The following is an 88,608-nucleotide window of genomic DNA, read 5'->3' as shown; positions in this document are numbered from 1 at the left end:
GCCGACGGAACGTTCCGTCGGCGGGCGCCGGGGGGTCGTAAACCGGTCAGGCAGGTGATACGTCCGGTGCACGACCGGCAGGGGGCACGCGCGGAGCGCGACCGGGGGGACGACCGGGGAAGGGGACGGTTTCTCGGGCGGACGGGTCGGGTGCTGCACGTGCTGGTGGGGGGACGGGGGAGAGGCGTGCGGGGGATCGGGGATGGAGACGGACAAATCGAGAAAGGGGCTGGTCGGGGCAGTCGGGGCAGTCGGGGCAGTCGGGGTGGTCAGTGGATGATGCCGGTCCGCAGGGCTACGGCGACCATGCCGGCCCGGTCGCCGGTGCCGAGCTTGCGGGCGATGCGGGCGAGGTGGCTCTTGACGGTCAGCGCGGACAGGCCCATCGAGACGCCGATGGCCTTGTTCGACTGGCCCTCCGCGACCAACCGCAGCACCTCGACCTCGCGGCCGGAGAGCTCGCGGAAACCACCCGGGTGGCTCGGGGCGCCCGGGGGGCGGCGGTGCAGTCGGGCGGCCGCGGCGCCGATGGGGGCGGCGCCGGGCCGGGTGGGTAGCCCGACGTTGGTGCGGGTGCCGGTGACGACGTAGCCCTTGACACCGCCGGCCAGGGCGTTGCGAACGGCGCCGATGTCGTCGGCGGCGGACAGGGCCAGGCCGTTGGGCCATCCGGCGGCACGGGTCTCGGACAGCAGTGTGAGCCCGGAGCCGTCGGGCAGGTGGACGTCGGCTACGCAGATGTCACGCGGATTGCCGATACGGGGACGGGCCTCCGCGACGGACGACGCCTCGATGACGTCACGGACTCCAAGCGCCCACAGATGACGGGTGACGGTGGAACGGACGCGCGGGTCCGCCACGACGACCATGGCGGTCGGCTTGTTCGGGCGGTAGGCGACCAGGCTTGCGGGCTGCTCGAGGAGAACGGACACCAGGCCTCCTGGGGGGTGGGGGGACGGGGCCGGCTTGTGGGGATGAAGCCGGGAAGAACCGTGTTTGCAAGGTCACAGTGGTCTTCGGCACCAAACCCGGTGTCCTTTAGAGAATGATCACGATCTGGTGAGTGACCGAGCGTTTAATTCGAACGTATTGTCGATAATCCGAAGGTCGAATCGGTTCACTTGAGTGTCATTAGGGAGCGATACCTGCCTGAAAGTGGCCGTATCGACAAAGAAACGGCAAGAAGCCGGTAAGGCACCCGGACAGGTGTACGCGCACGGGTGCGGGACCTCGTCAGCGTGGGTGCCAGTCCCTCGTCAGTGCGGGGGTCCGGCGTCAACGCGACTGCGGGCCGCGCCGCTGCGGCAGCGTCACCACCGACGCGTCCCCAGGACCGGCCGGCGGCAGCCCGGCGACCTGGGCGAGCAGATCGCACCAGGACGCCAGGTGCGCCGCGGTGTCCGGCACCTCGCCCAGCCCCTCCCGGGGCGTCCAGGAGGCGCGGATCTCGATCTGCGAGGCCGCCGGGCGCGACGACAGCCCGCCGAAGTAGTGCGAACTCGCGCGCGTGACGGTCCCACTCGGCTCGCCGTACATCAGCCCGCGCGCCTGGAGCGCCCCGGTCAGCCACGACCAGCACACGTCCGGCAGCAGCGGGTCGGCGGCCATCTCCGGCTCCAGCTCCGCGCGCACCAGCGTCACCAGCCGGAACGTGCCCTGCCAGGCGTCGTGCCCGGCCGGATCGTGCAGCAGCACCAGCCGGCCGTCGGCCAGGTCCTGCTCCCCGTCGACGACCGTGGCCTCCAGCGCGTACGTGAACGGGGCGAGCCGCTGCGGCGGCGGGACCTGCTCGATCTCCAGCTGCGGCCGCAGCCGCGCGGTCCTCAGCGCCTCGACCGCCGCCCGGAAGGGCAAGGGAGCCTGAGCCGCCCTGCTCGCATCGCCGTCCCCCTTTCCCGGATCCTTCGGATCGTCCATTCCGCCAGTGCCGTCCGACAGTCGTCCCTGAGCCGCAGCCATGCCGGGAAGATTAAGGGGAACCGGGCCTTTGTGCAGGGCAAGACACCCCGCCGCCGTCGGCGCCGCCGTCCGGGGGCCGCACACCGGGGCCTTCGCGTCATCGGGGGCATGCGAGACTTGCGGGCGTGAGTGCCAACCAGACGCCCGCAAGCCGGCAGCCGCAGACAGCCACCTACGACTCCGCCTTCCTGAAGGCGTGCAGGCGTGAACCCGTGCCGCACACCCCCGTGTGGTTCATGCGGCAGGCCGGGCGCTCCTTGCCGGAGTACCGCAAGGTGCGCGAGGGCATCCCGATGCTCGAGTCCTGCATGCGCCCGGAGCTGGTCGCCGAGATCACCCTGCAGCCGGTCCGCCGGCACAACGTGGACGCGGCGATCTACTTCAGCGACATCGTCGTGCCCCTCAAGGCCATCGGCATCGACCTGGACATCAAGCCCGGCATCGGCCCGGTCGTCGAGCGCCCGGTGCGCACCCGCGAGGACCTCGCGCGGCTGCGTGACCTGACCCCCGAGGACGTCTCCTACGTCACCGAGGCGATCGGCCTGCTCACCCGCGAGCTCGGGTCCACCCCGCTCATCGGCTTCGCCGGCGCCCCCTTCACCCTCGCGAGTTACCTCGTGGAGGGCGGCCCCTCCCGGACGTACGAGAACGCCAAGGCGATGATGTACGGCGACCCCGAGCTGTGGGCCGACCTGCTCGACCGCCTCGCCGCCATCACGACCGCCTTCCTGAAGGTGCAGATCGAGGCGGGCGCGAGCGCCGTGCAGCTCTTCGACTCCTGGGCCGGCGCCCTCTCGCCCGTCGACTACCGCCGCTCGGTGCTGCCCGCCTCCGCCAAGGTCTTCGAGGCCGTTGCCGGGTACGGCGTCCCGCGCATCCACTTCGGCGTCGGCACCGGTGAGCTGCTCGGCCTGATGGGCGAGGCGGGCGCGGACGTCGTCGGCGTCGACTGGCGAGTCCCGCTCGACGAGGCCGCGCGCCGTGTCGGCCCCGGCAAGGCGCTCCAGGGCAACCTCGACCCGACCGTGGTGTTCGCGCCCCGGAAGGCCATGGAGACCAAGGCCCGGGAGGTGCTGGACGCGGCCGCGGGACTGGAGGGCCACATCTTCAACCTCGGCCACGGCGTCATGCCCTCGACCGACCCCGACGCGCTCACCCACCTCGTCGAGTACGTCCACACGCAGACCGCGCGCTGACCCGCCGCCCTTCCCCCGCTGCCAGGCGCACCGGGGGAAGGGCGGGGCGGGCCCTTCGGCGGCCGGTCGCCGGCCGTCAGTACCGCAGGCGGGTGGCCGCCACGATGCTCTGCGGGGTCGCCCCCTCGAACCGCGCGGCCTCCGCACGCCGTACCGCGACGACCGCGCCGAACAGCGACTCCCCGAGCGCCTCGCGCAGCACCGCCGACCGCTCGAAGTGCGCCAGCGCCTCGGTGAGCGAGGTGGGCAGCCGCTTGTGCCCTCCCACCTCGGCGGGGTCACCCACCTCGGGTGGCGGCAGGGTCGCGGCGGCGTCGATCCCGGCGAGGCCGGCGGCGATGACCGTGCCCACCGCCAGGTACGGGTTGGCCGCCGCGTCGAAACTCTTGATCTCGGCGTTCGCCGCCCAGCCGGCGTCCGGTGCCCCGGCGACGAAGCGGATCGCGGCCTCCCGGTTCTCCGGGCCCCAGCACTGGAACGCGCCGGCCCAGCGGGAGGGTTCGAGCCGCAGATAGCTGGCGGCCGAGGGCGCGCCGAGGGCGAGCAGCGCGGGCAGCTCCCGCAGGACGCCCGCGAGGAACGCCTCGCAGACCGCCGTCATGCCGTGCGGGCCGTCCCCGTCCCGGCACAGGTTCCGGCCGTCCTGCCAGAGACTGAGGTGCAGGTGGCGTCCGTTGCCGACCGCTCCTGCCTCGACGACCGGGGCGAACGACGCCGTCAGCCCGTGCCGCGCGGAGACCGCCCTGACCGTCTCCCGCACGAGCACCGCCAGATCGGCCGCTCCCACCGGGTCCGCGGGTGCCACGGACACCTCGAACTGGCCGGGCGCGTACTCCGGGTGCAACTGCTGCACGGCGACTCCCTGCGCGACCAGGGCGTCCAGCACGTCGCGCAGGTAGTCGGACAGCTCGACGAAGCGTGCCATGCCGTACGCGGGGCCCGCGGCCGGGCGGGACGGGGACGGGGACGGATCCGTGTCTCGGCCGACCACCCACTCGGTCTCGAAGCCCATCCGCAGGGCGAGGCCGCGTTCGGCGGCCCGCTCGGTCATCCGCCGGGCGAACAGCCGTTGACAGCCGGGGTACGGAGTGCCCCGCTGGTCGTGGCGGTCGGCCGGCGCCCAGGCCCAGCCGGGCTGCGCGGCCAGCGGGGTCAGCCGGTCGAGGTCGGGCAGGAGCCGCAGGTCGCCCTCGGGGGCGCCGGTGTGCCCGCCGGTGGTGACGGAGTCGTCGGCCAGGAACAGGTCGAAGACCGGCGGCATGGCGACACCCCACCGCACGGCGTCGGGCAGCGCCGAGACCGGCACGGTCTTGACACGGGTGATGCCCGCGGTGTCCACCATGGTGAGGACGACCCCGCTCACTCCCTGCGCCGTCAGCCGGTCGGCCTCCCCGGCCGCCCGGGCCCGCTCCTCGCGCGCGGTGGACATGACATCCTCCTTCACCGCGTGCGGCCGTGATCGGCTCCGCGGTCGTGCTCTTGAGTGTGATCGCCGCCGGGACGCGGCGGCCGGAGCCCCGCCCCGGATCACTTCGGTGACGTGGGCGAACGCCGCGACGGCCGGGTGCGGGTGCCGGGACCGGCCGCGGGTGCGCCGGACCGGCTGCGGCAGGGGGTGTGCGCCCGGCGCGGCAGTGGACCGCCGGTGCCCGTCAGCGTCGGTCGAGGAGGTCCATGAACATGCTCTTGTGGAGTTCCTCGACGTGCCGGCGCGCCACCTCGGCCGCCTCCGCCGCGTCCCCGCGCAGTATCGCCTTCACCAGGGCGCGGTGCTCGTCGTTGGAGTGGCGCAGGAAGTCCAGCGGGTAGGGCAGGTAGTAGCGGTACAGCTCCCGTAGCACGGCGCCGTAGGGGTCGGCGACGGAGTCGAGTCCGGTCGCGGCGGCCACCGCCATGTGGAACCGCTCGTCGCAGCCGTGGAACTCCGCCCAGCTCGGGGCCCGGTCCATCTCCTCGAGCAGCCGGTCCAGTTCCCGCGCGGACTCCGGGTCGAGGCCGCGGACCGCGGCCAGATGCGCGACCCCGCACTCCAGGACGAGCCGGTGGTCGATCAGCTGGTGCACGTCGGCCGACGCCGCCCGGTACGTCTCGATGGCCCCGACCGTCGAGTGCGCGGGCCGCTCGGCCACCAGCGTCCCGCCGGTGCGGCCGCGTCTGCGCTCCAGCACGCCCTCCTTGCACAGGGCCACCAGGGCCCGGCGGACCGTGATCTCGGAAACGCCCAGGGCCTCGGCGATCCGGTCGCTGCCCGGCAGCCGCTCACCGGGCGCCAGCAGGCCGAGATCCACGGCGAGCCCGATACGGGCCCGTACGGCGTCCAGTGCGGACAGCCGCCGGATGGCGGTGAGCGGCGGCGCGTTCAGGCCGTGCGTGGCCTGCTCCGCGCGCGCCGGGCGGGAGTTCACGGGGGAGCCGGGCATGGCGACACCGTACTCAAAAGTGCTCATCTTGAACACTCTTGTTTAAGTGCTCATCGTGCTCTATTTTTTTTCGCCATCAGGCCACCTGCTGTCCGAAAGTGGTGACTCCCGTGTCCCGGCCCCTGCCCATCGCCCTCGCGCAGGCCCCTCCGCGCTCCTCCCGCTCGCCGCTGGCCGGCTTCGCCGACGAGGTCCAGGACCTCCTCGCGAGGTTCCCCGGGACCCGTCTGGCGGTCTATCCCGAGCTGCACCTGTGCGGGGTGGAGGGTGCCCGGGAGGAGCGGGAGGCCCGGCTGCGGGAGTCCGCGGAGCCGTTGGGCGGCCCCCGGACCAAGATGCTCGCCGAGCTGGCGGGTGACCTGGGGATCTGGCTGCTGCCCGGCAGCGTGTGCGAGCGTGGTCCGCAGGGCGAGCTGTTCAACACCGCTCTGGCCTTCTCGCCCGAGGGCCGGCTCGCGGCCTCGTACCGCAAGGTCTTCCCGTGGCGCCCCTACGAGCCGTACGACCCCGGCGACCGCTTCGTCGTGGCCGACCTGGCCGAGGCGGGCCGGATCGGCTTCGCGATCTGCTACGACGCGTGGTTCCCCGAGGTCTCCCGGCATCTGGCCTGGATGGGCGCGGAAGTGATCGTCAATCCGGTCATGACGACGACCGCCGACCGTGCCCAGGAACTGGTCCTGGCCCGGGCCAACGCCATGGTGAACCAGGTCTATGTGATCAGCGTCAACACCGCGGGCCCGGTCGGCACCGGCCGCAGTCTCGTGGTGGACCCGGAGGGCCGGGTACGGGTCGAGGCCCCCGACGCCCTGCCCACCGTCCTCACCGACGTGCTCGACCTCGACGACGTCACCCGGGTCCGGACCCACGGCACGGCGGGCCTCAACCGCGTGTGGGACCAGTTCCAGGACGGTGACGCCCCGATCGAACTGCCGCTGTACCAGGGGCGGATCGACCCCCGCCGCTGGAATCCGGACCGCCGCGCCGGCGGCTGACCGCCCGGCACGTCCGCCTCCGCCCCGTCCCCCGCGCCCGCCGACACACCCCCGGAAGCCCGCCCGGCCCCTACGCGCCCCCCTGGAGCCCCGCCATGGAACAGCCCACCCCGACGCTGAACCGGACCCTGACCCTCAGATCAGTCGTCGCCTTCGGCCTCGCCTACATGACCCCCCTGATCGTGCTCGGCACGTACGGGGTCATCGCGCAGACGACCAACGGCACCGTGCCGACCGCCTACCTGCTGGCCATGGTCGCGATGATCTTCACCGCGCACAGCTACGGCAAGATGGCCGCGGCCCATCCGGTGGCGGGGTCGGCCTACACCTACGTGCGGCGGGCCATCGACTCCAGGGCGGGCTTCCTCGTCGGGTGGGCGACGCTCCTCGACTACTTCTTCCTGCCCATGGTCATCTGGCTGATCGGCGGCGCCTACCTGCACGCCCAGTTCCCCGGCGTGCCCTTCTGGGTCTGGATCGTCGGCTTCATCGCGATCACCACCGCCTTGAACGTGCGCGGCATCCGCACCGCGGAGAAGACCAACGACCTGCTCATGATCTTCCAGGTCCTCGTCATCGGCTTCTTCGCGCTCTTCTCGCTGCTCCACGTCTTCCGCCACTCGGGCGCCGGAGGGCTGTTCAGCGCCACGCCGTTCCTCAACGACAACAGCACCCTGGTCGGCGTCTCGGCCGGAGCGGCCATCGCCGCGTACTCCTTCCTCGGCTTCGACGCCGTCACCACCCTCACCGAGGAGACCGTCGAGCCGCGGCGCACCATCCCCCGCGCGATCATGCTCATCGCCCTGATCGGCGGCGGTATCTTCGTCCTGCTCGCGTACACGACCCAGCTCGTGCACCCGGGGAGCACCTTCACCGACCCGGACTCGGCCGCCTTCGAGATCGCCAAGACGATCGCCGGGAGCCTGTTCTCCTCGATCTTCCTGGCCGGTCTGGTGGTCGCTCAGTTCGCCTCGGGCATCGCCGCCCAGGCCAGCGCCTCCCGCCTGCTGTTCGCGATGGGCCGGGACGGTGTGCTGCCCCGCCGCTTCTTCGGGTTCGTCCACCCCCGGTTCCGCACCCCCGCCGTCAACATCGTGCTGACGGGGGCGATCGGACTCATCGCGCTGCGACTCAACGTGGCGACCTCCACGTCCTTCATCAACTTCGGCGCGTTCACCGCCTTCACCTCGGTGAACCTCAGCGTGATCGCCACCTTCCTGCGCGAGCGCCGCGCGGGCCGCAGACTGAACCCGCTCACCTACGTCGCCTTCCCGGTGATCGGCGCGGCGGTCGACATCTGGCTGCTGACCCGCCTCGACGGCAAGGCCATCACCCTGGGCCTGATCTGGCTCGCCGTGGGCGTGCTCTACCTCGCCCATCTCACCCGGCTGTTCCGGACCCCGCCGCCGGAGATCGACTTCACGGAGGAGACCAGGACCCCCGAAACGGTCTGACCGGGACCCGGGTTCTCCGGCCGAGGGGCCGCCGCACCGCCGGCGGCCCCGTTCGGCTTCTCAGCGCGACTGCTCCGGCCCCGGTACCAGCTCCAGGCCGCTGTCCGCGGGCAGGGTCTGCCGGTAGCCGGTGTACATGTGCTCGGTCGCCAGGCGGACCAGGCGGTCCTCGTCCGCCGCGCCCGCGGCCTCCAGGATGGCGCGGTGCTCGCTCACCATGACCGGGACGCTGCCCGGCTCGTGGACGTAGGAGCGGGTGATGCGGCGGTTGACCGGGTGGTCCCAGAGGGTGTCGATCATGCGCAGGAGCAGCGCGTTGTCGCAGGGCTCGATCAGCAGCCGGTGGAAGGTCCGGTTGAGTTCGAACTGCGCCGCCGCGTCGGCCGGTTCCGTGGCCGCCATCTCCTCGATCACCGCCTCGAGCCGGGCCAGCCGGGCCCGGTCGTGCCGGCCGCAGGCCAGGCGCAGGGCCAGCGTCTCCATCGACTGGCGCACCTGGTAGACCTCGGCGATGTCCTTGGGCTGGAGGGCGTTGACGATGTATCCGCTGCCCGGCAGCCAGGTGACCAGTCCCTCGTGGGCGAGGCGGTTCAGCGCGTCCCGTACCGGGGTGCGGGACACGCCAAGGCGCTCCGCGACCTGCTCCTGCACCAGGGTGGCGTCGGCCTCCAGACCGCCCGAGACGATCTCGTCGCGGAGTCGCTCGTACACGCGGACGCCCAACGGCCTGGTGTCCCTGGGATCGCTGCGCAAAGGCTCCACGTCTGCTCTCCGTCCCTGAGGGCCGTACCCCCAACCGGATACCGCTTCCGCCGAAGAATTCCACCTCGCGCGGACCGTTGTCTTCTCTGAACCCACTGTATACGGTGTGCGCACTGCATCCAGAGGAGGTCTGGCCGTGTTCGTTCTGAACACCTGGTATGTCGCTGCCTGGTCCACGGAAGTCACCCGCGATCCCGTGCGCAGGGTCGTCTGCAAGCAACCGCTCGTGCTCTACCGCACCCAGGACGGCGCGGCGGTGGCCCTCGCCGACCGCTGTGCCCACCGCGCCTACCCGCTGTCCGCCGGCCGCACCGTGGGGGACTCCGTCGAGTGCGGGTACCACGGCTTCGCCTACGGACCCGACGGAGTGTGCACCCGCGTCCCCGCGCAGGCCGCCATCCCCGCCCGGGCCCGCGTACGCCGCTACCCCGTCGTGGAGAAGGACGGCTGGATCTGGGTGTGGACCGGCGACGCGGACCTCGCCGACGAGAGCCTGGTCCCCGACACGCACTGGATGAACGACCCCGCGTGGGCCACGGTCACCCACACGATGCTCTTCGAGTGCCGTCACGACCTCATCCACGACAACCTGCTGGACCTCACCCACGAGACGTTCCTGCACAAGACGACCGTCGGCGACGACTACATCCCCGAGTACGGCATCACGGTCGAGGTGGACGGCGACGTCGTGACCGTGGACCGGTTCATGCCCGGCGTCGAGGCGCCGCCGCTGTACGCGCGGACCATGGGCACCGAGGGACTCTACGACCGGTTCCACGCCACCGAGTTCCACATCCCGGGCTACCACGTGCTGCACTCCGGCATCACCGCCCAGGGGCGTCCGCGCGAGGAGGGCCACCTCATCAAGGTGCTCAACGGGATCACTCCGGTCGACGAGCGGACCACCTGGTACTACTACGCGTTCAGCCGCAACTTCGCGGTCGACGCCGAGTGGGCCACCAAGGAACTCGAGGTCGGCCTGGAGACCGTGCTGCGCGAGGACGCCGACGCGCTGCGGGAGCAGGAGACCGGGATGCGGGAGCGGCCCGACGGCGAGCACGACGTGCTCATCGGGCAGGACGCCGGTGTCGCCAAGGCCCGCCGGATCCTCAACCGTCTGCTCGCCGCGGAGCAGTCCGCCGAGCAGTCCGCCGGCCGGACCGTGAAGGGCTGAGGGCCGTGACGCGGCTGCACGGCATCGACCTGGACGCGCCGGGGCGCCAGGTCGGCGCCCTCCACCTGACCCACTCGGACAACCGGCACGACAACGGGGTCGTCCCCGTCCCGGTCGCGGTGCTCTCCGGCGCCCCCGGCCCGACGGCCCTGCTCGTGGCCGGCACCCACGGCGACGAGTACGAGGGGCAGGTGGTCCTGCACCGCCTGCTGCGCGAGACCGATCCCGGGCAGTTGACCGGCCGGCTCATCGTCCTGCCGGCGCTGAACCTGCCCGCGGTCCGCGCCGCGGCCCGGGTCTCCCCGCTCGACGGCGGCAACCTCAACCGCAGTTATCCCGGGAACGGCACGGGCGGTCCCACGGCCCAACTCGCCGACGCCCTGGTCAGCGAACTGCTGCCGCACGCGGACCTGGCGATGGACCTGCACTCCGGCGGATCGACCGGCCACTACCTCCCGTCGGTCTTCGTCTACGACGGCCCCGGCCCCGAGGCCTGGCAGGCCAAGCGGCGGCTGACGGAGCGGATGGGACTGCCGTGGACGATGGTCGTCCCCGCGCGGTTCGAGCCCGGCTCGTTCTCCACCGCCGCCGATGACGCCGGGGTCGCGATGATCTCCACCGAGCTGGGCGGCGGCGGCGAGGTCAACCCCGCGTTCGTGTCCGACGCGGTCCACGGACTGCGCCGGGTGCTGGCGGGAGCCGGGATCCTCCCGGCGGGGCCGGACACCCCGCCCGCCCCGCCGACCCGCTGGATCGACCTGCTCCCCGACGGGGCCGTGTACACCCCCGCCCGGGGGCTCTTCGAGCCGATCGCCCGCCTCGGCCAGGAGGTCGAGGAGGGAGACCTCATCGCCCGGATCCACCCCGTCGAGGAACTCGCCCGCCCCTCCGTCCCCGTCCTCGCCCACCGCGCCGGCGTCGTCGCAGTCGTCCGCCGCCCACCCCTGGTGGACCTGGGCGACGCCCTCTACCGCCTGGCGGCGCACCGCCCGGAGGCCGACACCCCGTCCACCGGCTGACCGCCGGTACCCCGTCGTCCGGCTGACCGCCGGTACCCCGTCGTCCGGCTGACCGCCGGCACACCCGACTCCGACCACCCGCCGACTGCCACGGTACCGCCGGTCCCGCCACCCGCTGGGCCGCCCGGTGCTCCGCCGGCCCCACCAACCCCCTGCAGCGTCGGTTCGGCCATCAGCCGACCGTCCGGCGTACGGCCGGTCCTGCCACCCGCCGACCCGCCACGGCGCCGCCGGTTCGGTCACCCGCCGACGTCCGGCATACCGCCGCCGTCCCGCCGCCCGTCCGCCGTCCGGTGTTCCGCCGGCCCTGACACCGCCTGTCCGCCATGGTGCCGTTGGTCCTGCCACCTGCTGGGCCGTCAGGGGCACCACCCATCCCGCCCATCCGCCGACCGCCCGGCGCACCGCTGGTCCGGTCACCCGCCGGCCGTCATGGTGCGGGCGGTCGTGCCACCTGCCGACGGCCCGGCGTCCCCGGCCATCCGTCGAAAGCCCGGCCTGCCGCCGGTCCTGTGACCCTCTGTCCGTTGTGGTGCCGCCGGTCCCGGCACCCGCTCGGCCGTCCGGTTCACCGCCAGTCCTGCCACCCGCCGACCGCCCGGCGTACCGCTCGGGCCACCCTCTGCCCGGCGTTCGTCAGTCCCGCCATCCGCCGACCGTCCGGTCGTACCGCCGCTCCGGGCACCGGCTGATCGCCGCCCGGGGGCCGCCCCTCAGCCCTCGTCGACGTACCACCCGCCCCTGTCCTGCCCTCCTTCAAGAAGGACGATCCCGTGCGCCATCCGATACGTCTTCCCCTCCTCGCGGCAGTCGTCGCGCTGGCTCTTGCCGGCTGTACCAACGCATCGGCCGAAGGCGGTTCCGCCGGGCCGGGGCCGTCCGCGGCGGCGTCCGGCGGTGGTGCCGGCACGGCGGCGGTGGACGCCGCGGCCGCGGCGCTGCTCCCCGCCGACGTCAAGTCCAAGGGCGTGCTCGCGGTGGCGAGCGACGCGTCCTACCGGCCGTTCGAGTACTTCGACACCGACAACAAGACGATGATCGGCTTCGACGTCGACATGACCGACGCCCTCGGCGCCAGGCTGGGCCTGAAGGTCACCCACGTCAACGCCGGGTTCGACGGCATCCTGCCCGGCCTGGCCGCCCGCAAGTTCGACATGGGTGCCTCCGCGTTCTCCATCACCCCCGAGCGGTCGAAGTCCGTCGACTTCGTGCCGTACCTCAACGGCGGCTCGGGCATCGCGGTCAAGGCGGGCAACCCGCTCGGACTGAAGATGGACCCGATGGCGCTGTGCGGGCACACCGTCTCGGCCCAGAAGGGCAGCCTCCAGGGTCTCGACCAGCTGCCCGCGATCTCCCAGCAGTGCACCGGTGCGGGCAAGGCCCCGGTGAAGGCCGAGCTCTTCCCCTCCCAGGACAGCGCCAACCTCGCGGTCGTCAGCGGCCGGGTCGACGCGGTGATGGCCGACTCGGTCTCCCTCGCGCTCCAGGCCAAGGCGTCCAACGGCAAGTTGGAGCTCGCCCCCGGCACCGACTACGAGCCGTCCCCCGTCGGCATCGCCCTGCCCAAGGGCTCCGCGCTCAAGCCGGCCCTGGACGCGGCCATGAAGGCCCTCCTGTCCGACGGCACCATGGAGTCGCTCATGAAGAAGTGGGACGTCCCCGCCGGCCTGCTCCTGAAGTCCGGGAGCTGACATGGCCGCCCTGCCCACCCCGCTCGCCCGGGAGACCGAGGCGAAGACACCGGACACCGAGCCGACCGTCGTCCCCAAACGGCACCCGGCCCGCTGGCTGACGGCGGCCGCACTGCTGCTGATCGGCGCGGCGACGCTGCGGTCGGTGTTCACCAACCCCCGCTTCGGCTGGGACGTCGTCAACACCTACCTGCGGGACGTGTCCATCGGCCGCGGACTGGCCGTCACCCTGGAACTCACCGCGATCTGCATGGTCCTCGGCGTCGTACTGGGCATCGTCCTCGCGGTGATGCGGCTGTCGGTCAACCCCGTCGTGCGGTCCGCGGCGTTCCTGTACGTCTCGTTCTTCCGCGGTACGCCCGTGCTGGTGCAACTGCTGTTCTGGTACAACCTGGCGGCGCTCTACCCCACGCTGACCTTCGGCATCCCGGGCCTGTCCCTGGACGCCAACCGGCTGATCACCCCGCTGGTCGCGGCCATTCTCGGCCTCGGCCTGAACGAGGCGGCCTACATGTCGGAGATCGTCCGGGCCGGCATCCTGTCCGTCGACCACGGCCAGGCCGAGGCCGCCGGAGCGCTGGGCCTGACCCGGATGCAGACCATGCGCCGGGTGATCCTGCCGCAGGCCATGCGGGTGATCATCCCGCCGACCGGCAACGAGACCATCGGCATGCTCAAGACCACCGCCCTGGTGAGCGTGCTGGCCGTGCCCGACCTGCTCTACTCCGCGCAGATCCTGTACTCGCGCAACTTTCAGACCATCCCGCTGCTCATCGTCGCGAGCATCTGGTACATGGTCGTCACCAGCATCCTCACCATCGGGCAGTTCTACGTCGAGCGCCGGTTCGCGCGCGGCAACCGCACGCTGCCGCCCACCCCGCTCCAGCGGCTGAGGCAGATGCTGAGCACCCACGCGCCGATCGCCACCGGGAGGCAGTCATGACCACCGGCAGTGCCACCGCTGAACCGGTCCCGATGGTCCGGGCCGAGAAGGTCCGCAAACACTTCGGGCGGCTGGAGGTCCTCAAGGGAGTCGACCTGGAGGTCCGGCGGGGCGAGGTGGTCTGCCTCATCGGCCCCTCCGGCTCGGGCAAGAGCACCTTCCTGCGCTGCATCAACCATCTGGAGACCGTCGACGGCGGCCGGATGTGGGTGGACGGCGAGGTGATGGGCTACGAGCAGCGCGGGACCAGGCTGCACGAACTGGGCGACAAGGAGATCTGCCGCCGGCGCACCGGGATCGGCATGGTGTTCCAGCACTTCAACCTCTTCCCCCACATGACCGTGCTGGAGAACCTCGTCGAGGCACCCCGGCGGGCGCTGAAGGAGCCCAAGGCGGTCGTCACCGAGCGGGCGCTGGACCTGCTCGACCAGGTGGGACTCAAGGACAAGGCCCAGGCCTACCCGCGCCACCTGTCCGGTGGACAACAGCAGCGCGTGGCCATCGCCAGGGCGCTGTGCATGCGGCCCAAGCTGATGCTGTTCGACGAGCCGACCTCGGCCCTGGACCCCGAACTCGTCGGCGACGTGCTCCGGGTGATGCGGGACCTGGCCGCGTCCGGCATGACCATGATCGTGGTCACCCACGAGATGAGCTTCGCCCGCGAGGTCGCCGACCGGGTGGTCTTCTTCGACGGCGGCCAGGTCGTCGAGACCGGACCCGCCCGGCAGGTCATTACCGCACCACGGCACGAACGGACCAAGGCCTTCCTGGCCGCCGTGCGGTGAGCGCCCCCGGCGCCCACCCTTGAGGAACCCCCTCGAGTGGGAAACCCCCTCGAGTTCCGAGTGACGACGAAGGAGGACGACCGATGAGGCTCCTGCTCCGCGCCAACGCCCACCGGCAGGTGGACGGCGGCTGCCGGGAGGTCGCGGCCGCACCGGACACGCCCCGCCGTGAGCCCTGGCAGTGGCAGGTGCGGCTGCTCGCCGAAGGACACGGCCCCAGCACCGCCCCGCTGCCCGGGGCGCGGCGGATCACCGAAGCCCTGCCGGACGGGGCGCTGCTGGAGGTCGCCGCCGACCCCGCCGCGGTCCGTGCCCGTGTCGAGGTACTCGACCCCGGCGCCGGGACGACCGTGGACCGCGCCGAGGACGACGTGCTGGTCCTGGTCTCCACCGGGGGACGGCTGCTGGTGGAGGAACGGCACCTGCTGGCCGACGCGGACGCGATGGTGCTGGCGGGAGACGACCCCCTGCACGTGGCCGTCCGGCACCCGGACGGCCCAGGCCCCTCGGACGGTCCGGAAACCCGGGTCGCCGTGGTCCGTCTCGGCTCCGCCCGGGGCCGCACCCTGAGCTGGGTGCCCTGATGGCGGCGGCACCCGTCGCGGACGGGGAGCGGCGGCTTCGGCTGCATGTGTCCGCCCTGGTCCGGGAGGCCGAAGGGGTGGTCTCGGTGCACCTGCGGCGGCCCGACGGCGGCGACCTGCCGGCGTGGGAGCCGGGGGCGCACGTGGACCTGTGCCTGCCCGGCTCCCTCACCCGGCAGTACTCGCTCAACGGGTCGCCCGCGGACCGGTCCGTCTGGCGGGTCTCCGTGCTCAGGGAACCGGCGTCCCGCGGTGGCTCCCGGGCGGTGCACGAGACCCTGCGCCCCGGCCAGGAGGTCGAGGTGACCGGGCCGCGCAACCGGTTCCCGCTGGTCGACGTCCCCGAGTACCTGTTCGTCGCGGGAGGCATCGGGATCACCCCGCTGCTGCCGATGCTGGACCGGGCCGCCGCCGTCGGCGCCCGCTGGACGCTGCTGTACGGCGGGCGGACGCGAGCGAGCATGGCGTTCCTGCCGCGGTTGGCCCGCTACGGCGACCGGGTGCTGGTGCGCCCGCAGGACGAGTACGGCCTGCTCGACCTGGAGCCCTTCCTGGGCGTGCCGAGGGAGGGGACTGCGGTCTACTGCTGCGGCCCCGAGCCGTTGCTCGCCGCCGTCGAGCGGTTCTGCGCCCCGTGGCCTTCCGGTGCCCTGCACACCGAGCGGTTCGCCGCGGCGCCCCGGGAGCCCGGCGCCCCGGACGCCGACGGGGAGTTCGAGGTGGTGCTCCAGCGCACCGGCCGCAGCGTCACCGTGCCCGCCGGCACGACGATCCTCCAGGCGCTGGAGGACCAGGGGATCGACGCCCCGAACTCCTGCCGGGAGGGCATCTGCGGCACCTGCGAGACCAAGGTCGTCGAGGGCGTGCCCGACCACAGGGACAGCCTCCTGTCGCAGGAGGAACGCGCCGCCAACGACACCATGATGATCTGCGTCGGCCGCGCCCGCTGTCCCCGGCTGGTGCTGGACCTCTGACCGCCGGGGCCCGCGCCGGGGCACGGCCCTCGGCGCCAGTGCTGCGACCGGAAAGGTTCACCGGCTCGCGACGCCCGGCACGGCACCTCGCCGCGTTGTCGCATCGCCCGAGTACAGCAAACCTTTCCGGTCACAGCACTAGCCGGCCGTGCGCGCGTCACATGTGCGGGGCGTCCGGGGCGGCGGCTTCGAGATCGGCGATGCTGCCCGACATGATCGTCCGCACATGTTCGGTGATGTGCTCCGCGGGCCAGTCCCACCAGGCCACCGCCAGCAGCCGGGCGATGTCCCGGTCGTCGTAGCGGGTGCGGATGAGGCGTGCCGGGTTGCCCCCGACGATGCCGTAGTCGGGTACGTCGGAGGTGACCACGGCGCCGGTGGCGATGATCGCGCCGTGTCCGATCCGCACACCGGGCATCACCGTCGTGCCATGGCCGAACCAGACGTCGTTGCCGACGACGGTGTCCCCTCGGTTCGGCAGGCCGGTGAGCAGGTCGAAGTGCTCGGACCAGGAGCCTCCCATGGTGGGGAAGGGGAAGGTCGAGGGGCCGTCCATGCGGTGGTTGGCGCCGTTCATGATGAACCGCACTCCCGTGCCCAGCGCGCAGAACTTGCCGATGATCAGCTTCTCGGGCCCGTAGTGGTGGAGCACGTTGCGGGTCTCGAACGCGGTCGGGTCGTCCGGGTCGTCATAGTAGGAGTACGCCCCGACCTCGATCAGCGGGGACTTCACCAGCGGCCGGAGCAGCACCACCCGCGGTTGCCCGGGCATCGGGTGAAGGACCGTCGGGTCGGCAGGGACAGGCATGGCGGGCGGTTCCTCATCGGTTGCGTGCCGGTGTCCGGTCCATGATCTGGTTCAGCGTCGTTCTCGGCTTCGGCGTCGCCGGCGGCGTCGTCGTCTTGGGCAACGTCGCCGTCCGCCTCGGCCTGCGTCCCCTCACCCGCGTCGAGCGGACCGCCCAGCGCATCACCGAAGGCGCCCTGGAACTCAGCGTTCCCATCACCGACCCGGACACCGAGGTCGGCCGGCTCAGCCTGGCACTGAACACGATGCTCGACTGCCTGCGCACCGCGCTGCACCGCACGGAGACCTCCGAACAGCAGCTGCGCCGCTTCATGGCGGACGCCGGTCACGAACTGCGCACGCCCCTCACCGCGATCCAGGGCTTCGCCGAACTCCTCCTCGACGAACCCCGCATGAGCGACCTGCGACGACATGAAGCCCACACCCTGATCAACCACAACGCGGAGCGCATGAGCCGTCTGGTCGACGACCTCTTCCTCCTCGCCACACTCGGCGACGCCCCCCTACCGCACCGCGAGCCCGTCGACCTGCTCTCCCTGGCCGCGGACGCCATCGCCACCACCGCCGTCCGCCATCCGCGGCGCACCATCACCCTCGAACCGCTCCTCACCCACCCCGGCGGCCACGAACGCGCTCTCGACATCGTCGAGACGTCCGGAGATCCTCACCAACTCGCCCAGGTACTCGGCAACCTCCTCTCCAACGCCTGCACCCACACCCCCGACGACACCGGCGTCCGCGTCAGAGTCGGCGCCGTTCACGCCGGCGAACACGGCTACGGCACAGACCGCCCCGAGCGCACCGGCACCGGCCCGCCGCCCGTGCCCGGCACACCCGTCTGCGTCATCGAGGTCGCCGACGGCGGCCCCGGCCTCGACCCGGACGAGGCGGCCCGTGTCTTCGACCGCTTCTACCGGGCCGAACCGCCGGGGTCGCGGCCGGGGCCGGGGTCCGGCCTCGGCCTCGCCATCGCCTTGGCCATCGCCGAGGCACACGGCGGACGCCTGGAACTGGACACCCGCCCAGGCGAAGGCTGCACATTCCGCCTGCTGCTCCCCGACTCGCCCCCTACCAGGCGCGTCGCGTCTGCCGTCCGAAGAGGATGCTGCGCGGTTCGGGGGGTGGGGGAGTGCCAGGCTTGAGGGGCCAGGCGAGCACCATGCCCGCGATGAAGCCGACCACGTGGGCCGCGTAGGCCACGGTGCCCGCCTCGGCGACGGCCTGGCCGGAGGAGTAGAACGCCTGGAGCACGAACCAGAAGCCCAGTACCACCCAGGCCGGCAGCCGCAGCGGCAGGAAGATCAGGAAGGGCACGAGCACCCACACGCGCGCCCTGGGATAGAGCACCAGGTAGGCGCCCAGGACGCCCGCGATCGCCCCCGACGCGCCGATCAGGGGCTCACTGGAGGCCGCGTTGAGCAGCGCGAAGCCGTACCCGGCCGCGTAGCCGCAGACGACGTAGAACAGCAGGTACCGCAGGTGGCCCATGCGGTCCTCGATGTTGTTGCCGAAGATGAGGAGGAACAGCATGTTGCCCAGCAGGTGCAGCCAGCTGCCGTGCAGGAACATCGCCGTGAGGACCGACAGCACGGGCGACTTGTCGTAGGCGGGCGGTCCCACCACGCAGCCCGGGCCGTGCGGGCCCACCCCGACGGCGCCCGTCGGGACCAGCGACGGCAACTGATGGTGGATCAACTCTCTGGGCACCAGCGCGTACTGCTCCGTGAAGGCCTGGAGATGGCACAGCTGCGCCAGCGTGCTGCTGCCCGTGAACGACCCGGAGATGCCGGGGGTGCGCAGGAACACGACGAAGTTCGCGGCGATCAGGGCGTACGTCACCCACGGGGTGCGTCGCGCCGGGTTCACATCATGGACGGGAATGACCACAGAAAAGTTCTGCCCGCGATGCGCTCGCCGAACCGGCGAACGCCGCCGTCCGCGTATACGTATGCCCGAACGGGAGATCCTGGCCGGCCAGCGCTCACGCCATGCTGTCACGGACCTTCGCCGCGGCCTTCCGGGCCGCCACCAGCACCGGATCCCACACCGGGGAGAACGGTGGCGCGTAGCCCAGGTCCAGGGCCGTCATCTGCTCCACCGTCAGGCCGGCCGTGAGGGCGACCGCAGCGATGTCGACCCGCTTCGCCGCGCCCTCACGGCCGACGATCTGCACGCCCAGCAGGCGGCCGGTCCGGCGTTCGGCGATCATCTTGACGGTCATCGGGGAGGCGCCGGGGTAGTAGCCCGCGCGGCTGGTCGACTCGATGGTGACCGTCTCGAACTTCAGGCCCACCCGGCGGGCGTCCTTCTCGCGCAACCCGGTGCGCGCGATCTCCAGGTCGCACACCTTGCTCACCGCGGTGCCGACCACGCCCGGGAAGGTGGCGTAGCCGCCGGCCGCGTTGGTGCCGATGATCTGGCCGTGCTTGTTGGCGTGAGTGCCCAGCGGGACGTGGCGCAGCTGTCCGGAGACCAGGTCCAGGACCTCCACGCAGTCGCCGCCGGCCCAGATGTTCTCGTGGCCGCGCACCCGCATCGCCCGGTCGGTGAGCAGCCCGCCGCGCGCGCCGAGCGGGAGTCCGGCCGCCCGCGCGAGCGCGGTCTCCGGCCGTACCCCGATGCCCAGCACGACCACGTCCGCCGGGTACTCGGCGTCCGCGGTCGCCACCGCCCGGACCCGGCCGTCATCGCCGGTGAGGACCTTGGTCACCTCGGCGTCGTCGACCATGGTGATGCCCAGGCCCGACATGGCCCGGTGCACCAGGCGGCCCATGTCGGGGTCGAGCGTGGACATCGGCTCCCGGCCGCGGTTGACGACCGTCACCTCGTAACCGCGCTTGATGAGCGACTCGGCCATCTCCACGCCGATGTAGCCCGCCCCGATCACCACCGCCCTGCGGCCACGCGCGCGTGCGAGGCTGTTCAGCAGGGTCTGCCCGTCGTCGAGGGTCTGCACCCCGTGCACGCCGGGCGCGTCGGCGCCGGGCATGTCGGGCCGGACGGGGCGGGCCCCGGTCGCGATCACGAGCTTGTCGTACGACGTCCAGGACTCCGCGCCGGAATCGACGTCCCGCGCGCGCACGCGGCCGGCGGCCACGTCGATCTCCGTCACCTCGGTGCGCATCCGCAGGTCGATGCCCCGCGCGCGGTGCTCCTCGGGCGTGCGGGCGATCAGCAGGTCCCGCTCGCCGACGTCGCCGCCCACCCAGTAGGGGATGCCGCACGCCGAGAACGAGGTGAAGTGGCCGCGTTCGAACGCCACGATCTCCAGCTCGTCCGGCCCGCGCAGCCGTCGTGCCTGCGACGCCGCGGACATCCCCGCGGCGTCGCCGCCGATCACGACAAGGCGTTCCTTGGTACCCCGGGCATCCCGCGCAGCGCTCACGTCCATGCGAACACGCTACGGGGACGGGGCGTCCCAGTCCCGAGGCCGTCCCAGTCCTGAGGCCGTCTCAGTCCTGGGGGTCCGGTTCGCCGCCGGGCTTCCCGGCCGGGTCCGCGGGCGCCTGCCGGGAGTCCGGCACCGCGCCCAGCGCGGTCATGGTGGGCGTCGCGGCGGCGGGGCGCCGGGGCAGCCGGGGCCGTACGACCCACAGCCACAGCGCCGTGAGGAGAGCCGCCACCGCGGCGAACGGGAGGAGCGCCCCGATGGCCAGGGCGATCCAGCGGAGCCCGGTGACGAACACGTGCCAGCCGCCCGCCAGCGCGTCCACGAACCCGGGCTCGTCGTCCTCGGCGACCACCGGCGCGGCCGGGGTCCGGGACAGCGACAGGGTGATGGTGGCCAGGCTGGTGCGGTCCTTCAGCGACGACTGCTGGGCCAGCAGCGCCTCCAGGTCGGACTCGCGGCGGCTCAACTCGCCCTCCAGGCTGACCACGTCGCTGAGCCGCGTCGCCCGGTCCATCAGCTCGCGCACCCGCGCCACACTCGCGCGCTGCGACTTGATGCGGCTGTCCACGTCGACGACCTGGTCGGTGACGTCCTGCGCCTTCGCCGTGCGCTCGATCAGCTTGCCGGTGCCCTCCAGGCCGCTGAGGACCTCGTCGTACCTGTCGGCGGGCACGCGCAGCACCACGCGCGTACGTTCGTGGCCGTCCTCGTCGCGGCTGGTGCTCTCGTCGCCGACGTAGCCCCCGGCGCTCTCGACGGTGGTGCGGGCCGTGTCGAGTGCCTTCGGCACGTCCTTGACCTGCACGGTGAGCGAGGCGGTGCGGATGATGTGGCTCGCGCCGATCCGGGGCGGCGCGGTGGCCCTCGCCTTGGAGGCCGGGCCGCGGCCGCTGTCCACCGCGCCCTTCTGGGCCTCGCCGCCGGCCGCGGCCGCGGCGGACTTGGTGGAGGAGTCGTCGCTGCCGCCCGCGCTGCACCCGGTGAGCGCGAGGGCGGTGGCGAGCAGGAGCCCGGCCAGGGCGGAAGCGGGCCGGACGGAACGTCGCGTGCGCATGTGGCATACCCCCGAGGGTCTTCTTGACCAATGACGCTCCTTCGACTCCCGAGCCGCGCGAGACGTTGGCCGAAAACGGTTCCGATGCGGTCACGTTCATGACTCGGGCCGGACACCGGGGCGCGGGAGCGACGTCGGAGCGGTCTGAGAGAGTGGGCTCATGAGCGCAACGGGTACGGGCACGGGCCATGTCGTCGTCATCGGGGCCGGGGTCGCGGGGCTGGCGGCCGCGCACCGGCTGTTGCAGCGCGGGAAGCGGGTGACCGTGCTGGAGGCGGCGGAACGGGTCGGCGGCAAGCTGCTGCCGGGCGAGATCGCGGGCGTCCGCGTCGACCTGGGCGCCGAGTCGATGCTGGCCCGCCGGCCCGAGGCCGTGACCCTCGCGCGCGAGACGGGACTCGCCGGCCACCTCCAGCCGCCCGCCACGGCGAGCGCCTCCATCTGGACCCGCGACGCCCTGCGGCCCATGCCGAAGGGACACGTCATGGGCGTCCCCGGCACCGCCTCCGCGCTGGCCGGCGTGCTGTCCGAGGAGGGCCTCGCCCGCATCGGGCGCGACAACGAGCTGCCCCGCACGGAGGTCGGCGACGACGTGGCGGTCGGCGAGTACGTGGCCGCACGCCTGGGCCGCGAGGTCGTCGACCGCCTGGTCGAGCCCCTGCTCGGCGGGGTCTACGCCGGCGACGCCTACCGCATCTCGATGCGCTCGGCCGTCCCCCAACTCTTCCGGGCCGCGCAGACCCACGACTCGCTGCTGGAAGGGGTCCGCGAGATCCAGGCCGCGGCGGCCGCCGCACAGCAGAGCGGGCCGGTGTTCATGGGCGTCGAGGGCGGTGTGGGCCGGCTGCCGCTCGCGGTCGCGGAGTCGGTGCGGGCCCGCGGCGGCGAGATCCTGACCGGGACCCCCGTGACGGAGCTGCGCCGGCAGGACCGTACGTCCTGGCGGGTGGCCGCCGGTGACCGCGTGCTGCACGCCGACGCGGTGGTCGTCGCCGTGCCCGCGCCCGCCGCCGCCGGGCTGCTGCGGGCCGAGTCCCCGGAGGCCGCCGCCGAGCTGCGGGCCGTCGAGTACGCCTCCATGGCCCTGATCACCCTCGCCTACCGCCGCGCCGGCACCGCCCTGCCCGACGGCAGCGGCTTCCTGGTGCCCCCCGTCGACGGCCGCACCATCAAGGCGTCCACCTTCGCCTCCCAGAAGTGGGGCTGGATCGCCGACGAGAACCCGGACGTGGTCGTGCTGCGCACCTCCGTGGGGCGGTACGGCGAGACGGAGATCCTCCAGCGCGAGGACGCCGACCTCGTCGAGGTCTCCCGGCACGACCTGCGCGAGGCGACCGGCCTGGACGCCGCGCCCCTGGAGACCCGCGTCACCCGCTGGACCGACGGCCTGCCCCAGTACCCCGTCGGCCACCACGCGCGCGTGGCCCGCATCCGCGAGCACGTCGGCAAGCTGCCCGGTCTCGCGGTGTGCGGCGCGGTGTACGACGGGGTCGGCATCCCCGCGTGCGTCGCGAGCGCGTACGCGGCCGTGGACCAGCTGGAAGGCGACCTGCGCGCCGTGCGGGAGCTGACGGCGGACCCGGTGCAGAGTCTGCACGGCTGAGCGGGAGAATAGCCTCATGAGTGACGACGCCCCCACCACCGAGTCCGGCAGGATCCCGAACAAGGGCAAGCTGGCCAAGGACCTCAACGAGGTCATCCGCTACACGCTGTGGTCCGTCTTCAAGCTGAAGGATCTGCTTCCGGAGGACCGCGCGGGCTACGCGGACGAGGTCCAGGAACTGTTCGACCAGCTCGCCGCCAAGGACGTGACCATCCGCGGCACGTACGACCTCTCGGGCCTGCGCGCCGACGCCGACCTCATGATCTGGTGGCACGCCGAGACCAGCGACCAGCTCCAGGAGGCGTACAACCTCTTCCGTCGCACGAGGCTCGGCCGCGCCATGGAACCGGTGTGGTCGAACATGGCGCTGCACCGCCCCGCCGAGTTCAACCGCTCGCACATCCCGGCGTTCCTCGCCGACGAGACGCCGCGCGACTACGTCAGCGTCTACCCGTTCGTGCGCTCCTACGACTGGTACCTGCTGCCCGACGAGGACCGCCGCCGCATGCTCGCCGACCACGGCAAGATGGCCCGGGGCTACCCGGACGTGCGGGCCAACACGGTCGCGTCCTTCTCCCTCGGCGACTACGAGTGGGTCCTCGCCTTCGAGGCCGACGAGCTGCACCGCATCGTCGACCTCATGCGGCACCTGCGCGCCTCGGAGGCCCGCCGGCACGTCCGCGAGGAGATCCCGTTCTTCACCGGGCGCCGCAAGGACATCGCCGAGCTGGTGGCGGGTCTGGCCTGACACCCGGCCGGGTCCCGGGGCCGGCCCCGGGACCCGGCTTGGTCAGCGGGTGGCGGCGGGCCCACCGGTGGCGTTCTTCAGGGCCTCGCGCAGTTGGCGAGTCCGGGACTCGTGGAAGGTCGGGCCGTCCGGCCTCGGCTCCGCGCGTGGGGCGCACGCCGCCTGCCGCGCCGGCAGGCGGCCCTGGAGCAGATAGGCGTCCAGATACGCGTTGACGCACGCGTTCGGCCCGCCCGCGATGCCGTGCGTGCCCGCGCCCCACTCGGTCACCAGCACCGAACCGGCCAGGCGCCGGCGCAGCTCCAGGGCACCGTCGTACGGAGCGGCCGCGTCCCGCTCGGCGGCCAGGATCAGTGTCGGCGGCAGCTCACCCGGCCCGGTCCGCACATCCAGGGGCCGCTGCCGGGGTGCCTTCCAGTAGGCGCACGGCAGGTTCGCCCACACATTGCTCCAGGTCTCGAACGGCGCCATCCGCGCGAGCCGGGTGTTGTCCCGGTCCCAGACCTCGAAGTCCGTCGGCCAGTCGGCGTCGTTGCACTCCACGGCCGTGTAGACCGCGTTGCCGTTCTCCGCCTCGGCGGCCCCCTCCCGGTGCGGGGCCGCCAGCGCGACCAGCGGCTTGGGATCGCCCTTCAGATACGCCGACAGGGCTTCGGCACCGCCCGGCCAGTAGTCGTCGTAGTACCCGGCCGTCAGGAACAGGCCCTGCAACTGCCCCGGTCCCACCGAGCCGTCCGCCGGTTCGGCGGCGAGCCGCTCCCGCGCCCTGTCGTAGCTCTTCTGCACCTGCCCGGCCGTGCGGCCCAGCGCGTACACGTCGTCGTGCCGGGCCGCCCACTTCCGGAAGTCCGCCCAGCGGGCCTCGAACGCGGCCGACTGGTTCAGGTTGTTGCGGTACCAGATCCGGTCCGGCGCCGGGTTCACCGCCGCGTCGAAGACCATCCGGCGCACGTGCGAGGGGAACAGGGTGGCGTACAGGGCGCCGAAGTAGGTGCCGTACGAGGCGCCCACGAACGTCAGCCGGTCCTCACCCAGCGCCGCCCGCAGCACGTCCAGGTCGCGGGCGTTGTTGAGGGAGTTGTAGTGCCGCAGCGCCTGGCCCGCGCGCCGGGCGCAGCCGCCCGCGTACGCCTTGGCCTCGGCGACGCGCTGCTCCTTGTACGCCCGTGAGGGGTGCGTCGGCGCGGGTGTGGGCGCCTTGAAGAAGCCCTTCGGGTCCTGGCAGGACAGCGGGGCCGACCGGCCCACCCCGCGCGGGGCGTAGCCGACGAGGTCGTACGCGGCGGCGACGCGCTTCCACTCCGGCAGCAGACCCATGAGCGGGAAGGAGGTGCCGTCGGCGCCGGGACCGCCCGGGTTGAACACCAGGACGCCCTGACGGGGCACTCTGCGCTTGCTGTTGCGCGGGTCCTTGTGGGTGGCCCGCACCCGGCTGACGGCGAGCCGGATCCGCTCGCCGTCGGGGTGCGTGTAGTCGAGGGGCACCACGACCGTGCCGCACTCCATGGTGCCGGGCAGGTCCCGCGCCTTCGGGCACGCGCCGAAGTCGATTCCGGCCGCTTGGGCGCGCGCCGCGGCCACGACGGTGCCGCGCAGTTCCGCCGCGGTGCCGGGAAGGCGCGCGGCGCCCGAGGCCGGGGCGCCGGCAAGGGCGGTGAGGACCAGGGACCCGGCGGCCGTCCAGACGGTGGCAGCGGTCATCGCGTATCCCTTCGGTGCACGGCAGCGACAGAAGGGATGTTTCGTTCGCCCCGGTGGGGAGGGCAAGCACCGTCCCGCCGGTGTCGGCGCCGATGCTGCCGACGCGCCCCGCGCGAGCGCTGGTGCCGGGCGCGCGCTCCGGCACGCACCGGTGCCCGTACGCCCGCATGCCTGTTCCCGTACGCCCGTTGGTCTGGCCCGGGCCGCTCGGGGGTTACCGGTCCCGGAGGGCCCGGCCGTGCGGGGGCGTGCCGCGCGAGGGCCGGTCGGGCGAGGGCTGGTCGCGGTGGGCGAAGGCCGCGCGCAGGTTCGGTTCGCCGATCGCGCTGATGCCGTGCACGGCCACGGACGTCAGGTACGTACGCTCGCCACCGGTCCCGTTCACCCGCCGGTTCAGCGCGCCGAGCAGGCGCTGTCCGGCCGGGGACGCCCAATGCGAGTACGGGTGGACCTCGAAGCGGGCGATGGCCAGGCAGCTCAGGGTGAGCGCGAGCGGCAGCGCGAACCAGAGGGCGATCAGCTCGCGGGGCATCCCGGTCGGGCCGGGCAGCAGCAGCGCGGTCGTGCCCAGGGCGAGGACGGCCAGCGTGGCCGTCCGCACCCGGCGGACCCCGGCCGCGATCGTGGACCCGTCCCCGTCCGGCACGGCGAGACCGGCGCTGACGAGCCGGTCGGCGAGGCCGCGCACCGCGTCCGCGGTGGCCGCGGCCGCGCGCACCGGCGCGATCCGGGACTGTCCCTCCGGGCCGATCGCCCCTATGACGGAACGCTCCATCTCGTCCCGCCCGCGCGGATCGACGACCGTCGCCCAGCCGGTGTGCGCGAGCAGCAGCCGGCGCTGGCGCGCCATGGAGACCAGGGTCAGATCGGCGACCCGCGCGGGTCCGCCCGAGAGGAACGCCGCCTCGTAGAGCGTCAGATCGCGGCCCCGGCCCGCGTCCGCGTCGACGGCCGCGGCGCGTACCGCGGCCAGGCACAGCCGCAGGCACGCCGAGCCCGCGAAGGCCCAGGCCAGGAGCAGGAGAAGGACCCAGAACATGACGCGTTTCTATGCCAGAGGCCTGGGAAACGCCATGCCTTGTTCGCCATCCGGACAAGGTGTTGCCGGTATGTGACGTTCCGTTTGTTTCCCGAAGTCAGGGCGTCGGGGCCGGGCTCAGCGGCGCAGCAGCACCCGCTGGGCCGCGCGGGCCACCCGTACCGCCGGACGGCGCGACCGCGGCGCCGGCCCCGAGCGGTCCAGCCACCACTCCCGCAACTCCCGCCGGACGCCCGCGTTCCGGGGCCTGCCGGCGAGCAGCAGGGACTCCGCGAATTCCAGGGCGTCCTGCCGGTAGCCCCCGGTCATCGGGTGGCTCTGCGCATACGCGAGGAACGCGGTCCGGTACTCCTCGCCGAGCAGCACCGGCAGTTCGGGCGCCACCTTGGCCACGACGTCCGCCCGCTTCGCGGCCAGCGACCGCGCCTGCACGCCGATGCGCACCCGGTCGAACCCCTCCGGCGCGGGCGTCCCGGCGACGAGCGCCGACAGCAGCGAGGTCTGCGCGAGGGCGAGCCGCTGCCGCGCGGGCTCGGTGCCGCCGGCCGGCCGCGGATCCGGTCCGGGGGCACCGCGGCCGCCGGCGCCCGGTGCCTGGCCGGGACCGGAGGTGGGGGTGGGGTCGGGGCCGGGGGTGGGATCGACCGCCCGCCGGGCCGCCGTACGCCCCGACTCCACCGCTGTTCCGATGGCCGCCAACTCCCGCTCCAGCTCAGCCGGCTCGGGGAAGTTCTCGTCGCGCTCCAGCAGGACCCCGGGCGGGGCGACGCGCGAGGCGAGGTCGGTCAGGATGTCGAGGACCGGCCGCGGCACCGGGTGTGCGTGGCTGTCGTGCCAGATGCCGTCGCGTTCGAAGCCGCCCGCCACATGGACGTACGCGAGGGCTTCGAGGGGGAGTTCGGTCAGCGCCCGGGCCGGGTCCTCTGCGCGGTTCACGTGGTTGGTGTGCAGATTGGCCACGTCGATCAGCAGCCTCACGCCCGTGCGGTCGGCCAGCTCGTACAGGAACTGGCCCTCCGTCAGCTCCTCGTCCGGCCAGGCCAGCAGTGCGGCGATGTTCTCCACCGCGAGCGGCACGGGCAGTGCCTCCTGCGCGATCCGGACGTTCTCGCACAGCACGTCGAGGGCGTCGCGGGTGCGCGGTACGGGCAGCAGATGCCCGGCTTCCAGCCGCGGGGAGGCGGTCAGTGCGCCGCCCGCGCGCACGAACGCGATGTGCTCGGTCACCAGCGGCGAGCCGAGCGCCTGCGCCCGCTCGGCGAGGGCGGTCAGCCGGCCCTCGTCCGGCCGGTCGGCACCGCCGAGGCCGAGCGAGACCCCGTGCGGCACCACGGTCACCCCGCGGCGGCGCAGGCGCAGCAGTGACTCGGGAAGATGCGCGGGACACACGTTCTCGGCGACGGCCTCGACCCAGTCGATGCCCGGCATCTCCTCCACGGCGTCCGCGATCTCCGGCCGCCACCCGATCCCCGTTCCCAGCCGCTCCATCGTGGCCTCGCCCCCTCTTGCCCGCTTCCACACGGTGCACGTGACGGGGGTATGGCCCGGGCGCCGGGACCCGAACCCCGCCGCCCGCACCTTCAGAGCAACATTTGAGCTAAAGCCCTGTGGGACTCAGTGCCCCGACAGGCGCTGGACACGGCCCGGGCGCAGCGCGGGGTGGTCGGCGACGACCGTGCAGGAGCCGGGGGCGATCTCCGTGAAGCCGGCGTCGCGCACCACCGGCAGTCCGCCGGAGGTGAGGTCCCGCCAGTGGGCGGGGGCGGCGGTGCGGACGGTGAGCGGGAAGCCCGCTTCCCGCCAGGCCGTGCGCTGCTCCTCGGACAGTTCCCACCAGGCGAGCTGGGCGCCGTGACCCGCCTGGGCCATCGCCTTGCCCGCGGACATGTCCAGGCCGGGGCTCATCCACAGCACCGGGACGGCCGGGTCCGGCGCGGCGGGCGGCTCCGGGTTGTCCAGCTCGGTGCCGGAGACCTGAAGTCTCGCCAGGTCCTTGGGCCAGCCGTCCAGCGGCACGGGCGGGAAGACCCGAACCTGCGCGGTCCTCCCGGTCACGGTGATGCCGGGCAGCGCCTCGGCCCGCCGCCACTCGGCGCCGCGCGCCCGCCGCACCACCTTGCGGATCCGGGCGTCCTGCCAGTCCCGCACGGCCCGCGCCCACTCCCCGTCACCGGTCGAGCGCTCGTCGGTGAGCAGCACCAGGACCGCTCTGGCCGCGGTCTCCAGGGCGTCCGTACGGGCCGGGGGAGCGGCCCGCTCGATCCGCACCACCAGCGGCAGCACGAACTGCCTCGCCTGGTCGCGTACGCCGGGCTCGGACCGGAACGGGCTGTCCTGCGGGGCGGTGGCGGTGGTGCTCTCGTCGATGCTCACGGCGTCCAGTCTGCCAGCCGGGTGACCGGCCGCCGGCCGCCGCCGGCCCGCGGGTGGCCCCCCCGACCACCGGCCCGCGGTGATCCCCCGAAAGCCGGCCGGCCCGTCAGGCGCGGTCGGTCGTGGCGCCGATCAGGTCGGAGACCTTCACCAGGCGGTAGCCCCTCTTGCGCAGTTCCGGTACGACGGCGCGCACCACGCGCTCGGTGGTGGGGGCGGCGCTGCGGGTGCAGTGCATGACGACGACCGAGCCCGGCTTGACCCCGCCCAGGACCTGCCGGACCACGGCGTCCGCGTCCGTCGCGAAGGCGTCTCCGCTCACCACGTCCCACTGCACCGCGGTGACGCCGAGACCGCTGAGCGCCCGCAGGGACTGCTGGTCGTAGCAGCCGCCGGGGAAGCGGAAGTACGGCATCGCGTGCGGCACGCCCGCCTTGCGGAACGCCTCGTACGCGCCCTCCACGTCCGACCGCATCCGGTCGGCGGGCACGGTGGGCAGGCCGTAGCAGTTCGCGGTGAACGCGTAGTGGCTGTAGGAGTGGTTGGCGAGCTCGAACAGGGGGTCGCTGCCGATGGAGCGGGCCTGATCGGGGTACTGCTCGGCCCAGCGGCCCGTCATGAACACCGTGGCCGGCGCCTTCAGGGCACGCAGGGCGGCGATGAGCCCCGGGTTGTCGAAGTGCTCGCCCGCCGCCGCGCGCGGTCCCTCGTCGGCGGTCATGTCGGCGTCGAAGGTGAGGGCGACCGTCTTCCCCTTGGTGCGGGGGCCGTTGCTGAAGACGGGGGTCAGACCGCCGGGTCCCGGGGTGAGGGTCGGCGGCCGGGAGGGTGAGGGCCTGGCCGGAGCGGAGGGGGAGGCCGACGCGGACGCGGACGTGGAGGGGGCCGTCAGACCGGCGCGGGACGCCTCGGTGCCGCCGCCGCAGGCGGCCAGGGCGGCGCTGAGAGCGCAGACGGCGGTGATGCGCCGTACAAGTGTGATCACACGATGAACATATGACCTTATCTGATCACGAGAACGGCGGCACAGCGGCGCGGTCACCCGGCCGGTGGCCGGGCGCCGCGGTCCCGGCTCAGCGGCCGTAGCGGGCGGTGAGGGTGCCGGAGACCAGGGTGTGGCCACTCAGCGCGCGCCTGATGTCGGCGGCCGTGGCGCCGGGCCTCAGGGCGAGGCGGCGGTCGGCGGCGTACACGGTGAAGACGTAGCGGTGGGGTTTGCCCGGGGGCGGGCAGGGGCCGCTGTAGCCCGTCTTGGAGAAGTCGTTGCGTCCCTGGGCGGCTCCCGGCGGGGTCGCGCCGGGCGGCAGGCTCGTGGTGTGCGGGTCCATGTTCCAGACCAGCCAGTGCGTGAACGTGCCTCCCGGGGCGTCCTGGTCCTCCACCAGCAGGGCCAGCCCCGCCGTGCGCGCGGGAACCCCGGAGAACGCCAGCGGCGGCGAGACGTCCGCCCCGCTGCACGTGTAGCGGCCGGGAACGGTGCCGCCGTCGGTGAACGCCGGACTCGACACGGTGATCCGACCCGCGGCACCGGGAGAGGCGGTGCCGGAGCCGCTCGGCGTGGCGGTCCCCGAGTCGCCGCCCCCGCCACCTCCGCACCCCGCGACGCCTCCCAGCGTCGCGATCAGGACAACCCCCATGAACCGGCTGCGCATGCCTCGCACGCTAACGACGGCCCCCACGGTGCCGCCACCGCGCGAGGCCGTCCGGGGGATGGGGGGAGGCTAGTGCCGCGGCAGGCAACGTTTGCCCGTGAAGGAGCGGCGTCCGGTGCGTGCTCTGGGGGTACCCCCTGCTCGAAGAGCTTGGGGGAGTGCCGGCCGGAAGCACTCGTACTGGACGTACTTGGGCTTTCGGCCGGTGCGGCGAGAGGGCGTGCCGGGCGTCGCGACGGGGCGAACGTTGTCTGTCGGGGCACTAGGTCCTGGTGCGGGCCGCGCTGCCGTCCGGGTCGGGGGTGACCGCGTCGGCGGTGCTCCGCACGGGCGTGATCGGGGCCTCCTCGGGGGCGGGGTCGCCGGGATCCGCGGATGCCCGCGCACCCTCCACCAACTGTTCGGGCGGGCCGGGAGCCGCCCGTGAGACGCTCCGGGCCAGGCTCTGGTACGACTCCGGCTCCGGCTCCCGCTGGGCCTTCTCCAGGAAGCGCAGCAGCTCGACCGGGAAGGGAAGGACCAGGGTGGAGTTCTTCTCGGCGGCGACCGCCGTCACCGTCTGGAGCAGCCGCAGTTGCAGCGCGGCGGGCGTGTCCGCCATCTGCTGGGCGGCCTCGGCCAGCTTCTTGGACGCCTGGAACTCCGCGTCCGCGTTGATGATGCGGGCCCGCCGGTCCCGGTCGGCCTCCGCCTGCCGGGCCATGGACCGCTTCATCGTGTCCGGCAGGGAGACGTCCTTGATCTCCACGCGGTCGATCTGCACGCCCCACCCGACGGCCGGGCTGTCGATCATCAGCTCAAGACCCTGGTTGAGCTTCTCGCGGTTGGACAGCAGGTCGTCCAGGTCGCTCTTGCCGATGATCGAGCGCAGGGACGTCTGCGCCATCTGCGAGACCGCGAACTTGTAGTCCTCCACCCGGATGAGCGCGCTGGAGGCGTCGACCACCTTGAAGTAGACGACCGCGTCCACGCGTACCGTCACGTTGTCCCGGGTGATGCCCTCCTGGGCCGGGATCGGCAGCGTGACGATCTGCATGTTGACCTTGTAGAGCCGGTCCACGAACGGGATGATCACCGCCAGGCCCGGCGGCCGCGGCTCACCGGTCTGCCGCCCGAGGCGGAACACCACCCCGCGCTCGTACTGCTTGACGACCCGCATCGCCGCGGCGAGGTACACGAACCCCACGCAGCCCGCGGTGATCACGGCGGTCACCAGTTCCTGCACCATGACGAGGACTCCTCGACCGGTCGCCGGTATGCGCGTTATGCGCCCGCTTCAACGATATGCCCGCTCCGAGGTCATGGTCGAGCCGCGGGACGGCCCCGTCCCACAGGGCCGTCCCGCGGCCGTCACAGGGCCGTGAAGGCGTCCGTCCGCGGGCAGTGCGCCAGCACCGCGCCGGTGTGCACCTCGTAGTACCAGGCGTGCAGGGTGAGCCGGCCGTCCGCGAGCCGCTTCTCGACGCACGGGTACGAGCGCAGCCGCAGCAGCTGGGTCAGCGCGTGGCTCTGGACGCCCTCGGCGACGGCCGGGTCCTCCGCGGCCCCGGTGGGCCGCGGCGTCGCGTGGGCCAGCCAGTCCCGTACGGCGGGCACGGCGTCGAGGTCGTCCCCGCGGACGAGGGCGCCGACCGCACCGCAGTGGGAGTGGCCGCAGACGACGATGTCGCCGACGCCCAGCACCTCCACCGCGTACTCGATGGTGGCCGCCTCGGCGGTGGGCCGCGCCGAGGCGTACGGTGGCACGATGTTGCCCGCGGTGCGCAGCTCGAACAGCTCGCCGGGCCGGGCGCCGGTGATCAGGGCCGGGACGACCCGGGAGTCGGAGCAGGTGATGAACAGGACCTCGGGGGACTGGCCCTCGGCGAGCCGGGCGAAGTCCTCGGGGCGCCGTCCGAACGTACGGGCGTTGTGGATCAGGGGCTGCATGGGGTGACTCCGTGTCTCCGCGCGGACCGGCCAACGATCAAGAGCCGGCCAGGAGACACGGTAGACCCCGGGAAGCCGTCCGCCGGTGCGCTGTCCCGGTCAGTACGTCTCGACGAGCCCCTTGGCGTCCCGGGCGAGGGCGGTCAGGCGGGATATCGCGCGGAAGTACTTCTTGCGGTAGCCGCCGTTCAGCATCTCCTCGCTGAACAGCCGGTCGAAGGGCAGGCCGGAGGCCAGCACGGGCACCTCGCGGTCGTAGAGCCGGTCCGCGAGCACCACGAGCCGCAGCGCCGTCGACTGGTCCGGCACCGGCCGCACGTCGGTGAGGCACACGGCCGCCAACCCGTCGGTCAGGGCGCCGTAACGGCTGGGGTGCACCTTGGCGAGGTGGTCCAGCAGGTGCGGGAAGTCGTCGAGCGAGGCGTTCTCGGTGGCGTACGCCGCCTTCGTCACCTGCTCGTCGGAGTACGGCGCCGGCGCCTCGGGCAGGCCGCGGTGGCGGTAGTCCTCGCCGTCGATGCGCAGCGTGCGGAAGCGCGCGGACAGGCCCTGGATCTCGCGCAGGAAGTCCGTGGCGGCGAAGCGGCCCTCGCCGAGTTTGCCCGGCAGCGTGTTGGAGGTGGCGGCGAGCGCGACGCCCGCGTCGACCAGCCTGCCGAGCAGGGTGGAGACGAGCACGGTGTCGCCCGGGTCGTCCAGTTCGAACTCGTCGATGCACAGCAGGCGGTGGCCGGAGAGGGTCTCGACGGTCTTCTGGAAGCCGAGGGCGCCCACCAGGTTGGTCAGCTCCACGAAGGTGCCGAACGCCTTGCGGGCGGGCTCGGCAGGGGTGGCGTGCCACAGGGAGGCCAGCAGGTGGGTCTTGCCGACGCCGTAACCGCCGTCGAGGTACACACCGCGGGGCCCGGCACCGGCGGCCTTGCCCTTGCCCTTCGCCCTGACCTTGTCGTTGGTGTGGGTCTTGCTCTTGCCCCTGCCGAAGCCGAACAGGCCGCGCCTGCCGGAGCCGGTCGCGGGTGCCCCGCCGAGTCCGGCGGCGAAGTCGTCCAGCACCTCGACGGCCTCGGTCTGGCTGGGCTGCTTCGAGTCCGGGATGTACGTCGCGAAGCGCACCGAGTCGAAGCGCGGCGGCGGCACCATCTCGGCGACCAGCCGGTCCGCGGGGACGTGCGGCTCGCGCGCGCACAGGGACAGCGGGGCCGCGGCGGTCAGGGAGCTGAGCCCGGAGGCGGCTGTGGAGGACGACACGGTTCCCCATGGTAAGCGGCATGGAACACTGCACGTCATGCGACGCCTGTTCCCTGTGACCGACGAAACAGCAGCCCAGACCCCGGACGGGACGCACGGGGCCGGTGGTACGAGCGTGCCCGGCGCCCTCGTGGACCGGGAGTGGACCTTCGCCGAACTGGCCGCCGCGTACGCCTACCCCGAGCGCGAGGCGGCGGGCCGGCAACCCTGGCTGCGCGCCAACATGGTCGCCACCCTCGACGGGGCCGCCCAGCACGAGGGCCGTTCGCAGCCCATCTCCAGCGCCGCCGACATGCGGATCTTCGGCACCCTGCGGGCACTGGCCGACGTGGTGGTGGTCGGCGCGGAGACGGTGCGCCAGGAGGGGTACCGCCCGGCCCGGGCCCGGGCGGAGTTCGCGGCGCTGCGGGAGGCGGCCGGGCAGGGGCCGGCGCCGGCGATCGCGGTCGTCACGGCGAGCCTGGAGCTGGACTTCTCACTGCCGCTGTTCACCTCGCCGCTGGTGCCCACGCTGGTCCTCACGGGCGCGGCGGCGGCCCCGGAGCGGATCGCGGCCGCGGAGAAGGCGGGCGCCCGGGTGGTGATCGCCGGTGACGGCGCCGGCGTCGACCCCGCCCGCGCCGTCCGGGCGCTGGCCGAACTCGGGCACACCCGCCTGCTGACCGAGGGCGGCCCCCGCCTGCTCGGTCAGATGGTGGCGTCCGGCGTCCTCGACGAAATGTGCCTCACGGTCTCCCCGATGCTCACCGCCGGTGACGCCCAGCGCATCGCGGGCGGCCCCTCCGTCGCGGTCCCGCGGCGCTTCACCCTGGCGTCCCTGCTGGAGGACGACGGCTTCCTGTTCGGCAGGTACCGCCGCCCCTGACCGGAGACCCGCCGTCCGCTTACCCGGGGTTACCCGGGTTCGCGCTCCGGGCATGCGGAACCAATCGTTCCGATCCGTGTGCGCCGGGTGCGCCAAATCCTGCGATACCCGTGCGATCACGGGGCAGGATGGTTTCCGCAGGGGCTGCTACGGCCCGTGGAGGGAGACGGAGGGTCCAGGGACCCTCGGAGGAGAAAGGGCGCCTGGTGTTCACAAGCGTATTGATGATCGAGAAGGCCCTGACGTCCGCCGACGTGGAGTTCGTCACCACCTTGCACGGCGAGGAGCCGGTGTTCTTCCACGTGCTGCTCCAGCCGCGCGGCGATCAGGCGGACCGGTTGCTGCGGGCCATCGACGACATCGCGCTCGGCGAACTGGACGAGGCGGCGCGCGAGGGCGAGACCCCGGAGGGCGCGGCCGCGAAGGGCGCCGGGGAGCAGGCCCTGGACGTGTCCCTCCTCGCGCTGCGCGCCGCGGGCAGCCGGGCCGAGGGCCGGCTCGTCGAGGACCATCCGCTGGACGCCCTGAAGTCCCTGGTCGCCGAGGTCGGCGCCGACGAGGTGATCGTCCTGACCGACCCGCACTACGTGGAGGAGTTCTTCCACCGCGACTGGGCCTCCCGGGCCCGCCACAAGGTGGGCGTACCGGTCCTGAAACTCTTCTCCCACAGCAAGGCATAGGCTTGGGCGGCGCCCCCGCACGGGGGCGCCCGCACCGTCGTACCGCAGCCGCACCACCTGGGGAGAAAAGCGCATGGCACCCGGCCTTCCTACCGCCATGGACCGACCGCACTTCATCGGCATCGGCGGCGCCGGGATGTCGGGCATCGCGAAGATCCTCGCCCAGCGCGGGGCCAAGGTGGCGGGCAGCGACGCCAAGGAGTCGGAGACCGCGCAGGCACTGCGCGCGCTGGGCGCCACCGTGCACATCGGGCACGCGGCCGGGCACCTCGCCGACGACGCCAGCTGCGTCGTCGTCTCCTCGGCGATCCGCGAGGACAACCCGGAGCTGGCCCGCGCGGCCGAGCTGGGCATCCCGGTCGTCCACCGCTCCGACGCGCTGGCCGCCCTGATGGAGGGCCTGCGCCCGATCGCGGTCGCCGGCACCCACGGCAAGACGACGACCACGTCGATGCTGGCCGTGTCCCTCGGCGAGCTGGGCCTGCGGCCGTCGTACGCCATCGGCGGCGACCTGGACGTCCCCGGCTCCAACGCGCTGCACGGCGACGGCGAGATCTTCGTCGCCGAGGCGGACGAGTCGGACCGCAGCTTCCACAAGTACGCGCCCGAGGTCGCCATCGTCCTCAACGTCGAGCTCGACCACCACGCCAACTACGCCTCGATGGACGAGATCTACGAGTCCTTCGAGACCTTCGTGGACCGGATCGTCCCCGGCGGCACCCTGGTGATCGCCGCCGACCACCCGGGCGCGCGAGAACTGACCCGGCGCGTGTCCGGTGCGGTGCGGACGGTGACGTACGGCGAGGCCGAGGACGCCGACGTACGGATCCTGTCGGTCGTGCCGCAGGGCCTCAGGAGCGAGGTCACGGTCCTGCTGGACGGCACCGAGCTCACCTTCGCCGTCTCCGTGCCCGGCCGCCACTACGCGCACAACGCCGTCGCCGCGCTGGCCGCGGGCGCCGCCCTGGGCGTCCCGGCCGCCGACCTCGCCTCCGCGCTGGCCGCGTACACCGGTGTCAAGCGGCGCCTGCAGCTCAAGGGCGAGGCCGCCGGCGTACAGGTCGTCGATTCCTACGCCCACCACCCGACCGAGATGACCGCCGACCTGGAGGCGATGCGCGCGGCCGCGGGCGACGGCCGGATCCTGGTCGTCTTCCAGCCGCACCTGTTCTCCCGCACCCAGGAGCTGGGCAAGGAGATGGGCCAGGCGCTGGCCCTCGCGGACGCCTCCGTCGTCCTCGACATCTACCCGGCCCGCGAGGACCCGATCCCCGGCGTCACCAGCGAGCTGATCATCGCCGCCGCGCGGACGGCGGACGCCGACGTGACGGCCGTCCACGACAAGGCCGAGGTGCCCGACGCGGTCGCGGGAATGGCGAAGGCCGGCGATCTCGTTCTCACCATGGGCGCGGGCGATGTCACCGACCTCGGACCGCGCATCCTGGACCGTCTGTCGAAGTGAGGGGCGCGAGACCCATGCCGTACGACGTCGAGAAGCCGGACGAGCAGTGGCAGGCCGAGCTGAGCCCGGCCGAGTTCGCCGTGCTGCGCAAGGCCGGCACGGAGCCCGCCTTCACCGGTGAGTACACGGACACCAAGACCAAGGGTGTCTACTCCTGCCGGGCCTGCGGCGCGGAACTGTTCACCTCCGGCACCAAGTTCGAGTCCCACTGCGGCTGGCCGTCCTTCTACGACCCGAAGGACACGAACGCCGTGGAGCTGCTGGAGGACCGCTCCCACGGGATGGTGCGCACCGAGGTGCGGTGCGCGCGCTGCGGATCGCACCTCGGGCACGTCTTCGAGGGCGAGGGGTACGCGACCCCGACCGACCAGCGGTACTGCATCAACTCGATCTCCCTGCGGCTGGTCCCGGACGAGGGCTGAGGCGGCGGCCGTGGGTCCCGGCGTCCGCCGGAACCCGCGGACGGCGTCCGGAAGCACGGGCGGCGCGCCCGTCACAACGCCTCGTCGTCCCACTGGTCGAGCAGCAGGTCGCCCAGGTCCCCGCCGGGTCGCGCCGCCCCGCCGTGCAGCGGCTGTTCGGTCCAGATGACCTTGCCGTGGGGTGTGTACCTGGTCCCCCACCGCCGGGCCAGCTGGGCGACGAGGAACAGTCCGCGTCCGCCCTCGTCCGTCAGGGCGGCCCGGCGCGGGTGTGGTGAGGTGCTGCTGCCGTCGGAGACCTCGCAGATGAGGTCGCGGTCGCGCAGCATCCGCACACGGATCGGCTCGCTGCCGTAGCGGATCGCGTTGGTGACCAGTTCGCTGAGCATCAGCTCGGTTTCGAAGCCCACCTCCTCCAGCCCCCACGCGTCCAGCTGCCGGGCGCACGCCGCGCGCACCGGGGCGACGGACGCGGTGTCGCGGGGCACGTCCCACTCCACGACGTCCGCCGGGTCCAGCAGCCGGGTGCGGGCCACCAGCAGCGCCACGTCGTCGCTGGGGCGCGGTGGCAGCACGGCGTCGATCACCGCCCGGCACGTCTCCTCCGGGCTCCGGTCGGGCCGGCCGGCCAGGGTGTCGCGCAGCAGGGCGAGACCGGTGCCGATGTCCCTGTCCCGGTCCTCGACCAGCCCGTCGGTGTAGAGGACCAGGAGCGAACCCTCCGCCAGGTCCAGCTCGGCGGTCCCGACGGGCAGGCCCGCCGCCAGACCGAGGGGCGGGGAGGCGGGCACCTCGGGGAAGAGCACCGCGCCGTCGGGGCGTATCAGCGCGGGCCCGGGGTGACCCGCGGTCGCCACGGTGCAGCGTCCGGTGGCGGGGTCGTAGATCGCGTACACGCAGGTGGCCCCGGTGACCGTGTCGGTCTCGGCCTCGGCCGCCCGGTCCTGGTCGATCCGGGTGACCAACTCGTCGAGGTGGACCAGGATCTCGTCGGGCGGCAGGTCGAGGGACGAGAAGTTGAGCACGGCGGTGCGCAGGCGGCCCATGGTGGCGGCGGCGTGCAGACCGTGTCCGACGACGTCGCCGACGACGAGGGCCACGCGCGCGCCCGGCAGCGGGATCACGTCGAACCAGTCCCCGCCCACGCCGGCCTGCGCGGGCAGATAGCGGTGGGCCACCTCCATGGCGTCCTGCTCGGGCCGCCCGCGGGGCAGCAGGCTGCGTTGCAGGCTCACGGCGACGCCGTGCGCGTGGGTGTAGCGGCGTGCGTTGTCGACGGACACGGCCGCCCGCGCGACCAGCTCCTCGGCGAGGGAGAGGTCGTCGTCCTCGAAGGGGCCGCGCCGGTCGGTCCGCCAGAAGTCGGCCAGTCCCAGCAGGACGCCCCGCGCCCGCATCGGCACGGCGATGAGCGAGCGGATCCCGTGGTCGAGGATCCTCGCGGTCGTCTCCGGGCTCTGGACCCGCCAGTGGCGGGCGGCGCCCAGATCCGCCTCCAGCACCGCGTGACCGGTCTCCAGCGCCGCCGCCATCGGCGTGCCGGGCATCCAGGTGATCCGCCCGCCGACGGGGAAGACGGGCGGGTCCAGGCTGTCGCCGAGGATGACCGTGCGGCGCATGTCCGCCGTGTCCGTCGGCTCGTCGCCGCGCAGGACGGGCTCCAGCAGCTCGACGGTGACCAGGTCGGCGAACCGGGGAACGGCGACCTCCGCCAGTTCCTCGGCGGTCCGTACGACGTCCAGCGTGGTGCCGACCCGCACACCGGCGTCGTACAGCAGCCGCAGACGCTCCTGAGCCTCCTCGACCCGGCCCGAGAGGGCGCGCACCTCCGTGGTGTCCCGCAGCGTCGTCACACTGCCGGCCGGGCCTCCGGCGAGGTCCGTGAGGCGGGTGTTGACGATCAGCAGCCGGTCTCCCGCGAGGAGCACCTCGTCGCTGGCCACCCGCCCGGAGGACAGCAGCCCGACCACCCGCGGTTCGAGGCCGAGATCGGCGATCCGGCGTCCCTCCGCGTCCGCCGGCAGGTCCAGCAGCCGCCGTGCCTCGTCGTTGGCCAGGAGCAGCCGGCCCTCGCCCGAGATGACGAGAACGCCCTCCCTCACGGAGTGCAGGACGGCGTCGTGGTGCTCGTACATCCGCGTCAGCTCGACGTGGCCCAGACCGTGGGTCTGCCGCCGCAGCCGCCTGCTCGCCCACGCCGATCCGCACGTGGCCAGGACGAGCGCGCCCCCGACGCCGCCGAGCAGGACCGGGAGCTGGCGCTGGACCGTCGCGTTCACCGTCCCGAGCGTGATCCCGACGTCCACGACGCCCGCGACCGAGCCGTCCGGCCGGAAGACGGGGACGATCGAGTCGACCGCGGGGCCGCGGCTCGCGTTGATGACCTCCGTGAAGGGCCTGCCCTCCGCCGCCTGCTTGTACGGGCCGATGACGTGCTTGCCGATCAGGGCCGGGTCGGGGTGCGTGAGCCGGATCCCGTCCGGCCGGTACACGACGACGAAGGCCACCCCCGTCCGCTTCCGGGTCTCCTCGGCACGCGGCTGGAGGATCGCCGTCGGATTGCGGCTGTCGAGGGCCTGCGCCGTCCCGGGGGCACCGGCGAAGGACTCGGCCACGGAGCGGGTGCGGTGCCGGGCGTCCGCCAGGCTGTTGTTCCGGGCCTCGAGCACGAGGACGGCGCCCGCGGCGATGATGAGCACCAGCAGCATCACCATCTGGACGGCGAACGCCTGCGCGGCGAAGCTGCGCACGCCCGGCGCCGGGCGCCGCGGCTTCGCGGGCCGGTGCGCAGGTCCGTGCGCGTCGCCGGTCCGAGCCCGCCGTTCCCGCTCCGGCTCCGAGTCCGTGCGGTGCCGGAGCGGACGACGGCCGGTGTGGACGCTGGACATCAGGATCCGGCATCGGTCGAGAAGTCCGGCCATGTGTTCATTTTCCAGCACCTGCGGCCACGGCGGAGTCACCGGCGGCTACCGGGGCGACGGCCGCCCCGGGAGTCGCGGGCACTTTGCGGGGCACTCGCACGGTGGGACAATGTGGGACACAGGTGGCGTCATCGGCGCCACCGGCACTCTTCGCTTTCCTTGGTGAGGCGGGTGGAAGACATGGACATAGCCTCCTACGCCGTACTGGCCGTGGCGCCCAATGTGTGGGCCACCTTCGGCGCCTTCATCGGTGGACTCGTCATCGTGATCGCCTTGGTGTGGGCCGTCGGCATGGGTATCGGTGTGATGCGCCGCGAGCCGGACCGGCCGACCGAGGCGGAGCAGCCGCACCTGCCGGTCACCGGCGCCGTCCACGAGATCAGGGAGATGCGGGAGCTCGACGAGCTCCATGTGGACGACGGGGAGCGGCTCATGCCCTATGAGCTGCACGCCACCGGAACCCGCCGCAGCCAGGACCAGCACCGGCGGCGCTGGCACCCGGGCAGCAGCGGATCCTTCGGCGGTGGCGGCCCCGGTCGGACCTGACCCGGCCCCGGCCGCACCCGTCCAGGGGACGGGCCTTCACGGGCCCGCCCCCGCCCCTTGCCGGTGCCGGGGCGGCCGACGGCGGTGGCGCGGTGCGCGCGGGGCGGATCGAATCGGCCGGTGTCGCGGACGCGATGCTGGGTAGGCGTGGGTGTCGAAAGGCGCCTCGGGGCCTGGGAGCCGTCCGGTCGGGCGGTCCCACGCACCGGGGACTCACAGCTTGCGCACAGAGCGGTTACGGGGGACGGGGGTGTCGCGTGCGGACGTCGCACGTCACGAGGTGCTCGGACTCTTCCCGCAACGGCCCGCGCGACCTTGGCGGAGAGCGGACAGCTCCTGCCAGACCCGAAGGGTATTCGGCGTTTTGATACGGATAGATTCAGTCACCAAGCGGTATCCGGACGGCACGCTGGCTGTCGACCGGCTCTCGCTCGACATACCGGACCGCTCGATCACCGTCCTCGTCGGACCGTCGGGATGTGGCAAGACCACCACTCTGCGCATGATCAACCGGATGGTGGAGCCGACCGGGGGCACCATCCTCCTCGACGGCGTCGACATCCAGGAACAGCCCGTCAACACCCTGCGCCGGTCGATGGGGTACGTCATCCAGAACGCGGGGCTCTTCCAGCACCGCACCATCGTCGACAACATCGCGACCGTGCCCCGCCTGCTCGGCTGGGGCAAGCAGAAGGCCCGGGCGCGGGCGGCCGAGTTGATGGAGCGGGTCGGCCTCGACACCTCGCTCGCCAAGCGCTACCCGTACCAGCTCTCCGGCGGCCAGCAGCAGCGCGTCGGCGTGGCGCGGGCGCTCGCCGCCGACCCGCCGGTGCTGTTGATGGACGAGCCGTTCTCCGCCGTGGACCCGGTGGTGCGCAAGGGCCTCCAGGACGAACTGCTCCGCATCCAGGAAGAGTTGGGCAAGACCATCGTCTTCGTCACGCACGACATCGACGAGGCCGTCAAGATCGGCACGATGGTCGCGGTCCTGCGCACCGGCGGCCGGCTCGCCCAGTACGCCCCGCCCGCCGAACTGCTCTCCGCGCCCGCGGACGACTTCGTCGAGGACTTCCTCGGTATCGACCGCGGCATCCGCCGGCTGTCCTTCTTCGCCTCCGGGGGACTGGAGTTGACGAAGACCCCGATCGTCACCGCCGACTCCACCGCCGAGCAGATCGCCGCCCGCGCCACCCCCGACGTGCCCTACCTCCTCGTCACCGACCCGGACGGCAGACCCCTCGGCTGGAGCGAGCCGGGCGCGCTGGCCGACGGCCCCCTCGACGCCGCACGGCTCCTCTCCCACGGGCGGCCCTTCGAGTACGGCAGCGATTCGCTGCGCGCCGCCCTCGACGGCGCCGTGCTCTCGCCGACCGGCTGGGCGGTCGCCGTGGACGGCACCGGCCGCGCGGTCGGCGTCGTCTCGCAGCAGACCATCGGCGAGGCGATCCGCAGCGCCCACGCCGAGGGGCGTACCGGGACGGAGGACGGCGCGGGGGTCGCGGCAGAGGCCGGCGCCGACGCCGGGGCGGAAGCCGGCGCCGAGGCCGGGGTCGCCGGATGAACCGTTTCTTCGATATTCCGAGCGACCTCCAGCACAGCTGGTTCGGCCTGATCGGACTGCACCTGCGCGAGGCCCTGCTGCCGGTGCTGGCCGGTCTCGTCGCCGCCCTGCCCCTCGCCCAGCTGTGCGTGCGGTTCCGCTGGCTGTACCCGCCCGTGCTGGGCCTGACGACCGTGCTGTACGCGATCCCGTCGCTGGCGTTCTTCGTCGTCCTCATCGACTACACCGGCCAGACCGAGCTCACCGTGATGATCCCGCTCGCCGTCTACAGCCTCGTCGTGCTCGTCCCGGCGATCGTCGACGGCGTCCGCTCGGTGCCGCAGGAAACACTGGCCGCGGCCACCGCCATGGGCCTGGGGCCCGTACGCCGTTATCTCCAGGTGCAGTTGCCGATCGCGGTGCCCGCCATCATCGCGGGGCTGCGGGTGGCCGCCGTCTCCAGCATCTCGCTCGTCAGCGTCGGGATGCTGATCGGCAACCAGGGCGCCCTCGGCAATCTGCTCCACGACGCGCAGATCTACAACCGGCCCGAACTCGCCTGGAACTCCGTCCTCACCACGGCGGCCCTGGCGGTCGTCGTCGACGCCCTGCTCGTCCTTGTCCGCCTGCTGCTGACCCCCTGGATGCCGAGCGGCACCCGCCGCAGCACCATCACGGACGCCGAGGCCCGGCCCGAACCGGCCACGCCCGCACTGGAGGACGCAGCCCGGTGAACGTACTGCACTTCGTCAACGCCTTCTTCAGCGACGCCTCCCACTGGACGGGCTACGACGGCATCCCGACCCGCCTCGTCGAGCACATCCAGTACTCGCTGATGGCCCTGGGTCTGGCTGCCGTCATCGGCCTGCCGGTCGGCCTGCTCACGGGGCACTACGGGCGCGGCGGCAACGCCCTCGCCCTGATCGCCACCGCCGGGCGGGCACTGCCCAGCTTCGGCCTGCTGGTGCTGATGGTGATCCTGCTCGGCTTCGGCAAGATCCCCGTGATGATCCCGCTGGTCGTCCTCGCCGTCCCGCCGATCCTGATCACGACCTACGAGGCGATGCGCTCCGTCGATCCCTCGCCGGTGGACGCCGCCCGGGGCATGGGCATGGCCGAGTCGCGCGTCCTGTTCCAGGTCGAACTGCCCGTCGCCCTCCCGCTGATCCTCAGCGGACTGCGCTCGGCGGCCATCCAGATCGTCTCCACGGCCACCATCGCCGCGTACGTCAGCCTCGGCGGCCTCGGCCGGTACATCGTCGACGGCCTCTACCAGCACGACTACGAGAAGGTCGTGGGCGGGGCCACGCTGGTCGCCGTGATGGCGCTGGCGACGCTCGCCGTGTTCTGGGCGGTCGCGCGGGTGACGGTGTCGCCCGGGGTGCGCCATGGAGGCTGACCGCGGGCGGCGGAGCGGCACCCCGGGGAGGCAGGGGCGGATCCCCGGCCTCCCCGGGCGCCCTCCGTCCTCACCACCTGCCACGCATCGAAGCCGATCGGTGACCCGGCGCCTCTTGACTGACGAAGAAGCCGCTGGATTGGATCAAACGGCGGTACTCGCGCCCCGCGTGCTGCCGCCGCTGCCATGCGCCCGAACAACCTCTCAGCCGGGAACAGGAATTGTGACTTCCAACACGAAGAGCACCAAGTCCAGCAAGAGCCACTTCGGGGCGGCCGCCGTCGCGCTCGCCGCCACCGCGGCGCTTCTCGCGGGGTGTTCGTCCGGCGGCTCCTCCGGCAAGGACCCGCTCGCGGAGGGCAGGGCGGCCGGCGGAACGGTCGTCGTCGGCTCCAACAACTTCGCCGAGAGCATCCTGATCGCCGACATCTACGGCGAGGCCCTCAAGGCCAAGGGCATCAAGGTCGAGTACAAGCCCAACATCGGCAGCCGCGAGACCACCTACGGTCTGCTCAAGAACGGCTCGATCACCGTGCTGCCCGAGTACAACGGGGCGCTGTTGGCCTATCTCGACTCCAAGGCCGCCCCGAAGACGGTCGAGGCGACGACGGCCGCCATCAGCGCCAAGCTGGACTCCGGGCTGACGCTGCTGGAGCCGGCGCCCGCGGAGGACAAGGACTCCGTCACCGTCAACGCCGCGACGGCGAAGAAGTACGGTCTCACCGAGAAGTCCTCCATCGCGGACCTCAAGGACGCCGCCAAGGACCTGGTCATCGGCGGCTCGCCGGAGTTCCAGGCCCGGCACCAGGGCCTGAAGGGCCTGAAGTCCGAGTACGGGCTGGAGTTCAAGTCCTTCAAGGCGCTGGACGCGGGCGGCCCGCTGACCCAGGCGGCGCTGAAGAAGAACACCGTGCAGGTCGCCGACGTGTTCACCACGGATCCGACCATCGCCAAGGAGAAGTTCGTCGTCCTCCAGGACCCGAAGAACCTCTTCGGCTTCGAGAACGTCCAGCCGCTGGTGTACAAGTCCGGCCTGGACCAGAAGGGCGTCGACGCGCTCAACGCGGTCTCCGCCAAGCTGGACACGGCCACCCTGCTGGACCTGGACACCCAGGTGCAGTCGCAGAACAAGGACCCGCTCGACGTGGCCAAGGCCTGGCTGAAGTCCGCGGGCCTCGGCTGATCCACCGCGGTGGGCACACGGCCCGCGGGGCCGTGACACCGCTCGCTCACCGGGTGCCGGACGGACGACCGTCCGGCACCCGGGGCGTTCAAGGACCCGCCGGCTCAGAGGTCGAACTCGTGCGGCGGCAGTCCCAGGGCGAAGCAGGCCTCGCGCACCATGGCCTGCTCGGTCTTGTCGAAGTCGCCGTCCGCGCCGCCGATGACGATGCCGATCTGGACGACGGCACGGGCCTCGGCGGGCTTCTTCTTCGCCTTGGCGATCTCCTGCAACACGCTGACCTTGCCGAAGTCGAAGTCCGCGGTCAGCCTGTTCAGGTTCTCCTCGAAGCGGCGGCGCAGATCGTCCGCGGGGAAGTTCTGCAGCACCTCGTTGGTGGCGATCAGTTGCGCGACACGCTGGCGCTCCGAAGGGTCGACGGTGCCGTCGGCGGCGGCCACGAGGGCGCACATCGCCATGCTCGCGTCCCGGAAGGCACCGCTCTTCAGGTCGTTCTTCTTCGCCACGAGCTGGGTCTGCATCTGCGTCGCGGAGTCCTTGATGCGGTCCCACAGGGCCATGTGCTCTCCAAGTGTGGTGTCGGGGTGGCCTAACACGTCCGTGCTGCATCTACAGCAACGTAGAAACTAACGGAGCGACGGATAAGTTCCGGCGGACGAGTTCCGGCGGGTCCCGTTCGTACCGGGCCGCCTAGACTGGTGCGACTCGTACCAGGCGTGCATTCGCGCACGCGTGCGCGAACAGGAGGAAGACGACCGTGGCGGCAGCCGGCAGTGGCTTCGAGGATCCGCCCGCCGACGTACTCGCGGAGGCGGCCGCGGCCTTCGGGCTGCTCGCCTCGCCCGCCCGGCTGCACATCGTGTGGGCACTGGCCCAGGGCGAGAGCGACGTCACCGGGCTCGCCGAGCGGGTCGGCGGCGCGCTGCCCGCCGTCAGTCAGCACCTGACCAAGCTGAAGCTCGCCGGGCTCGTCCGCTCCCGCCGCGAGGGCCGGCGGCAGGTCTACTTCGTCGACGACCCCGACGTGGTCGACGTCGTACGGCTCACGGTCGCCCGGCTCACCGACCGGGGCGCCGCCGCCGACGCCCCGGCGCGCCGCCTCCGTGGCCTCTGAGCTCGCGGCGGCCCGCCCGGCCGCGCCCGACGGAACACCCCTCCAGGTACTGCGGCAGCTCGACAGCGGCCCGCGCGGGCTGACCGACGCCGAGGCGGAGGCCCGGCTGGCGGCGGTCGGCGAGAACACGGTCCCCGAGGTGCGCACCCCGTCCTGGCCCCTGCTGTGGGTGCGCTCCCTGCGGGACCCGTTCACGGCCGTACTGCTCTGCCTGGGCCTGGTCTCCACGCTCGTCGCCTCCTGGGGCACCGCCGCGGTGATCCTCAGCCTGGTCGTGGTCAGCTGCGTGCTGCGCGCGACCGGCGAGCACCGGGCCGACCGGTCCATGGCCGCCCTGCGCGAACTGGTCGCCGGCACCGCCACCGTGCTGCGGCGCACGGACGGCGGGGAACAGCCGCGCGCCCGGGAGGTCCCGGTCACCGAACTGGTGCCGGGCGACGTGCTCCGCCTCGGCCCCGGCGACCGCGTACCGGCCGACGTACGACTCCTGCGCGCCCGAGGGCTGACCGTGCATCAGGCGGCGCTGACCGGCGAGTCCGCCCCGGTCGCCAAGGCGGCCGTGGAAGAGCCGGGGCTGGGGGAACGCGGCCCGTTCGGACAGGCGCACCTGTGCTTCCAGGGCAGCAGCGTCGCCACCGGCACGGCCACCGCCGTGGTGGTGGACACGGGAGCGCGGACGCGGTTCGCCGCGGCCCACGGCACCACGGGCCGCGGGCGCGGGGAGCGGACGGAACCCAGCGCCTTCGACCGTTCCGTGCAGGGCATCTCCTGGGTGCTCATCCGGTTCATGCTGCTGACGCCGCCGCTGGTGCTGATGGCGAACGTGGCACTGCGCGGGCGCGGCCTGGAGACGCTGCCCTTCGCCGTGGCGGTGGCCGTCGGGCTCACGCCCGAGATGCTGCCGGTGATCGTCACCCTCTGCCTGGCCCGCGGCACCCGGCAGCTCGCGGGGACGCACGGCGTCATCGTCAAGCGGCTGCCCGCACTGCACGACCTGGGCGCCGTCGACGTGCTCTGCGTCGACAAGACCGGCACCCTCACCCAGGACCGGCCCGTCGTCGAACGGGCCCTCGACGCGGACGGCCGCGACGACCCGGAGGTGCTGCGCTGGGCCGCGGTCGGCGCCTGGTGGACCCTCCAGCTCGCCGAACTGCCCGCGCCGGACGCGCTCGACGAGGCACTCCTGGAGGCCGCCGGAGCGGTCGGCGAGGAGCATGACGGGGTCGCGGTCGTCCCCTTCGACCCGGTACGGCGCCTGGCCACCGCCGTGGTGCGGGGCCGGTTCGGCAGGCACGTCCTCGTCGTCCGGGGCGCCGTGGAGGACGTACTGGAGCGCTGCGCGCTGGAGCCCGCCGAGCGCGAGCGGCTGCGGGAGCTCGCCGCGCGCGAGGCGGACGCCGGGCTGCGGCTGCTGGCCCTCGCCACGGCCGAACGCCCCGCCCGTACCGGCGACTACACCCCCGCCGACGAGCGCGGCCTCACCTTCCGGGGCCTGATCGCCTTCCGCGACGCGCTCGCACCGACCGCGGCGGAGGCCCTGCGCGGGCTCGCCGAGGCCGGCGTCACGGTGAAGATCCTCACCGGCGACCACCCCGGCACGGCGGCGCGCGTCTGCCGCGACCTGGGGGTCGAGGTGGGGGAGGTGCACACCGTGGGTTCCGGGCCCGGCGGGGACGGCGCCCTCGCGGCGGCCGCCGCCCGCTCCACCGTCTTCGCCCGCTGCACGCCGGACGACAAGGCCCGGGTCGTGGCCGCGCTGCGGGCCGCGGGACACACCGTCGGCTTCCTCGGCGACGGCGCCAACGACGTGCCCGCGCTGCGGGCCGCCGACGTCGGCGTCGCGCCTCGGGCGGCCTGCGACATCGCCCGGGAGAGCGCCGAGGTGGTGCTCGCCGACAAGGACCTCACCTCGATCGGCCACGCCGTGGCGGCCGGCCGGCGGGCCAGCGGCAACATCGCCTCCTATCTGCGCGTCACGCTCTCCTCCAACCTCGGCAACGTCATAGCGATGCTCGTCGCGGGCCTGCTGCTGCCCTTCCTGCCGATGCTCCCGGTGCAGGTGCTCGTCCAGAACCTCTGCTTCGACGCGGCCCAGTCGTCCTTCGCCCACGACCGTCCGGGAAAGGCGGCGCTGCGCCGCCCGACCGCGCTGCGGCCGCGCGCCTTCCTGCGGTTCATCACCGGGTTCGGCGCGCTCAACGCGGTCGCGGACTTCGCCACCTTCGCCGTCCTCGCCCTCGTTCTGTGGGGGCCCGACGCGCTGAACGACGAGGCCGTCTTCCACTCGGCCTGGTTCACCGAGAACCTGCTGACCCAGGCCCTGGTGATGGTGCTCCTGCGCACCGGCCGGAACGAGGGCGGCCGGCGGCGGCTGCCCGGACCCGTCGGCCGGGCCGCGGCCGCCCTCGCGCTCGTCGGGCTGCTGCTCCCGGCCAGTCCGCTGGGCCCGCTGCTGGGCATGACGGGGCTTCCGCTGTCCTCCTACGTTCTGCTCGCCGCCGTCCTGGCACCGTACGGACTCGCCCTCGCGGCGGCGGTCCGGCGGTACGAGCGGCGAGGTCCGGAAGCCGTCGCGGCCGGGTACGCCGCCGCGGCTCCCGGTCCGGGAGCCGGCCGAGGGTGAGGCAGCTGCCGGCCGCCGGCCGGCACAAGCGTGTTCAGCGGCCGCGCAGCCGCAGGGCGAGGGCCGCGCCCCCGGTGAGCACCAGCACCGCGGCGGCCCCGCCCGCCAGCAGTGGCGCGGAGGGACCCTGGCCGGCGTCGGTCTCGGACGCCACCGGGCTGCTGTCGGGAGCGCCCGAACGCGCCTGGGCGGCGGCGGAGTCCGGCGTCTGCCGCGCCGGAGCGGTCGTGTGCGGTCCGTGCGAGGGGCTCGGACCGGGGGCCCGAGTGCCCGGCTTCGGCGTAGTGGCGGCCGGGCTGCCGCCCGGGCGGCCGGAGTCACTCGGTCCGGCCGGTGCGGCCGTTCCGCTTGTGCCGCCCGAACCGCTCGTACCGCCGGTCCTGTTCGTCGCCTTCGCGAACACCACGTCCGAGCACGAGTAGTAGGTGTCCGGGGTGCTGCTGTTCTGCCAGATGGTGAACAGCACATGACGGCCCGTCCGGTCGGCGGGCAGCGTCGCCCCGATGCGGTACGCGCCGCCCGTCAGCGGCGGGTCCTTGACCTCGGCGAAGGGCTGGGCGGACAGATCCGACCAGGTCAGCGGCTTCGCCGGGTCGTAGCCCCGCCTGGTCAGATAGAGCTTGAACGTACCCTCGTGCGGGATCGTCGAGGCGTACGACATCGTGAGCCCCGCGCCCGGCGCCAGACGGGTCGACGGCCAGTCGTCGCGGGCGAGGTCGAGGCCCTTGTACGCGGGAAGTCCTCCGCTGCACAGCTTTCCGTCGGGGACGACCTGGCGGTCCCGGCCGCCCACGTTCGCCACCCGCAGGTTGTCCCACGCGGTGAAGGGGGCGCCGTTCGCGGCGACGGCCGCCCGGCAGGCGGACGAACCGGCCCGGCCGCCCCCGTCCGGCGAGCAGGCGAACACCCGGCTGACCGGGTCGGTCGGGGCGCCGTGCGCTTGTGCGGGCCCGGCCGCCCACAACGTGAGCAGGGCCGACACCGCAGCGGCGGCTGCGGTGCGCCTGAGGGGCGCGGTCGTCCGGGTCATCGGGAGACGTCTCCTGGGCCGGCGGGGAAACGGACTGCTGCGCGGTCCAGTACGGGCGGCGGGCGCGAAGCGTTCAACCGGCCCGCGAGCGGCGGCACATGAGCGGGAACGTACCGCGGGCATCGATACAGCGCGTCCCGTCTGCTTCCGCTGGAGGCGTGTGTTTCCGGAGCGCCGCGGGTGACGGCGGAAGCTCCAAGGGGCCCTGGTGGACGCCTCGGAGCCGTGAGCTATCGTGTACGCGGAGTGAGAAACAAACGGCACGCCCCGTTCGTTACGGCCCCGGGAGTGTTCTGTCCATGCCGAGGCAGTTACGCGCCGAACAGACCCGCGCGACGATCATCACGGCCGCCGCCGACCTGTTCGACCGGCACGGCTACGAACGGACCAGCCTGAGCGACATCGTCGCACACGCACACGTCACCAAGGGCGCCCTGTACTTCCACTTCGCGGCCAAGGAGGATCTGGCCCACGCCATCCTGGAGTTGCAGTCCCGGGCCGCCCGGCAGGTGACCAGCCGCGTGGACGAGCAGGGCTACTCGTCGCTGGAGGCGCTGATCCGCATCACCTACGCGCTCACCCGCCTCACCGTGGAGGGCCCCGTCACCCGTGCCGGCCTGCGGCTGGCCACCGGAGGAGTCGAGGTGCGCCCGCCGCTGCGGCACCCGTTCACCGAGTGGCTGGACATCGCCACCGGCAAACTCCTCGGCGCAGTCAAGGAGTACGAGATCCAGCAGGACGTCGACGTTCACGCCGTCGCGCACTCCCTCGTCTGCTTCTTCGTCGGCACCCGGGTCGCCGGCCGGCCCCTGGAACCCATGGGGCGGCTGCCGCGCAGGACGACCGAGATGTGGCACCTGCTCATCCGCGGCCTGGTGCCGGTGCACCGGCGCCCCCGCTATCTGAGCCTCGCCACCCGGCTGGAGCGGGAGATCGTCGTCGTATGACCCGCCGGGTACGGTGAGGCGCATGCCCGCCAACCCGTCCGCGCCCGTACTCGTCGGCGACGAACCCGGTTCCTTCCCGCACAGCGTGCTGGCCGAACGGCACCCGGCCATCGTCCGGCAGGTGCGCGACGCCTTCCCCTACGGCCCCGAGCAGCACCGCGCCCTGGACGCGCTGCTGGAGAGCTGCGCCGAGGGCGTGATCGACGACCTTCCCGCCGCCGCAACCGACCGCGACCGCTGGCAGGCCTGGGGCCTGGGACAGTACGCCGGGCACTCCTGGTTCGAGGTGCCGTGGCTGTGGTCCGAGAGCTACTTCTACCGCCGTCTCCTCGAAGCCGTCGGCTACTTCGGGCCCGGGCCCTGGCAGGGCATCGACCCCTTCCGCCCGTCCAAACTCGCCGAACTCGACTCCCCGGAGACCGACGAGGAACTGGCGGCGCTCGACGAGCTGGAGGGCAAGCCGGCGGCGGAGCGCGCGGACGCCCTGCTGCACGGCTCCCTCTGGGGCAACCGCGCCGACCTCGGCTTCCGGCTGTCGGCGGGCGGCGCCGAGGCCGGGCCGCCCGTCCCCGCCCTGGTCGCCGACGACAAGGCGGCCCTCTGGTCGCTGCTGCCGCCCTCCGGCACCGGCACGCTCTGCCTGGTCGCCGACAACGCCGGCCGCGAACTCGTCCCCGATCTCCTCCTCGTCGCCCACCTCCTCGCCCAGGGCCGCGTCCGGCGGGCGGTCCTGCACGTCAAGCCGTACCCGTACTACGTCTCCGACGCCACCACCGCCGATGTCGTCGACGCCGTACGCCGGCTGACGGCGGCTCCCGGCGCGGCCGCGCGGTACGGGCGTCACCTGTGGTCGGCGATGGCCGACGGCCGGCTGACGGTCCGGGCACACCCCTTCTCCTGCGCCCCGCTGCCCTACGGCGCCATGCCCGCCGACCTGCGCGAGGAGTTCGCCGCGGCCACGCTGACCGTGTTCAAGGGCGACCTGAACTACCGGCGGCTGGTGGGCGACCGGCTGTGGCCCCCGACCACGCCGTTCGCGGACACCACCGGCTACTTCCCCGGCCCCCTCGCCGCCCTGCGCACCCTGAAGTCCGACGTGATCACCGGCCTGGACGCGGACACCGAGGCCGCGCTGGACGCCGCCGAGGGCGAGCGCTGGCGCGTCGCGGGCACGCACGCGCTGATCCAGGTCAGGACCTGACCGCCGGCCGGCCTTCCGCGCCGCGCGACAACCCCGTTCACGTGCGGATTCACGCGATGGAGTGATCGGGTTGGTGCGTACGGATGGTGCCGGAGTGTCGCGGGTAGGGCCCGGCCATGACGCAGCAGCCCTTCGAACTCCCGCACTTCTACATGCCGTATCCCGCGCGGCTCAACCCGAACGTCGACGAGGCCCGCGCCCACTCGACGCGGTGGGCGCGCGACATGGGCATGTTGGAAGGCTCCGGGATCTGGGAGCAGTCCGACCTCGACGCGCACGACTACGGACTGCTCTGCGCCTACACCCACCCCGACTGCGACGGGCCCGCCCTGTCGCTCATCACCGACTGGTACGTGTGGGTCTTCTTCTTCGACGACCACTTCCTGGAGACCTTCAAGCGCAGCCAGGACCGCGCGGGCGGCAAGGCCTACCTGGACCGGCTCCCCCTGTTCATGCCCCTCGACCCCGAGACCCCCGTCCCCGAGCCGCGCAACCCGGTCGAGGCCGGCCTCGCCGACCTGTGGGCGCGTACGGTGCCGTCGATGTCGGCCGACTGGCGCCACCGGTTCGCGGTGGCCACCGAGCACCTGCTGAACGAGTCCCTGTGGGAGCTGTCGAACATCAACGAGGGGCGGATCGCCAACCCCGTCGAGTACATCGAGATGCGCCGCAAGGTCGGCGGAGCGCCCTGGTCGGCGGGGCTGGTGGAGTACGCGACCGCAGAAGTGCCCGCCGCCGTCGCCGGAACCCGGCCGCTCAGGGTGCTGATGGAGACGTTCTCCGACGCCGTGCACCTGCGCAACGACCTGTTCTCCTACCAGCGGGAGGTCGAGGACGAGGGGGAGTTGAGCAACGGCGTCCTGGTCCTGGAGACCTTCTTCGGGTGCACCACCCAGGAGGCCGCCGACTCCGTCAACGACGTCCTCACCTCCCGCCTCCACCAGTTCGAGCACACCGCGCTCACCGAAGTGCCCGCGGCGGCCCTGGAGAAGGGCCTCACCCCGGCCGAGACCGCGGCGGTGGCGGCGTACGCCAAGGGCCTCCAGGACTGGCAGTCCGGCGGCCACGAGTGGCACATGCGCTCCAGCCGGTACATGAACGAGCGGGCCCGGCCCACCAGCCCCTGGCAGCGACTGGCCGGCCCCGGCACCTCGGCGGCCGACGTGGGCGCGCTGCTCGCGGCAGCCGGGGCGGAGAGGCTGCGCGCGTACACGCACGTGCCCTTCGAGAAGGTCGGCCCGTCCCGCATCCCCGACCTCCGCATGCCCTACCCGCTGGGGCTGAGCCCGCATCTGGACCGCTCCCGGCGAAGCCTCGTCCACTGGTGCCACAGCATGGGCATCCTCGAGGAGGGCGTGTGGGACGAGGACAAGCTCGCCGCCTACGACCTGGCGCTGTGCTCGGCCGGCATCGACCCGGACGCCACCCCCGAGGCGCTCGACCTGAGCGCGCAGTGGCTCGCCTTCGGCACCTACGGCGACGACTACTACCCGCTGGTGTACGGCCACCGCCGCGACCTGGTCGCCGCGAAGGCGACCACGGCCCGCCTGTCGGCCTGCATGCCCGTGGCGAGGGAGGCGGCGCCGGTCCCGCTCAACGCCATGGAGCGGAGCCTGACCGACCTGTGGGCGCGGACCACCGCGGAGATGACCCCCGACCAGCGGCGCACCCTGAAGCACGCGATCGACTCGATGACCGAGAGCTGGGTGTGGGAGCTGTCCAACCAGCTCCAGAACCGCGTCCCCGACCCGGTCGACTACCTGGAGATGCGGCGCGCCACCTTCGGCTCCGACCTCACCCTGAGCCTGTGCCGGATGGGATACGGCCCGGCCATCCCCGCGGAGGTCTACCGCAGCGGCCCGGTCCGCTCCCTGGAGAACGCGGCCGTCGACTACGCCTGCCTGCTGAACGACGTCTTCTCGTACCAGAAGGAGATCGAGTACGAGGGCGAGATCCACAACGCGATCCTGGTCGTACAGCACTTCTTCGGCATCGACTACCCGGCCGCGCTCAAGGTCGTCCAGGACATGATGAACCAGCGCATGCGCCAGTTCGAGCACGTCGTCGCCCACGAACTCCCCGTCGTCTACGACGACTTCGAGCTGTCCGAGGAGGGGCGCGCGGCCGTGATCGGCTATGCGGCCGACCTCCAGAACTGGATGGCGGGCATCCTCAACTGGCACCGGAGCGTCGACCGCTACAAGGCGGAGTGGCTGGGCCGCCGGGCCCACGCCTTCCTCCCGGACCGCGCGCCCGCCCCCGCCCTCCCCGTGGGCTGACCGCCCACCGAACAGCGCCAGCCGGAGGCGGTCGATGGATCAGACAGCGTTGCGTCCCAAGCCGATGCCAGGACAGGAGCCCGGCGGCGGCGAGCACGGCCCGGTCCGGCGCCCGCTCGCCGCGCGCCGCCGCGGCCGCCGCCTCGTGGCTCTGGTGTGCGGGCTGCTCGCCGCGATCGTCCTGGTCCTGTCCGGGGTCGGCCTCGGCACGGTGGGCCTCACGGTGATCGGCACGAGCAGGTCCGCCCCCGCCGAGCCGCAGCGGCAGGCCGGCACCCGGGGGCGCACGGATCCGGCGCCCGTCTCCGCGCCCGCGACACCGCCGGCCGCGCCGGTGCCGGTGCCGGTGCGTCCGACGCTGGGTGTGGAGGTGGTGGACGACGGCAAGCCCGGAGCCCGGGTGGTCGGCATCCACGTCCCCGGCCCCGGGTACACGGCGGGCCTGATCCGTGGCGACGTACTGCTCGTCTTCGGCGGAACCCGGGTCGACACGGCGGCGGACCTGGCCCGCGCGGTCGCCGGGGCCCGCCCGGGGCAGGCGGTGGTCCTCACCGTGCGCCACGCCAACGGCGGCCACCAGCAACTGACCGTCACCCCGGGCATCGTCACATGACGACCCCCATCGCGTCCCGTGCCCCGCCCCGGTCTGTGGCCCGGCCTGGTCTGTGGCCAGCCACGGTCTGTGGCTCGCCCTGTCCCGTGCCATGTCGCGGTCCATGCCCACGGTCTGTGGCCCGCCCTGACTCGGGACCCGTGGCCCGTCTCGTGGCTCGCCCTGGTCTGCGGCCCGCCTCGGTCCTGCGGCCTGCCCCGTCGTGTGGCGTGCCGCGGTCCGTGCTCGGCCCTGACCCGTGCCCCGCCGCGGTCCCTGGCCCGCCCTGACCCGTGCCCCGTTCCGTGGCTCGCCCCGGTCTGTGGCCCGTGCCGTCCCGTGCCCTGTCCCAGTCTGTGGTCTGCCCCGGCTTGTGACCTGTGCCTCGGCTCGTTTCGTGCCCTGTCGTGGTTCGTGCCCCGTCCCGGTCTGTGGCCCGCCGTGGTTTGTGGCCCGTGCTCCGAGACGTGGTTCGTCCCTCGTTCGATGGCTGAGTGCGATCCCGGGCCCGGGCCGGTGCGGACGGGCGGCGCGCGCGTGGTCGAGATCCCCAACCGGCTCGCGTCGCACGGCGTGGCCGGGCAGGATGCTGCCCGTAGCCTTCCTCACCGTCTCAGCCGCATACGGAGGCCCGGATGACCGGCATCGCGCTCGCGCCCTTCACCGCCGACGACTACAGGGCCCGTCTGGAACGCGCCGCCCGCGCGGCGGCCGATGCCGGGCTGGCCGGACTGCTCGTGGCGCCGGGGCCGGACCTGGTGTGGCTGACCGGGTACGCGCCCACCGCCGTCACCGAGCGGCTCACGCTGCTCGTCCTCGCCGCCGGACGCGAACCCGTACTCGTCGTCCCCACCCTGGAGGCCCCGGACGCCGCCAAGGCGTCCGGCGCGTCCGCACTGGCCCTGCGCGACTGGACCGACGGCACCGACCCCTACGCCGTCACCGCGGCCCTCCTCGACGACCGCGGCCGGTTCGGCATCAGCGACAACACCTGGGCCATGCACCTGCTCGCCCTGCAACAGGCGCTGCCCAAGACCTCCTACGCCTCTCTCACCGAGGCCCTGCCCATGCTGCGCGCGGTGAAGGACGCGGCCGAGGTGGAACTGCTCGCGGCGGCGGGCGAGGCCGCCGACGCCGCGTTCGAGGAGATCCGGAAGGTGCGGTTCTCCGGCCGCCGCGAATCCGAGGTCGCCGCCGACCTCGCCGGCCTGCTGCGGCGCTTCGGGCACTCCCAGGTCGACTTCACCATCGTCGGCTCCGGCCCCAACGGCGCCAACCCGCACCACGAGGTGGGCGACCGCGTCATCGAGCGCGGAGACATGGTCGTCCTCGACTTCGGCGGCCTCAAGGACGGCTACGGCTCCGACACCACCCGCACCGTGCACGTCGGAGAGCCGACGGACGAGGAGCGGCGGGTGCACGACATCGTCCGCGAGGCCCAGGAGGCAGGCTTCCGGGCGGTGCGCCCCGGCGTCTCCTGCCAGGAGGTCGACCGTGCCGCACGCGCGGTCATCACCCGGGCCGGGTACGGCGAGTTCTTCATCCACCGCACCGGCCACGGCATCGGCGTCACCACGCACGAGCCGCCCTACATGATCGAGGGCGAGGAGCAGCCCCTCGTACCCGGCATGTGCTTCTCCGTGGAGCCCGGCATCTACCTGCCCGGCCGCTTCGGGGTGCGCATCGAGGACATCGTCACCGTGACCGAGGACGGGGGCCGCCGCCTCAACGACACGACCCGGGAGATGGTCATAGTGGACTGACCACCGGTAGTCCCCACCCCGCAACCGCAACGACACGGCGCGACGATGACCCAGGCACCGACACCCACCGCGGACACCGTCCGCAGACTGGTCCGCACCCTGCTCAAGGACGGCTCGGACACCGCCCCCGGACCCGAGATCCGGCCCGTCGCCGAGGGCGGCGAGCACTCCACCTGGTGGGTCGGCGCCCGCCATGTGCTGCGCCTGGCGCCCGACCGTGAGGCCGCCGAGCGCCAGCGCCGCGAACTGCGGCTGCGCGAACTGATCCGCCCGCACCTTCCGGTCGCCGTCCCGGCCAGCGTCGCGCGCGGCGAGTGGGCGCCCGGGCTGACGTACACGCTGGACACCCGGATCACCGGCGGCTCGGCCGGCGAGCACGACGTCTCCGCCATCGGCGAGGACGACCTGGCCGGGCTGTTCACCGGGCTGCGCGAGGTCCCCGCCCGGCAGGCCCAGAACCTCGGCGTCCCGCGCACCGCGCCGCGCTCCCTGGAGGCGCTGCGCCGCATGGCCGTGCACGCCGCCGAACGTCTCGGCACCGCCGACGAGTTCGACCCCGCGCGGATGGCCCAGCTCACCGCGCCCGCCGCGGCCCAACTCGCTGCCCAGCCCGGCACCGCCGTGCTCATCCACCACGACCTCAAGGGCGAGCACCTGGTGGTGAGCGCCGACGGCCGGGTGCGCGGGGTCCTCGACTGGACCGACGCCGTGGTCGGCGACCCGGCCGAGGACATCGCCGGCGTCGCCGTCGCCGTCGGTTCCCCCGCCGCGGTGCGCGCCGCCACCCTCGCCGGCTACGGCGCCCGGCCCTGCCTGCGCGGCCTGTGGCTGGCCCGCTGCGACACCGTGATCCGCCTCGCCGCACGTCTCGACGGCCGCGACGGCAGTCCGCTGCCGCTCCTCCGGTCCCAGCTGCGCCACGCCTGGGAGGCGATCCTGCTGGAGCGGGTGACGGAGTTCCGGGAGGACGCTGCGGACCCTGCGGACCCTGCGGACACCGCGGACACCGCGGAGTAGGGGCCGTCCGGGCGCGGTGCCGTGCTCAGTGCTGCAACAGCACCGCGCACGACTCCGCGGGCACGTGCAGCAGCCCGTCCGCTCCGGGTGCCGCGACCGGTTCCCAGGCGGCCAGCACCTCGGTGGGGCGGTTGCCGAGAGGGATCTCCGCAGGCTCCTTGGCGAGGTTGAGCGCCACCAGCACGTCCCCGCGCCGGAAGGCGAACCAGCGGGCCTCCTCGTCGTAGGCCACCTTGGTGTCGGCGAGGTCGGGGTCGGTGAGGTCGGGCTGCTCGTGCCGCAAGGCGGTCAGCCGGCGGTACCAGGCCAGCACGCGCGCGTGCGGCTCGCGCTCCGGCTCGGACCAGTCCAGGCAGGAGCGGTCGCGGGTCGCCGGGTCCTGCGGGTCGGGCACGTCCTCCTCCGCCCAGCCGTGCTCGGCGAACTCCCGCCGCCGGCCCCGCCGCACCGCCTCCGCGAGTTCCGGGTCGGTGTGGTCGGTGAAGTACTGCCACGGGGTGCCGGCCGCCCACTCCTCGCCCATGAACAGCATCGGCGTGAACGGCGCGGTCAGCGTCAGCGTGGCCGCGCAGGCCAGCAGCCCGGGGGAGCCGGCGAGCAGCGTGGACAGGCGGTCGCCCCGGGCGCGGTTGCCGACCTGGTCGTGGGTCTGGCTGTAGCCGAGCAGCCGGTGCCCGGCCACCCGGGTGCGGTCCAGCGGGCGGCCGTGGTGGCGGCCCCGGAAGCCGGAGTACGTCCCGTCGTGGAAGTAGCCGCCGGTGAGCGTCTTGGCGACCGCCGCGAGCGGGGCCCGCCCGAAGTCGGCGTAGTAGCCCTGGGACTCGCCGGTCAGCGCCGAGTGCAGCGCGTGGTGGAAGTCGTCGTTCCACTGGGCGTCCAGGCCGAGCCCGCCCTCCCTGCGCGGGGTGATGATCCGCGGGTCGTTCAGGTCCGACTCCGCGATCAGGAACGGACGGCGGCCCAGGTCGGCGGAGAGCGCGTGCACGGCCGTCGACAGCTCCTCCAGGAAGTGGCACGCGCGCGTGTCCACCAGGGCGTGCACCGCGTCCAGGCGCAGACCGTCGATCCGGTAGTCGCGCAGCCACGCCAGCGCGCTGCCGACCAGGAACCGGCGCACCTCGTCCGAGCCGGGCGCGTCCAGGTTGACGGCGGCGCCCCAGGGGGTGTGGTGGGTGTCGGTGAAGTACGGCCCGAACCGCGGCAGGTGGTTGCCCGACGGACCCAGGTGGTTGTGCACCACGTCCAGGACCACGCCCAGGCCAAGCTCGTGGGCCCGGTCGACGAAGCGCTTCAGCCCCTCGGGGCCGCCGTAGGGCTCGTGCACCGCCCACAGCGACACGCCGTCGTAGCCCCAGCCGTGCCGGCCGGGGAACGGGCACACGGGCATCAACTCCACGTGGGTGACGCCCAGGTCCGCCAGGTGGGGCAACCGTTCGGCGGCCGCGTCGAAGGTGCCCTCAGGCGTGTAAGTGCCGATGTGCAGCTCGTACAGGACCGCGCCGGGCAGCGGGCGCCCGGCCCAGTCGGCGGAGCGCCATGTGTGCCGCGCGTGCTCGACGACCGCGCTCAGCCCGCCCGGGCCGTCCGGCTGCCGCGGCGAGCGCGGGTCGGGCAGCACGGGGCCGCCGTCCAGCGCGAATCCGTACCGCGAGCCGTCGCGCGCCTCGGCCTCACCGGTCCACCACCCCTCTCGCTCCGGATCGCGCTCCAGCGCGCGCGCGGCGCCGTCGCACTGGAGCGTCACACGGCCGGCCTGTGGTGCCCACACCTCGAACTGCACGGACGGTTCCCCTTCGTTCGCTCACCGTGACGTACCCTGTCCATGGTGCGCCACAAGAGATCAATCCGCTTTTGAATTCCCCCTTTTCCGGCGGGTGTCGCCGGATCCGAGTGGCTGGTGTGTGTCTCCGTGGTAGCTGGACACGCGGGGTCGACTGACCGACAATCACCAACGTGACGTCGTCCTTCGAGTCCCACACGTACCCCGCGCGGCTCTCCGACGCGCAGCGCGACAAGGCGCTGAAGGTGCTCCGTGACGGCGTCGCGATGGGCCGGCTGTCGCACGACACGTTCGTACGGCGGATGGAGCTGGCCCTGGCCGCCCGCCGGCCGGACGAACTCGCCGCGCTCACCTCCGATCTGCGCACCGAGGGGCGCGTGTCCCGGCTGGTGTTCGGCACGGTCGAGGCGGTGTCCGGTTTCAGCGTACGGCTGCGCCGGGCCTGGCAGGCCGAGCGGCTGCCCAAGCTGCTGCTGCCCTTTCCCGGCAGCGGTCACCCATTGCGCATAGGGCGGGATCCGGCCAGCGGTCTGCGGCTGACCCACGAGACGGTCTCCCGCGTGCACGCCGAACTGCGCCACCAGGGCGGGATGTGGGTGCTGCGGGACCTGGGCTCGACCAACGGCACGACCGTCAACGGGCGGCGCGTGGTCGGCGCGGCCGTCGTGCGCGAGGGCGACCAGGTCGGGTTCGGCCAGGTGGCGTTCCGGCTCTCCGCGAACTGAGCCGCACCGCCGCCGCCGGCCCCGGCTGACCCGATACGGCGGGTCAAGTCCTTTTTCGGACGCTGGTGTTGACGTATCCGACAAGTCATGACTGACTGTGTGTACGCCATGTACATGTGGTGAAGCGCCGGCGCCGCACTGTGGAGGTGTGCCCTGCCGCCACTCCCGCACTATCCGTCCGTGGACGAGCTGGGCGCACACGCCGCCGCACTCGTCGCCCGCCGGCCCCGGGACGCCCGGCTGCGCCGCGTCGGCACCTCCCGTGGGGGCCTGCCCCTGTGGCTGCTCTCCGTCGGCCACGGCAGCCGCCAGGCTCTCGTGGTCGCCGGACCGCACGCCAACGAGCCCGTGGGCGGCGCCACCGTACTGAGGCTGGCCGAACGCGTGCTGGCCGGCCGCGGCGGCGCGGACACCGACGTCACCTGGAACCTGCTGCTGTGCCTCGACCCCGACGGCTCACGGCACAACGAGGGCTGGCTCAGGGGGCCTTACGACCTCGGCCACTACTTCCGGGACTTCTTCCGGCCCGGGTTCCTGGAGCAGCCGGAGTGGCTGCCCGACGGTGCCGCGGCCGCCGCGCTGCCGGAGACCCGGGCGCTGCTCGAACTCCAGGACGAGCTTCGGCCTTTCGTCCAGTGCTCGCTGCACGGCGTTGACGTCGGCGGCGGCTTCGTCGAGGTGACCCGCGAACTGCCCGGCCTCGCACGGCGCGTCGGGCACGCCGCGGCCCGGCTCGGCATCCCGCGCGAACTCGGCGCGTACGACCCCCTGTACTGGCCTCGTCTGGGGCCCGCCGTCTACCGGATCCCGCCGCCGCGCCGGGGCGGTCTGGCCGCCGCCATCACCGAGGCGGCCGTGGAGTCGACATGGTTCCACCCGCAGCGGCACGGCACCGTGACCGCCGTCGTCGAGGCGCCCATGTGGGGTGTGGACGCCGTGTCCGACGGCTCGGCGCCCGCGGACCCGGACGGGGTGCTGCGCGCCGTCAGCCGCGCCCTGCGCGAGGACATCCGGCTCATGGAGCGGCTGCTGGATCGAGTCCGGCCGCACCTCGCCGACGTGCCGGACGCGGACCGGCTGCTCGCGCCGGTGGACGACTACCTCCTGGTCTGTCCCGGGCTCGCCGACGCGTGGGACCCCGACACCGACGACGGCACGCTGCGCCCGCTCCCGCCGCTGACCAACGCCCACCTGGCCGCGCTGCGCATCGCGGGGCGGCGGCTGGCGCTGCGCACCGCCGGACTGCTGCACCGGCTCGTGCGCGGTGCCGGGTACGACCGGGCCGGTGTCCTGCCCGAACTGGACCGGTTCATCGAGCAGGGGTGTGCCGACTACAGCGACAACCTGCGGGCGCGCTGGATACCGGTCGCCCGGCAGGCCGAGTACCAGACGCGGGTGGTGCTGGCCGTGTGCGAACTCGCCGGGCGGCACGCGCGCGTGCGCTCACGATCGGGTGAGCCGGGGTGGGGCACGCGGGCGGCCGTGCCGATACACCGGGAATGACCCACCTCACCAAGGCGGCCACGATCCGCCTGCGGCGTGGCCTGACGGCAGGGGCCGCACTCCTGCTCGCCGGCGCCGCCCCGGCCACGGCCGCCCACCGGTACACCGGCCAGTCCGACTGGCTCTACGTCACGGTCACCCACGGCGACGAGCGCTCCGGTGACGTCCGCGGCGCCCTGCTCCTGTGCGACCCGCCCCGGGGCCACGCCCACGCGGCCGACGCCTGCACCCAGCTCCGCTCCTCCGGCGGCGACATCCACGGCATCCCCCACCGGGACGTCCTCTGCCCGATGATCTACGCCCCCGCAACGGCCCACGCCCGCGGCCAGTGGCACGGCCGGCTGATCGACTACACGGAAACCTTCTCCAACACCTGCGAACTGAACGCCCGAACGGGCGCCGTCTTCGCCATGGGCAACTGAGGCCCGATGCACGACGATTGGGACGTCCACCGCGCGCCCGATCTGCGGGTTGGGGGCTGTGGTCGTCGCAATGCGGCCTGGTCCGTGCGGGGTGGTCACGTGGCGGACGTGCGGGCCTGGTGGGCTGTGGTGACCACTGTGCGGCTCTGGTGTTCCACCTGGTGTTCCAGGGGGACCCAGCGGGCGTGGAAGCGGTGGGCGAAGGACTCGCTCCAGGTGGTCACGAGGTGTTCCAGGTCCGGGGCGGCGCGGTCGTCGGCCTCGCGCAGGGTCCGCAGGAGCATCGCCGCGGCCCGCAGCGGCAGGCGGCGCCCGAACGCGTCCACGCTGCCGACGTAGGCCATCGTGGTGTCCGCGGGCGGGGTGTGGATCCAGTCCGCGGCGAGTCCCGGCACCAGGCTCAGCCCCCACTTCGCCGCCCGCAACAGCGGCCCGTCCGCCCCGTGCAGGCGCGGCAGCGCGTCGGTGAGGACCAGCTCCACCTCCCGCGCGTCCCGCAGCAGCCGGTGCGCCAGCCGCCGTATCGCCGCCGCCGGGGCGGGATGCGGCGCGGGATCGTCCACCAGGTCGCTCGCCCACATCGGCACCTCCACGATCGCGGTCATGCCGCCGTACCGGTGCGGGCGGAACCAGGTGCTGTGCCGCGCGTCGTCCGGCATGCTCGGATACGCCGGGCCCGCGCCGGGCCCCGGCATCACCCGCACCCCGGGCCCCGAGACCGGCCAGCCCGCCGCGTCCGAGGCGCCCGTCTCCACCGGGATGTGCAGCCGTGCCGCCGACTTGCTGAACGGCTCGGAGAGCCCGGGCACGTCCCGGGTCAACTGCACCCAGCTGCCGCCCAGTTCGGTGCCGTGCAGCGTTACCTGGAGGTAGGGCCGCAGCTCGTCGATGACCCCGGTCAGCGCCCGTGTCTCCGGCGGCAGCCGGTCGGGCGGCAGCACGGAGGGCGACCACTCCGGCTGCTCGGGCCCGGCGGGCCGGAAGAACCCGAGGTGGTAGTCGAGCAGGCTGCGTGGGGCCGGAGTGACGTGCAGACTCGCCCCATCCGGGTCCGCGCACAGCAGGAAGTGCCAGGAGGTGTCCGCCCGCAACCGCTCCTCACGCAGCACGCGGTGCGCGACGGCGAGGAGGGTGGAGCCGCCGGTGGGCTCGTTGGCGTGGGCGCCGGCGACCACCAGCACCGCCCGCCGGGCGTGCCCGACGGACAGCAGGTGCAGCGGCCGTCCCGCGCGGGAGTGACCGACCTCCCTCAGTACGCACCGGTCCGGCCGGTACGCGGCCAGCGCACGGGCGGCGGCGACCAGTTCGGGAACACTGGGGTAGCGCAGATCCGGCAGGAGACTCACCCCCGACCTGTCCTCCCGGCTTCGCATTCCGCAGTACCCCACGGACGCCGAGTCCTGTCAAGCGCGCTCCAGCAGCGCCACCGGCAGCCGCTCGAAGAGCTCCGCCACGAGCACGTGCCCCTCGAACTCCCGCCCCGGGGCCAGCGCGTCGGACCACCGGCCCGGCGGCAGGGGTAGCCGGGTGTCCCGCCAGCCGCCCACCTCCGCCAGGCGCAGCGACAGCCGGGTCACGGCCGTGACCACCTCCCCGGAGCGCTCGAACGCCGCACAGTGGGCCGCCGCCGTCCCCTCGGCGAGCAGCGGGGCGTACGTCGCGGCCGGGCCGAACACCTCCGGCCGGCGGGCGCGCAGCCGCAGCGCCGCCACCGTCACCGCGCCCTTGTCCCCGGCGTCGGCGGGCGGGAACCGCACCGGGCGCCGGTTGTCCGGGTCGACCAGGGCCCGGTACTCGGCCTCCGTGCCCTGGTACACGTCGGGCACGCCGGGCATCGTCAGGTGCACCAGCGCCGTGCCCAGGACGTTCGCCCGGATGTGCGGTTCGAGAGCGGTGCGCAGGGCCGTCACCGGCCCCGCCGGCGCCCCGCACGGCCCCTCGTCGACGAACCGCGCCACCGCCTCCTCGTAGGCGGGCCGCTGCTCGGTCCAGCTCGTGCGGAGGCCCGCCTCCCGCACATGCTTCAGCAGCGCCTGCCGCACGCGTTCCCCGTCCGCCGGGCCGAGGCCGAACACCGTCTGCCAGGCCGCCCACGCCAGTTGGGCGTCCGGCATGCCCTCCCCGCCGCCGGTCACCTCGTCCAGCAGGTCCGCCCAGACGCGCGGGCACTCGGTGAGCACGGCCAGCGCCGCCCGTACGTCGGCGCTGCGCTTGGTGTCGTGCGTGGAGACCACGGTCCCGGTGACCGGCCAGTCGCGCTGCACCCGGGCGCAGTACGCGTGGAAGTCCTCCGGTGACACCGCCGGGTGACCTGGGTCGCCGCCCACCTCGTTGGCCGACAGCAGCGGCATGTACCGGTAATAGGCGGTGTCCTCCACGGACTTGGCGCGCAGCGCGGAGGCTGCCTGCGCGAACCGGGTGCGGAACTCCACGGCGCCGGGCCCGGATCCGGCCCGCCCGACGACCAGGTCGCGCACCACGTCGACGGCCTCGCCCTCCTCCGGCACGACGAAGGCGAGCCGGGCCTCCTCGGCGGCCTGCTCGGTGACCACGGACGCCGGGTCCACGGAGACGTAGGGCCGGTAGACGCGGAGGCGGACCAGGAGCTCCCGCAGCGCGGTGCGCAGCGCCCAGGGCGCGCGGTCGCGCAGCGCCGGGTCCGGAGAGGTGGCGCACACCCGGCCCGCCACCCGGGTCAGCCGCTCCGTCTCGGCGGCCAGTTCGTGCGTGATCACCGTGTACGCCGCCCGCCGTACCGTCGCCTCCCAGTCGCCGCCGCTGTCATCGCGCGGAGCGGCGAACCGCCGGTAGTGCTCGGTCAGTTCGCTCGCTCCGGCCGGGTCGGTGAACAGGCCGTCGACGTGCCGCAGGGCGTCGTAGCCGGTGGTGCCCGCGACCGGCCAGGAGGCCGGCAGGTGCTCGCCGTCGGAGAGGATCTTCTCGACGACCGTCCAGCGCCCGCCGGTCGCCTCGTGCAGCCGCCGGAGGTAGGCGTCGGGGTCGGCAAGCCCGTCCGGGTGGTCGACGCGCAGCCCGTCGACCACCCCCTCGGCCAGCAGCTGGAGGATCTTGGCGTGGGTCGCCCGGAACACCTCGGGGTCCTCCACCCGCACCCCGATCAGCTCCGAGATGCTGAAGAAGCGCCGGTAGTTCAGCTCCGTACGGGCCAGCCGCCACCACACCGGCCGGTACCACTGCGCGTCCAGCAGTTCGGGCAGCGGCAGCCTCCTGGTGCCCTCGCGCAGTGGGAAGGCGTGGTCGTGGTAGCGCAGGACGTCGCCGTCCACTGTCAGCTCGCCGGTCTCCCGGCCGACCGGGTGGCCGAGCACGGGCAGCAGCACCTTGCCGCCCTGGGCCTCCCAGTCGATGTCGAACCAGCGCGCGTACGGCGACGCGGGGCCCTCCCGCAGCACCTCCCACAGGGCGTGGTTGTAGCGCGGGGCCATGGCCATGTGGTTCGGCACGATGTCCACGACCATGCCGAGCCCGTGTTCCCGCGCGGTGCGCGCCAGCGCCCGCAGGCCCTCCTCGCCGCCGAGTTCGTCGCGCACCCGCGTGGGGTCCACGACGTCGTAGCCGTGCGCGGAGCCCGGCACGGCCTGGAGGACGGGTGACAGGTGCAGGTGCGAGACGCCGAGCGAGGCCAGGTACGGCACGGCCCGCTCCGCGGCCGTGAACGGGAACTCGGGCTGGAGCTGGAGCCGGTAGGTGGCCGTGGGCACGACGGGCTCGGGACGCTCGGGTGTCTCGGATGTCATGGTGAGCTACGTACCCCTCCGGCCGCCTTTGGTGTCACCCGGCCGCCATGTGCACCGGGCCCCACCCGGGCGGGTGCCCGTCCGCGCCCGGATGGGTGAGCGCCGCGCCGGCTCCTCGACGGGGTGGCGCGCCGGCTCCTCGCAGGGGGCGTTCCGCGCAGGCTCCTCGTCCGGCGCGGAACGGGTGCTACGCGGGCCGTCGCAGCACGGTCAGGCTGCGGTCCGTCAGGGTGAGTCGTTCCCCGGCCCGCACCTTGGGGCCGGTGCCCGGCGGGACCGGGTCCGTGCGCGCGGTGTCCACCACCACCTGCCATTGGGGCCCGTGATCGACCGGCACGGCGAAGTCGAGCGGCTTCGGCGCGGCGTTGAACAGCAGCAGGAAGGAGTCGTCGGCGATCCGCTCCCCGCGCGTGCCGGGCTCCGAGATCGCGTTGCCGTTGAGGAACACGGTCAGCGCGGAGGCCCGCGCCGAGTCCCAGTCCTGCTGGGTCATCTCCCGGCCCTCGGGGGTGAACCAGGCGATGTCGGACAGCTCGTCGTGCGTGCCCTCCACCGGCCGTCCGTGGAAGAAGCGGCGTCGCCGGAAGACCGGGTGGTCCCTGCGCAGCCCCGCCATCGCCCGGACGAAGTCCAGCAGTTCGGCGTCCTGTTCGCCGGGCTCCGGCCAGCGCACCCAGGACAGCTCGTTGTCCTGGCAGTAGGCGTTGTTGTTGCCGCGCTGGGTGCGCGCGAACTCGTCGCCGTGGCTGATCATGGGCACGCCCTGGGACAGCATCAGCGTCGCGACGAAGTTCCGCGTCTGCCGCGCCCGCAGTTCGAGCACCCGGGGGTCGTCGCTGTCGCCCTCGGTGCCGCAGTTCCAGGACCGGTTGTGGCTCTCGCCGTCCCGGTTGTCCTCGCCGTTGGCCTCGTTGTGCTTGTCGTTGTACGACACCAGGTCCTGCAGGGTGAAACCGTCGTGGCAGGTGACGAAGTTGATCGAGGCCAGCGGGCGGCGGCCGTCGTCCTGGTAGAGGTCGGAGGAGCCGGTCAGCCGGGAGGCGAACTCGGCGAGGGCCCGCGGTTCGCCGCGCCACAGGTCCCGCACGGTGTCGCGGTACTTGCCGTTCCACTCGGTCCACAGCGGCGGGAAGTTCCCCACCTGGTAGCCGCCCTCGCCGACGTCCCAGGGCTCGGCGATCAGCTTCACCTGGGAGACCACCGGGTCCTGCTGCACCAGGTCGAAGAACGACGACAGCCGGTCCACCTCGTGGAACTGCCGTGCCAGGGTGGCCGCCAGGTCGAAGCGGAAGCCGTCGACGTGCATCTCGGTGACCCAGTAGCGCAGCGAGTCCATGATCAGCTGGAGCACGTGCGGGGACCGCATGAGCAGGGAGTTCCCGGTGCCCGTGGTGTCCATGTAGTAGCGCGGGTCGTCGGTGAGCCGGTAGTAGCGCGGGTTGTCGATGCCCTTGAACGACAGTGTGGGGCCCAGGTGGTTGCCCTCGGCGGTGTGGTTGTAGACCACGTCGAGGATGACCTCGATCCCGGCCTCGTGCAGCGCCCGGACCGCCGACTTGAACTCCAGGACCTGCTGGCCGCGGTCGCCCCAGGAGGCGTAGGCGTTGTGCGGGGCGAAGAAGCCGATCGTGTTGTAGCCCCAGTAGTTGTTGAGGCCCAGGTCGACCAGGCGGTGATCGTTCACGAACTGGTGTACGGGCATCAGTTCGAGGGCGGTGACGCCGAGTTCGGTCAGATGATCGATGACCGCCGGGTGGGCCAGGCCCGCGTAGGTACCGCGCAACTCCTCGGGCAGTCCCGGGTGGCGCATGGTGAGGCCCTTGACGTGGGCCTCGTAGATCACCGTCTCGTGGTAGCCGCGGCGCGGCAGCCGGTCGTCGCCCCAGTCGAAGTACGGGTTGACCACGACGGACGTCATGGTGTGCGGCGCCGAGTCCAGGTCGTTGCGCCGGCCGGGGTCGTCGAAGTGGTAGCCGTACACCTCCTCCCCCCACCGGATCGAGCCGCTGATCGCACGCGCGTACGGGTCGAGCAGCAGCTTCGCCGAGTTGCAGAGCAGTCCGCGCTCCGGGACGTAGGGACCGTGCACCCGGAACCCGTACCGCTGTCCCGGCATGACGCCGGGCACGTACGCGTGCCGGACGAACGCGTCGCTCTCCCGCAGTTCCACCGCCGTCTCCGAGCCGTCGTCGTGCAGCAGACACAGCTCTACTCGGTCCGCGGCCTCCGTGAAGACCGCGAAGTTGGTGCCGGCGCCGTCGTACGTGGCGCCGAGTGGGTACGCCTCTCCAGGCCAGACCTGCATGGACAAGACTCTTTCAGGTGTGCGGCGCCGCGGGTGGCGCCTTGGCTCCGAGTCTCCAGGAAAGTCGGGGAAGCACCTATGACGCACGTCCGTGTGCCGAACCGCTGGGGTGAACGGTGCCCGTGGGGCGAGGAGGGCCCCTGTCAACAGCGCGGACAGCGCGGACAGCGCGGACAGAGTGGACAGGGCGGGCGGGGTGGCCCGAGTGGGCCATGGGGCCGGGGCGTGCCCGCGGGTCAACGGGCGGGCCGGCACTCACCCGGTGAGGTGGCGGACACGGGGTTCCACCGCGCCGCCCGGGACGCGGGCGGCGGCCGGTGCCGGTCACCGGCTATGAATCAGCTCACTCGTCAGGCCCCGGCCCGCCGGAACGGGCAAACGGCGTGCGGAAGTTGAGAAAGGAGCTGTGCATCCGGCTGCGTCGCGCGCCGCTCCCGGAGTACCCTTCCTTGATCGTTGGGACGGGGAGTGCCCGGGGGAGCGGAAGGCGGTGCACGGGTGGGCTCGGGAGGCCTGGAGCTGCCCCCTGGTGACGAGGGTCACGAGGGGAACTCCGCAGACGTCCCGTCCGGTGCGGTGTCCCTGGCGAGGCCGATGGACGCGGGTGCCATCGGGCCGGAGCTGGACTGGGACGCGGGCGCCTGGCGCGAAGTGCGCACGCGCGCCCAGCGGGCCGGCCGCGCCTACATCTGGCTGAACCTCGTCGAACAGCGGCTGCGCGCCGTCGTGGCCGCCGTGCTGCGCCCCGTCTACGAGCCCGTCCACGGCGACGACTGGGTGGTGGCCGCCGCCGGACCGGCCGGCCAGGAGTGGGTGCAGCGGGCCGTCGCGGTACGCGAAGTCAGCCGTCGCAAGGGCTACTTGCTCGACCCGGCCGACGACAACGTGATCAGCTTCCTCACCCTGCCGCAACTGCGTGAGCTGGTGGTGCAGCACTGGCCGTGCTTCGCGCCCTACATAGACGAGCGCCGGGACGTCGAACTCGCCCTGGACGAGCTGGAGGTGGCCCGCAACGTCGTCTCCCGCAACCGGGCCCTGTCCGAGACGGTGCTCAGCCAGGCCGAGCGGGCCTCCGCACGGCTGCTCGACATCCTCGGCACCGGTGGCGACGTGCCCTCCGCCCGGCGGCTGCCGGTCGACGCGGTCGAGGACCTCGTCGGCGACCGGTACGCCGACGTGGTCGCGGTGCACCCCGACCGGGTGCGGCTGCTGCGCCAGTTCCCGGCCGAGGACATCTTCGGCGGCGCCCGCCGCCTGGACGTCATCGGCATCGGCCTGAACCTGCTCGTGCAGAACTTCTCCGGCCGCCGCATGGTGCGGCTCGCCGAGTCCGGCTGCCGGGTGCGGCTGCTGTTCCTGAACCCGGCGTCCAGCGCGGTGAAGCGGCGTGAGCGCGAACTCGGGCTCAAGCGCGGCGAGCTGAGCCGCTCGGTGGAGATGAACATCCTCCACATGCGCCGGGTGCGCGGCCGGCTGCGCGACCCGGGCGCCTTCGAGATCCAGGTCTACGACGAGACCCCCCGCGTCACCGCCTACCTGGTCGACGGCGACGGCTCGGACGGCATCGCGGTCGTGCAGTCCTATCTGCGGCGCAGCCGGGGCATGGAGGCCCCCGTCTTCGTCCTGCGGAACGGGAACAAGGTGGTCAAACCCGGCGAGATCGACGAGGGAGGGCTCTTCTCCACCTATCGCGAGGAGTTCGAGCTGATGTGGGCGGATTCGCGCCCGGTGTCCTGAAACGCCCTCAGTCCCCGGGCGGAAAGCGGAACGTGGTCCTCGGATTGTCAGTGGCGCGTGCGATCGTGGAGGCCACTGGGGGAACGCACCACCGAGAAGGGGGGCCGCCATGGGCTGGCACCGGGAGCTGCTGATCGGCTTCGACCTGGAGACGACCGGGACGGATCCGCGCGAGGCGCGCATCGTCACCGGGGCCGTGATCGAGGTCAGGGGAGGGGAGCCGGGGGGACGCCGGGAGTGGCTGGCGGATCCCGGCGTGGAGATCCCGGCGGAGGCGGTGGCGGTGCACGGGATCAGCAACGAACGCGCGGCCGCCGAGGGCGAGCCGGCCGACCGGGTCGCGGACGCCATCGCGGACGCCCTGACCGGCTACTGGAAGACGGGCGTGCCGGTCGTGGCGTACAACGCGACCTTCGACCTGACCCTGCTCTCCGCCGAACTGCACCGGTACGGACTGCCGTCCCTGAGCGACCGCCTGGGCGGAGCGGAGCCGGGCCCGGTCGTCGACCCGTACACCATCGACCGCTGGGCCGACCGCTACCGCAGGGGCAAGCGCACCCTGGAGGCGGTCTGTGCGGAGTACGGCGTCGTCCTGGACGCCGCCCACGACGCCTCTGCCGACGCCCTCGCGGCGGCCCGGCTGGCCGCCGCGATAGCCGGCCGCCACTCCAAGGTCGCGGCTCTCGGCCCGGCGGAGCTGCACCGCCGCCAGATCGAGTGGCACGCCGCCTGGGCGGCGGACTTCCAGGACTTCCTGCGCCGCAAGGGCGACCCGCACGCGGTGGTCGACGGCGCGTGGCCGCTGCGGCAGCCGGCGGGTGAGACGGTCTGAGCTCGGGGCGCCGGGGGCGCGGTCCGAGCAGCGGGCTTCGCCGTTCCGGTCACGCTCGTCGTGCCCGCGGACCGGCTGCCGCTCGTCGCGGCGGGCCTGCCGGTCCGGTCACGGTCGCCGGGGGGGCGCGGTCCGGGCGGCCGGCTTGCCGGTTCGGCCATGCTCGACAGCCCCGCGGGTCGGCTCCGGTTCGTCCCGGTCGGCTTACCTGGACGGTCGCGGTCGGCGGGCCCGCGGACCGGCTGTCGCTCGGCCCGCGCCGGCGGCTGCTGACGGTCCAGCGACCGGTCCTGGGGCGGAAGGGGCCGGGGCGGAAGGTCAGAACGGGTACCAGCGCACGGTGGTGTCCCCGTCCCGCAGGGACGCCACCCGGCGTTCGAACTCGGTCAGCGCCTTGGGGTTGCTGGGGGCGTGCTGGGCGACCCAGGCGCAGCTGGCCGTCTCGCGGGCGCCGCGCAGCACCGGGCAGCCCTCCCACTCGCGTACGTCCCAGCCGTACGTCCCGGTGAAGGCGTCGTACGCCTCGGCGGGCAGGCCGTAGCGGTCCCGGGACAGGGCCATGACCACCAGGTCGTGCTCGCGCAGGTCGGAGGAGAAGGTCTCCAGGTCGACCAGGACCGGCCCGTCCGGACCGACGTGGACATTGCGCGGCAGCGCGTCGCCGTGGATCGGGCCCGGCGGCAGCTGCGGGGTGAGCGCGGCGGCGGCCGCCGCGAAGCCGTCGCGGCGCTCGCGCAGATACGCCGCGTCGGCCGGGTCGATCGTGTCGCCCGCGAGCCGCAGCCAGCGTTCCACGCCGCCGAGCAGCTCGCGGCGCGGCAGCTCGAAGCCGGGGGCGGGCAGGGCGTGGACCAGGCGCAGCAGTTCGGCCAGGTCCCGCGGCTCGGCGGGCCGCACCGGATCGGGCAGCCGGTGCCACACGGTCACCGGATGCCCCTCGGCGAGGATCGCCTCCGCGGCGGCGGCCCGCACCGCCGGGACACCGGCCTCGGCCAACCACAGCGCGATCCGCAGCTCGCGCCGCGCCCGCTCCCACAGTTCGGCGTCCCGGCCCACCTTGACGACGAGGTCCCCGGCCGCGAACACCGCGTTCTCGCCCAGGGCGAGCAGCCGCGCGTCGCGTGCCGGACCGGGCAACACCCCCGTCCCGGCCAGTACCTCCCGAGCCCGCGCCTCGTCCATCGTCCGCCTCCGTGTCCTCGTCCGGGCCACGGCATCCGCGCCGAAGCCCCGCCCTTTCGCCGGGTCAGTGTCGCATCCGCACAGGTCGGGGCCGGTGTCCGGTGTCCCGGCCGGGGCGGTCCGTCCGCAGGCACCGAAAACGCTTTGCACGAGACGTATCGTCTCGCCTAGGGTCCGGGCATGCCCACTCGCACCCACATCGCCATGTTCTCCATCGCCGCCCACGGACACGTGAACCCCAGCCTCGAAGTGATCCGGGAACTCGTCGCGCGCGGACACCGGGTGACGTACGCCATCCCGCCCGTCTTCGCGGACAAGGTCGCCGAGACCGGCGCGGAGGTGAAGCCCTGGCACTCCACGCTGCCCTCGCCCGACGACGACCCCTCCGCTTGGGGAAGCACGCTGCTCGACAACGTCGAGCCGTTCCTGAACGACGCGATCCAGGCCCTGCCCCAGCTGATCGAGGCCTACCGGGACGACGAGCCGGACCTCGTCCTGCACGACATCACCTCCTACCCGGCCCGCGTCCTCGCCCACCGCTGGGGCGTGCCCGCGATCTCCCTCTCGCCGAACCTCGTGGCCTGGGAGGGATACGAGGAGGAGGTCGCCGAACCGATGTGGGCCGAGCCCCGGAAGACGGAGCGGGGCCGGGCCTACTACGCCCGCTTCGAGGCGTGGCTCGCGGAGAACGGGATCACTCTGCACCCGGACCCGTTCGCCGGCCGCCCCGACCGCTCGATCGTCCTGATCCCCCGCGCGCTGCAACCGCACGCCGACCGCGTCGACGAGAAGGTCCACAGCTTCGTCGGCGCCTGCCAGGGCGACCGCTCGGCGCAGGGCGACTGGGAGCGGCCCGCCGGGGCCGAGAAGGTGGTGCTCGTCTCGCTCGGCTCCGCCTTCACCAAACAGCCCGACTTCTACCGGGAGTGCGTCAGGGCCTTCGGCGAGCTGCCGGGCTGGCACACGGTGCTCCAGGTCGGCAGGCACGTGCGCCCGGACGAACTCGGTCACGTCCCCGCGAACGTCGAAGTGCGCTCCTGGGTGCCGCAGTTGGCGGTCCTGCGCAAGGCGGACCTGTTCGTCACGCACGCCGGGGCCGGGGGCAGCCAGGAGGGCATGGCCACCGGGACGCCGATGATCGCCGTACCGCAGGCCGTCGACCAGTTCGGCAACGCGGACATGCTCCAGGGCCTCGGCGTGGCCCGCCACCTCCCCATGGAGGAGGCGACCGCCGAGACCCTGCGTGCCACCGCCCTCGCCCTCGTCGACGACCCCGAGGTGGCCCGGCGGCTGAAGGACGTCCAGGCCGCCATGGCCCAGGAAGGCGGCACCCGGCGGGCGGCCGACCTCATCGAGGCCGAACTGCCCGCCGGGCGAAGGTGACGAGCGCCGCCCGCGGAGGGCTCACACGCCCAGTGGCTCGCCCTTGCTCGGGGCGGGCGGGGCGGGCGTGCCCGCGACCGCCTCCGGGGTCTCGTCGTGGGTGAGGTCCGGCAGGCGGTGCAGCCACTTGGGCAGGTACCAGTTGCGTTCGCCCAGCAGGGACATCACCGCGGGCAGCAGCACACCGCGGATGACCGTGGCGTCGATGAGCACCGCGGCCGCCAGGCCCACGCCCATCTGCTTCATCGACTGCATGGACAGCGTCCCGAAGATCGCGAACACGGCGACCATGATGACCGCGGCGCTGGTGACGACACCCGCCGTGGTGACCACACCGTGCTGGATCGCGTCCTTCGTGGCGCGGCCGCGCAGCCGCGCCTCGCGGATCCGGGAGACCACGAAGACGTGGTAGTCCATCGACAGGCCGAACAGGATCACGAACAGGAACAGCGGCAGCCAGGTGACGATCGCGCCGACGCCGTGGGCGCCCACCAGGGACGCGCCCCAGCCGTGCTGGAAGACCGCGACGAGGATGCCGTAGGCGGCGCCCACGGACAGCAGGTTCAGCACGATCGAGGTGATCGCGACGGTCAGCGAACGGAACGACAGCAGCATCAGCAGGAAGGCGAAGACCACGACGAAGACGAAGACCGGCACGACGGAGCCGACGAGCTGGGCGTTGAAGTCGTGCGAGCCGGCGACCTGGCCGGTGATCGGCGCCTGGAGGCCGTCGACCTTGCCCAGCGTGGCGGGCCGCACCTCGTCACGCAGCTTCTCCAGGCTCCTGCCCGCCTTGTCGAGGTCCGAGCCGCCGACCAGCGGGACGGAGACGAGGGCGACGTTCCGGTCCTCGTGCAGCCTGATGTCGACCGGGCCGCGCGAGGCGCCCGAGGCGATGGCCCGCTCCTTGAACGCGGTCAACGCCTGCCGTACTTCGGGGGCGTTGACGTCCTCGGCCTTCACGACCACCTGGGCCGGCTGGGAACCGCCGGGGAAGGCCTCGTTCAGCCGCTGGTAGGTCTGCACGATGGGCAGCGAGTCGCCGAACTCCTGGTCCAGCGTGAGCTGCGAGGTCTTCATGCCCAGTGCCGGAGCCGCGACGGCGAGCAGCGCGCCCACGGCCACCACGGCCGACACCACGGGCCGGGCCAGCACACGCCGCAGCACGCCCGTCCAGAACCTGCTCTCCCCGTTGCCGCTCCGGCTCCGCCGCAGGAACGGCACGCGCCCCTTCTCGACCCGCTCGCCCAGCAGCGACAGCAGCGCCGGCAGCACGGTCACCGAGCCCACCATGGCGACGGCCACCACCATCAGCGAGGCCAGGCCCATCGCCTCGAACTCGGCGACCCCGGTGAACAGCATGCCCGCCATCGCCACGCACACCGTGACGCCGGAGACGATGATCGCGCGCCCGCTGGTCGCGGCGGCGATGCGCAGCGCGGTCCCCGGGTCCCGCCCGGCCTCCCGCTCCTCGCGCTCGCGGCGCAGGTAGAACAGGCAGTAGTCGACGCCGACCGCCATGCCGACCAGCAGCATCACGGAGTTGGCGGTGTCGCTCATCGGCTGCAGGTGGCTGACGATGCCCATCAGGCCCATCGTCGCCATGATCGCGGTGATCGCCAGCGCCACCGGCAGCAGCGCGGCCACCAGCGCGCCGAAGGCGATCAGCAGAATGCCGAGGGCCACGGGCACGGCGGAGAACTCGGCCTGCTGGAAGTCGTCCCCGAAGGCGTCGGAGTACTGCTTCTGCATGCTGGCGCCGCCGATCTCCTCGATCCGCAGCGAGGAGTGGTCCTTCTGGACGTTCGCCACGGCCTGGAGCACGGGCTCCACCCGCTCGCCCGCGGTGTCCGCCTCGCCGCGCAGCGCGAACTGCACCAGCGCGCTGCGGCCGTCCCCGGAGATGGTCTTCGTGTCGTACGGCGAGGTCACGTCCGTGACCAGGCCGGTTCCCTCGACGGCCGTGATCACGTCGCCGACGGCCGCCCGGAAGCCGGCGTCCGTGGCCTTGCCGGATCCGTCCTTCGCCTGGATCAGGACGGTCTCGCTCGCCGGCTCCTTGATCCCCGCGTCCTCGATGATCTTCGCTGCGGTGTGCGTCTCGCCCTTGAGCTGGTCGCTCTCCTTGACGTCCAGCCGGCCGGCCGCCGTACCGAGCCCCATCGCCAGGACGACGAACAGCACCCAGACACCGACGGCGGCCCATCGATGCCGGGCGCTCCAGCCGCCGGCCCGCGCGGCGAGGCCCCGCACCCGTGTCTCTCCGTTCACCATGACGGGCTTGCCCCTTCTTGAAAGGCCCTGCGGACCTCGTGCGCGGCGACGGCCCCCTGCCGTCACCTTCCGCATCGAAGGTAGGGGCGGGGGGATGCCCCGCTCGTCGTGCTGACCGGTGAAGTGCCCCCGCCGGGGCTCCTCCTGCCGGACCCCGTTTCCTCCGCACTGGGGAGTACGCCGACCCCTTACACCTATCCCGGCTTCTCGGGGGCGCGGATCAGGGTGTCCGTTCCGCCGGTCGCTCTATCGTGGGCGGATGACGACGTATGCCGCGCTGCTGCGCGGAATCAACGTGGGCGGCAAGAAGGTCCCGATGGCCGATCTGCGTACCCTGGTGGCGGAGCTCGGCCACACCCGCGTGCGCACCCATCTCCAGAGCGGCCAGGCCGTCTTCGCCGCCGGTCACGGCGACGAGGAGTCGCTGGCCGCGGAGCTCACGGCGGCGCTGGAGAAGCGGTTCGGCTTCCCGGTGGACGTGATCGTGCGCGACCACGCCTATCTGCGGGCGGTCGCCGAGGCCTGCCCGTTCCCGGCCGCCGAGCTGGAGGGCAGGCAGCTGCACGTGACCTACTTCTCCGCGCCCGTCGAAGCGGGGCGCTACGCGGAGATCGACCGGGACGCCTACCTGCCCGAGGAGTTCCGTCTCGGCGACCGGGCCCTGTACCTGTACGCGCCGGACGGGCTCGGCCGCTCCAAGCTCGCCGAGCACCTGTCCAGGAAGCGGCTGAACAAGGACCTGATCGCCACCAGCCGGAACTGGAACACGGTGCTCAAACTCGTCGAACTGACCGCCCCGGACGCCTGACCCGGGCGGACGCGGTCGACGCGATCCGGGCGGGCGCGCTCACCCGAGAGCGGACAGCCGGGACAGCTCGTCGGCGCGGAGGGACACATCGGCCGCGTCCAGGTTCTCCTCCAGGTGCGCGAGCGTGCCCGTGCCCGGTGTCGGGCAGAGCACGGGGGAGCGGTGCAGCAGCCACGCCAGGGCCACCTGCCCCGGTGTGGCGCCGTGCGCGGCGGCGACCCGGGCGCACTCCGGGTGCCCGGTCAACGTGCCGTTGCCCAGCGGGAACCACGGCAGGAACGCGATCCCGTGCTCCTCGCACAGCTCCAGCAGCGGCTCGGACGCGCGGTCGAGGAGGTTGTAGCGGTTCTGGACGGAGGAGATGGCGGTCGACTCCAGTGCCGCGGCGAGCTCTTCGGCGGAGACGGAGTCCAGGCCGATGTGGCGGATCTTGCCCTCCTTGCGCAACTCCTCGAGCGCGCCGAGCTGTTCGGCCATCGGCACGGCGGGGTCGAGCCGGTGCAGCTGGTACAGGTCGATCCGCTCCAGCCGCAGCCGGCGCAGGCTCGCCTCGCACATCGCCCGCAGCGCTTCCGGCCGGCCGTCGATGTGCCAGGCGCTGTCGCTGGTGCGGACCACCCCGCCCTTGGTGGCGATCACCAGGTCCTCGGGGTAGGGGTGCAGGGCCTCGGCCACCAGTTCCTCGGCGACGCACGGCCCGTAGTTGTCCGCGGTGTCGATCAGGGTCACCCCGCGCTCGACCGCCCGCCGCAGCACGGCCACCGCGTCCCGGGCGTCGCCGCGCGGGCCCCAGTAGCCGGGGCCGGTGAGCTGCGCGGTGCCGTAGCCGAGGCGCCGTACGGGCAGGTCGCCGCCGAGCGTGAACAACTCCGGGGTCACACGGTCTCCTTGATCGTCCGGTAAGGGAAGCACACGGATGGCTGTGGGAGGCTCGTCCCATGCGCTACATCATCATCGGGGCAGGGGCGGTCGGCGGTGCCATCGGGGGGCGGCTGGCGCAGAGCGGGCGCGAGGTCGTGCAGGTCGCGCGCGGAGCGCACCTCGCGGCGCTGCGGGAGGGCGGGTTGCGGGCGGAGTAGGGGCCGGGCGGACCTGGCAGACCAGGTGGGCCAGGTGGGCCAGGTGGGCCAGGTGGACCGGGCGGACCGGGCAGACTAGGCGGGCCAGGCGGACCCGGCGGGCCAGACGGACCCGGCGAGCCAGGCGGACCCGGCAGGCTAGGTGGGCCAGGCGGACCGGGCAGACTAGGCGGGCCAGACGGACCCGGCGGGCCAGGTGGGCCCGACAGGGCAGGTGGCCCATGAAAAGACCTTCTGATTGGACCGCGACCCTGTGCCAATCGCGCACTAGCGTCGACGCCATGACCCCTGACTCGCCGACCCGCGTCGACTTCTTCTTCGACCCCGCCTGCCCCTTCGCCTGGATCACCTCCCGCTGGCTGCTGGAGGTGGAACGCGAGCGTCCGCTCGACCTCGGGTTCCGCGTCATGAGCCTGTACCTGCACAACACCGGCAACGAACTGCCCGACTGGTACCGGGATCTGGTCGACAAGTCGATCGGCCCGGTGCGCGTCGCGGTCGCCGCCGCCGAGCGGCACGGCGAGAAGGTGCTGCGGGACCTGTACACCGCGTTCGGCGTCCGCATTCACGAACGCGGGGAGGAGGACTTCGACGCGGTGGTCGCCGGGTCCCTGTCCGAACTCGGACTCGACCAGGACCTGGCGGCGGCCGCGCACGACCCGTCCTACGACGAGGCGGTACGGCGCAGTCACGAGGCCGGCGCCGAGCCGGACACCGGCGTGTATGTGGGTACGCCCACCCTTCATGTCGACGGAACGGTGTGGTTCGGCCCGGTGCTGCGGGCCATCCCGCGCGGGGCCGAGGCGGCCGAGCTGTTCGACGCCTTCCGGGTCCTGGCGGCCCGGCCGGACTTCTTCGAGCTCAAGCGCACCCGCACCGGATCACTCCGCTTCGACTGAGTGCCGGCCGACCGGGCCGCGCACCCCTCGGCGCACGGCTTGGACCGGATGATCCACATTCGGAGCCCCGCCCGCCGCACGGCAGTGACACTTGCGTGCCGCCGCGCGCTGAACTGAACGACACCACCGCTCGCCGATCATCGGCGGCCGGTGGTCGGACCGTCCGCGGACCGGCACCACGGGGGAGTGCCGGGCCGCGGCCGGAGCAGGCGCCCGTCCGTCAGGCTCCCAGGGCCGCGGACAGCGGCAGCCGGGCGGCGTCGTAGCGCTCCAACAGGACCCGGGCCACCTCCGGCGCCGGGCCGAGCACCCCGGCCAGCACGTCGGCCCCGGCCTCGGCCGCGCCCCGAGCGATGCGGTCCGGCAGGAAACCCGGTGCCAGCACGTACGGCGCGACCGCGACCTTGGCGCAGCCCAGCTCCCGCAGTTCCCGCACCGCGTCCTCGGTGCGGGGCGTGGATGCGGAGGCGAACGCAGGCCGCACGGCGCACCAGCCGGTGTGCCGCCACTCCCGCGCGATTTCTGCGATCACTGCGATCGCCTCCGGGTCGGAGGACCCCGCCGAGGCCAGTACGACCCCGGTCGAGGACTTGTCGGCGGGGTCGAGACCCGCCTCGTACAGACGGCGTTCCAGGGCGTCCGTCAGCAGGGGTGAGGGGCCGAGGACCTCCGCCTGCCGGATCCGCAGCCGCGACGGTGCCCGGCGCAGCACCGAGGGGATGTCCGCCTTGGCGTGGAAGGCGCGGGTCAGCAGCAGCGGCAGCGCCACGACGTCCCGCACCCCGTCGGCCGCCAGGGACTCCAGCACGCCCGGCACGGACGGGACGTTGAAGTCCAGGAAGCCCGTCTCCACCCGCAGCCCGGGGCGCAGCGCCCGGACCCGGCGGACCAGCGCGTGCACGGTCGCGGCATGGCGCGGATCGCGGCTGCCGTGGGCGACGACGAGGAGAACCGGCTGGGAGATCACGGGCGTTCAGCTCTTCACGAGAAGACCGCGGCTGCGCAGCACCCACCGCTCCAGCGGACTGAAGATCAGCAGGTCGATGGCGATGCCGACGAACAGGATCAGGATGATGGCCTCGAACACCATGGCCATGGAGCTGGCGTTGCGGCCGTTCTCCAGCAGCGCGCCCAGGCCGATGCCCAGGTCCGGCGAGGAGGCGATGATCTCCGCCGCCATCAGCGAGCGCCAGGAGAACGCCCAGCCCTGCTTCAGACCGGCCAGATAGCCCGGCAGCGCGGCCGGCAGGACGATGTGCCAGGCGCCCCGGACACCCGTCGCGCCCATCGTGCGGCCCGCCCGCAGGAACAGCGGCGGCACCTGGTCGATGCCGGACACCAGCCCGTTGGCGATGGACGGGACCGCGCCGAGCAGGATCACCGCGTACATCATCGAGTTGTCCAGGCCCAGCCAGATCACCGCCGGCGGCACCCACGCCACCGAGGGCAGCGACTGGAGACCGGACAGGATCGGGCCGATGGCCGCGCGCACGAACTTCACCCGGGCCACCAGCAGCCCCAGCGGGGTGCCGATCGCCAGCGCGAACAGGAAGCCCAGCAGCCCGCGCGAGACGGACGTCCAGATGAAGCCGAGCAGCTTGCCCTGCAACCAGGCGTCCTTGAACTCGCCGCCCACGTCGGCGGGCGAGGGCAGCCTGCTCGGGTCGTCGACCACCTTGAAGGAGATCAGCGCCTGCCAGACCACCAGGACCACCGCGATCGCCACGACCGGTGGCAGGACCTTGTTGACCAGGGTCTGGCGCAGCGGCGTACGGCCGGCCGTCGTGGCCTCCAGGGCGTCCAGACCGGCCTCCACGTCGGCCAGTTCGGCGCCCCGCGCCGTCTTCGTCTCAGTGCTGGCCATGTCGGCGGATCTCCCCACGCAGGACTTCGGTGATCTCCAGGGACAGTTCCGCCACGGGCGCGTCCTCGATGCGGCGCGGCTGGGGAATGTCCACCGTCCACTCACGGGCCACCCGGCCGGGGCGGGAGGACAGCAGCACCACGCGCTGGGCCAGCCGCACCGCCTCGCGCACGTTGTGCGTGACGAACAGCGCCGACACCCCGGTCTGCTGCCAGATCCGGGTCAGCTCGTCGTGCAGGACGTCCCGCGTGATGGCGTCGAGCGCCGCGAACGGCTCGTCCATCAGCAGCAGGTTGCTCTCCTGGGCCAGCGCGCGGGCCATCGCGACGCGCTGGCGCATCCCGCCGGACAGTTCGTGGACGCGCTTGCCGTACGCGCCCTTCAGCCGGACGAGTTCGAGCAGCTCCTCGGCCCGGCCGCGCCGCTCCGGCTTCGCCACCCCCCGCAGCCGGAGGGCGAGTTCGATGTTCTTGCCCGCGGTCAACCAGGGGAAGAGGGCGTGCTCCTGGAACATCAGGGCGGGGCGGCCGTCCGTCGTGATGGACCCGGCGGTCGGCTGGTCGAGCCCCGCCACCAGGTTCAGCAGCGTGGACTTGCCGCAGCCCGAGGCCCCCAGGAGGGTGACGAACTCGCCCGGCGCGACATCGAGGCTGATGCCGTCCAGGACGAGCTGCTGTCCGCCCGGTCCCGCGAAGGACTTCGAGACGTTCTCGAGGCGGGCCGCGTGCTCTACGGTCTCGGCGGCCCTGGCGAGGGTCGTGGCCATGGTCGTCACCTCCTGGGAACTCTTCGGCTACGGGAGCTACGGGACTACTGGGCGCCGAGACCGGCGTCGCTGACGGTCGGCTCGCCCGCGGCCTTCAGGACCTTGTTCAGCGGGGCGAGGTCGTAGATGCCGGCCAGTTTCGGGCTCTGCAGCAGGCCCGCCTTGACCGCGTGCTGCGCCTCGGCGTCGAGGGTCGAGGCCAGCGGGTCGTCGGTGATCTGGATGGACTTCCACGCCGGGTCCAGGACGTTCTCCGGCAGTTCCTTGCCGGAGTCGCCCCCCAGTTGCCTGTTCGCCGCGGCCTTCGCCTCGTCCGGGTTGGCGTTGATCCACTTGTTGGTGTCCACAGAGGCCTTCAGTACCGCCTCGACGGCCTTCGGGTGCTCCTTGAGGAACTTCTGCGACACGATGATGTTCGTGATCACGAACTTCTTGTCGGGCCACAGCGACGCCTCGTCCAGCAGCACCTTGGCACCCTCGGCGACCAGCTTGGACGCGGTCGGCTCCGGCACCCAGGCGCCGTCGATGGAGCCGGACTTGTAGGCGTCCGGGGTGATCTTGTTATCGGTGCGGACCACGGAGACGTCGCCCTTGCCGCTCTGCGCGTCGACCTTCCAGCCCTGCTCGGCGATCCAGTTGAGGAACGCGACGTCCTGCGTGTTGCCGAGCTGCGGGGTCGCGATCTTCTTGCCCTTGACGTCCTTCAGGGACTTGATCTTCTTCGGATCGACCACGAGCTTGACCCCGCCGGAGGCCGAACCGCCGATGATGCGCAGGCTCTTGCCGCCCGACTTGGTGTAGCCGTTGATCGCCGGGGACGGGCCGATCCAGCCGATGTCGATGGAGCCGGAGTTGAGGGCCTCGATCTCGGACGGCCCGGCGTTGAAGACCGACGGCTTGACGACCGTGGCGCCCAGCTCCTTCTGGAAGAAGCCCTTGTTCACGCCGACCAGCGCGGTCGCGTGCGTCAGATTGCCGAAGTAGCCGATCCTGACCGAGTCGAGACCGTCGGTCTTCTCGGCCCCGGCGGCCACCTTCTGCTGGGCGCCGTCGTCGGCGGCCTGGGAGCCGTAGCCGCAGGCGGCGAGCGTGAGCAGGGGCAGGGCGGCGACCACGGCGAGGCCGCGGCGGAGTACGGGCGTGCGGGTGCCCCCGGTCGGGCGGTCGCGGAACGGGGGAAGGTTGGCTGGCACGGGAGGCTGTCCTCTCGCAGGCCCGGCGGTCACGCCCGTCAGGTCGTGGCCGGGAGGTCGGCAGGTCTTCTTCTACGCGGGGGGTGGGGGGTGAGGGCGCGCGTGCGGTGCGCGTACGTCAGCGCGCACATCGGGCCACTCCGCCCTGTCCGCTGCCGAGGGCGCCGCTGCCGACCCGGCCGCCCTCCTTGGCGAACGTCGAGTAGAAGTCGGGGGAGTTCATGGTCAGAAGTCCCAGCCGTCCTCGTCCGCCGCGTCCTTGACCGGTATCGGCGAGGCGAACGACTCGCCGACCATGCCGGCGGTGAGCGTGGTGCCGTCGGAGGGGTCGATCAGGATGAACGATCCGGTGCGCCGCGAGTCGGCGTAGGAGTCGACCGGCAGCGGCTCGGCGGTGCGGATCTTCACCCGGCCGATGTCGTTGGCGACGAGCTGCCCGGGGTGCGGGTGCAGGGACAGGTCGTCCAGGGTGAGCCGGGACGGGATGTCCTTGACGATCGCCTTGACCGTGCGGGTGCCGTGCTTGAGCAGCACCCGGTGGCCGACGGTCAGCGGCTGGTCGGCGACGTGGCAGACGGTCGCCTCCACGTCCTGGGTGGTGGCGGGCGCGTCCTTGCTCGGCACGATCAGATCGCCGCGCGAGACGTCGATGTCGTCCCGGAGCAGGACCGTCACCGACTGCGCCGTCCAGGCCACGTCGACCGGCTCGCCGAGCAGGTCGAGGCCGGAGATCCGGCTGGTGCGGCCGGACGGCAGCACCGTGACCTCGTCGCCGACCCGGAAGCTGCCGGCGGCGATCTGGCCGGCGTAGCCGCGGTAGTCGGGGTGCTCGGCGGTCTGCGGCCGGATCACGTACTGCACGGGCAGCCGTGCGTGGCAGTGCGCCAGGTCGTGGCTGACCGGGACCGTCTCCAGGTGCTCCAGGACGGTCGGGCCGCCGTACCAGTCCATGGTCGAGGAAGCCTCCACCACGTTGTCGCCGACCAGCGCCGAGATCGGGATCGCGGTGACCTCGGGGACGCCCAGTTCGGTGGCGTACGCCGTGAACTCCTCGGCGATCGCGGCGAACACGGACTCGCGGTAGTCGACCAGGTCCATCTTGTTCACGGCCAGGACCACGTGCGGCACGCGCAGCAGCGCGGCGATCGCCGCGTGCCGGCGGGTCTGCTCCACCACGCCGTTGCGGGCGTCCACCAGGATCACCGTCAGCTCGGCGGTGGACGCGCCGGTGACCATGTTCCGCGTGTACTGCACATGGCCCGGCGTGTCGGCGAGGATGAACCGGCGGCGCGGGGTGGCGAAGTAGCGGTAGGCCACGTCGATGGTGATGCCCTGCTCGCGCTCGGCGCGCAGCCCGTCCGTCAGCAGCGCGAGGTCCGGGGCCTGCTGGCCGCGGCTCGCGGAGGCGCGCTCCACGGCCTCCAGCTGGTCGGCGAGGACCGACTTGGAGTCGTGCAGCAGCCGGCCCACCAAGGTGGACTTGCCGTCGTCGACGGAGCCGGCGGTGGCGAACCGCAGCAGGGTGGTGGCCGCCAGGTCCGTGGTCGTGGTCGTGGTCATGTCTAGAAGTACCCCTCGCGCTTGCGGTCTTCCATCGCGGCCTCGGACAGCTTGTCGTCGGCCCGGGTGGCGCCGCGCTCGGTGAGGCGCGAGGCGGCGATCTCGGTGATCACCTTCTCGATGGCGTCGGCGTCGGAGTCCACGGCGCCGGTGCACGACATGTCGCCGACGGTGCGGTAGCGCACGAGCCGCTTCTCCACGGCCTCGCCGTCCTTGGGGCCGCCCCAGTCGCCGGCGGTCAGCCACATGCCGTCGCGCCGGAAGACCTCGCGCGTGTGGGCGTAGTAGATCCCGGGCAGCTCGATGCCCTCGCGGGCGATGTACTGCCACACGTCCAGCTCGGTCCAGTTGGACAGCGGGAACACCCGGACGTGCTCGCCGGGCGCGTGCCGGCCGTTGTAGAGGTTCCACAGCTCGGGCCGCTGCCGGCGCGGGTCCCACTGGGAGAACTCGTCCCGCAGCGAGAACACCCGCTCCTTGGCGCGGGCCTTCTCCTCGTCGCGGCGGCCGCCGCCGAAGACCGCGTCGAACCGCTCGGACTGGATCTTCTCGGTCAGCGGGAGGGTCTGGAGCGGGTTGCGGGTGCCGTCCGGGCGCTCCTTGAGGACGCCCCGGTCGATGTAGTCCTGCACGGAGGCGACGTGCAGCCGCAGGCCGTGCCCGGCCACCGTGCGGTCGCGGTAGTCGAGGACCTCGGGGAAGTTGTGCCCGGTGTCCACGTGCAGCAGCGAGAAGGGGACCGCGGCGGGCCTGAACGCCTTCAGCGCCAGGTGCAGCATGACGATGGAGTCCTTGCCGCCGGAGAACAGGATCACCGGGTTCTCGAACTCGCCCGCCACCTCGCGGAAGATGTGCACCGCCTCGGATTCCAGCGCGTCCAGGTGGGAGAGGGCGTACGGACTGCCCGTCCCCTCGTCGCCCGCCTTGGTCTTGGCGACGGTCGTCATGCCAGTCCCCTTTCGCTGAGCAGCGTGTGCACGGAAGCCGCCGACTCCCGGACCGTCTGGTGCTGCGACTCGACGCGCAGGTCCGGCGACAGGGGCTCCTCGTACGGGTCGTCGACGCCCGTCAGCCCCGTCAGTTCGCCCGCGGCCTGCTTGGCGTACAGACCCTTCACATCGCGTACGGAGCACACCTCGACCGGGGTGGCGACGTGCACCTCCAGGTACGCCGTGCCGTTCTTCGCGTGCCAGTCGCGCACCGCGTCGCGGCTGTCGGTGTACGGCGCGATCACCGGGACCAGCGCCTTGACGCCGTTGCGGGCGAGCAGTTCGGCGACGAAGCCGATGCGCCGCACGTTGGTGTGCCGGTCCGCGCGGCTGAAGCCGAGGCCCGCGGAGAGGAACTCGCGGATCTCGTCGCCGTCGAGCACCTCGACACGATGGCCCTCCGCACGCAGCCGCCCGGCCAGTTCGTGCGCGATGGTGGTCTTGCCGGCGCTCGGCAGACCCGTGAGCCAGACGGTGGCTCCGGTCGTCACGTGTGTCTCCCTGTGTCTGGAAGGTGTCTGGAAGCGGTCGTGGAAAGCAGGGTCATGGTCAGCCGTGCAGTCCGCACTCGGTCTTGGCGCTGCCCGCCCAGCGGCCGGCGCGCGCGTCCTCGCCCTCCAGCAGGCGCCGGGTGCAGGGCGCGCAGCCCACGGAGCCGTAGCCGTCCATCAGCAACGGGTTGGTCAGGACGCCGTGTTCGGCGACGTAGGCGTCCACGTCGTCCTGGGTCCAGCGGGCGATCGGGGAGACCTTGACCTTCCGCCGCTTCTCGTCCCAGCCGACGACCGGGGTGTTCGCCCGGGTCGGGGACTCGTCGCGGCGCAGCCCGGTCGCCCACGCCGTGTAGCCCTTCAGGCCCTCCTCCAGCGGCCGCACCTTGCGCAGCTGGCAGCACAGGTCCGGATCGCGGTCGTGCAGCTTCGTACCGTACTCGGCGTCCTGCTCGGCGACCGTCTGCTCCGGGGTGAGGGTGATGACGTGGACGTCCATCACGGCCTCGACCGCGTCGCGGGTGCCGATGGTCTCCGGGAAGTGGTAGCCGGTGTCGAGGAACACCACGTCCACGCCCGGCATCGCACGGGAGGCGAGGTGGGCGACCACCGCGTCCTCCATGGACGAGGTGACGCAGAACCGGCGGCCGAAGGTGTCGGCCGCCCACTGGAGGATCTCCAGCGCGGAGGCGTCCTCCAGGACGCGGCCCGCCTGTCCGGCCAGTGCCTTCAACCCGGCTTCCACGCCTGCTTCCGGAGTCGTGGTCATATCCCCTCGTCCCCTTCGTGGCCGGCTCGCCCGACGCCCCGGGCGAGCAGCCCGAGGAACTTCAGCCGGAAGGCCCGGTTGCATCCCGCGCACTCCCAGGCGCCGTGGCCCTCCTCGCTGGGACGGAGGTCCTCCTCGCCGCAGTACGGGCAGTAGAAGGGGGCGGCCCGCTCGCTCATGACAGCTCCTCCTCGGACGCCCGTGCGGCCCAGGTGGCGAACCGCTCGCCGTCCTCGCGCCGCTCCTGGTAGTGGGTCAGGACCCGCTCGATGTAGTCGGGCAGCTCCCGTGCCGTCACCTTCAGCCCGCGCACCTTGCGGCCGAAGCCGGGCTCCAGGCCGAGCGCGCCGCCCAGGTGCACCTGGTAGCCCTCGACCTGCTCGCCCCGGTCGTCGACGACCAGTTGGCCCTTGAGGCCGATGTCCGCCACCTGGATGCGGGCGCAGGCGTTGGGGCAGCCGTTGAGGTTGATGGTGATCGGCTCGTCGAAGTCCGGCAGCCGGCGCTCGAGTTCGTCGATCAGCGTGGCGCCGCGCGCCTTGGTCTCGACGATGGCGAGCTTGCAGAACTCGATGCCGGTGCAGGCCATGGTGCCGCGCCGGAAGGTGGACGGCCGGGCGGTGAGGTCCAGGGCCTCCAGAGCGGCGACCAGCGAGTCGACCTGGCCCTCCTCGACATCGAGGATGATCATCTTCTGCTCGACGGTGGTACGGACTCGCCCCGAGCCGTGCGCCTCGGCCAGCTCGGCGATCTTCGTGAGGGTGGCGCCGTCGATGCGGCCGACCCGCGGGGCGAAACCGACGTAGTGGCGGCCGTCCTTCTGCCGGTGCACGCCGACGTGGTCGCGCCACTGCTGGACCGCCTCCTCGGGGGCGGGCCCGTCGACGAGCTTGCGCTTCAGGTACTCGTCCTCCAGCACCTGGCGGAACCTCTCCGCACCCCAGTCGGCGACCAGGAACTTCAGCCGGGCCCGGTTGCGCAGCCGCCGGTAGCCGTAGTCACGGAAGATCGACAGGACGCCCTCGTAGACGTCCGGGACCTCCTCCAGCGGCACCCAGGCGCCCAGTCGCACGCCCAGCTTGGGGTTGGTGGACAGGCCGCCGCCGACCCACAGGTCGAAGCCGGGCCCGTGCTCGGGGTGGCGCACGCCCACGAACGCGACGTCGTTGATCTCGTGGACCACGTCGAGCAGCGGGGAGCCGGAGATGGCCGTCTTGAACTTCCGGGGGAGGTTCGAGTACGCCTTGTTGCCCAGGACGCGGCGCTGCATCTCCTCCAGCGCGGGGGTGGCGTCGACGATCTCGTCCTCGGCGATGCCGGCGACGGGGGAGCCGATCATCACGCGCGGGGTGTCGCCGCAGGCGGTGACGGTGGACAGGCCGACGGCCTCCAGGCGGTTCCAGATCTCCGGCACGTCCTCGATCCGGATCCAGTGGTACTGGATGTTCTGCCGGTCGGTGATGTCGGCGGTGCCGCGCGCGAATTCCTGCGAGACCTCGCCGATGACCCGCAGTTGCCGGGTGGTGAGCCGGCCGCCGTCGATGCGCACGCGCATCATGAAGTAGCGGTCGTCCAGCTCCTCCGGTTCCAGGATCGCGGTCTTGCCGCCGTCGATGCCGGGCTTGCGCTGGGTGTAGAGCCCCCACCAGCGCATCCGGCCGCGCAGGTCGTTGGGGTCGATCGAGTCGAAACCGCGCTTGGAGTAGATCGTCTCAATACGTGTCCGCACATTGAGACCGTCGTCGTCCTTCTTGAACTGTTCGTTGCCGTTGAGCGGGGTCAGGTGCCCCACGGCCCACTGCCCCTCGCCGCGGTGACGGCTCACCTTGCGGCGGGGCGCGGTGGGGTTCTGCGGAGAGGCGGCCATGGTCGATACGTCCTTCGGGACAGCGGGAATGCGGCTCTGACCTGTGCGGGCGCAGGGCACATGGGCAGACGGGCAGGCATGCGCGTCTGTGCGCAGGTGGGAAAAGCGGGGGGAAAGCGAAAAACCGAGGAAAACGGAAAAGCAGAAAAACGGGAGATCGGGAAAACTGATGGACCCGGGCCCGTGGCCGTCAGGCCGCAGCGGGTGAGGTCAGCTCGCCGGACAGATGGCGCTGGACATACGGCCGTGGTCGACGTGCCGTCGGCTCACCAAGGCGACTCCAGTTCCAGACATGGTGGAAAGCCTGGCACGGCGATCTGGACAGCGTCCAGCTTCGTCCGGCATGCGGACACCCCTGTCCCGGCATTCAGGACAGGGGTGTCGTTCGGCGCCTCGCCGCGATCGTGCGCGCACCCGCAGGTCAGGCCGTGTAAGCCCCCGGCCAGGGGCCCGGAGTGGCCACCTCCGCCTCCTCCTCGACCTTGGTGTCGAAGAGCTTGAAGCCACGGCGCTGGTAGTTGTCCATCGCGTACTCGCCGTCCTTGCTGCACGTGTGCAGCCACACCCGCTTCGTCGGCGTCCGCCCGGGCCAGCGGTCGGCCAGGTCCCAGGCGCGGGCGGTGCCGCTGGACAGCAGGTGGCCGCCGATCCGCCGGCCGCGGAAGGCCTCGATCAGCCCGAAGTAGACGATCTCCACGACGCCCTCGTCCTGTGCCTCCAGCTCGACGTAACCCGCCGGAGTACCGCGGTCGTACGCCACCCATGTCTCGACACCCGGACGCTCCAGGTACTCCCGCCACCGCGCGTACGTCCAGCCCAGCCGGTCCGTCCAGCGGATGTCGCCGCCGACCGAGGCGTACAGGAACCGGCTGAACTCGGGGGAGGGAACCTCGGAGCGGACGACCCGCACGTCCCCCTCGGGCACGGCGGCCGGCAGGAGGTCGGTGGGGGAGGTCTGCTCCAGGGACCAGGTGGTCACGGCGATGCTCGTCATGCCGGTCAGGGAATCATCCGCGCCGGGCCCGTGTCGATCGGGAGTGCGAGGTCTCACCCGGGACGCGCCCGTCGACCCGGCCCGGTTCCCGCGTAGCGACCCGGCGCGGCTCCCGTTCGACGGCCTAGTGCTGTGACCGGAAAGGTTCACCGGCTCGCGACGCCCGGCACGGCACTCCCCAAGCCTTCGGCCGGGGGTACCCCCACGCCGCGTTGTCGCATCACCCGAGTACATCCAGTACGCGGGCGATGCTCCGCCTTGCGATGCTCCCCCACAGCCTGAAAGGCGTGGGAGGTACCCCCAGCACCGGACGCCGCGAGCTTCCCGGCAAACCTTTCCGGTCAC

The 88,608-nt window shown here is 72.9% G+C and carries 76 protein-coding genes and 2 pseudogenes; 39 read left to right on the top strand and 39 right to left on the bottom strand.

Annotated features, from left to right (window positions below):
• Positions 1-269 precede the first annotated feature (269 nt).
• Positions 270-932, bottom strand: coding sequence for a response regulator transcription factor (locus tag ACWEK3_RS28025; RefSeq protein ID WP_100572546.1), 663 nt, complete (start codon positions 930-932; stop codon positions 270-272).
• 343 nt (positions 933-1,275) lie between these two features.
• On the bottom strand, positions 1,276-1,959 hold the full coding sequence (locus ACWEK3_RS28020; RefSeq protein ID WP_450545798.1) for a DUF3000 domain-containing protein: 684 nt from the start codon (positions 1,957-1,959) through the stop codon (positions 1,276-1,278).
• Between the two features lie 125 nt (positions 1,960-2,084).
• Between ACWEK3_RS28020 and hemE the strand changes: the two genes are divergently transcribed.
• A complete protein-coding gene (gene hemE / locus ACWEK3_RS28015) occupies positions 2,085-3,155 on the top strand; it encodes a uroporphyrinogen decarboxylase (protein WP_450545800.1) in 1,071 nt (356 codons plus the stop codon).
• A gap of 76 nt (positions 3,156-3,231) precedes the next feature.
• Here the strand turns inward: hemE and ACWEK3_RS28010 are convergent, their stop codons facing one another.
• Both ACWEK3_RS28010 and ACWEK3_RS28005 read right to left on the bottom strand, forming a co-directional pair.
• Positions 3,232-4,584 (bottom strand): glutamine synthetase family protein, encoded by a 1,353-nt coding sequence (locus ACWEK3_RS28010; RefSeq protein ID WP_450545802.1) that lies wholly within the window; start codon positions 4,582-4,584, stop codon positions 3,232-3,234.
• A gap of 223 nt (positions 4,585-4,807) precedes the next feature.
• Positions 4,808-5,602, bottom strand: coding sequence for a FadR/GntR family transcriptional regulator (locus tag ACWEK3_RS28005; protein WP_453250883.1), 795 nt, complete (start codon positions 5,600-5,602; stop codon positions 4,808-4,810).
• Positions 5,603-5,685: 83 nt separating this feature from the next.
• Between ACWEK3_RS28005 and ACWEK3_RS28000 the strand changes: the two genes are divergently transcribed.
• Both ACWEK3_RS28000 and ACWEK3_RS27995 read left to right on the top strand, forming a co-directional pair.
• Entirely contained in the window at positions 5,686-6,567 is an 882-nt protein-coding gene (locus tag ACWEK3_RS28000) for a carbon-nitrogen hydrolase family protein (RefSeq protein WP_450545806.1), read from the top strand.
• A 95-nt stretch (positions 6,568-6,662) separates the two neighbouring features.
• The gene (locus ACWEK3_RS27995) at positions 6,663-8,021 is read left to right on the top strand and encodes an APC family permease (protein ID WP_450545808.1); all 1,359 of its coding nucleotides are present in this window, start codon (positions 6,663-6,665) and stop codon (positions 8,019-8,021) included.
• A gap of 60 nt (positions 8,022-8,081) precedes the next feature.
• Here the strand turns inward: ACWEK3_RS27995 and ACWEK3_RS27990 are convergent, their stop codons facing one another.
• Positions 8,082-8,732: a GntR family transcriptional regulator gene (locus ACWEK3_RS27990; protein WP_453250882.1), complete on the bottom strand. Its 651-nt coding sequence runs from the start codon at positions 8,730-8,732 to the stop codon at positions 8,082-8,084.
• 187 nt (positions 8,733-8,919) lie between these two features.
• On the opposite strand from ACWEK3_RS27990, the gene ACWEK3_RS27985 reads away from it, so the two are divergent.
• From ACWEK3_RS27985 to ACWEK3_RS27955, 7 genes are all read left to right on the top strand, one after another.
• The gene (locus tag ACWEK3_RS27985) at positions 8,920-9,957 is read left to right on the top strand and encodes an aromatic ring-hydroxylating dioxygenase subunit alpha (RefSeq protein WP_450545812.1); all 1,038 of its coding nucleotides are present in this window, start codon (positions 8,920-8,922) and stop codon (positions 9,955-9,957) included.
• Between the two features lie 5 nt (positions 9,958-9,962).
• Complete coding sequence (locus ACWEK3_RS27980) at positions 9,963-10,976, top strand: succinylglutamate desuccinylase/aspartoacylase family protein (protein WP_453250881.1); 1,014 nt, start codon at positions 9,963-9,965, stop codon at positions 10,974-10,976.
• 773 nt (positions 10,977-11,749) lie between these two features.
• The gene (locus tag ACWEK3_RS27975) at positions 11,750-12,667 is read left to right on the top strand and encodes an ABC transporter substrate-binding protein (RefSeq protein WP_453250880.1); all 918 of its coding nucleotides are present in this window, start codon (positions 11,750-11,752) and stop codon (positions 12,665-12,667) included.
• Position 12,668: 1 nt separating this feature from the next.
• A complete protein-coding gene (locus ACWEK3_RS27970) occupies positions 12,669-13,610 on the top strand; it encodes an amino acid ABC transporter permease (protein ID WP_365424546.1) in 942 nt (313 codons plus the stop codon).
• The gene (locus ACWEK3_RS27965) at positions 13,607-14,395 is read left to right on the top strand and encodes an amino acid ABC transporter ATP-binding protein (RefSeq protein ID WP_376543278.1); all 789 of its coding nucleotides are present in this window, start codon (positions 13,607-13,609) and stop codon (positions 14,393-14,395) included. Before ACWEK3_RS27970 ends, ACWEK3_RS27965 begins: the two co-directional genes overlap by 4 nt.
• Positions 14,396-14,478: 83 nt before the next feature.
• Positions 14,479-14,979: a hypothetical protein gene (locus ACWEK3_RS27960; RefSeq protein ID WP_453250879.1), complete on the top strand. Its 501-nt coding sequence runs from the start codon at positions 14,479-14,481 to the stop codon at positions 14,977-14,979.
• Complete coding sequence (locus ACWEK3_RS27955; RefSeq protein ID WP_450545821.1) at positions 14,979-15,953, top strand: PDR/VanB family oxidoreductase; 975 nt, start codon at positions 14,979-14,981, stop codon at positions 15,951-15,953. Before ACWEK3_RS27960 ends, ACWEK3_RS27955 begins: the two co-directional genes overlap by 1 nt.
• A gap of 157 nt (positions 15,954-16,110) precedes the next feature.
• Here ACWEK3_RS27955 and ACWEK3_RS27950 read toward each other — a convergent pair whose 3' ends face one another.
• Positions 16,111-16,761 (bottom strand): CatB-related O-acetyltransferase, encoded by a 651-nt coding sequence (locus tag ACWEK3_RS27950; RefSeq protein WP_453250878.1) that lies wholly within the window; start codon positions 16,759-16,761, stop codon positions 16,111-16,113.
• Positions 16,762-16,802: 41 nt separating this feature from the next.
• Between ACWEK3_RS27950 and ACWEK3_RS27945 the strand changes: the two genes are divergently transcribed.
• A complete protein-coding gene (locus ACWEK3_RS27945) occupies positions 16,803-17,903 on the top strand; it encodes a HAMP domain-containing sensor histidine kinase (protein ID WP_453250877.1) in 1,101 nt (366 codons plus the stop codon).
• Here ACWEK3_RS27945 and ACWEK3_RS27940 read toward each other — a convergent pair.
• The 3 genes from ACWEK3_RS27940 to ACWEK3_RS27930 form a co-directional block, all read right to left on the bottom strand.
• The gene (locus tag ACWEK3_RS27940) at positions 17,830-18,648 is read right to left on the bottom strand and encodes a rhomboid family intramembrane serine protease (RefSeq protein WP_361426362.1); all 819 of its coding nucleotides are present in this window, start codon (positions 18,646-18,648) and stop codon (positions 17,830-17,832) included. The two genes, ACWEK3_RS27945 and ACWEK3_RS27940, sit on opposite strands and share 74 nt — an antisense overlap.
• A gap of 94 nt (positions 18,649-18,742) precedes the next feature.
• Positions 18,743-20,152, bottom strand: coding sequence for an FAD-dependent oxidoreductase (locus ACWEK3_RS27935; protein WP_450545827.1), 1,410 nt, complete (start codon positions 20,150-20,152; stop codon positions 18,743-18,745).
• 61 nt (positions 20,153-20,213) lie between these two features.
• Entirely contained in the window at positions 20,214-21,206 is a 993-nt protein-coding gene (locus ACWEK3_RS27930; protein ID WP_453250876.1) for a DUF4349 domain-containing protein, read from the bottom strand.
• Positions 21,207-21,366: 160 nt separating this feature from the next.
• Here ACWEK3_RS27930 and hemG point away from each other — a divergent pair, with 160 nt between their 5' ends.
• Together hemG and hemQ are read left to right on the top strand one after the other, a co-directional pair.
• The gene (gene hemG / locus ACWEK3_RS27925) at positions 21,367-22,809 is read left to right on the top strand and encodes a protoporphyrinogen oxidase (protein ID WP_453250875.1); all 1,443 of its coding nucleotides are present in this window, start codon (positions 21,367-21,369) and stop codon (positions 22,807-22,809) included.
• 16 nt (positions 22,810-22,825) lie between these two features.
• Positions 22,826-23,557, top strand: a complete 732-nt coding sequence (gene hemQ / locus ACWEK3_RS27920) for a hydrogen peroxide-dependent heme synthase (protein ID WP_390728028.1) — start codon at positions 22,826-22,828, stop codon at positions 23,555-23,557.
• A 42-nt stretch (positions 23,558-23,599) separates the two neighbouring features.
• On the opposite strand, the gene ACWEK3_RS27915 is transcribed toward hemQ, so the two are convergent.
• The 9 genes from ACWEK3_RS27915 to zapE all read right to left on the bottom strand — a co-directional run bounded on the left by ACWEK3_RS27915 (position 23,600) and on the right by zapE (position 33,499).
• Complete coding sequence (locus ACWEK3_RS27915; RefSeq protein WP_453250874.1) at positions 23,600-25,258, bottom strand: alpha/beta hydrolase; 1,659 nt, start codon at positions 25,256-25,258, stop codon at positions 23,600-23,602.
• Between the two features lie 214 nt (positions 25,259-25,472).
• Complete coding sequence (locus ACWEK3_RS27910) at positions 25,473-26,297, bottom strand: TIGR04222 domain-containing membrane protein (protein WP_453250873.1); 825 nt, start codon at positions 26,295-26,297, stop codon at positions 25,473-25,475.
• 117 nt (positions 26,298-26,414) lie between these two features.
• Entirely contained in the window at positions 26,415-27,785 is a 1,371-nt protein-coding gene (locus tag ACWEK3_RS27905; RefSeq protein WP_453250872.1) for a DUF692 domain-containing protein, read from the bottom strand.
• A 126-nt stretch (positions 27,786-27,911) separates the two neighbouring features.
• On the bottom strand, positions 27,912-28,679 hold the full coding sequence (locus tag ACWEK3_RS27900; protein WP_453250884.1) for a peptidyl-tRNA hydrolase: 768 nt from the start codon (positions 28,677-28,679) through the stop codon (positions 27,912-27,914).
• Between the two features lie 97 nt (positions 28,680-28,776).
• Positions 28,777-29,655 (bottom strand): polysaccharide deacetylase family protein, encoded by an 879-nt coding sequence (locus tag ACWEK3_RS27895; RefSeq protein ID WP_450545836.1) that lies wholly within the window; start codon positions 29,653-29,655, stop codon positions 28,777-28,779.
• Positions 29,656-29,743: 88 nt separating this feature from the next.
• Positions 29,744-30,322 carry a YbhB/YbcL family Raf kinase inhibitor-like protein gene (locus ACWEK3_RS27890; RefSeq protein WP_453250871.1) on the bottom strand — a complete coding sequence of 193 codons (579 nt, stop codon included), beginning with the start codon at positions 30,320-30,322 and terminating at the stop codon, positions 29,744-29,746.
• Between the two features lie 262 nt (positions 30,323-30,584).
• Positions 30,585-31,550 (bottom strand): slipin family protein, encoded by a 966-nt coding sequence (locus ACWEK3_RS27885; protein ID WP_453250870.1) that lies wholly within the window; start codon positions 31,548-31,550, stop codon positions 30,585-30,587.
• Positions 31,551-31,672: 122 nt separating this feature from the next.
• Positions 31,673-32,251 carry a carbonic anhydrase gene (locus tag ACWEK3_RS27880; protein ID WP_453250869.1) on the bottom strand — a complete coding sequence of 193 codons (579 nt, stop codon included), beginning with the start codon at positions 32,249-32,251 and terminating at the stop codon, positions 31,673-31,675.
• A 99-nt stretch (positions 32,252-32,350) separates the two neighbouring features.
• Positions 32,351-33,499, bottom strand: coding sequence for a cell division protein ZapE (gene zapE / locus ACWEK3_RS27875; RefSeq protein WP_453250868.1), 1,149 nt, complete (start codon positions 33,497-33,499; stop codon positions 32,351-32,353).
• 37 nt (positions 33,500-33,536) lie between these two features.
• On the opposite strand from zapE, the gene ACWEK3_RS27870 reads away from it, so the two are divergent.
• The 4 genes from ACWEK3_RS27870 (at position 33,537) to msrB (ending at position 36,928) form a co-directional block, all read left to right on the top strand.
• On the top strand, positions 33,537-34,364 hold the full coding sequence (locus ACWEK3_RS27870) for a pyrimidine reductase family protein (RefSeq protein ID WP_450540575.1): 828 nt from the start codon (positions 33,537-33,539) through the stop codon (positions 34,362-34,364).
• A gap of 206 nt (positions 34,365-34,570) precedes the next feature.
• The gene (locus ACWEK3_RS27865; RefSeq protein ID WP_361412442.1) at positions 34,571-35,044 is read left to right on the top strand and encodes an indole-3-glycerol phosphate synthase; all 474 of its coding nucleotides are present in this window, start codon (positions 34,571-34,573) and stop codon (positions 35,042-35,044) included.
• Between the two features lie 73 nt (positions 35,045-35,117).
• The gene (gene murC / locus ACWEK3_RS27860; RefSeq protein WP_450540573.1) at positions 35,118-36,506 is read left to right on the top strand and encodes a UDP-N-acetylmuramate--L-alanine ligase; all 1,389 of its coding nucleotides are present in this window, start codon (positions 35,118-35,120) and stop codon (positions 36,504-36,506) included.
• Positions 36,507-36,520: 14 nt separating this feature from the next.
• Complete coding sequence (gene msrB, locus ACWEK3_RS27855) at positions 36,521-36,928, top strand: peptide-methionine (R)-S-oxide reductase MsrB (RefSeq protein ID WP_450540571.1); 408 nt, start codon at positions 36,521-36,523, stop codon at positions 36,926-36,928.
• 71 nt (positions 36,929-36,999) lie between these two features.
• Here the strand turns inward: msrB and ACWEK3_RS27850 are convergent, their stop codons facing one another.
• Complete coding sequence (locus tag ACWEK3_RS27850) at positions 37,000-39,849, bottom strand: SpoIIE family protein phosphatase (protein ID WP_453250867.1); 2,850 nt, start codon at positions 39,847-39,849, stop codon at positions 37,000-37,002.
• 180 nt (positions 39,850-40,029) lie between these two features.
• On the opposite strand from ACWEK3_RS27850, the gene ACWEK3_RS27845 reads away from it, so the two are divergent.
• From ACWEK3_RS27845 to ACWEK3_RS27825, 5 genes are all read left to right on the top strand, one after another.
• A complete protein-coding gene (locus ACWEK3_RS27845; RefSeq protein ID WP_361412436.1) occupies positions 40,030-40,395 on the top strand; it encodes a DUF6479 family protein in 366 nt (121 codons plus the stop codon).
• A gap of 364 nt (positions 40,396-40,759) precedes the next feature.
• Positions 40,760-41,956: an ABC transporter ATP-binding protein gene (locus tag ACWEK3_RS27840; protein ID WP_450540567.1), complete on the top strand. Its 1,197-nt coding sequence runs from the start codon at positions 40,760-40,762 to the stop codon at positions 41,954-41,956.
• Positions 41,953-42,669: an ABC transporter permease gene (locus tag ACWEK3_RS27835; protein WP_376543234.1), complete on the top strand. Its 717-nt coding sequence runs from the start codon at positions 41,953-41,955 to the stop codon at positions 42,667-42,669. Before ACWEK3_RS27840 ends, ACWEK3_RS27835 begins: the two co-directional genes overlap by 4 nt.
• Positions 42,666-43,334, top strand: a complete 669-nt coding sequence (locus ACWEK3_RS27830) for an ABC transporter permease (protein WP_450540565.1) — start codon at positions 42,666-42,668, stop codon at positions 43,332-43,334. The genes ACWEK3_RS27835 and ACWEK3_RS27830 overlap by 4 nt, the downstream gene beginning before the upstream one ends.
• A 223-nt stretch (positions 43,335-43,557) precedes the next feature.
• Positions 43,558-44,517 (top strand): ABC transporter substrate-binding protein, encoded by a 960-nt coding sequence (locus ACWEK3_RS27825; RefSeq protein WP_361412428.1) that lies wholly within the window; start codon positions 43,558-43,560, stop codon positions 44,515-44,517.
• A 104-nt stretch (positions 44,518-44,621) separates the two neighbouring features.
• On the opposite strand, the gene ACWEK3_RS27820 is transcribed toward ACWEK3_RS27825, so the two are convergent.
• Complete coding sequence (locus ACWEK3_RS27820) at positions 44,622-45,077, bottom strand: tellurite resistance TerB family protein (protein ID WP_141357183.1); 456 nt, start codon at positions 45,075-45,077, stop codon at positions 44,622-44,624.
• A 197-nt stretch (positions 45,078-45,274) separates the two neighbouring features.
• Between ACWEK3_RS27820 and ACWEK3_RS27815 the strand changes: the two genes are divergently transcribed.
• Together ACWEK3_RS27815 and mgtA are read left to right on the top strand one after the other, a co-directional pair.
• A complete protein-coding gene (locus tag ACWEK3_RS27815) occupies positions 45,275-45,631 on the top strand; it encodes an ArsR/SmtB family transcription factor (RefSeq protein ID WP_225075702.1) in 357 nt (118 codons plus the stop codon).
• Positions 45,621-48,254 carry a magnesium-translocating P-type ATPase gene (gene mgtA / locus ACWEK3_RS27810; RefSeq protein ID WP_453250866.1) on the top strand — a complete coding sequence of 878 codons (2,634 nt, stop codon included), beginning with the start codon at positions 45,621-45,623 and terminating at the stop codon, positions 48,252-48,254. Before ACWEK3_RS27815 ends, mgtA begins: the two co-directional genes overlap by 11 nt.
• A gap of 34 nt (positions 48,255-48,288) precedes the next feature.
• Here mgtA and ACWEK3_RS27805 read toward each other — a convergent pair whose 3' ends face one another.
• Positions 48,289-49,284, bottom strand: a complete 996-nt coding sequence (locus tag ACWEK3_RS27805; RefSeq protein ID WP_453250865.1) for a lytic polysaccharide monooxygenase — start codon at positions 49,282-49,284, stop codon at positions 48,289-48,291.
• Between the two features lie 299 nt (positions 49,285-49,583).
• Here ACWEK3_RS27805 and ACWEK3_RS27800 point away from each other — a divergent pair, with 299 nt between their 5' ends.
• The 6 genes from ACWEK3_RS27800 to ACWEK3_RS27775 all read left to right on the top strand — a co-directional run bounded on the left by ACWEK3_RS27800 (position 49,584) and on the right by ACWEK3_RS27775 (position 57,083).
• Positions 49,584-50,231 (top strand): ScbR family autoregulator-binding transcription factor, encoded by a 648-nt coding sequence (locus ACWEK3_RS27800; protein ID WP_384177027.1) that lies wholly within the window; start codon positions 49,584-49,586, stop codon positions 50,229-50,231.
• Positions 50,232-50,253: 22 nt separating this feature from the next.
• Positions 50,254-51,432: a damage-control phosphatase ARMT1 family protein gene (locus ACWEK3_RS27795; RefSeq protein WP_453250864.1), complete on the top strand. Its 1,179-nt coding sequence runs from the start codon at positions 50,254-50,256 to the stop codon at positions 51,430-51,432.
• A gap of 116 nt (positions 51,433-51,548) precedes the next feature.
• A complete protein-coding gene (gene cyc2 / locus ACWEK3_RS27790; RefSeq protein WP_453250863.1) occupies positions 51,549-53,711 on the top strand; it encodes a germacradienol/geosmin synthase Cyc2 in 2,163 nt (720 codons plus the stop codon).
• A gap of 34 nt (positions 53,712-53,745) precedes the next feature.
• Positions 53,746-54,324, top strand: a complete 579-nt coding sequence (locus ACWEK3_RS27785) for a PDZ domain-containing protein (RefSeq protein ID WP_453250862.1) — start codon at positions 53,746-53,748, stop codon at positions 54,322-54,324.
• 614 nt (positions 54,325-54,938) lie between these two features.
• Entirely contained in the window at positions 54,939-56,066 is a 1,128-nt protein-coding gene (locus ACWEK3_RS27780) for an aminopeptidase P family protein (RefSeq protein WP_450540553.1), read from the top strand.
• Between the two features lie 45 nt (positions 56,067-56,111).
• Complete coding sequence (locus ACWEK3_RS27775) at positions 56,112-57,083, top strand: aminoglycoside phosphotransferase family protein (protein WP_453250861.1); 972 nt, start codon at positions 56,112-56,114, stop codon at positions 57,081-57,083.
• Positions 57,084-57,108: 25 nt separating this feature from the next.
• On the opposite strand, the gene treZ is transcribed toward ACWEK3_RS27775, so the two are convergent.
• Complete coding sequence (treZ, locus tag ACWEK3_RS27770; protein WP_453250860.1) at positions 57,109-58,863, bottom strand: malto-oligosyltrehalose trehalohydrolase; 1,755 nt, start codon at positions 58,861-58,863, stop codon at positions 57,109-57,111.
• 173 nt (positions 58,864-59,036) lie between these two features.
• On the opposite strand from treZ, the gene ACWEK3_RS27765 reads away from it, so the two are divergent.
• The 3 genes from ACWEK3_RS27765 (at position 59,037) to ACWEK3_RS27755 (ending at position 61,513) form a co-directional block, all read left to right on the top strand.
• Positions 59,037-59,588 (top strand): FHA domain-containing protein, encoded by a 552-nt coding sequence (locus ACWEK3_RS27765; RefSeq protein ID WP_376543209.1) that lies wholly within the window; start codon positions 59,037-59,039, stop codon positions 59,586-59,588.
• A gap of 180 nt (positions 59,589-59,768) precedes the next feature.
• Complete coding sequence (locus tag ACWEK3_RS27760) at positions 59,769-61,091, top strand: M14 family zinc carboxypeptidase (RefSeq protein WP_450540550.1); 1,323 nt, start codon at positions 59,769-59,771, stop codon at positions 61,089-61,091.
• A complete protein-coding gene (locus tag ACWEK3_RS27755; protein ID WP_450540548.1) occupies positions 61,088-61,513 on the top strand; it encodes an SSI family serine proteinase inhibitor in 426 nt (141 codons plus the stop codon). The genes ACWEK3_RS27760 and ACWEK3_RS27755 overlap by 4 nt, the downstream gene beginning before the upstream one ends.
• A gap of 95 nt (positions 61,514-61,608) precedes the next feature.
• On the opposite strand, the gene ACWEK3_RS27750 is transcribed toward ACWEK3_RS27755, so the two are convergent.
• The 3 genes from ACWEK3_RS27750 to glgX form a co-directional block, all read right to left on the bottom strand.
• Positions 61,609-62,859 (bottom strand): M14 family zinc carboxypeptidase, encoded by a 1,251-nt coding sequence (locus ACWEK3_RS27750; protein WP_450540547.1) that lies wholly within the window; start codon positions 62,857-62,859, stop codon positions 61,609-61,611.
• A gap of 57 nt (positions 62,860-62,916) precedes the next feature.
• A complete protein-coding gene (gene treY, locus ACWEK3_RS27745) occupies positions 62,917-65,271 on the bottom strand; it encodes a malto-oligosyltrehalose synthase (RefSeq protein WP_453250859.1) in 2,355 nt (784 codons plus the stop codon).
• A gap of 187 nt (positions 65,272-65,458) precedes the next feature.
• Positions 65,459-67,576 (bottom strand): glycogen debranching protein GlgX, encoded by a 2,118-nt coding sequence (gene glgX, locus ACWEK3_RS27740; RefSeq protein WP_450540544.1) that lies wholly within the window; start codon positions 67,574-67,576, stop codon positions 65,459-65,461.
• A gap of 498 nt (positions 67,577-68,074) precedes the next feature.
• On the opposite strand from glgX, the gene ACWEK3_RS27735 reads away from it, so the two are divergent.
• Complete coding sequence (locus ACWEK3_RS27735; protein WP_453250858.1) at positions 68,075-69,313, top strand: SAV2148 family HEPN domain-containing protein; 1,239 nt, start codon at positions 68,075-68,077, stop codon at positions 69,311-69,313.
• A 109-nt stretch (positions 69,314-69,422) separates the two neighbouring features.
• On the top strand, positions 69,423-70,145 hold the full coding sequence (locus ACWEK3_RS27730; RefSeq protein ID WP_453250857.1) for an exonuclease domain-containing protein: 723 nt from the start codon (positions 69,423-69,425) through the stop codon (positions 70,143-70,145).
• Between the two features lie 318 nt (positions 70,146-70,463).
• Here ACWEK3_RS27730 and ACWEK3_RS27725 read toward each other — a convergent pair whose 3' ends face one another.
• Positions 70,464-71,327 (bottom strand): phosphotransferase enzyme family protein, encoded by an 864-nt coding sequence (locus ACWEK3_RS27725; RefSeq protein ID WP_453250856.1) that lies wholly within the window; start codon positions 71,325-71,327, stop codon positions 70,464-70,466.
• A gap of 180 nt (positions 71,328-71,507) precedes the next feature.
• Here ACWEK3_RS27725 and mgt point away from each other — a divergent pair, with 180 nt between their 5' ends.
• Positions 71,508-72,710, top strand: coding sequence for a macrolide-inactivating glycosyltransferase (gene mgt, locus ACWEK3_RS27720; RefSeq protein WP_450540537.1), 1,203 nt, complete (start codon positions 71,508-71,510; stop codon positions 72,708-72,710).
• A gap of 21 nt (positions 72,711-72,731) precedes the next feature.
• On the opposite strand, the gene ACWEK3_RS27715 is transcribed toward mgt, so the two are convergent.
• Positions 72,732-74,984, bottom strand: coding sequence for an MMPL family transporter (locus ACWEK3_RS27715; protein WP_453250855.1), 2,253 nt, complete (start codon positions 74,982-74,984; stop codon positions 72,732-72,734).
• Between the two features lie 259 nt (positions 74,985-75,243).
• Between ACWEK3_RS27715 and ACWEK3_RS27710 the strand changes: the two genes are divergently transcribed.
• Positions 75,244-75,792 (top strand): DUF1697 domain-containing protein, encoded by a 549-nt coding sequence (locus tag ACWEK3_RS27710; RefSeq protein WP_453250854.1) that lies wholly within the window; start codon positions 75,244-75,246, stop codon positions 75,790-75,792.
• A 39-nt stretch (positions 75,793-75,831) separates the two neighbouring features.
• On the opposite strand, the gene ACWEK3_RS27705 is transcribed toward ACWEK3_RS27710, so the two are convergent.
• Positions 75,832-76,671, bottom strand: coding sequence for an aldo/keto reductase (locus tag ACWEK3_RS27705; RefSeq protein WP_453250853.1), 840 nt, complete (start codon positions 76,669-76,671; stop codon positions 75,832-75,834).
• 59 nt (positions 76,672-76,730) lie between these two features.
• Between ACWEK3_RS27705 and ACWEK3_RS27700 the strand changes: the two are divergent.
• Together ACWEK3_RS27700 and ACWEK3_RS27695 are read left to right on the top strand one after the other, a co-directional pair.
• Positions 76,731-76,862 (top strand): annotated as a pseudogene (locus ACWEK3_RS27700) (2-dehydropantoate 2-reductase N-terminal domain-containing protein); the annotation flags it as partial.
• A 290-nt stretch (positions 76,863-77,152) separates the two neighbouring features.
• Positions 77,153-77,770, top strand: coding sequence for a mycothiol-dependent nitroreductase Rv2466c family protein (locus ACWEK3_RS27695; RefSeq protein WP_453250852.1), 618 nt, complete (start codon positions 77,153-77,155; stop codon positions 77,768-77,770).
• Positions 77,771-77,990: 220 nt separating this feature from the next.
• Here the strand turns inward: ACWEK3_RS27695 and ACWEK3_RS27690 are convergent, their stop codons facing one another.
• From ACWEK3_RS27690 to ACWEK3_RS27640, 11 genes and pseudogenes are all read right to left on the bottom strand, one after another.
• Positions 77,991-78,734 (bottom strand): sirohydrochlorin chelatase, encoded by a 744-nt coding sequence (locus tag ACWEK3_RS27690; protein ID WP_450540582.1) that lies wholly within the window; start codon positions 78,732-78,734, stop codon positions 77,991-77,993.
• Positions 78,735-78,743: 9 nt separating this feature from the next.
• On the bottom strand, positions 78,744-79,634 hold the full coding sequence (locus tag ACWEK3_RS27685) for an ABC transporter permease (RefSeq protein WP_390727992.1): 891 nt from the start codon (positions 79,632-79,634) through the stop codon (positions 78,744-78,746).
• A complete protein-coding gene (locus tag ACWEK3_RS27680) occupies positions 79,621-80,400 on the bottom strand; it encodes an ABC transporter ATP-binding protein (protein WP_453250851.1) in 780 nt (259 codons plus the stop codon). Before ACWEK3_RS27680 ends, ACWEK3_RS27685 begins: the two co-directional genes overlap by 14 nt.
• A gap of 44 nt (positions 80,401-80,444) precedes the next feature.
• Positions 80,445-81,593 carry an aliphatic sulfonate ABC transporter substrate-binding protein gene (locus ACWEK3_RS27675; protein ID WP_453250850.1) on the bottom strand — a complete coding sequence of 383 codons (1,149 nt, stop codon included), beginning with the start codon at positions 81,591-81,593 and terminating at the stop codon, positions 80,445-80,447.
• A gap of 225 nt (positions 81,594-81,818) precedes the next feature.
• Positions 81,819-83,153, bottom strand: a complete 1,335-nt coding sequence (locus ACWEK3_RS27670; RefSeq protein ID WP_450540527.1) for a sulfate adenylyltransferase subunit 1 — start codon at positions 83,151-83,153, stop codon at positions 81,819-81,821.
• Positions 83,154-83,155: 2 nt separating this feature from the next.
• Positions 83,156-84,100: a sulfate adenylyltransferase subunit CysD gene (gene cysD, locus ACWEK3_RS27665; RefSeq protein ID WP_453250849.1), complete on the bottom strand. Its 945-nt coding sequence runs from the start codon at positions 84,098-84,100 to the stop codon at positions 83,156-83,158.
• A pseudogene (cysC, locus tag ACWEK3_RS27660) lies at positions 84,097-84,657 on the bottom strand (adenylyl-sulfate kinase); the annotation flags it as partial. The gene cysD and the pseudogene cysC, both read right to left, overlap by 4 nt.
• 34 nt (positions 84,658-84,691) lie before the next feature.
• Positions 84,692-85,402, bottom strand: a complete 711-nt coding sequence (locus ACWEK3_RS27655; protein ID WP_453250848.1) for a phosphoadenylyl-sulfate reductase — start codon at positions 85,400-85,402, stop codon at positions 84,692-84,694.
• Positions 85,399-85,581 (bottom strand): hypothetical protein, encoded by a 183-nt coding sequence (locus tag ACWEK3_RS27650; protein WP_361412369.1) that lies wholly within the window; start codon positions 85,579-85,581, stop codon positions 85,399-85,401. The genes ACWEK3_RS27655 and ACWEK3_RS27650 overlap by 4 nt, the downstream gene beginning before the upstream one ends.
• Positions 85,578-87,269, bottom strand: coding sequence for a nitrite/sulfite reductase (locus ACWEK3_RS27645; protein WP_453250847.1), 1,692 nt, complete (start codon positions 87,267-87,269; stop codon positions 85,578-85,580). The genes ACWEK3_RS27650 and ACWEK3_RS27645 overlap by 4 nt, the downstream gene beginning before the upstream one ends.
• A 421-nt stretch (positions 87,270-87,690) precedes the next feature.
• Positions 87,691-88,263, bottom strand: coding sequence for a GNAT family N-acetyltransferase (locus tag ACWEK3_RS27640; protein ID WP_450540519.1), 573 nt, complete (start codon positions 88,261-88,263; stop codon positions 87,691-87,693).
• Positions 88,264-88,608: the final 345 nt, after the last annotated feature.

The organism is Streptomyces sp. NPDC004721 (assembly GCF_053601495.1).
This window is presented reverse-complemented; position numbering and strand designations above follow the sequence as displayed.

Bases quoted from the DNA above. Each gene is read 5' to 3' on its own strand.
- ACWEK3_RS27795 (WP_453250864.1), top strand. From the start codon at position 50,254: ATGCCCGCCAACCCGTCCGCGCCCGTACTCGTCGGCGACGAACCCGGT.
- ACWEK3_RS27715 (WP_453250855.1), bottom strand. From the start codon at position 74,984: ATGGTGAACGGAGAGACACGGGTGCGGGGCCTCGCCGCGCGGGCCGGC.
- hemG (WP_453250875.1), top strand. From the start codon at position 21,367: ATGAGCGCAACGGGTACGGGCACGGGCCATGTCGTCGTCATCGGGGCC.
- ACWEK3_RS27930 (WP_453250876.1), bottom strand. From the start codon at position 21,206: ATGCGCACGCGACGTTCCGTCCGGCCCGCTTCCGCCCTGGCCGGGCTC.
- ACWEK3_RS27880 (WP_453250869.1), bottom strand. From the start codon at position 32,251: ATGCAGCCCCTGATCCACAACGCCCGTACGTTCGGACGGCGCCCCGAG.
- ACWEK3_RS27820 (WP_141357183.1), bottom strand. From the start codon at position 45,077: ATGGCCCTGTGGGACCGCATCAAGGACTCCGCGACGCAGATGCAGACC.
- ACWEK3_RS27655 (WP_453250848.1), bottom strand. From the start codon at position 85,402: ATGACCACGACTCCGGAAGCAGGCGTGGAAGCCGGGTTGAAGGCACTG.
- ACWEK3_RS27730 (WP_453250857.1), top strand. From the start codon at position 69,423: ATGGGCTGGCACCGGGAGCTGCTGATCGGCTTCGACCTGGAGACGACC.
- ACWEK3_RS27785 (WP_453250862.1), top strand. From the start codon at position 53,746: ATGGATCAGACAGCGTTGCGTCCCAAGCCGATGCCAGGACAGGAGCCC.
- ACWEK3_RS27960 (WP_453250879.1), top strand. From the start codon at position 14,479: ATGAGGCTCCTGCTCCGCGCCAACGCCCACCGGCAGGTGGACGGCGGC.
- murC (WP_450540573.1), top strand. From the start codon at position 35,118: ATGGCACCCGGCCTTCCTACCGCCATGGACCGACCGCACTTCATCGGC.
- ACWEK3_RS28010 (WP_450545802.1), bottom strand. From the start codon at position 4,584: ATGTCCACCGCGCGCGAGGAGCGGGCCCGGGCGGCCGGGGAGGCCGAC.
- ACWEK3_RS28020 (WP_450545798.1), bottom strand. From the start codon at position 1,959: ATGGCTGCGGCTCAGGGACGACTGTCGGACGGCACTGGCGGAATGGAC.
- ACWEK3_RS27935 (WP_450545827.1), bottom strand. From the start codon at position 20,152: ATGGACGTGAGCGCTGCGCGGGATGCCCGGGGTACCAAGGAACGCCTT.
- treY (WP_453250859.1), bottom strand. From the start codon at position 65,271: ATGACATCCGAGACACCCGAGCGTCCCGAGCCCGTCGTGCCCACGGCC.
- ACWEK3_RS27710 (WP_453250854.1), top strand. From the start codon at position 75,244: ATGACGACGTATGCCGCGCTGCTGCGCGGAATCAACGTGGGCGGCAAG.
- msrB (WP_450540571.1), top strand. From the start codon at position 36,521: ATGCCGTACGACGTCGAGAAGCCGGACGAGCAGTGGCAGGCCGAGCTG.
- ACWEK3_RS27915 (WP_453250874.1), bottom strand. From the start codon at position 25,258: ATGACCGCTGCCACCGTCTGGACGGCCGCCGGGTCCCTGGTCCTCACC.
- ACWEK3_RS27645 (WP_453250847.1), bottom strand. From the start codon at position 87,269: ATGGCCGCCTCTCCGCAGAACCCCACCGCGCCCCGCCGCAAGGTGAGC.
- ACWEK3_RS27995 (WP_450545808.1), top strand. From the start codon at position 6,663: ATGGAACAGCCCACCCCGACGCTGAACCGGACCCTGACCCTCAGATCA.
- ACWEK3_RS27850 (WP_453250867.1), bottom strand. From the start codon at position 39,849: ATGGCCGGACTTCTCGACCGATGCCGGATCCTGATGTCCAGCGTCCAC.
- ACWEK3_RS27945 (WP_453250877.1), top strand. From the start codon at position 16,803: ATGATCTGGTTCAGCGTCGTTCTCGGCTTCGGCGTCGCCGGCGGCGTC.
- cysD (WP_453250849.1), bottom strand. From the start codon at position 84,100: ATGACGACCGTCGCCAAGACCAAGGCGGGCGACGAGGGGACGGGCAGT.
- ACWEK3_RS27965 (WP_376543278.1), top strand. From the start codon at position 13,607: ATGACCACCGGCAGTGCCACCGCTGAACCGGTCCCGATGGTCCGGGCC.
- ACWEK3_RS27950 (WP_453250878.1), bottom strand. From the start codon at position 16,761: ATGCCTGTCCCTGCCGACCCGACGGTCCTTCACCCGATGCCCGGGCAA.
- ACWEK3_RS27695 (WP_453250852.1), top strand. From the start codon at position 77,153: ATGACCCCTGACTCGCCGACCCGCGTCGACTTCTTCTTCGACCCCGCC.
- ACWEK3_RS27640 (WP_450540519.1), bottom strand. From the start codon at position 88,263: ATGACGAGCATCGCCGTGACCACCTGGTCCCTGGAGCAGACCTCCCCC.
- ACWEK3_RS27970 (WP_365424546.1), top strand. From the start codon at position 12,669: ATGGCCGCCCTGCCCACCCCGCTCGCCCGGGAGACCGAGGCGAAGACA.
- ACWEK3_RS27890 (WP_453250871.1), bottom strand. From the start codon at position 30,322: ATGCGCAGCCGGTTCATGGGGGTTGTCCTGATCGCGACGCTGGGAGGC.
- ACWEK3_RS27725 (WP_453250856.1), bottom strand. From the start codon at position 71,327: ATGGACGAGGCGCGGGCTCGGGAGGTACTGGCCGGGACGGGGGTGTTG.
- ACWEK3_RS27780 (WP_450540553.1), top strand. From the start codon at position 54,939: ATGACCGGCATCGCGCTCGCGCCCTTCACCGCCGACGACTACAGGGCC.
- hemQ (WP_390728028.1), top strand. From the start codon at position 22,826: ATGAGTGACGACGCCCCCACCACCGAGTCCGGCAGGATCCCGAACAAG.
- ACWEK3_RS27845 (WP_361412436.1), top strand. From the start codon at position 40,030: ATGGACATAGCCTCCTACGCCGTACTGGCCGTGGCGCCCAATGTGTGG.
- ACWEK3_RS28005 (WP_453250883.1), bottom strand. From the start codon at position 5,602: ATGAGCACTTTTGAGTACGGTGTCGCCATGCCCGGCTCCCCCGTGAAC.
- ACWEK3_RS27870 (WP_450540575.1), top strand. From the start codon at position 33,537: ATGCGACGCCTGTTCCCTGTGACCGACGAAACAGCAGCCCAGACCCCG.
- mgt (WP_450540537.1), top strand. From the start codon at position 71,508: ATGCCCACTCGCACCCACATCGCCATGTTCTCCATCGCCGCCCACGGA.
- glgX (WP_450540544.1), bottom strand. From the start codon at position 67,576: ATGCAGGTCTGGCCTGGAGAGGCGTACCCACTCGGCGCCACGTACGAC.
- ACWEK3_RS27680 (WP_453250851.1), bottom strand. From the start codon at position 80,400: ATGGCCACGACCCTCGCCAGGGCCGCCGAGACCGTAGAGCACGCGGCC.
- ACWEK3_RS27910 (WP_453250873.1), bottom strand. From the start codon at position 26,297: ATGTTCTGGGTCCTTCTCCTGCTCCTGGCCTGGGCCTTCGCGGGCTCG.
- ACWEK3_RS27650 (WP_361412369.1), bottom strand. From the start codon at position 85,581: ATGAGCGAGCGGGCCGCCCCCTTCTACTGCCCGTACTGCGGCGAGGAG.
- ACWEK3_RS27775 (WP_453250861.1), top strand. From the start codon at position 56,112: ATGACCCAGGCACCGACACCCACCGCGGACACCGTCCGCAGACTGGTC.
- ACWEK3_RS27955 (WP_450545821.1), top strand. From the start codon at position 14,979: ATGGCGGCGGCACCCGTCGCGGACGGGGAGCGGCGGCTTCGGCTGCAT.
- ACWEK3_RS27755 (WP_450540548.1), top strand. From the start codon at position 61,088: ATGACCCACCTCACCAAGGCGGCCACGATCCGCCTGCGGCGTGGCCTG.
- ACWEK3_RS27905 (WP_453250872.1), bottom strand. From the start codon at position 27,785: ATGGAGCGGCTGGGAACGGGGATCGGGTGGCGGCCGGAGATCGCGGAC.
- ACWEK3_RS27885 (WP_453250870.1), bottom strand. From the start codon at position 31,550: ATGGTGCAGGAACTGGTGACCGCCGTGATCACCGCGGGCTGCGTGGGG.
- ACWEK3_RS27670 (WP_450540527.1), bottom strand. From the start codon at position 83,153: ATGACCACGACCACGACCACGGACCTGGCGGCCACCACCCTGCTGCGG.
- ACWEK3_RS27835 (WP_376543234.1), top strand. From the start codon at position 41,953: ATGAACCGTTTCTTCGATATTCCGAGCGACCTCCAGCACAGCTGGTTC.
- ACWEK3_RS27800 (WP_384177027.1), top strand. From the start codon at position 49,584: ATGCCGAGGCAGTTACGCGCCGAACAGACCCGCGCGACGATCATCACG.
- cyc2 (WP_453250863.1), top strand. From the start codon at position 51,549: ATGACGCAGCAGCCCTTCGAACTCCCGCACTTCTACATGCCGTATCCC.
- ACWEK3_RS27685 (WP_390727992.1), bottom strand. From the start codon at position 79,634: ATGGCCAGCACTGAGACGAAGACGGCGCGGGGCGCCGAACTGGCCGAC.
- ACWEK3_RS27805 (WP_453250865.1), bottom strand. From the start codon at position 49,284: ATGACCCGGACGACCGCGCCCCTCAGGCGCACCGCAGCCGCCGCTGCG.